Here is a 114116-nt window from a genome sequence, read left to right on the forward strand (position 1 = left end):
GCCGGAGGAGCAGCCGGTGATGAACCAGACGGGGGAATCAGCGGAGTTCATGCGGGATGTTGCCCTTCGTCTTGAGTGTCGGGGAGTTCGGTGAGGGCGAGGCTGCCCAGCAGGGCCAGCGACTGTTCGGCAGCGCTGCCGGGTTCGGCTCGGTAGACCACCAGGTGCTGGCCGGGGGCACTGTTGACGGAGAAGGTCTCGAAGTCCAGCGTCAGGTCGCCGACCAAGGGGTGTCGAAAGCGTTTGGCCGAGGCCGTTTTGGCCCGCACTTCGTGGCGCGCCCACATGCGTGCGAAGTCGCGGTCACGCACGCAGAGTTCACCCACCAGGTCCTGCAGCCGCGGGTCGTCCGGGTCGGGATTCGCGGCCCGCAGTGCGGCCACGCACCCCTGCGCCACAACAGCCCAGTCGCGGTAGAAATCCTGTGCGGCGGGGTTGAGGAACATCGCTGTGATCAGGCTCGTCTCGTTGCCGAGCCAGGAGAACAGCGCCTCGCCGAGGGCGTTGACGGCCAGCAGGTCGAGGTAGCGGCCGTAGACCAGAGCCGGTGTGTCCGCCCAGGCGTCCAGCAAGGACACCAGGTGCGGGCCGGCGTATTCCCGGGCGGCGGCCGGGGGCCGCCCGTGCTGGGGTGGATCGATGAGGGCGCGCAGGTGGGCGGCTTCCTCGTCCTCCAGCAGGAGTGCGGCCGCCAGTGCCCTTTGGACCTGGGGTGAGGGATTGCGTTCGCGTCCCTGTTCCAACCGCACGTAGTAGTCGGTGCTCACTCCGGCGAGGACGGCGGCCTCCTCCCGGCGCAGACCAGGGGTACGGCGTTTCCCCGCGGGCATCCCGTGGTCCTCGGGGCGCACCAGCGCGCGCCGGGCCCGCAGGAACTCGCTCAGCCGTTGGTTCTTGTCCATGCCTGTCACCGTAGAGGCCGGCACCGTCAGCAGGGTGGCCCTGCCGCACCCACCCGGACGAGATGATCAACCGCTGTTCGGTAGCCCCGGCACCGCTGCCTCATGCGACTGGGGGCCTTGATCGTCGTCACTGAGCTTTGGTGAGCAGCGTGTTGGTGCCATCGAACGTCGAGTACGGCCCGTTGCACGGCCCCCACCAGGGCCTTCGTAAGCTGGGGCGGTGAACGAGGACGAGCAGACCCTGGCCCTACTCCGGACTCTGGACCAGCTGCCGGGACCGGATCACCTGGAGTTCCCCGACGGCTTCGACTACTCACTGGCCAAGGCGCAGGCAACCCGGCTCGAAGACCGCCTGACCCGCGACTTCAGGCGGGCTTGCGCACTCGACGACCAAGTCCAGGACGCCAGTTTCTACTTCCGGATCGCCCTACCGGCCGAGGCGACCGAGGCTGACGTGCCCCTGGGCGTACGGCTGAGCAATTTCGGCAACCTGGCGGTGGTGACCACTCCGGGGCCCGATAGCCATGACGACCTGGACCAGGCCGTTCAGGAAGGCGCTTTGACCGCAGCTGACCGCAGCCGCATCGAGACTGCCCTCCACGATCTCGGCTACACGCTGGTCCGGCCAGCACTGCTCCACCGGCCCTACGACGGCGTGACCCGGCTCGCCGACGAAGGGTTCTCCCACATCAGCTACGGCCCGCACCAGGGCCGCGCCACCTGGTGGACCCGCTACTTCGAGTACCTGTGACGGGGATGTCCCGCCACGCAAAGCCCGAGCCGCGAGCGGCCAATCCATTTCCGCGCACATCATCACGATGGCGAACCGGCAGACCGTCCGGCCGCGAACGCGCGGCTCTCCTGCTCCCTGCGGCATCCCTCGCCCGGACCATCGACGTCCGTCGGCAGCCCCTCACGCGACAGCGAGCCCAGGAAAAGGCTAGGACGAACCAAGGACGGACCAAGGTCACGTGTGCGTAGCCTCCGTGTCGTTCAGCCCGTTCGGGCGCGACGCATGGAACAGCAATCAGTCGTTCGGCAGTCGTTGCCGGTGCGCACGCACCGGCAACACGAGACGAGGGGAAACCGTGTCCGTACTGCCTAGAGCACGCAAGCTCCGCCGCACCATCGCCACGTTCGCCGCCGTGCTCGCTCTCGCCGGCGGAACCGCACTCGGCGCCGCCACCACGGCGACCGCCGTCGACACCGCCCCCATGACGACCAGCGCCACCGGCGCCACGGCTCACCCCGCGCAACAGCTGATCGCGCGTACGAGTACGAGCACGTCGAAACCGAGCTTGACCACTTCGTGCAACCCGCGGATCTGGATCGGGGACCAGGCACCGTACGGCTGGCAGGGTTGGATCACCGCTGGATGGGTCCAGCAGTACTGGAACCAGTGCACCGATCACGTGGGCGTCTACTGGTGGTGGAACCAGGACTTCGTCAACCGGGTCGGCGGTACGGCGACCCTCAAGGTTGGTTCCCCCTACGGGCCGCTCCTGGCCTTCGCCAACGTCAACACGAGCTACAGCCAGTGGTCCTACGAGCCGTCCCAGTGGACCCACGGAGCGCCGAACCCTGACGCCTGGCGTGCCGGTGCGGAGATCAACTTCAGCGGCTGCACCCAGTGGGCCACGTTGCACTGGTATGGCGGTCAGGACTGGGACGGCGACCGCGGCGGCTGCAACAACCCGTTCGCCCCATTGCCGAATGGGACCCAGCCGTGATCTGACGGCCGGTGTGTCACCGCCCCGCCGGCGGAGTCCAGCAGGGCGGGCCGTCAGCTCGCGGCTTGTTCCTGGCCCACCCCGGCCCCGGCCGTGCCCGTGCCTACGCGGGCCGGCGGGGCAGCCGGGCAGGGCGCGCCCGAGACCGGCCGACCGACGCGGGGGTTGTCCGGCGGACAACCCCCTTGTCCGCTCTCTTGTCCGCGCTGACCTGCGTCGTTGCGGTCGGCTGATGGCGGCCAATTCCTCCTTGAGGAAGGCTCCTCGTGGACGAAGTACCCAACGACGAACCGGGCCGTAGCTGGGCCCGGGCGCGTTGCCGCACGACGACGTACTCCCGGTCGCCTCTGCGGATTCGGGCGACTCCGAACATCGGAAGGAGCACATATGCGTATACGTAAGGCATTGGCAGCGCTGGTCATGGCCATCCTCGCGCTGGTGGTCGCCCCCAGTGCCGCCGACGCGGCTGGAGGAGCCGCGAATGGCGGACACACGGACTTCTCGGCGCAGGCCAGAAGTGCCGGGCTGAGCGGCCCGCAGGCGAAGGCACTCCAGGATCGGGTCGACGGCTACCTCGCGAAGACCCACGGCGCCCAGATCGGCGCCAACAAGATCGCCCTGGACAACGGTGTTCTGTTGCTCGCCCTGCCGGGGGAGCAACGAGCCCGCGACCTGGCCGTACAGAACGCCCCCAGCGGTGCGGCGGTCAACTGTGCGTACACCTACGTGTGTGCCTACAGCGGCGAGGACTTCACGGGTGACGAGATGATCCTCTTCACGTGCAACCACCTGAACCGTATCTACTGGTCCGGGACCGGATCCTGGATCAACAACCAGCGCTCGACCCTGTACGCCAGGTTCTACGACAGCAACGGCAACCTCGGCTGGACCTCGCCTGGCGGATACAGCGAGGACCGCCACGCGCCCTGGGGCTGGGTGTGGTGGCTGAGCCCCTGCTGAGGACGGGCTGACCTCGGTAGCGCACTGACACAGAACCGACGTGACTGGGTGGGAGTGGCTCGCTGCCGCTCCCACCCGGCCGCGTGTGGGCAATGCGAAATCCTGCGCCGATCACGTGTCAGACACCTCCACCGGGCGGGCCGTGGCTCCCGCCCGGTCAGGGCCGCGCTTCTCGTCGTGCCTGCTCGCGCAGCGCCATCCGGGCCGCCGGCGAGGGGCCTTCCGGGCCCCAGTACGGGTGGGCGGCGATCAGGACGGAGAGCCGCTGGAGGCTGCGCCGGGCGGCCGCGGTCCCGCCCGGCGCGGGATCGGTCAGCCGCCGGTACGCGTCGTACCACGCCACCTGGGCCGTCACGAGATCACGGGGGAAGGGAAACGTCGCCATGGCGGTATTAGACCGCGTGTTCGAATTAGCAGCCAAAAGCGCAGGTGGAATACTCCCGCCGTGACCTCCACCCGTCGCCCCCTCGGTACCGGCCCCCGGACGCCGGAGCCGCCGGCACCGCCCGCCGGGCCGCGTCCCCGCGTGCTTGCCGCACAGGCCGACCTGGACACCGGCCCCCTGGGCCAGGCCCGTCTGCCCGACGTCGATGATCTGCGGGCCCGGGGCGTGCTGGGCCCCGAGCCCCTGGAAGACTTCACCCCGTGAGCACGACGCGCCGCCCGCTGGGCACCGGCCCCCGCACCGACGACGAGCAGTCCCGCACGCAGGAGCGCCGCGCCGCCGACGAGCGCGGGCGCGCCAGCTCCGGCAGCCCTGCTGCGCCCGCGCCCAGCCCCTCGCGCGGTGGCCGCCGTCCCCTGGGCACCGGTCCCGACACGGAGCCTCCCGCGTTCACGTGAGGCCGTCCCGCAGCCCTGCGACGTCGAGCGGGGGCAGCTGCGACAGTTCCGTGGCGGCGGCGGTCATGGCGGCGCCGTACAGCGGGTCGTCGAGGACGGCCGCCATGGCGTCGGCGATCTCGTCACGGGCCGCGGTGAAACCCAGTGCCCGGCCGAGGCCGCGCCGCGCGAACGCCGTGGCGTTGGCGGGCTGGTCACCGAGAACCCCCATGGCCAGGACGGGCGTTGCGCCCTGCACCGCGTCCAGCAGGGACGCCCGGCCCGCGTGCGTCACGAACAGGTCGGCGTCGTGCAGCAGCGCGGGCTGAGGGACGTGCTCGACGACGGTGATTCGCGGGTCCGCGCTGCGCAGCCGTTCCGCGAGGCTGCCCGCGGACACGATCGCGTCGCAGCCGATCAGGGAGAGCGCGGCCATGATCTCCCGGTACGCGCTCTCGACGACGGTACGCAGGCCTGACATCGCGGTGGCCAGCGTGCCCAGGCTCACGTAGACGAGCGGGCGGGCGGCGGACGGGGCCGGCCCTTTGGGGCGGGTGGTGCGGAAGTGCGCGATGGTGCGGCGGACCGCGCGTGCCGAGGGCGGGGGTGTCCAGTAGAACCAGTCGACCGGCGCCGGGGTGAGCATCGGCGGGAGGGTGGGGGTGCGCTGCTCGTGCTGCTTGTAGAGGGGAGCCAGCGCGGGCGCTATGTCGGTGTCCCAGAGGTCCAGGAGGATCGGGCCCAGGCCGTTGTCCGCGGCGATCAGGGGCAGCCCCAGCACCCTGGCCGCGAGTTGCGCACCCAGGTCGCTGCATTCGGCGATCACCAGGTCGGGCCGTGCCCAGGTCCACGAGGCGAGCAGGTCATGGGTCTTCGCCTCGGCCTCCTCGGGCCAGAGGTGGCCGAAGACGTACTGGTTGAAGGGGGTGTTCCCGAAGCGTTTCCAGATGTCGCTCGCCGTCCGCTGGACGAAGGGGTCACCGGTCCACTGCGATCCGGCGCTGCGGAACTCCACCCCGCGTCGCCGCGCTTCGCGGCGGAACATGGGAGGGGCGTGGAGCACGACCCGGTGGCCCTGTTCGAGGGCGGGGCGGATGACGTAGTCCAGCGCGGACACATGGGAGGGGATCGGCTCGGCGGTGACCGCTATGCGTAAGCCCACGAACACTCCAAGGATTTGAATGGATTTGGGAGGGTGACGGGGCGATCCGATCACGGCAGGGAGGGAGTGCGCAGCGGACCGGCGGGCAACTCGCCGTCCCTTCCCGGGGGAACGGAGGGCACCGGGCGCGCGGCTGGTGGCAGCGGAAATAGGGATGCGGGTGTCGTGCGCCCGCCCCTAGGCTGCGCACGCGCGGGGCGGGCGAGGCACCCTGTCGACCGTCGATGATCGGAGACGCACAGGTATGACCAGCCAACTGTTCGCGATCTGCTTCAACGCCACCCGGCCGTCGGACCTGGCAGGGTTCTGGTCCGGGGTGTTGGGCTGGGAGCGGACCGACGGGACGGATACCGCCGCCGAGATCCTGCCCCCTGAGGCCGACGGGGCCGCCGGGTACCGCATCCGCTTCCTGCCGAGCCAGGAGCCGAAGACCGGCCAGAACCGGGCCCACTTCGACCTGACGAGCACCTCACCGCAGGACCAGCGGCAGACGGTCGCCCGGGCGCTGGAACTCGGCGGGAAGCACATCGACGTCGGCCAACTCCCCGAAGAGGGGCATGTGGTGCTCGCCGATCCGGACGGCAACGAGTTCTGCGTCATCGCGGCGGGCAACAAGTTCCTCGCTGACACCGGTGTCATCGGCGCGCTGGCCTGCGACGGCACACAGGAGGTCGGTTACTTCTGGAGCGCGGCGCTCGGGTGGCCGCTGGTGTGGGACCAGGATCAGGAGACCGCGATCCAGTCGCCGGACGGCGGCACGAAGATCACCTGGGGCGGCCCTCCGGTGGCGCCGAAGACCGGCACGAACCGGCTGTACCTCGAGTTGGCCCTCCCCGCCGACGCCGACAGGGAGGCGGAGGTCGAGCGCCTGATCGCGCTCGGCGCGACGCGCGGTGACGGTGGCGAGGACGGCCGGGTGCTGATGCTGGACCCCGACGGCAACGAGTTCGCGCTGCGCAGGCCCAGCTAGGGCCTGCCCGACGGGTCCCGTCGGCCTCCCTCGGGGGCTCTTTAGGTGCTGGTGAGCGGGGTTTGGTGCGTCCAGCTGCAAGGCGGAGGAGGGCGTCGACGCGTGGGGGTCCCTCCCTGCTCGAACGAAGCTGAGAGCTTGGGGGAGTCGGCCACTGACGACAACGCCGCAGATGGGCGTGCCAAACCCCCGCGTGTCGACCGGCCCATCGGGCAGGCCCTGGTAGCCCCGGTCGAACGCTGGGGTTTCTGGCGCCCTCGATCCACGCTGACATTTCCACTGGCGCACCCGCGGCGCGGGATCGCCGGCGCCCTGCGCCGGCTCGTCGACCCTGTCGAGGGGCACAGGGACAGGACAAGGGGTATGTGTGACGGTGGCGGGCTCCATGGGCCATACCGGGAGATAGCCACCGGGAGATGAACGGGGCCGGGCCCCGCGCTGCTGTTGCACGCAGCCCTGGCAGCAGCGGCGTTCACCACGCACGGGCGCGAGGCTCTCCCCCGCGCGCCGACAAAGTGCGCAATGTCCGCCCCCGCACCACGCGGCTGAACAGGCCCATCACCGCACCGTGCGATTGTCCGCGGACAATGCGCATTGTCCGCTCCCGTAACGCGGGTCACGTTTTCATTGACGGACAATCATTCCGCTGAAACCGTGGGAGATCGGCCGGACAAGCCACCCCACCCATCACAGCCGCGGCGAGGACAGAAAACTTCGTCGGGCTTCTCGGCGTGCACGGACGCACACGTAAGCACCACGGCATCGAATGATCCGGGCCTGCGCTATCGGCACACACCACCCGCTTGTGCGGGAATTCCGTATGCCGGGCACGGCTCATGCCTCACACACAGAAACCACAGGGGAACACTCCTATGCAGACAACGTTCTGGAGCCGCAGACGGGTCCTGGGCGCACTCGCCGCCACTGCGGCCGTCACGGCCACGCCCTTGCTGCCGTTACCCCAGGCGCGCGCCGCCACCGGGAGCGCGCCGCTCGACCCGCTCGCCCTCCCGGACACCGACCGGGCCGCCGTGGTCAAGGCGTGGGTGACGGGAGGAGCGGCCGTCAAGGCAGCCGCGGCCGAAGCCCTCTGCGGCAGCGACGCCGACGTGCGGTCCTTCCTCGTCGACACACTGCCGCGCGCGACCACCGACGACAACCGCGTCGCCATCACCGCCTACCTCGCCCGCTCCGGCAAGGGTCTGCGGCGCGAGGCCGGAGCCGCACTCGCAGGCGGTGACCGTGCCATCGCCGACTTCCTGCGGGACGGCTTCGGACCCGCCGTCCTGGAAGATCTGCGCGTGGCGACCGCCACCTTGACGAGTACCGGCGGCAAAGCCATCCGGCGGGAAGCGAACGCGGCCCTGGACGAAGGCACCCAGCAGGCGCTGGAGGACTACCTGACGGAAGGCCGGTTCACCGCCCACCTGGAGGACATGCGGGTGCAGATCACCCGCATGCTGCCCACCGCGGGCCCCGAAGTGACGAAGTACGCCACGCGCGCCTTGGACGGGACCGCATCGGACGCCGAGTTCTTCCTCGACACGGGCCAGCACATCGCCCGCGCCCGCGACCAGGAGTCGGCCACGATCGAGGAACTTGTCGCTGTCGTCCAGCGGGAGGGCATACGCGCCAAGGCCGAGACCGGACTGGCCGTCGAGGCGTCCGCACGCGCCCAGAACTCTGCGCGTATGGCCAAGGAGGCAGCGGAGAGAGCCGCATCCGAGGCCGAGGCCGCCCGGGACGACGTGGAGCGCTCAGCAGCCGCCGCCCGTAAGGCCTCCAGCGCTGCCAAGGACGCGGCGAACGCCGCCCGCAACGCCATCAGCGCCTCCAACGCCGCGGTCGCCGCGTCCCGCCGCGCCTCCTGGGCGTCCACGGCCGCCTCCCACGCCGCCGCCACCGCCGCGAACGCCGCATCGCGCGCCTACAAGGCCGCCATCGCGGCCTCCGCGGACGCCGGGCAGACCGCGGCGGCAAAGGAAGCCGCGGTCGCCGCCCGCAACGCGGCCGCCCAGGCCCGGTCGGCGGCCAGCGCCGCGGACGAAGCCCAGACCGCATCGGCGCAGGCCGCGGCCGCCGGCTCCGCTTCCGCCGCCGCCGCACGCAACGCCGCCGGCGCCGCCACAGCCTCCGCGCAGGCCGCCGCCGCGGCCGGGGCTGCCCAGTCGGAGGCGGCCGAGGCGAAGCACCAGGCGGAGATCGCGACCGCTGCCGCCAACCGCGCCACGAACGCCGCCTCCACAGCCCAGGCCCTGGCGACGGCGGCGGCAGCTGCGGCGCGCACAGCACGCGACGCGGCGAACTCCGCCGCCGCCCACGCCGAGAGCGCGGCTGACGCGGCCGAGGAGGCGGTGAAGTACGCCGGACAGGCCATCGACTTCGCGAACAGGTCCACGGCCCACGCGGCCCAGGCCGTCGAGGCTGCCAACACCGCGACCAAGGCGGTGGAGGACGCCATCGCGGTGGAGCGGGCGGCGCGGGAAGCGGAACTGGCCCGGCTGGAGCACGAGAAGCTCCAGGCCATCGACGAGGCCCGGCTGCTGGCCCGGCTGGAAGACGAGCAGCGAGCCGCGTACGAGGACAAGCGGGCACAGGACGAGCGCACGAACCAGGCCGTCAAGGACGTCATCCGCCGAGCCGAGCAGGCACTGGCGGCCAACGACCTGGCCCAGGCCGCCGTGCTGGGCCGTCAGGCCGCTGTCGGTCTGCTCACCTCCACGGGCGCGTGGACCCGTCAGGCCGCCCAGTTCGCCCTCGCGGGCGACGACGTCGACGTCCTGACCTGGGTCGACCTCGACCGCGCCCTCGCTCAGCACCAGGACGACCGGGAAACCGTCCTCTACCTCGCTCAGATATCCACTCCGGTGATCGCGCGGGCCGCTCAGGCCGCCTTGGAAGGCTCCAGCACCACAGCGGTGGGCGACTTCGTCACCGGCGGTGTGATCAAAGCGTCGCAGGAAGACAACCGCTTCCAGATCGCCCGTATCCTGACCACCAAACCCGGCAAGGCCGTCAGGAAGGCTGCCGACGACGCGCTGGACGCGGACACCCCGCAGGCCCTGCAGGACTTCTTCGACCGCAGTTACCCCGCCGCCGTCCGAGAGGACGACGCGGTCAGCGCGGCCGTGCTCCTCAACGCCGCCGGCGCTTACACCAGGGCATACGCCGAGGTGGCGCTGGAGGGTCCGACCTGGATGCGGCGGAACTTCGTCGGCGTCGTGCAGTACAGCACCGCCCAGCTCGACCACGACGCCGCCACCCACGTCGCGGCGATCCGCGGGGCGATCGCGGTCGCGGCGAAAATCGCCCAGGAGGCACAAGCCGATGCCGCGCTGGCGTCGCAGACCGCGGCACAGGCCCGCAACGCCGCCGCGGAGGCCCAGCAGTGGGCGAACAACGCCCTGGACTCGGCGAACCGAGCAAACCAGTACGGCGTGGACGCGAAACAGCTCGCCAACGAGGCGGACGCGTCCGCCCTCGCCGCCCAGGCATCGGCGAACCAGGCCAAAACAGCGGCGGCGGCCGCCCAGGGCGCGGCTCGGTCGGCGAACTACTCGGCGAACAAGGCCATCGACGCGGCCCGCTCCGCCCTGAACTCCTCCTACAGCGCCCAGGCGTCCGCCGTCGCTGCCCGCCAGGCAGCCCTGACGGCAGGCCAGGACGCCAAGGCCGCAGCGGACGCCGCCAGCGAGGCGCGCGCCACCGCCGCCCTCAAGCGCCAGGCCGAAGACGCCGAAAAGGCCCGCCAGGCCGCCGAGCAGTCCCGCCAGGACCAAGCCGCCGGCCGGAACCCGGCCGACAGCCAGACCCACGACCAGGTCAATGAGAACGGCACCGGCCCCAAGAGGGAGAACTGGTGGGAGGACGCCGGCTGGTACGCCGACGCCTTCAACTGCATCAGCATCGGCTCGGGGCTCCTCGCCGGCACCCTCGGCCTCGCCAGCCTCGCCTTCCCCCCGCTGGCCCTGGGCGCCGCGTTCTTCGGCGCCGTCTCCGCGGGAACCAGCGCATTGAGCGCCCTGTTCACGGGAATCGAGCACGGCTTCACCAGCGGCCCCTTCCTGAAGTCCGCCGGAAACGCGGCCCTGGGCCTCCTCTCGGCGGGACAGTCCAAGTGGCTCAAACCGCTGGGGCAGAAGGTGGCCGCCCCCGTGGTCAAGGAAGTCACTCACGTCGGCGAGGAACTCGCATCCTCGGTCACCAGGAAACTCTCGTCGATCTTCTGAACGCGCTTGCGCGCGAACACCACGCCGAGCACGTGTCGAGTCCTGCCGTCCACGGGCAGCAGGGGGCTGCGTCACCTGTCCGCCGGGAGGTGGGACGAGGAGCACTGCCGCGTACCTATTGAGGATCCACTCACCCCTCGTCGAAGGAGATCGGATGAAACTCGCACGACAGGTCGTCGCCGTGGTCGCGGCGGTGGCAGCATGCGTGACCACGGCCGGGACCGCCGCTGCCGCCGGTTCGCGCGCACCCGAATCGAGCAGAGCGACCGCTACGGACACCCAACCCGCTTCGGTGGTCGAGGACTTCGCCTACCCTGACGCCGAGAAGATCAGGCAGGAGAAGGGGATCGTCCTCAAGCGCGGCGACGGCCACATCGTGCTCGCCGAGTGCGGGACATCCACGGGGCTCATGGAAGTGTGGCCACGCGCACGGGCAAGGGTCTGTTTTCGGACCAACGGCCCCACAGGTTATCTCTCTTTGGAAATACCCTCCGTTTACCTGGTCAAGGCCAGCAAAGATGCGGCCGCTTCCGTCACCCTCACCGCGCCGGACCAGACGACACAGCAGATCGAGATACCCAAGAACACCTCGCAGGGGGTCGGCGAAGCCAACGACCCGCAGGAGCGCGACCACATGCTGGTGGAGATCCGGATCGGGCAGAGCGGCGCCACGTCCGTACTCTCGGGCGATCCGGCCCGCCCTTGGCTCGCCCGTGTCAACGTCAAGGAAGCCGGCCGCGAGGGCAGCCGCAGTTGCAGCGGCAGCCTGGTCGACAAGGCCTGGCTGCTGACGTCCGCGCAGTGCTTCAGTGGCAGCGCGGCGTCGCTGGTGAGCACGCCGGCGGACCCGCCGCCCGATGCGACAGCCACGTTCGCCGGGCAGCCGCCGATCAGGATCGACTACCTTGCGGCCCGCACCGACAGGGACCTCGTACTTGCCCGGTTGGCCGCACCGGTCACCGGTGTCACGCCCGCCGTTCTCGCGCGCGGTGCCGCCGCCGACGGCTCCGCACTGCTCGCTGCGGGATACGGCCGTACCAAGACCGAGTGGGTGCCCGACAGCCCGCACCACAGCAGCGTGAACCAGGCAAGTACCACGGCTACCGACCTGAACCTGACGGACGGACAGATCTGCAAGGGCGACGCAGGAGGTCCGGTCCTGGACGGCAACGGCCGTATCGTGGCCGTGCAGAGCCGAGCCAGTCACACCGACTGCCTGGGACAGCTCGGCCAGGGAACCAACTCGCTCGCAGCCCGCACCGACAACATCATCCCGTGGCTCGACAGCAGCACGTTCAACGGTATCGCCCAATACTCGCTCGATGAGAGCACTGGGTCCCGCCGAGTCCGCGGCGGCACGACGGAGAACTTCGTCGCCACGGTTGCCGGTGGGGCCGAGTTGGGGAGCCCGGGCAAGGTGGGCGGCGCCCTGCGATTGAACGGGACAACCGGCTATGCGGCGACCCCAGGTCCAGTAGTGGACACGACCAAGTCGTTCTCCGTCTCGGCATGGGTGAAGATGGACAACAAGGACCGCAACTACACGTTCGTATCCCAAGCGGGGGAACGCGCCAGCGGGTTCCAGATCTACTACTCCACGTACTACGACAGGTTCATCTTCAACCGGCACGTCAGCGACACCGACGGAACCGACATCGTCCGAGCGATCAGCAATCAGGCTCCGGTGCCGGGGACGTGGACCCACCTAACCGGCTCGTACGACATGGTCGCCCGGACGCTGTCGTTGTTCGTCAACGGCGAGTTGCAGAGCTCCGTGCCCTTCACCACGCCCTGGCGCGCCGGCGGCGGACTGCAGATCGGCCGGCTGCGCTATGAGAGCGACTGGCGGGAGAACGCCCAGGGCACGATCGACGAGGTGCGTGCGGTGCAGTCCACGGTGACACAAGCCGATGCCGCATCGCTCGCAGCGGGCACACTCCCTCCCCACCTACAGGAATTGGCCTACTTCTCGCTGGATGAGGCACCGGGAGCAACGAACGTCGACGGGGGCGACGGAGCCGGACTGTCGGCCACGGTTGCCGGTGGGGCCGAGTTGGGGAGCCCGGGCAAGGTGGGCGGCGCCCTGCGATTGAACGGGACAACCGGCTATGCGGCGACCGCAGGTCCAGTAGTGGACACGACCAAGTCGTTCTCCGTCTCGGCATGGGTGAAGATGGACAACAAGGACCGCAACTACACGTTCGTATCCCAAGCGGGGGAACGGGGCAGCGGGTTCCAGATCTACTACTCCACGTACTACGACAGGTTCATCTTCAACCGGCACGTCAGCGACACCGACGAAACCGACATCGTCCGATCCCTCAGTGCGGACCCTGCGCAGATCGGCGTCTGGACCAAACTCACCGGCGTCTACAACGCCGCCGACCAGACGATTCAGCTGTTCGTCGACGGAAAGCCACAGCAGGCGGCCACCTTCACCACACCGTGGCGGGCCAGCAGCGCGCTGCAGCTCGGTCGGCTCCACTACAAGGGAGCCTGGACGGAGAACGCGGCCGGCGCGATCGACAACGTTCGCGTCTGGACTCGCGCCGTCGAACCCGGCGACATAGCCAACGAGGGCATCACCGTCGCCTAGGAGAACCGGGGCCCGGCGAGGCCCCGCTTGCCCCAACAAGCATCCGCATCAGACGTGTTTGTGACCTGCGCGCCCGGCTGGCGGCTCGACATCCCCGGGCCATGACCCGCAGGACAGTGTGGTGGGCCGCAGGACGGCTCGCGCCGACCGGCCCACCACACCCCTTCATGCGGCCCCGATCGCCGCGACCCCCCTCGCAACCATGACAGACAGTCAGTAAGGGACGGACTCCCCGGATGAACACACCAACAGCGCCTCCGGCCCCGGACCGCGAAAGACGGTCCGCGGCGACTGCTCACCCGCCCCATGGGGCGGTGCCTGAAACGACGTCCTTCCGCGAGAAGATATGAAGTCGCCACGCGCGGGACGGCTACTCGTCAGCCTCCTCGGCCTCCTCCTCGTGGTAAGCCTCACCACGACCGGCACGGCTGCCGCTACCCAGAAGGCACCGACCGCCCAGACGCCCGCAACCGCCCTCGGCCAGGCGGACACAGCCCACCTCGGCGACCAGCCCGAGACCCCCATCCAGACCCAGCCCATCACGATCACTCCCGGTGAGCATTGCAGGCCCACCGCCGTCGGCTCCCGCGAACGCAGAGCAGGTGCCGTGGAAGCGTGCGTCACTACGAGCACCACAAGCCCCACGAGCACCACACCGGCGACACCGTCCGGACGACAGTCCCGCGCCATCGCTCTGCCGTCGGCCTCGCCCTCCACCGCTTCCGACGAGGGCGCCTGCACCATCACGGCCGCCGGGCAGTGGACCCACACCCGCTTCGGGTACTGCCTGAGCGGTTTGACCGTGCTGTACGTGCTCAAGGACAGCAATGGCAAGGAACTCGGCACCGGCACGCTGAGCGTCGCGACCAGCGCCACCCTCCCGGGCACCGGCACGAGTTGGAGAGAGTACGTCACCGTGACCATGACCGGCGCGGAGAGGGCAGTCACATCCCTGACTGCGAAGTTCAAGGTCTCCTGCTCGGCCGGCTGCACGGCGAGCAGAACCCCGCCCTGGTACGGAGGGCAACTGGTCAAGGGCCAGTCCGTCAGCGGCAGTACCTCCTACTCCTCCTCTCCCGCCGTCGGCACGAAGGTCGACTTCACGACGTCGTACAACCTCTACGTGACCTCTCCGGGTGCCGACATCACGGACCCGGACGCCTCCTGGAGCAACCCGAAGGTGATCCGCTGCGACGACGACGTCCGGGATACGAGCAGTTCCGGCAGCGAGCCCGGGCCGGGGTGCGTCGTCCCCAGCTTCATGCCCGTCGTCAAGATGAGCACCATCGCGAACGGGTCGGACTCGGGAGCCGCGGCGGCCGGATACCTGTGGGCCCAGAACAACCTTGCTGACGGCTGGGGGCGCAGCAGACCGCTGACCCGGGCGAAGAACGGCGCGGCCGACCGCACCAGCCGCACCTGCGAGGGTTCGCAGCCCTTCGAGGCCAGGGACTCCGTTCCGGACGACAGTTGCGGCGACTTCCCCTTCGGAGCCACCCATGAAGGAGGGACCGACGGCGCCCGGTGCGCCGAGATCATCCCCAAGCACACCGGCAGTGGATGGCACGTCTACCAGCTGATACCCACGGGCACCGGCATGCCGTGCGTGCGCGCCCATGTCCCGAAAGCCGACATCCAGTCCGCCGAGACGCAACTGGCTGCGGGCTTTGCCAACCAGCGCGTCCTGGAGCGCGAGCAGTTCAAGCTGGAGATCACCAGCACGACCCCCGAACCGCAGGGCGCCTGCCTGCTGAGCCCGCCGACCGGGTCCGGCCCGTCAGGCGACGGGTGGATCTCGAACACCAACGAACCGGTCGCCCAGCGCAACAAGACCACCGCCCCGCCCGGCCCGGCCGGTACCCGGCCAACCAAGGCAACGGCCTGTCTGGGCAAGACAAGCGTCAAAGGGAGCGATGCCGCGGGGGACATTACTGGATGGCAGGACGCCCAGATCACGGCCCGCCCTTATGCGCCGCCGGGAGCCCAGCCCCCGTTCGGGCTCGCCCGATGCCACCTGATCGCCAACATCCTCGGGGGGCAGGGCAGAATCACTGACGGACAGGACAACCTCGTCCCCTGCTGGCAGCTGGGGATGAACACCGGAACGCCCAGCATGCGCACCTTTGAGACCGCGGCCCAAAAAACAGTAACCTACGACAGCTTCGGGCCGAACGACGCCATCTTCTACGAGGTGACACCCCACTACCGGGACGCCACCAGCACCATTCCCGACAGCGTCGCCATGAGCGCCACCATCCAACGGGCAGACGGAACGACGGAGCCGCTGTTCCCCGACGTCGTCGTCGCCAACACCAAGGGGGCTGACAGCCCCATCAATCTCGGAAACTGACCGCATCCCACCCGCACCGATCGGAAACCGAAGACGCCCGGCCGGGTCTATGCCGGGCCGGGCGTCGTCGTTGTCTGCTGCGCTGGGTCTGTTGCCGCTGGTGGCTTACAAGCTATTTCGTTTGGTGTGATCTTGCGGGATGCTGGCTGAGTGGCAAGCCAGATTGTTGAGCGGATGGTGCCGGACGGTTTGTGGGAATTGTTCCAGCGGGTGGTGCCGCCGGCGCCGGTTCGCCCGCAGGGCGGCGGGCGCCGACGCCAGCACGGCGACCGTGAGGTCCTGGCCGCGATCGTCTTCGTGGCCACGTCAGGATGCACATGGAACCAGTTGCCGCCCGGCTTCGGGCCGTCGGGCGTGACCGCGTTCCGGCGGTTCACCGAGTGGTCCGAGGCCCGCGTGTGGGCCAGGCTCCACCGCCTCGTCCTTGACGAACTCGGTGCTCAGGGCGAGCTGGACTGGTCGCGGTGCGCGATCGACTCGGTCAGTGTCCGGGCGACAAAAGGGGGCAGCTGACGGGACCGAATCCGACCGATCGCGGCAAGAACGGCTCGAAGATCCACATGATCGTCGACCGGAACGGACTGCCGATCTCGATCGGCATCTCCGCGGCCAACCTGCACGACAGCCAGGCCTTCGAGGCCTTGGTCCGTGGCATCCCACCCATCCGATCTCGTCGTGGACCCCGTCGGCGACGGCCGGACAAGCTCCACGGCGACAAGGGATACGACTATCCCCACCTGCGACGATGGTTACGCTCGCGAGGCATCACGCCTCGCATCGCACGCCGGGGTGTGGAGAGTTCTGAACGCCTGGGCCGGCACCGGTGGGTGGTGGAGCGGAGCATCGCCTGGTTTGGCGGATGCCGACGACTCCACCGCCGATACGAGCGCAAGCCCGAACACTTCCTCGCCTTCACCGCCCTCGCCGCCACCCTCATCTGCCACCGCAGGCTCCCCAAATGAAATGTCCTTTTAGGGCCTGTCCGATGGGTCCGGTCGACACGCGGGGGTTTGGCACGCCCATCTGCGGCGTTGTCGTCAGTGGCCGACTCCCCCAAGCTCTCAGCTTCGTTCGAGCAGGGAGGGACCCCCACGCGTCGACGCCCTCCTCCGCCTTGCAGCTGGACGCACCAAACCCCCGCCCACCAGCACCTAAAGAGCCCCCGGACGGAGGCCGACGGGACCCGTTCGGACAGGCCCTAGCGGAAGGGCGTACGGGGCCCGTTCGTCATCGGTCGAGCGGAGCCCGCGGGCCGGCGAGGAGGTCCGCGGCGGTGGCGCTCCAGTCGACGCCGCAGAGCTCGTCGCCGGCGGGAACGAGCCGGTAGGTGTGCTCCAGCCACTGCGCCAGCGGTGGTGTCGGCAGTTCGAACAGCGCCGCCATGTCACCGGAGACCAGTTGGAGCCGCGCGGTCGTCCGGTCGCCGGGGTGCGACGGCCAGATCTGGACGGCGCCGAGGCCGCTCCTCGCGTACAGCCCCTGCCGCAGGAGGTCGCGCCCGATGTGCCAGCGGGCGCACGGGCCGCCCTCGACGGTGAACTCCGTGGACACGACCAAGGGCGAAGCGAGGTCGAACCCGAACACGGCGCTGACCGCCTGGCGGGCCGAGACACCCAGGACGCGTTCGATGGCCAGGGTGAGCCGGGGACGGGCGTGCGGTGTCGTTCGACCGGGCTGCACACCTGCTGGGTGGGCGCTCATGACGTGGGAGTCCTTCTCTGCGGCGGACGCTGACCCGCCTCACTCTCGTCCCCTGCGGAGCCGCGTGCGTACGTAAGTTGACCGTCGGGTTCTCGCGGTGTGTGAGGCGCCGCCCAGCAGAGTGCTGTCCTCCTTGAAGTGTTCTGTCCGGTTGGTTCCTCGGTGGATCGGTCAGCCGCGCACGACAGACGCATGACGTTAAGTCATTCGACTGTCGCCCTTGGACCGCGACTCGACGAACCTGGAGCAGTCACCCGCTGCCGTATGGCCGTGATGCTCGAAGGAGCCCCACCGTGAAACGTACTCCCGTCGTGTTCATCCACGGCGCGTGGCTGCACGCGCTGTCCTGGGAGCCATGGGTGGAGCGCTTCACCAGCCGGGGATTCCGCACGTTCGCCCCCGGCTGGCCGGGGGAGGGGCCCGTGCGGGACATGCGCGAGGCACCGGACACGCTCGGCGGCCCCGGTCTGGACGCGCTCACCGACCACTACGCCGCCTTCGTGCGGTCCCTCGACACCGCGCCGGTGATCGTGGGGCACTCGGTCGGCGGTCTCATCGCCCAGCGCCTCATCGCCGCCGACCTGGGGCGCGCCGCGGTGGCCATCGCGCCCGCCCCCATCAACGCCATCCTGCTGCCCGCGTCGTTCGCCCGGTTGCTGTCCACCGCCGCGAGCGGCCCCGGCCGGCCGTCGGTCGCCCTGTCGCCGCGGGTCTTCCACCGGGTCTTCGCGAACACGGTCGCGGTGGAGGAGGCGCGGCGACTCCACGAGCACCACGTCGTGCCCGCCCCCTCCCGGCTGTTCGCCGACCTCGGGTGCGGCGCCGGGGGCCCCAGCCCGCACACCGCCGTGGACGTCGCCAACGCGGCTCGCGGCCCGCTCCTGCTGGTCTCGGGGCAGGAGGACAGACTCGTCCCGGACGCGGCGACCCGCGCCGCGTTCAAGCAGTACGGAGACACCGCGGCGGTCACCGATCTGAAGCAGTTCGCGGACCGCGCCCACTCGCTCGTCATCGACAGCGGCTGGCGCCAGGTCGCCGACCACGTGCTCGGCTGGCTGCACGAACAGGGGGTCCGCGCCCACTCCCCGGACGGCTGAGCCCGCGTCACTCGTCGTCGGGAAGGCCGCTGAGGGCGTCGCGCAGTGCGGCGCGCGAGGTGATGCCGAGTTTGGGGAAGATCCGGTAGAGGTGGGAGCTGACGGTACGCGGCGAGAGGTGCATGCGTACGCCGATCTCCTTGTTGGTCAGGCCGCCGGCGGCGAGATCCGCGATGCGGCGTTCCTGCCAGGTCAGGGTGGCCAGGCCGGCCGTGGCGGCGGACACGGGCGCCCCGGCGGCACGGAGCTCGGCCCGGGCCCGTTCGGCCCACGGGGGTGTGCCGAGCCGGTCGAACGCCTCGGCGGCCAGGGTGAGGGCGAGGCGCGCGGCGCCGCGTGCGCGGGTGTGGCGGAGCCGGACGCCGTGCGCGAGGCGGATACGGGCGAGCTCGAAGGGGAAGCTGTCGGCGGCGGGATGGGTCTCGGCGCGCCGGTAGAGCTCGTCGGCCTCGGCCGGGTCGGTGGCGGTCAGCGCCAGGGCGCCGTAGGTGATCAGGGCGAGCCGGGGGGAGACGGCCGGGAGGCCGGCCCGGTGGGCGGCGAGGGCGTGGTGGCGGGCCTGTTCGGTGCGGCCGGTGTGCAGGGCCGCCTCGACCAGGTCGAGCAGGGTGCGGGGGGCCTGGTGGGCGTAGGGGGTGAATGAGCCGGGGGGTGTGATGCCGATGGCGTGGAGGTAAGCGGCTTCGTAGTCGCCTTCGGTGAGGGCTGCGGCGGTGCCGATCGCGTCGGCGATCTGGGTGAGGAAGCCGACGCCCCGGGGGCGGGCCCAGGTGTCGACGGCGGCCTGGAGCCGCCGCGCCCGGTCGGTGTCGCCGCGCATCGCGGCGAGCAGCCCGAGATACGCCCGGGTGTGGTGGACGAACAGCGCGTTCTGGTGCGACGTGGTGAGCTCCAGGACGCGCCGGCCGGTCCCTTCGGCCTCGTCCCACTCACCGACCGCCATCTGGTCGAGCATGATCAGGTGGAGCATCGTCATGGCCGATGCCACCGCCCCCGTCTCCACCTCGCGGTCGACAGTGCGCTGCAGGTGCGGCCGGAACCGGCCGAGGGTGTCCACGTGGTAGGCGGCGACACCCAGGCGGGTGGTCTCCCACGGTTCGAGGCGGTGGACGTCGGCGAGTGCGGTTTCCAGCCGCTCGCCCACGCCCGCACCGCGGCGCACCACATCGCTCCAGGCGTCCTCGTACGTACGGCAGCTCGCGGGCACCGACTCGCCCAGGGAGTCGAGGAGTTGGTGGGTGCGCTGCCACGACGGCTCGTCGCTCGCGTACTGGTCGATGGCCAGGAGCAGGTTGACCAGCCGGGTGAGGACCTCGCTCGGCTCCTGTGCGCCCGTGTCGCGAAGGTGCTCGACGGCGGCCGTGACCTGGCGCCGGGAGGACCGTACGTCCCCGTCGTCGTAGAGCGCGGCATAGGCCGATGCGAGGACGGACGCCGGGGACCGGTCGGTCCCCGGCGCGGCGTCGGAGCGGACCAGCTGCTGGGCCCGGTCCAGCAGACCGGCCTGGCCGGCGACGAACGAGGCGTTGCCGAGCCTGCGGGAGCGCTGCTGGTGCCCCTCGCTCAGCTCCGCCGCGCGGGTCAGCCACGCCACGGCGGCCAGTGAACCACCGCGCAGGGTAGCGGAGTCGGCGGCGGCCTCCAGGACGGCCGCCACCTCCTCGTCGGGATCCACCGTCGAGGCCGCCAGGTGCATGGCGCGCCGCTCCACGTCCTCGTGGTGCACGCGCGCGAGGGCCGCGTGTGCGGCTCGCCGTTCGTTGGGGGTCGCCATCTGGACGACCGTGGAGCGCACCAGCGGGTGGCGGAAGACGAAGTCGCCGCTGAGCGGATCCACGTCCAGCAGCCCGCAGGCGGCCGCCTCGTCGGCGTCCCTCATGTGGTAGCGCACACCGTACGCGTGGCTGGTCACCGCATCCGCTCCGACACCGTCCAGCGCGCCGCGCAGCAGCTCCACGCGGACGGCGGGGCCCAGTGCCTCGATGCGCGCGCCGTACACCTGCTGGAGGCGCAGGGGGAGCGGGACAGGGGTGTATCCGGGGCTCTCCTGCTGGTTGCCCGCCGCCCGGCCGCTGCGCAGCACGTGGGGCGGCAGTTCGAGCAGGGCCAGCGGGTTGCCCCGTGCCTCGTTGAGGACCAGCCGGCGGATGCGGGGGCCGAGGCCGGGGTTGCGCAGGTCCAGGAGCTGTCCGGCAGCCTCCTCCGACAGTGTGGGTACGGCCAGTTCGGGCAGCGCGGCCGTGTCGAAGCCGGAGGGCACGCCCGAGCGCAGGCCCACGACGAGCCGGACCGAGCTGCCGGTGAGCCGCCGCCCCACGAATCCGCAGACCTCGGTGCTGGCGGTGTCGAACCACTGGCCGTCGTCGAGCGCCAGCAGGAGCGGTACGGGCGAGGCCACCAGGGAGAGCAGGTCCAGGACGGCGATACCGAGCGACATGACCGAGGGCGGCGGGCCCCCGCTCCTGCCGAAGACGACGTCGAGGGCCTCCCGGTGGCGGTGGTCCAGCCGGTGGGTGTGGGGGAGCAGGGGGTACAGGAGCTGGTGCAGACCGGCGAACGGCAGCCCGGACTCGGCCTCCACCCCGGCCGCCCGGACCACCTGGTACTGCTCGGCCGAGGCGAGGCGGGTGACGTGGTCCAGCAGGGCGCTCTTGCCCACGCCCGGCTCGCCCCGCAGGACCAGGGCACGGCCCCCGGCGTCCGTCACGAACGCGGACAGTACCTCCCGCTCGTGCTCACGGCCGATCAGCGGTGCGTCGATCGACTCCATCGCCCCCACTTCCCTCTCCCCGGAAACAGCCCGCCCGGACGTCGTCGCGGCCGCTCGAAGGGGATGCGCCGGGCGCAAGGGCGAGAGAGTACGGCGTCGTCAGCGGGGCGGCGCATGTGTCCCTGTCATGCCCATCCTCACGCAGAAGCGTAAATGCCCCCGAGCGGGCTCCGTCACCCGCTATGGCCGAAACCTGGCGGAGCGCGGCCCGCCAGGCCGCCGGACACCGGGTTCGCGTGATGCGGTGGCCAGGGCAGAACCAGACATACGTGCAACCTGCGTAACGGAGGTGACGAACGGTCAGAGGTCACACGTGTGTTCTGCTAGCGTGTGTTTCGCCGTCACACGTTGCGTGTGAGGTGTGTGTGGCCCAGGCGTGGCACGGAGCTGCGGCCGGCCCCAGTCCCGACACGAACCGGAAAGTAGAAACCCATGGCACTGAAGTCCTTCAAGGCCAGAACCGCCGCTGTCGCGGGCGCGGTTGCCGCCACGGCGCTGCTCTCGGCGGCCCCGGCGTTCGCGGACAACCCCCCGTACAGCGGCTGCCCCGACTGGGCGCTCTGCCTTTACCAGGACGGTGGCGGCAAGGGGTCGAAGGTGATCGTCACCCCGCCGCCGGCCGGTGGCAACACGAAGATAGTGAGACTCATCAACACCCACTTCCTCAACCACGAGCTGGCCGACAACCAGGTCTCCTCCTGGCTGAACAACTCGCAGTGCCAGATCGAGTTCTGGGACGACCCGAGCGGCGAGCTGCACCCCTCCGACCTGGACTTCGCGCAGTCCTGGCACTGGGGAGAGAAGGGCGACTACTCCGCCGGGACCTCCAAGTACTACAACAACGACCGGATCTCGTCGATGCGCTTCTACTGCCCCTGAGGCGCACAGCGAAGGCGTCTGCCCCGGCCCGGAAGAGGCCGGGGCAGACGCCTTCGCCCGTTCCCGCCCGCACCTCCTGGAGCACGCCCTCGGACGAGCGGAACTCCAGGCGGCGGCGTGTCACCGCACGAGGGTGTACAGGACCGAGCGCTCCTGCTTGTGGCGCCGGATACGCCCCTTGGCGACCAGGGACTCCAGGGTGTTCCGCACCACCTGAGGCGTCGGGTTGCGCCCCGGGTGCTTCTCCATGAGCTCGTCGCGCAGGTCCTTGGCCGCGCGGGGCTTCTCGTGACCCGTGAGCAGGTCCATCAGCAGGTCCCCGAGCAGCGGCTGGGGGGACCGCTCCTTTGCGCCGCCCTTCGCCCTCGCGGCGGCGGGCGCTGTCGCGCTGCGGCGCCCGGTGGGCGCGGCCGCGGGCTCCTCCTGCGCCTGCTCCGGCAGACGCGAGGCATCCGCGAAACCCTCGTACCGCTCGGCGAGTTCGAGTATGTCCGTCAGCAGGGTCTCCTCCTGCTTCAACAGCTCGATCTTCTTCGCCAGCTCTTCCTGGCGCCTGCGGTTCTCCTCCAGTTCCGACGCGACCTGTTCCACGTATCGCGATCGGAGCTTGGCGGCGGATTGGCTGCTCACACGTTCACTCCCTCGACTCGGATGATGCTGCGCATGGTACCCATGCCGAGGGGCCCTTGTGCTGGGGGCGTCGACGCCCGACGGCATTGCCGAGCGCCTTCACTCATCACCATAAGGGCAAATGTGTCTCTGCGTCCTCCGAGCGGACAGCGGTTCTCCGGACTCACACATGTGTCGCCCGGCCGATGCGGCGGCCGGGCGAGGCGGCCAGGCAGACCCCGTCGAGGACACGGCGGCCCGCCGAGCGTACGGCCTTGGCGGGCCACCGGGCACGCCGTCGGCTCACACCTCCGGGGCCGTGGTCTCCTTGAGCACTCCGTCGGCCAGCCGCAGCCAGCGGTCGACTCCGATGCGGGCCAGGAACCGCTCGTCGTGGCTGATCACCATGAACGCCCCCCGGTAGGAGTTGAGCGCGCCCTCCAACTGGCCGGTGCTGACCAGGTCGAGGTTGTTGGTCGGCTCGTCGAGCAGCAGGAGCTGCGGGGCCGGTTCGGCGCACAGTACGCAGGCCAGGGTGGCGCGCAGCCGCTCGCCACCGGAGAGCACGCCGACCGGGAGATGGGCCCGTGCGCCGCGGAAGAGGAAGCGGGCGAGCAGGTTCATCCGCTCGGCCTCGGGCCGCTCGGGCGCGAAGGCGGTGAAGTTCTCCGCCACGGTGCGGTCCGGATCGAGCAGGTCCAGGCGCTGTGAGAGGTAGGCGATCCGGCCGTCGTTGCGCCTGATCTCCCCGCTGTCCGGGGTGAGTTCGCCGGTGACCAGCCGCAGCAGGGTGGTCTTGCCCGCGCCGTTGGGGCCGGTCAGCGCGATGCGTTCGGGGCCGCGGACGGTCAGGCCGACGCCGCCGTCGGCGAACACCGCGCGCTCGCCGTGGTGGACACGCAGCCGCTCGCCGAGGAAGAGGGTGCGTCCGGCGGGTACCTGGGTGTCGGGCAGCTCCAGGGTGATGCGCTGCTCCTCGCGCAGTGCTCGGCCGGCTTCGTCGAGCCGGGCCTTGGCCTCGCTGACCCGGGACGCGTGCATCTGCCCGGCCCGGCCCGCGGCCTCCTGCGCGCCGCGCTTCATGTTGCCGGCGAAGATACGGGGCAGACCCGCGTCCTTGAGGTTGCGGGCGGCGTTGCTCTGGCGCCGCTCGGCCCGCTCCCGGGCCTGCTGCAGCTCGCGCTTCTCGCGCTTGAGCTCCTGCTCGGCGTTGCGGACGTTCTTCTCGGCCACCTCCTGCTCGGCGCGCACGGCCTCCTCGTAGGCCGTGAAGTTCCCGCCGTACAAACGCAGTTCGCCGCTGTCGAGTTCGGCGATGCGCTCCATGCGGTCGAGCAGTGCACGGTCGTGGCTGACCAGCAGCAGACAGCCGGTGAAGTCCTCCAGCACGTCGTAGAGCCGGCGCCGGGCCTCCTGGTCGAGGTTGTTGGTCGGCTCGTCGAGCAGCAGGACGTCGGGGCGCCTGAGCAGTTGGGCGGCGAGGCCGAGGAAGACGATCTGGCCGCCGCTGAGCGTACTCAGACTGCGGTCCATGGCGAGCTCGGCCAGGCCCAGGCGGCCGAGCTGGGCGCGGGTGCGCTCCTCGATGTCCCAGTCGTCGCCGATGACGGCGAAGTGCTCCTCGCCCACGTCACCGGACTCGACGGCGTCCAGGGCGCGGATCACCGCGTCGATGCCGAGCACCTCGGCGACCGTGAGACCGCCGGTCAGGGGCAGGCTCTGCGGCAGATGGCCGAGCGTGCCCTGGACCGTCACCGAACCGGTGGCGGGCCTGAGTTCACCGGCGATGAGCTTGAGCAGGGTGCTCTTGCCGGAGCCGTTGGGGGCGACCAGGCCCGTACGGCCGCCGGCCAGGGTGAACGACAGGTCGTGGAAGACCGGGGTGTCGTCGGGCCAGGCGAAGGAGAGGTTCGAGCAGACGACGGTGGCGTCGGACATGGAGATGACCTCGCGAGGATGGCGGGCAGACAGACCTCTGCCCTGGGCGACGTGGGAAAAGGGGATACGACGACATCGGCCACGGCAGCGGCGCTCTGGCAGCACCGGCCGACGGCCGCTCACATCCGGGTCTCACCCGGAGATGTCGTCGTCACCCGCCACGTCTGCGACTCCTCATTCAAGCGGTCAAGTCGATCACACCTTAGCAGCCGTGGTGAGGCATGCCATCCGTATTTCGGCGCAAGGGTGATGTGCCGTCACATGTGCGTGTGTGGCCATGTGTCGGGCCGTGGCTGGTCTCCGCTGCCCGCACCTGCTGTTTCTTGACAGCTCATCAACACACGTGTGAGCATCCTCGTCCGTTGACTAGGTGACATGTGAGTCGCTCGCGCACGCGCTCCGGTGCCGTTACCGGAGCTCCCGTCTCGCTCAACACCCCACCCAGCCAAGTGCGTCCAGCACCGCCCCCAGTCGTCGCGTCGAGGAACGGCGGCGGCACGGACAGGGAAGAGAGAAACACGTTGTCCATACGTATGCCGGGGTACGGTTCCCGGCGCAGACCCGGCCCCGGGCGTTCGCGCGCCGTGGCCCAGACGCTCTGCGTGGCGCTGCTCGCCTCGCTCGTCACGCTGCTCGCCCCTACGGCGGCACAGGCGATCGAGCCGTTCGGTGTGCGGGCCACCACGTTCAACATGCAGGGCGGCAAGTCGTGGGGCGACGTCAGGATCCTGCTCCCCGACGCCGACATCGTGGCGCTGCAGGAGGCCACGACGGCGCCCGACGGGTTCATCGACGACGCGAAGGAGCTCACCGACAACCTCGACGACACCGCGAAGACCCCGAAGAACTACGCCAGCCTCAAGTACCGGCTCTATGCCAAGAAGTGGGGCAAGAACGGCTCGCGCCAGCCCGACGGCGTTCTGCTCTATCTGAAGATCCTGGACAGGACCGCCTGGGGCCCCGATCCGGACAGCACGTCCAGCACCACTCCCGGTGTCGACCCCGACGAGCAGGAGGACGAGGAGGACGTCAAGAAGCCGGCCAAGGACCGCAACACCCAGAAGTCCATGGCGATCTGGCTGCGCGACGTGCCGGACGACCTCGACGACCTCAAGACCCGCGTCAAGATCTTCCCCGCCGAGGATCCGAAGAACAAGTGGATCAGGACTCGCCCCGCCTTCGGTGTGGAGGTCGGCGGCACCTGGTACTTCGACATCCACGCCGCGTCGATCCGCTCCGGTGACAAGCCCAATCCGCACTCCGTGGCGCTGATCGACACGATCACCCAGAAGATGACGGGCAAGCGGTGGCGGGCCCTGGGCGACTTCAACAGCCTCGCGGACGCCACCCGCGCCCGATTCCCCAACACCTTCTACGCGGCCCAGGACCAGAAGCCGGGCGGCACGCCCGTCGAGACGCAGCAGTCCCACTACGCGCTCGACTACATGATCGCCAGTGATCAGCTCGACAACCTCGCCGTGACCCGGACCGACCAGAAGGGCAACTCCGACCACTACCCCGTCCGGTTCGCGACCGGGACGGGCGGCATCTGCGGCAAGGTGTGGAAGTACAAATACGAGACCGTCTACAACCCCGCGCCGGCCCGCCGTGCCGTGCGCGCCGCCGTCGGGGACGCGTGCGGCCCTCCGGGTGCGGTCGTCTCCATGGGCGACAGCTACATCTCCGGCGAGGGCGGCCGCTGGGCCGGCAACGCCGCTGCCTCCGCGAACGGCTCCGCCTGGGGCACCGACCGCGCCGCGGTGAACTGCAACGGCGAGGAGAGCGTCTGCGACCACGACCCGTCCAAGGTCTACGGTGACACCTCGTACGACAAGGGCGGCAGCGCCTGCGACCGCTCCGACTCCGCCGAGATCCGGGGCGTGGACTTCGAAGGCATCCCGGCGGAGAGACGGTTCAACATCGCCTGCTCCGGGGCCACCACGGAGAACGTCACCACGACGGGGTTCAAGGGCCAGCGCCCCCAGGTCGACGACCTGCGGGACATCGCGAAGAACAACGACGTCCGGATGGTCGTGCTCTCGGTCGGCGGCAACGACCTGCACTTCGCCGACATCCTCCAGGACTGCGTGAAGGCCTACTTCTACCCGTCCCTGTTCAACCAGGGCTGCCGCGGCGCCAAGGAGAAAGAGTTCGCCGATAGCCTCGGCCCGGTGCGCGCCAAGGTCGTGCAGTCCGTCGAGGCGATCCGCAAGGTGATGCGCGAGGCGGGCCAGGACGACGACTCGTACCGGATCGTGCTGCAGTCCTATCCCAACCCGCTGCCCATCGGCCGCAACTTCCGCGACCCCGAGAACGCGCCCGTCCCGCCGGCCAACTACAGCCGTTACCTGAGCGGCGGCTGCCCCGTCCTGGACGCGGACAGCGACTGGGCGCACACCTCGGTGGTGCCCCGGATCAGCACCATGCTGCGCGGCGCCGCGAACGAGGCCGGGGTGTCCTTCCTGGACCTGCAGGACGCGTTCGCCGGGCACGAGCTGTGCAATCGGACGGCGCAGCAGGCCAGGGCGGGCGACAAGCTGTCCGCGCCGCTCGCGGCCGAGCGCGCCGAGTGGGTGCGCTGGGTGCCGTATGTCGTCGATGGGCTCAAGGACCTGCCGTGGCAGGCCCAGGGCAACCAGCAGGAGGCCATCCACCCCAACTACTACGGCCAGCGCGCCCTGGCCGCCTGCCTGACGAAGATCGCGGCGCAGCTGGGTGACACCCCGGTGTTCTCCTCCTGCGTGGGCAGGCCGTCCACCGCACCCGGGGACATCGACGGGACGGTCGACAACAGCACGGTGCTGAGCCGGAGCAACCGGCGTGCTCCTGTGGCAGGGCTGCCCGACTGGAGCCGGGCCGGATACCGCGGCGGTGAGGAGCTCCCGGGCCCTGCCGCCCGCACCCCCGACTCCACCTGCCACATAACCCCGTCCGCGCTGGAGTCGCAGTTCAAGGTGAAGGCCGACGACGGCCAGGACGACACCGCCGGGATCCAGGCGGCGATCGACCGGATCCGCACCGCCTGCACCCCTGGCGCCTCGCCCGGCCGGCTCTCGGTGATCGAGCTGCCCAAGGGGGTGCTCAACGTCAACAAGCAGCTCTCGGTGGACGCCTCGTACCTGGTCGTCCGGGGCCAGGGGGCGGACCCGGCGAACGGGTCGCGGATCGTCTTCCGCCCGGACCTGAACACCCGCTACGACACCCTCACCGAGAAGGGCGAGCGCTGGGACCAGGGCGCGATGACCCACAAGTGCGAGTTCACCACGGGCAACAACGTGGGCACGGGTGGGTGGATCTGGCCCGGGCGCGGACTGTTCCGGGTGCAGACCCGGGAGGCCGCCGAGAAGTACGCCAAGATCTGCGGCTTCCCGTCCAAGATCCCGGAGAACCGGCGTGATCTCTTCGAGGGCTCGATCAACCAGCACTGGGAGTCGGGTGTCGCCGTCGCCGGATCCCCGGCCGACGCCAAGTACGCCGCGCACGAGGGCAACCGGGTGATCCAGCTGAACGCCAAGGCGAAGATGGACGTCTTCAAGCCGGGCGGCGACCTGTGGGTCGGCGCGGCGAACAGCCTGAAGTTCTACCAGACCCAGCAGGTCGCCGGAGCCGCGGCGGACGACGGGCGGCTGGAGAACCTGCACATGCGCCAGCAGGTGTTCACCATCACCTCCGTGGACGCGGCCCAGCACACCGTCACGATCGACAAGCCCCTGGAGTTCGACGTCCCGGTCGACTCCACCTCCGACGGGTCCCCGGCGCTGGGAGTGGGCGGCAAACCCTACGCCAGCAAGGTCACCCCGCTGAAGATGATCACGGATGTGGGCTTCGAGGACTTCTCCTTCACCCAGGACATCAACGGCCTGCCCAAGCTGCGCGGCGGCACCTACCAGCTCACCCCGGCCCAGGCGGTCCACAACTACGGCAACATGGCGCCCGAGTACGCCATGCACGGCATCGTCTTCAAGTGGGCCTCCGACTCCTGGGTGCGCGGCGTGCGCGCCGACATGACCGGCTCGCACCCGGTCGTCACCGAGGTGGCCCGCAACATCCAGGTCGAACGGAACGTGTTCGACGGCGCCTGGAACAAGGGCAAGGGCGGCAACGGCTATCTGCGCGGCTCCCGTGTCTGGGACTCCCTCTACGCCTTCAACACCAGCCGCAACCTGAGGCACTTCACCTTCCAGTGGTCGGCCAGCGGCAACGTGGCCATCGGCAACGACTTCGACTCCGACCTGAACCTGCACGGCGGCTGGGAGCACCGCAACCTGTTCGACAACAACACCGTGCACGTGCCCTACAACCACTCCTCGGGCGAGTGCGCCACCAACTGCGGTGGCGAGGGAGGAGCGGGTGACGACGGCACCTGGTGGCCCATCTACTGGGCCGCGGGCAGCAAGGGCGTCGGCTGGTCCGGCTCCACGGGTCCGCAGAACGTGTTCTTCCACAACACCCTGACCAAGCAGTTGGTCGCGGGCGGCACCTACCAGACCTACGGGCCGTACGCCGACACCTCCCGGGTGTTCCAGTTCGGCTCCTCGGCCGCCGATCCGCGCGTCTTCCAGCATCTGAGGACGGGCAGCGGCCCGATCCAGGACTGGGCGAACAACGAACGCAACATCTACACCGGCGGCGACGGCGTCAACGCCTCTCGCACCGACCTCAACACCTCACTGTTCCTGCGCGACTACCACTCCTGACCCGGCCCCGGCCCGGCGCGCCCGTTCCCGGCGGACTTCGGTCCGTGGGGAGCGGGCGCGCTCCGTCGCGCGGACGCGGCTCCGGTCGTGTGCGGGCCGTTGGGGCAGCGGGGTTCCCGTCCGCCTCCCTGAGCCGGCACCGGACCGCAGGGAGATGTGATTCGCCGGGTCAGGCACAGGTTCCAGCCGCTGACGCCCCGGCTGCTGTCGGACGCGCTCAGCCGGGCAGCGTGACGAGCCCCATCTCGTAGGCGGTGATCACGAGCTGAACCCGGTCCCGGGCGCCCAATTTGGTGAGCAGGCGCGACACGTGGGACTTGGCGGTGGCCACCGTGATGAAGAGGTCCTCCGCGATCTCGGCGTTCGACCGGCCGCGACCGACGAGCGTCAGGACTTCCCGCTCCCGCTCGGTGATGCCCTCGACCAGCCGCGGGGAGCGTGCCGGGGGAGCCTCGGGGCGCCCGGCGAACTCCGCGATCAGACGGCGCGTGACACCCGGGGCGATCAGCGCGTCGCCGGCGGCGACCACGCGGATCGCCGCGAGGATGTCGTCGAGCGCCATGTCCTTGACCACGAAGCCGCTCGCTCCGGCCCGCAGAGCGCCGTAGACGTAGTCGTCCTCGTCGAAGGTGGTCAGGACGAGGACGCGCGTCGCGGTCGGGCCGGCGTTTATGAGGCGGGTGGCCTCGATCCCGTCCATGCCGGGCATCCGGATGTCCATCACCACGACGTCGGGGTCTGTGTCCCGGACCAGTTGGACCGCCTCGGCGCCGGTGGCGGCCTCACCGACGACCTGGAGGTCGGGGTGGTCGGCCATGATCACGCGCAGGCCGGACCGTACCAGCGGCTGGTCGTCGGCCAGCAGGATGCGTAGGGGACGGTCGTTCATCGGGTCTCCACCAGGACCCCCGCGAAGTCGGGCAACGGCAGCCGCGCCGCCACCCGGAAGCCGCCCTCGGGGCGCGGCCCGGCGCTGATGCGGCCGTTCAGCAGAGCGACCCGCTCCCGCATGCCGACGATGCCGAAGCCATGGGCGGGGCCGTCCTCGGTGGCGCCGCGCCCGTCGTCGACGATCTCCACGGTCAGTTCCCCGTCCCCGTACTCGATGCGCACCCGGCAGTGCCCGGTGCCCGCATGGCGGACCACGTTGGTCAGCGCCTCCTGGACGATACGGTAGGCCGACAGGTCGATGTCGGCCGGCAGCGGGCGCTGCTCCCCGTCGACGCACACGGTCACGCGTACGCCGGCGTCCGCCGTCGCCGCCGCCAGTCGTTCGAGGTCGGCCACACCTGGCGACGGTGAGAGCGGTGCCCGCCCCGAAGCCTCCGCGCCCGGGTCGGCCTGACGGAGTGCGACCAACGTGCGCCGAAGGCCCGACAAGGTCTCCCTGCTGGTGGCTTCGATGGTCCGCAGGGCCTCGCGGGCCTCCTCGGGCTGTGTCTGAATGACCCGGCTTCCCACCCCGGCCTGGATGGCGATGATGCCGATGCTGTGCGCGACCATGTCGTGCAACTCGCGTGCGATCCGCAGCCGTTCGGCGACCACCGCCTCGGCCACCTCCTGGGCGCGCAGCGCCACCGCGTGCTCGCGGCGCTCACGGCTCAGCAGACCGGCCGTGCAGGCCGCGGCCATCGCCAGGACGGCGATCACAAGGTTGACGATCACGCCCTCGCCGTGCGCGAAGCCGCCGACGAGCAGCACTTGGACGACGAGGGACGTGGCCACCGCGACGGTCGAAGCACGCCGTGTACGGGTGGCGACAATGAAGCCCAGCACGAGGTCCACCGCCAGATACGGCAGGAACTGTCCCTGGTACGAGGCCGACAGGTCCACCCGGGCGGAGCTCGGGGGACCCACGACCACGGCGGCGGAGCCGAGGAGCACCATGGCCAGGGCCAGGATGGGCCTGCGTCGCAGGACGCCGACGAGCAGGCTCGCCGCCAGCAGTGCCCCGATGCCCTGGACCGTGCCCGAAGCCCGCGGTCCGCCTCCTATGAGCAGACCCACCGCGAGGATGTAGAGGACGCCCCCCACCCAGGCCATGACCTTCGTTCTCGTCATCGGGGCTGCGCCGTTTCGAGGCGGTGTGCCCCCTCAAGAGGAAGGTCGTGCGGTGCGACGCGCGTGGGCAACGGGGTGGTCGGTATGGCGTTCATCCCGCGAGGTTATCCAGCCGCCGACGCCGCGGCATCGGCCCGTGGGCGTACGCCCACGGGCGAACCCGGCCGCACGATTGCCGCCCACGGCCCCATGACCGGACGGGGACCCGCCCAGCAGTGTTGTCCACGTGATCGAAATCAATGAACTCACCAAGCGTTACGGCGGCAAGACCGCCGTCGACCAGCTGTCCTTCACCGTGCGGCCGGGTCAGGTCACCGGCTTCCTCGGTCCCAACGGAGCCGGCAAGTCCACCACCCTGCGGATGATCCTCGGCCTGGAGTCGCCCACCGGCGGCACCGCCACCGTCAGCGGAGTTCCCTTCCGCAGCCATCCCCGTGGTTTGCGACATGTCGGCGCCCTCCTCGACGCGGGCCAGGTCCACGGCGGACGCACCGCCCATGCCCACCTGTCTGCCCTGGCCCGCAGCAACAAGATCTCCCCTCGCCGGGTGGACGAGGTGCTGCAGGAAGTGGGCCTGGCCGAGGCGACGACCCGCCGGATCGGCGGGTTCTCGCTCGGCATGAAGCAGCGGCTGGGGGTCGCCACCGCCCTGCTCGGCGACCCGCCGGTGCTGATGTTCGACGAGCCGGTCAACGGCATGGACCCGGAAGGCGTGCTCTGGATGCGCCGTCTCTTCCGACGCCTCGCGGCCGAGGGCCGCACGGTCTTCCTCTCCAGCCACCTCATGTCGGAGATGGAGAACACCGCCGACCAGCTCGTCGTCATCGGCCGGGGCCGGCTCATCGCCGCCGAGTCGGTAGGGGACTTCGCGGCCCGCAGCACTGGCCTCGGTGTGGTGGTGGGCACGCGGCAGGCAGCCGAGCTGACCGCAGTGCTGAGCGCCGCGGGCGCATCGGTCGAGCCGGAGGGATCGGCGGGCGCCGAGAAGCTCGCCGTGACCGGCCTGCCGACGGACCGGATCGCCGCGCTCGCCTTCGAGAACGGGATCCTGCTGAACGAGCTGGCCACCCGAACTGCCTCACTGGAGGAGGCCTTCATGGAACTCACCGCCGACAGCGTCGAATACCAGGCAGGACAGCCCCGATGACCACACCCGCCACCGCCCTCGCGACCACTGCGACCGCATCCCTCGCCGAGCCGCCCGTCCGCTTCCGTGATCTGATCGCCGCTGAGTGGATCAAGATGCGGTCCCTGCGCTCCACCCCATGGACCGTCGCGCTGATCACCCTGTTCGTCATCGGGTCCGCCACCGTGGCCACACTGGCGGACAAGGCCGCGGGCTCCGAACCCGCTGATTTCCTGGCCTACGACGCGTACCCGCCCAGCGGCTACATGACGCTGATACTCGTCGCCGGCAGCATGGGCACCCTCACCGTCGTGAGCGAATACAGCAGCGGGCTGATCCGCACCACCACCGTGGCCGTCCCCGATCGTGGAGCGGTGGTGCTGGCCAAGGCAGTCGTCACCGCCCTGCTGTGGACCGCGGTCGGTACGGTCGCCTCCATCGGATCCTTCCTGGTCTCCCAGGCCATCCTGGACGGGCGCGGTGCCGGCGTCGCGATCACCCACCCCGATGTGCTCCGGCCGCTGGTGGCATCCGCGTTGCTGGCCCCGGTGTGCGCCCTGGTCGGTCTGGGCCTCGGCGTCCTGCTCCGGCATACCGCCGGGACCATGCTCACCAGCGTATTCGCCCTGCTGATGCTGCCCACCATGTTCTCGGAGAGCAACCGCTGGTCGGCCGATGCCAAACACCTCATGGTGTCGGCTGCCTGGACTCGCCTGGTCCAAACATGGGAGCCGAACCCCGGATCCCTGGGCTACACCGCCACGCTCCCCGGCTCCTAGACCGTGTACGCCCTCTGGCCGCTGGCAGCGGTCACCCTCGCGGTGATCGCCGTACGACATCGCGACGTGTGAACATGCCTGCGGGACACGCGTATCGCACCCCGGAGGCACAGGGCCAAGGCCCTCGGTGCTTCACGCAGCCCCAAGGAACATCCCTCATAAACGACCCTTTGCCTGAGCGAGATCGGATACGGGCCGCCGGACCCTCCAGGCCGAGGCCATCCCCGGCTTCGGCTGGGTCGGCGTGCTGTTGCAGTTCGGCAGAGAGCTCGGCTGGACGCTGCTGTTCATCGGCTGCCATGTCGCCCTGACCGTGGGACAATTGCTGCTCGCCGGGCTCCCCGGGCGTCAGACGCTGGCGGGGATGGCGGTGAGCGCTCTGGTCATCTGCGCGTTCCAGGTCGCGGCGGCCGTCATGGCCAGGCTGCTCAAGGATTGCGCGGCCGCAGCCGGTGCCACGGCCCGCGAACAGGAGCGGGTGCGCACCGAGGCCGAGGTGGTCACTCGTATCCATGCTGACCAGCGCGCTCGCTACAGCGACCTGCGCCGCTCCGTGCTGCCGCTGCTCGCGGACCTCGCCGACGGCGTGCTGGACCCGGCCGACGAGGGGGCGCGGCGTAGGTGCGCTGTCGAAGCGGCGCGGCTCAGAAGGCTCTTCGCGGAGCGCGACCACGCGTCCGACCCGCTGGTCCACGAACTGCGGGCGTGCATTGATGTCGCCGAGCGCAACGGTGTCGACGTGCAGCTCGCGGTCCGAGGGGCAGCCGCGCCCGCGCCGCGCGGCGTGCGGCGCGCGCTCACGGAGCCGGTGCTCGCCGCGCTGACGACCGCGGAGCGCAGCGCGCGAGCCACCGTGGTGCGCGGCGGCGGACTGGTACGGGTCAGCGTCGTCACCGACGTTCCGGAAACGGTGGTTCCCACTCCGGCCGAGCACGGCGTCCACGTACGCACGGTGCGCAAGGACGGACGCCTGTGGGTCGAGGCGGCGTACGCCGTGCGTGCTCAGAGTTCGTCGAGCGAGACCCAGCCGTCCTGAATGGCCCGGGCGACAAGGTTGGCCTTGGTCGGCGCGGAACGGGCCGCGTTGGCGTACTTGATCCGCACCCGGTCCAGATAGGTATTCACGGTCCGTACGGAGATGCCGAGGCTCTCCCCGACCATGGACTTGGACTCCGACTGGAACCACTCCAGGAGCACTTCCACCTCGCGCGGCGCCAGGGCGGGGCGCCCGCGCCTGGCGCCGCTGCCGAAGGCCCCGGCCAGGGCCGGGGGCGTGTAGGGGCGGCAGTCGGCGGCGGCCGGCGTCGCCGCCACCAGGTGCTGCTCGCCCTCCGCCTTCGTCAGGAAGGTGAAGGCCCCCAGGTCCAGAGAGGTCAGGGCAGCCTCCTGGCTGTCCTGCATGGTGTAGACGATGACCTGCCGCCTCAGCGCGACGAGTTCCTCGAGTTCCTGGTAGGCCGGCGAACCGCGCGTGAAGGGCGTCCGGAGGCCAGATCCGGGCAAGACCCGTTTGAAGGCGGACCCAGGATCTACGGATCGCGATTTCCGTGCCAGGCCCGGATTCCGGTCCGGGATCGGACCTGATGCCGTGGTCTCGGTGGATGTCGCAGCTGGGGAGCCGACGCCGGGTGCGGATGGTGTGCCGCGGGCGTTGTCAGAACCGCACGGCGCCGATGTCGCGGACGGTCTGGGCGAGGGCCCGGATGAGTTCGTTCTCGGCGTCCCGGCGCCAAACCAGTGCGTAGGGGATGGTTCCCATGTCGGGGACGGGAACGAAGCGCACGTGTGACAGCGTGGACCAGTAGCGGGTGACGTGTGAGGGGAAGGGGTGGACGATCTCGCCTGTGATCACCAGGTGGATCAGTTCGTCGGCGTTGGTGACCTGCTCGACACGCTCCATCGTCTTGCCCCGGGGTGTGTAGAACGGCAGGTAGCCGTCCTCCCAGTAGTCGGGCATGTCGGGGGGCATGGCGTGGGCGAAGTCGGCCAGGGCCTCGACCGGCACGTCGGCTCTGTCGGCGAGTTCGTGGACCGCGGAGACGGCCAGGACACGACGGTCGTGGAAGAGAACCGGGCCGACGGTGACATCGGGGTCGTCCACCGGCAGCCAGGTGATGAACACGTCCATGTCGCCCTCGCGGAGTCTGGTGAAGGGGTCGACGTACGGCGCCCTGCGGATCTGCAGCTCCCACTGGGGGTGGCGGGTCTGGAACGTCTTCCAGAAGTGGTGCAGGTCGACCACGTTGAAGGGCATCATGCCGACGCGCAGGCGGGCGGCCTTGCCGCGGGCGGCCATCCGGGCGCGTTCGAGGCTGTCGCGCAGGTTCGCGTAGACCGGCAGCAGGTCAGTTCGCAACTGGCTGCCCAGCGGGGTCAGCCGGATCTGCCGGCGGTTGGACCGGTCGAACAACAGCCCCCCGAGTTTGCGTTCCTGACGGCCGATCGCCTGGCTGACACGTGCCTGCGTGAGGTGCAGCCGTGCGGCCGCCCGACCGAAGTGCAGCTCCTCCGCCAGCGTCAGGAATATCTCGATGTCACGTACTTCCACGTGTAGCCGACCCCCGTCATAAGCCTGAGTTATCGGATCTTACTGATCTTCGACGTTGATGGGCGCGACGGGACGATGAAGGATCGACAGCGAGCCACCGCCGCCTGGTGAAGGTGTCACCGGTGCGGTCCTTACCGGTGACACCGCACGGACGGCGGACCGCTTGCGGCCGCTGGAACGTGCCCGGACGGAAGGCAAGTCCCGGTTATGCCCGGATGCCCCCGCATACCCCACACACCGAGGAAGGAGGAACTGCATGAAGCCGCTTGTTGTCGGCGTCGCCGTTCCGCAGGAGGACATAGGCGCCGTCGTCACACTTGTCGCCCAGGTCGAGCACGCCCAGCAGAACGGGCTGCCGGATGCGTACACGGACCTGTTCTGCCAGGAGGCCGTGTGGACCCTTCCGCATGGCGACCCGCTGACCGGGTTGGAGGAGATCAACGCCTTCGCCCGCCGGTCGCTGCCCGGCACCGTCCGCCGTCCGCTGACCGTCACCTGTGAAGCCGAGTCCATCGTATTCATCCGGACCGACCTCGCGGCGGTCACGATCCGCCAACGGCCGATCACCCGCGACGGGCGGCGCCTTGATGAGGTGCTCCGCGGTCACGACGGTCCGAGCCGTCGCAGCAGGCCGTGCGACAGACCCAACGCGGCACAGCGTCGATGGGCATCGGTGGTGGCCGCCCACCCCGACGTGGCACCGGGCACGCCGGTGTACGTCTTGACCAAGCACGACGGCCGGTGGCGAATCGCCCTCGCCCAGAGCACCACGGCCATCGATCACGAGGCCCTCCAGGTGAACTGACCGGCGGTCGGGCACGCCACATACGCGCCCGTCAGGAACACCGACACACCAGACCCGGCGGATCGCGCCCGGGACCTTCCCTCTCAGACAGGAGCAGCGCACATGCACACCCCAGCCGACACCGCGGGCCGCGTCTGGTTTCCGGCGGCCCCCAGGCCAGGGCCTGGCCGGGTGCTACCGGCCGCCGGGACTGTCAGTTGCCGGCACCAGGACAGCGCTTGCGCCGGGGGGAAGGCGGGCTGCCTGGCCGGGCCCGCACGAGGCACGGCAGATGGATCATTCCACTTCCGAGGGGGTCGCAGCATGTCCTTCCGTTCCACGGCGGAGGTCGTCCACCGTTTCAACCGCGCCTTCATCGACCATGACGTTTCCTCACTCGCCGACCTGATCGCCGAAGACTGTGTGATGGAGGCGAAAGAGCCGGCTCCGGAAGGGACCCGCTACGAAGGCCGCGCCGCATGTCTGGAGTTCTGCCGGGCACTCGCCGAGGACCGTACGGGACGTTTCGACCCGGAGGCCGTGGTCGTCACCGGTGAACGGGCTACCGTCCGCTGGCAGTACCGCTTCGGCGACGGGCCTGCCGACTTCATGCGGGGCGTGACTCTGGTGCTCGTACGCGACGGGCTGATCGTCGAGTCCCTCGGATATGGCAAGACCACCAGTGACCTCCGATCGGCCGGAGCGGGAAGCCATGGAAAGTAAAGGATGTCCTGACCTGCGCGTGTTGTTGGTCGCGTACGGTTCGGAGGCGGATGTGGAACCGATGCTCGCGCTCGGGGCGGCTCTGCGAGGAGGCGGTGCGCAGGTGGTGGTGTGTGCCCCGCCGGACTTCACGGAGCTGCGGGAGGCGATCCACACCCCTTTGGTGGCGTCCGGCCAGTCGTCGGGCGCGATGGCGGCCGCCGCGGTGACGCGGACGACGGAGGACCGGCCGACGCGAGACCTGTCCGTGGGCGTGGCCCGGATGGTGGCCGCGGTGTATGACTCGGTCGTCACGGCAGCCGATGGATGTGACGTGGTGGTGACGACCGGTCTGATCCCGGCGGCAGCCGCCGCGCGGGCGGTCGCCGAGAACCTGGGCGTCCCTTACGTATTCGTCACCTCGTCCCCGGCCCACCTGCCGTCGCCGCACCATCCGCCGCTCGCGTGGCCGGGGCGGACGCTCCCGCCGGAGGTGACGGACAACCGGGTGCTGTGGGATCTGAACGGCGAGCAGGTGAACGCTTTGTTCGGTGAGGGGATCAACACCCAGCGGGCGGCGATCGGCCTGCCGCCGGTGGACGACGTCGGCGACCACGTCCTCACGGCGCGTCCGTGGCTGGCGGCGGACGCGGCCCTGAGTCCGTGGCTGCAACCGGCCGGTCTCGACGTTGTGCAGACCGGTGCGTGGATACGGCCGGACAACCGTCCGCTCCCAGCCGGCCTGGAGGCGTTTTTGAAGGCCGGCGCACCACCGGTGTACGTGGGCTTCGGGAGGATGCCCGTCGGTGACGGTGACGCGCATGGCACCGCTTGTGCTGCGGTCCAGGCGATCCGTGCTCAGGGCCGACGCGTCGTCTTCGGCCACGGCTGGCTCGACCAGGCGGTGACCGACGGCCAGCTGGACTGTTTCGCTGTCGGTAACGTCAACCCGCAGGCACTTTTCCCCCGGGTCGCCGCTGTCATGCACCACGGGGACGCGGGTACCACGACGACGGCCGCCTTGGCCGGCGTGCCGCAGCTGGTGGTACCGCAGACGCCGGACCAGGCGTACTGGGCGAGCCGGGTGGTTGACCTGGGCATCGGCGCAGCGCTCGACGGACCGAGGCTGACGTGCGCGTCCTTGTCGGTCGCACTCAGGGCGGCCCTGAACCCCGGAATCCAGGCACGGGCGGACGCCCTGTCGGTCACCATCCGGACGGACGGGGCGGCAGTGGCCGGGAAGTTGCTACGCCACATGCTCGGCCGGGGAAAGCCGCTGGCGGCGGCATGAAATGCATGGGGCCCGCCCATTCAAGAGGTCCCCGCCGTTCAGGAGCCACCGACGCACCGAACACGTCCGCTCGCGTTCTGCGGCACCTCGTGGGGCAACTCGCTGCTCCGGGCGGGTCCGGCACCCGGCCTGGCCCACACCAAGGACGAAGCAGGGACGGATCTCTGACACGCCGCAGACCTGTGCATTCGTCAAATCAACGCGCAAGAAGATCACTTCAAGGGGGACGTCAATGGCTGTGGAGGCAGGAGGTCGGATGTGGACACGGGCGTCCGGCCGTGAGGTACCGGTGGGCGAGAGGTTCGACTGGTTCACCGAGACGGTGTCCACGGATTTGTTGCCCGTGGAGATCAAAACCGATCGGGCGAGTGACTTCCACGCCGATATCGGGGCGGTCGATCTGGGCGCACTCACGGTGTCGACACTCGAGTTCTCGCCCGTGTGGTCACGCCGTACTCCGGCGCACATCAGGCGGGGCGACCCCGAGCAGTACCAACTCACGCTGCTTCAGAACAACGCGATGAAGGCCTGCCAGCTCGGCCGGGACTCCGGCCTGATCGTCGACGGGTTCATCGTCACCAACACGTCGGTCCCGCTGGAGTGCGAGACCGACCGCGACGGCGGACCGGTACGCGCGATCGTCCTCCAGATCCCGCGATCGGAGCTGCCGCTGGGCGCTGGGCGCGCCGACCGTCTCGTTGCCCGTCGGCTTCCCCGGACCGGCCTCGGCGCGGTGATGGCCGATTTCCTGACGAGCCTGCGCGACAACGGCGCGGATTGCCGGAGCGAAGAGCGTCTGGCTCTCGGGCGGGTGGCCCTCGACCTGGCCACGGCCTACCTGGCCGAGCAACTCGGCGCCCTTGAGGGCACTTCACCTGAGATCCGTGCCCGTGCTCTCCTGGAGCGGGTCAAGGTCTTCATCGAACGCAACCTGGGGGACCTCGACCTCACCCCCCAGGCGGTCGCCGACCACCACCACATCTCGCTGCGCGGTCTCTACGCGCTGTTCGGGGACGAGGGCGTCGCCGCCTTCATCCGGACCCGCCGCCTCGAGCGTTGCCGCGCAGACCTCGCCCGGCCGGAGCTGCGCGCGATGCCCATCCAGGCGATCGCCGTTCGCTGGGGCCTTTCCAACGCCACCGTCTTCGGCCGCGCCTTCCGCCAGGCCTATGGCCTGACCCCCGGCGAGTACCGCCGCCTTGTGCTGGGCTCCGGCTTTGCACGCGCAGTCGAACGATCCTGCACGCTGCGTCGACCGCTGCCCCTTGAGTGCGCCTAGATTCTGTTTCCGCAGGTGAGGCGGGAAGCATCACGTGCACAGGACAACGAACAAAGGGGATTGGACGTGAAGGTACTCGTCCTGGGTTCCACCGGATACGTCGGGTCGGCCGTGGTGCGGCGGCTGACGGTGGAAGGCCACCAGGTGGTCCACTTCTTGAAGGACGTGAGCCGCCGGCCGGCCGGGGCACCGATAGTCGTGGGCGACCTGACCGATCCGGCCTCGCTGCGGGCCGCCGTCACCGACGACATCGACGCGGTGATCAACCTCGCCACGCCGACCGGCGACGAGGCAGTGGACGCTGCGGCTGTGGATGCGCTGGCCGAGCGGCTGCGCGGCTCCGGACGGGCCTTCGTCTACACGAGCGGCGTATGGGTGCTCGGCGCCACCGGTGACGCGCCGGTCGACGAGGACGCGCCCACGAACGCCATCGCCATCGTCGGCTACCGCCCGCGGATCGAGCAGCGGGTGCTGGGCACGGGCGGAGACGACGTACGAGCCGTCGTTGTGCGTCCCGGCATCGTGTACGGCCGCGGTGGTGGCATCCCGGGGCTGATGACCGGCTGGGCGCGCGAGCACGGCACCGGCCGGTACGTCGGTTCGGCCGCGACCCGCTGGCCGATGGTGCACGTGGACGACCTCGCCGTCCTGTTCGTGCTGGCGGTGACCAAGGCCGTTGCGGGCGGCATGCTGCACGGCGTGGCGCACGAGGCGGTGCCGGTCGCGGCACTGGCCGCAGCCGCCGACATCGCCGCGGGCGGCAGCGGCCGGGCCGAGCCCTGGCCGCTGGAGCAGGCGGCCGAGGCAGTGGGCGCTCCGTTCGCCGAGGCGCTGGGCCTGAATCAGGTGGTGTCCGGGCAGCGAGCCGTCATCGAACTCGGCTGGCAGCCCAGCCGCCCGTACGTCCTGACCGAGCTGACCGAGCTGACTGGGGGAGACCGTGGCTGACCTCACCGGTTCGACGCTGCCCATCTGCCGCACCTGCGGCACGCAGTACGCCACCCCGCGCCTCGACTGCCCGGTCTGCCTGGACGAGCGCCAGTACGTGGGACGCGACGGCCAGCAGTGGACCAGCCTCGCCGAGTTGCGCGCCGAGGGTCACCGGGGCCGCTTCGAGGAGCAGGGTCCGGACATCGTCGGCATCGGCTGCACGCCGGATTTCGCCATCGGCCAGCGTGCCCTGCTGCTGCGCACGGGTGCGGGCAATGTTCTGTGGGACTGCGTGCCCTACCTCGACGACGCGATGATCCGCGAGGTGCGGGAGCTCGGCGGCATCACCGCGATCGCCATCAGCCACCCTCACTTCTACTCCGCCATGGTCGACTGGGCACACGCCTTCGAGGTCCCGGTGTACCTCCACGAGGCGGACCGCCGCTGGGTCGGCCGCCCCGACCCCGCTCTTCGCTTCTGGAGCGGACAGACCCACCAGCTGACCGACGAACTGACGCTGATCAACCCGGGCGTCCACTTCCCGGGAAGCACGGTCATGCACTGGAACACCGGCCAGGGCGCCCTGTTCACCGGCGACATCGTCAACGTCGGCCCCGACCCCCGCTGGGTCAGCATCATGTACAGCTACGCCAACCACATCCCCGAACGCCCCGACGCCGTCCGCGCCGCCGGCAAACTGCTCGCGGGCTACCGTTTCGACCGGATCTACGGCGCCTGGTGGGACCGCGTCGTCACCGCCGCCGGCAACGAGGTCCTCGCCCGGTCCATCGAGCGCTACCTGCGGTTCGAGCAGGCACTGCCGACGGAGAGCAGCTCATGGATCCCGCAAGATCACGCCACACGAAATAGCCTGTGACTCCCTGGCCGAGCCGACGGCCAGGGAGTTGATACGGCAGCTCCGGCGTGGACCGGCCGCGGGCCACCAGCCCAGAACGGCGATCGCACGCAGTGCGGTCAGCGGGAGCGACCCGTCCTCCTTCGGGTCGCTCCCGCTGAGCCCTATGCATCCCATCCTTGTCTGCGCTAACGCAGGCCCGCTGTACCAGTCCTTTGAGGGCCGGTCGGCGGGGACCGGTCACTGGTAGCTCGGCACCATCCAGCGGGCGCGGTAGTGCTGGCTCTGGTCCCACCAGCGTGCCTTCCGCGTGTCGCCGCCGGTGGTGACGAACCGCAGCCAGGACGTGGTGTAGCTCGGGTTGGTGTTGGACCCCTCGCAGCCGTCCGCGCAGGTCGTCAGCCGCTCCCCGGAGACCGGGTCGTTGCCGATGCTCTTCACCAGCGGCTGTACGTTGAGGGCCGCTTCGGCCGCGTAGTCCGTGCACCAGCGTTTCTTGTCGCTCACCTGCGTCTCCAGCGGCCAGCGGCTGGAGCCCTTGTAGCACTCGGTCAGGCCCGACTTGGAGAACTGCACGATCCCGGCGTTCGCCCCCACCCACAGGCGGTCGGGGTTGCCGTACACGGGCTCCAGGTCGTGGCCCCAGGCCTCGGCGGGCTTGCCCTGGGAGATCTGCTGCGGCAGCGGGAAGGACTCGCCGTCCTGAAGCGTGCCGGTCGCCGTGTCGTAGCCGTAGCGGACCAGCGCACGGCCGCCCACCGCCCAAAGCGACTGGGTGGAAGGGTCGTACAGCACCTCGTGGGCCTCTTCGAGGGGTTTGGTGGACAGTGCCTTCGCCGGGCCGGGGGTCGGGCTGGTGGGGTCACCCGTGGCCCGCGCGTACACCTGGACCGTGTCCGACCCGCTGGACGCGATGGCGATGTTCCCATCGGGCAGCAGCTCGGCGCCGTGCACATTGGTGACGTCGGCGTCGCCCACGTTGTAAGCCCACTTGTAGCCCGACAGGGACGGGTAGGGGATCACCCCGACGAAGCCGCTGTTTCCGTCCGCGACCACCATGACCTGCTTCGCCGGGTCGCCCTCGCCATACGCGCCCGCGGGCCGCAGCCGGTGGTCCGTGCCTCCGCCCCAGCCGCGGGCGGTGGGGAAGAGTTTCTTGTCCGGGTCCGGGACGGAGTGGTAGGCGTCGGGGACCCAGCGCTGGTACGGCCCGTCGGAGACCTTGCCCGAGCCGAACAACTCGATCGCCGGGACGTCCGCCGGATAACCGCCGTTGGGCACCGCCTTGCTGTTGCCCGCGCTCACAACCGGCGAGCCCTCGTCGAACTCGACCTCCAACGTCGGCGCGTTGTACGCCGCATCGCAGGCGTAGACGGACGTGCTCGGGTTCATGGAGCAGAAGTCTTTGTACGCCTTGCTGTCGAGCTCTCCCGCCGACAGCTGGATGCCGTAGTTGGGCAGCGGGGCGGTGGTGCTGGTCCAGGCGCGCACCATCGCGGTGACGTCCAGGCGGTGAATGCCGTTGGAGGACTCCGGGTCGTACGGGCGTGCCACGTCGGGGCAGCCGGAGCTGCCCAGGCCGAAGTTGGCGGAGGCCTGATAACCGGGGGTGACCGCGGGCCGGGTGGCCCAGGTGACGGTCTTCTCGTTCCACGCGGCGGCGATCGGGTCGGCGTACATCCACCAGCCGTCACAGGAGCCGGTGTACGAGTTGTACAGGCGCAACGTGGCGCTCTTGATGGCCGCGCCCTTGAGCCGCGCGACCTCGAACTGCACGTAGCTGCGGTAGCGGGTCGTCCCGTTGTCGGGCGTGCCGATGTGCAGGACGCTTCCCGCTGAGTGGTCGCGGGCGTCGGTGCTGCTGACGTACGTGTCCTGCACCCGTTTGATGAGGTTGCGCGGCCCGCTCTGTACGACGGGCGAGACCGCGGGCGTGAGGGTGTAGGCGTCCTGCGTAGGGGTTTCGGTCGCGGTGGTCGCGGTTTCAGCGGATGCGGTGGCCGCTGACACCGTTCCGAGGAGGGCGAGGGCAAGGGCGACCGCCCCGCCGGACATGAGGCTGCGTATGCCCTGCCGCCGCATCGAGTTTCGTCTCACTTCGTAGCCTTCGGCTGCTCTGTGGCCCCGCCTTGAGGCCGGGGCAACGCTACAGGGCGAGGGGAGGGAGGAGTATGCGACTGAGTTGTGGAAGAAGGACTTGCTGATCTTCGGACCACGACGCACCCCTCCACTCGGCTGGCCGCAGGAGTTTCACCTGGCGCGGTTACCGTGACCTGGCCGTGCGTGCACACACCCAGCACCAGGCACATCCACTCAAGCGCCGGAGGCTGCGCGGTGTTCGCCGGGGGTGAGCCCGTATACCTTCCGGAACGCACGGCCGAAAACGGTGGCGCTGGTGAAGCCCCAGTGGGCCGCGATGGCCTCAATGGTGCGGTGGCTCAGTTCAGGGCGGGCCAGTTCGGCGTGGCAGCGGGCCAGCCGGCGTCGGCGGATCAATTCGGCGACACTCATCGGCTGGTCGCGAAAGAGTGTGTAGAGGCCGCGCAGGGATATGTTGTGCCGGTCGGCAATGGCTTGGGGCGTCAGTTCGCGGTCGTCGAGGTTGTCGTCGATGAATTGAAGTACGCGCTGGAGCATCACCTGGGCGTGTGCCTCGGCCGGTGTCTGAACCGGTTCCTCGTCCCGGGCCCGGGCCCCGAGCCGCTGCGCCAGACATGCGGTGGCAAGGTCGAGGGCGACTGAGCCCAGGCGGAGCAACTCGTCGGGTCCGCATCGGGGGCCGTGGCGCTGCAAGGAATGCAGGAAGTCGGCCAGGATCTCGGCTGTCCCTCCGTCGGCTCCCGGATGCACGGAGGCGGGTTGGGCGAGGATGCGGTCCACCCTGTCGGACCGTAGGGGCAGGATGGTGCGAGGGATCTGCAGCACGATCGCCTCGACCGCCCCGTAGTCGCTGAAGCCGATGTTTTCGATCGGGCGTGAGGTGTCCGTCAGGACGAGGCCTCCCGCCACCTCGGACGCGTTGCGCAACTGGACGACGTTGAAGGCGCCCTGGGTGGCGAGGGCCAGTTGATACGATCCCGGATCGTCCCGCCGGGCGGGGGTCGTCGTGCGTCGTGAGCACACCCGCGACAACACGACCGATGAAACCCTCACCGGGCCGAGGCTCAGCCGGGTGTGCTGGGCTTGGGCGTCTGACGTGCGGTGGGCGCTGGGTGGTGCGGATGTCAACTCGCTCGGCACCATCTCACAGAACCAGCCTGACCCGTCGGGCGACGCCCTTTTTTCATCAGAGGCCGCGGACCGCCCCATGGCATCCTCCTTGCTCGCGGCGCGACCTCAGCCGGCTGGTCACCGACGGCCCCGCAGCGACACTCGCACTGGCAGCAATGGATTGACTGTCCGGCACCAACCCCGTTGCGGGGTCCGGCATTCCCTTCTATCAGGCTCCCCAGGGCTCTCCAGGGAGACGGACACCCTGCCGCGATCCGTGTCCGCCGGACACGGGCTGCAACCGGCCCAGGTCGACGCCTTGGACCTGGGCGATCAGCTCCATGCGCCGGACCAGGTCCGCGGCCGACGCCGCGTCAGGCCGCGGCGCAGGCCGCTGTCCGCCCTCTTCGTCGCCCGTTGCCATCCACGCCCCCCGTACTTCCGACGGCTCCGCCGCACACGATATGGCTCATTCGGGGGTGGGGTCCTCGGCGGTGAGGCGGGCCAGGAGCGCACGGGCCTCCCGGTTGCGGGGATGGGCAGGGTGGAGGGAGCGCGCACAGGCGCTCACCGCCTGGCGAGCGGCGGCTTCCGCCTCTTTGCGGCGGCCCAGACCGTCCAGGGCGGTGGCGGCGAGGACGTCCACGGCTCCACCGGCCGCCCGGCCTCCGGCGGCGGCGGGCTCGCGTGTCTCGGCCAGCGCTTCCTCGTAGCGGCCCTGACCGTTCAGGCTGGAGGCCAGCGCACGGTGGAACGCGCCTGCTCGGCGCTCGTCCGCGCGCGGCAGGTTCCCGCGGGCGACGGCTTCCGCCTCCTCGTGGCGTCCCTGGGCGTTCAGCGCCGCGGCCAGTTTGGCCAGTGTCAACAGTTCGACTTCCCACACCTCCGCGAGGTGTGCGAGGCGGACGGCCGCGCGCAGGACGGTCCGCGCCTCGGCCTCGGCCTCCTCGTGCCGCTCCGTCTGGATGAGGATCTCCACCCGGTGGGCGCGGAGGGTGAGCAGGAGCGCCTGGAGCGTCGGACCGGCGCCAGGGGCCCGCGTCAGATCCGTGATCAGCGCTTCCACCTCGGGGAGCACTTCCTCGCCCCGCCCGTGGGTGAGGGCCGCGGTCACGGCCAGAGCCCTGGCCAGCCATGACGCGAGCTCGTGGTCCGAGCCCCGGACGGGCGGCATCGCCGCGACGAACCGTGCGCCCTCCTCGGCCTGCTCGAACTCCTCCGCCGCGTACAGCTCCCGGGCCTGGTCCAGGACCGCGTTGTGAGAGGGCGCCAGTCTGCCCGCGGTCCGACTCTGCCGAAGGCGGCGCCACTCTGCTCGTATCCCACTCACATCGAGGGAGACTACGCGACGGGTGGAGAGCACTGCGACAAACGGGACGGCGGGCGGGGCCCGGCCCATGTACCTGTAAGGAGACCGCAGGGGCGGTCAATCCCCAACTGTGCGCAACTTCTCCGTCGTCACTGCCGGATGCAAGGCGTCCCGACGATGTGGGCAGGGAGCGGGGCATGGCGAAGCGCCTGGCCGCTGTCTGATCTCCCCACCCGGGCACGCCGGGATCCCTCGCTTGGTCAGGCTGCGGCAACGTGGGGGCGTACGCCCCGGCGAAGGTCCAGGCGACGGCGTGCGCGGAACACTTCCCCCTGGCCGAGACGGCCCGCGGGGCCAGGGGCGCGGCCAACCCGGTGGTCGACGTGGCCGAGGCGCTGATGCCGGCGGTGGCGGAACAGGATGCGGCGGCGGCCCGGCCCCCGAACGGCGGCGCTGGCTGTGGTCTGTCGCCGGGAGGGGGAGGGGCACCGGGAGCGCGTCCGCGTTCCCCGCCCGGGTGGTGGCCGTGCGCGTACTCGGCCGGACCGCTTGTGCGCGGACGGGGCCTGCAGTTGACGCCGCAACCGCCGCTCCCTGCGCCGACGGCAGATCAAGCGCACCATCCCCGAGCCGAAGGACCAGCGGGCCAACCGCCAGCTTCGCGGGCGTGCGGGCGGCCGGGGCCCTGCGTGGTTTGACCGGTCAACATACCGCCGCAGGAACGAAGTCGAGCGCACGATCTTGGCGGTCAAGGGGGTTGGGGCCGTCGCCACCCGATACGAGAAGCGGGCGCACGTCTTTCACGGCACCGACACCGTTGCCGCGATCCGGCTCTGGCTCCGGAGCTGACCGCCGCGGACCTCTCCTGGACGTCCCCGGGGAGGTTCACTCCCCGCTTGCCTCGGCGAGGGTGTGGGCCACCAGAGCGTTGGCGTGGCCGTGGCCGAGGCAGTGTTCGGTCTTGAGCCAGGTCACGAGTTCCATGTGCTTGGTCAGCGGCGAGGCGCGGATGAGGTCCTTCCATTCGGTGATCGGGCGGCCGTACTTCTTCTCGATGGAGGGGAAGTAGCTGGCAGGGCCTTTGACTGCGGTGCTCATGTCGGGGGTCCGATCCTTCTTTGCGTGCTGAGGGTTGGGGTACTTCGTCAGCGGACTACGTCGAAGACGTGCTTCTGCAGGCCGTTGGCGTATGCCTCGTGCTCGACCAGCTTCAGCTTCTGGGTGTCCTTGTCCGTGGCGCTGAACAGCCGCTTGCCCGCGCCGAGCAGGAGCGGGAAGACGAGCAGGTGGTAACGGTCGATCAGGCCGGCATCCGAAAGGGCCTGGTTCAGCGAGGCGCTGCCGTGGACGATGATCGGGCCGCCCTCGGTCTCCTTCAGCGCGGCGACCTCGTCGAGTGAACGCAGGATTGTGGTCGGGCCCCAGTCGGACACCAGGTCGCCCTCGGAGAGCGTGGTGGAGACGACGTACTTCGGCATCACCTTGTAGTCGGCGAAGTCCGCCATGTCCGGCCACACCGGGCTGAACGCCTCGTAGCTGGTGCGGCCCATCAGCATGGCGGTGGCTTCCTGCTGTTCCCGGCCCTTGATCTCGAACGCCTCGGGGAGGAACTCGATGTCCTTGAAGGTCCATCCGGAGTTGCGGTAGCCGGGTTCGCCGCCCGGGGCTTCCACGACGCCGTCGAGCGAGATGAACGCGGTGCTGATCAGGGTGCGCATTGTCAGGTTCCTCGGTTTCTCGTGTCTGGGTGCAAGAAGCTCAGCGGGCGCGAGGTGCGGTCGTACTCGTTGGTGCGGTGCTCCAGCTGTGGTCTATGACTGCTGGCCGCGGAGAATCTCATCGGTCGCCGACCGCCCGTCAGGGCGCCGGGGCGTAACGGCTAGTTGGCCCGTTCGTGGCGGAGGAGGACCACCTGGGAGTCGAAAGTCCGGGTCTCCGCCAGGGTCATGTCGAACTGCCGCTGCGGGGTGGTGAAGACGGGCTTGCCGCCGCCGAGCACGACGGGGTGGACGAAGATCTGGTATTCGTCGATCAACTGGTGTTCGGTGAGGAAGCCGGCCAGCGCGGAGCCGCCGAACAGCAGCAGATGGGCGCCGCTGTCCTTGAGAGCGGTGAGCTCCTCGACGACGTTCGTGTTGATGACGCGGGTGTTCCAGTCCGCCTCGGTCAGCGTCGAGGAGACGACCACCTTCGAAGCCTTGCGCCAGACGGGCGCGAAGGCGAGGTCGTGCTCATGGGTGGAGAACTCCTCGGCGCGGGGCCAGTAGCCGGACATCATGTCCCACACCACTCGGCCGTACAGGAAGACGTCGGCGCTGTCGGTGAGCGTCTGCGCGTAGGCGGACAGTTCGCCGTCCATGCGGGGCCAGTCGAACTCTCCGTTCGGGCCCTCGATGAAGCCGTCCAGTGACTGGTGGACGAAGTGTGTGATCTTTCCCATGAGTACTGGGTCCCCCTGGCGACAGGTGCAGGGACGGTCATCGACCGCCCTTGTGTACGATGTCCACATTCGGGGGTGCAGTGATCCGCCCCCCGAGTGATCATGCGAGAGCCTAGACGAACTAAGTGGATGCTGTCCACATTGGAGGCGGCGGCAATCATGGCAGTGCCGGGGAACGAGAAGACCAAACGGGGCACCTATCGCCACGGCGACCTGCGCAACGCCCTGATCGCGGCCGCCCTCGAACTCGCCCGCCAGGGCGGCCCGGAGGCCGTCGTTCTGCGCGCCGCCACCCGGCAGGCCGGGGTCGTTCCCAACGCCGCCTACCGGCACTTCGCCGACCGCGACGCCCTGCTCCACGCCGTCTCCCAGGCCGCCATGGCCCAGGTCGCCCACACCATGGAGGCCGAACAGGACGCCCTGCCGCCCACCGAGACCGCGGCGGCCGCCGCCCGGGCCCGCTTCCGCGCCGTCGGCACCGGCTACCTCCGCTTCGCCCAGGAAGAACCCGGCCTGTTCCGCACCGCCTTCCACGTCCCTGGCGACATGACCCACGCAGCCGCCGACACCGCCGCGGGCTCCACCGGCAAGACACCCTTCGAGCTGCTCGGCGACGCCCTCGACGGCCTCGTAGACGCCGGACTCCTGCCCGAAGACCGGCGCCCCGGAGCCGAGTTCCTCGCCTGGTCCGCCGTCCACGGACTCGCCGTCCTCCTCATCGACGGCCCCCTCCGCGGTCTCCACCCCACCCAAGCCCACGACGCGGGCCAGCAGGTCATCGACATGATCGAACGCGGCATTTGACACCGTCAGGCCCAGCAGAAATCCTCACCCCCCCCTCGACCCGTCAGACAGGCTCTAGCGGGAGTCGGCGGTACGTCATGCTGCTCGCATCCTCTGTCTAGGAATGCAGCTTCGTGAGCAATGGATCCTGCGGCGATGGCGTTTTCCGCAGTTGTGTGACGTCGGTTGCGAAGTTGATCACTGAGTAGGGGTACTCATGTGCCTGCTCACCTGCTGCTCAACGGTGTTGATGTTGGTGCATGGCAGGGCGGGGCGAGTGGGGAAGCGATACGGGGTATGGGGTTCTTCGAGGCGGAGTGGGCAGCCGGCAAGGCTGCTGGGCAGCAGCCTGTGGCGATGCGGCTGAACCGGGCAGATGACGTCCGGTCGGCGGGGGCGGCGGGGATCAGGATCTGAGCTCGAAGGCGGGGCGGCAGACGACCGCGGCCAACGACATCGAGACGGATTTCGAGCCGAATACGAAGAAGGCCGGCGACTGGGCCAAGGAAGCCACGGTCGCCGCGGCGAAGACGTTCGACGGCTGGGCGACCGAGGCAGGGCTGAAGAAGGCCGAGGAGACCTGGGGGATGCAGGTCAAGGCGCTGATGGGGCGGCTGGCCGGGGAGAAGTCCGCGCTCCGTGGCACGAACAGCCTGTTCATCAGGAACGACCAGGGCATCGGTGACGAGCTGGCCCGTCAGTCCAGGCTGCATCAGCTGTCGCAGCCGCCTCACAACTAAACGCGGGGGACGCGATGTTGACGTACGAGCAGGTCATGAAGATCGACTTCGGTCAGCTGAACACCGCCGCCGACAAGTGGGAGTCGATGGCCGGGGAGTTCAAGAAGTTGGAGGACCGCTACAAGGACCGGGTGCAGCCGGTGAGCCTGGACGGTACGTGGACCGGTCAGGCTTCGCTGTTTTCCCGCCCGAACTTCCCTACCACCCGGCATGAGTATGCCTCCGCGCAGGTGGAGGCCAAAGCGGTGGCCTCGCTGCTGCGGGACGCCTATGCCCACTTCGTCGACCTGAAGAAGAGGGTGGAGCATGCCCGGCAGGACGCGATCGACGCGGGGATGAAGGTCTCGGAGACCGGGGCCATGAGTTTTGACTTCAGTAAAGTATCGGCGGCCGAGGCGAATACCATCCGGCACGATCCAGACCTGCACAGCACCGAGATGTCGTGGAGCAAGCGCATCGACGACGCGGTGCGTGCGGTCGACGACGCCGACCAGGGACTCAAGACCGCCCTTGAGGCCGTCGTCGTCGACATCGATCTGAAGGACGGGAACTTCAACGGCTTCAACGGCAAAGCCAGTGGCGACGTCGAGCACTACGAGGGCTAGGCCGCGGCCGACCTCGCGCGCAAGGTCAACGACGGCAAGAAGCTGACACCGCAGGAGGCGGCCCGCTTCGAGTCGCTGATGCGGGACAACTCCCACGACACGGTTTTCAGCCAGACCATGCTTGCCAGCCTCGGGCTCGACGGGACCCTCACCTTCACCAACCACCTCAGCGACTGGAGCCACTCCGGAAGCGCCACCGACAAGAGCACCTACGCCGGACTCCAGACCCAGCTGGCGACCACGCTGTCCACGGCAACCAAGGACACCAACTCACCCTTCTACAAGGAGTTCCGGAACGGGCTCAAGAAGGCGGGAGTCCAGAAGTACGACCTCGACGCGGCCGGCAACAAGATCGCCGTCGGCACCGGTCACGGCCAGCAGGTACGTGGCTATCAGTCTCTGGTCACCCTCATCCAGCAGGGCGACGGCTACTCGGACCAGTTCCTCAAGGACATGGCCGACGACATCCGCACGGCCGAGGACAAGAAGCGGGGCGGAAACCCGGACATCTGGGACCTGCGCGGGGACTTCAGTGATAAGAAGGACGGCGGTTGGTTCGCCAACGATCCCCTCGACGGCGTGCTCGGCATCATGGCCAAGGACCCCGCCACCGCGACCGGTTATCTGGACCCGGGCCTGGGACAGAAGTAACGACGCTCTCAAGTACCTGCTCACCGAGCGCGACTGGAACCACGTCGACACGTCCGACTGGACCGGCAACATTGAGCGGACCGGCAAGGACACCTTCGACAAGGACGTACGGGCAGGCCTCGGCCTCGCGCTGGAGGCCGGCACGACGGGCAACCGTCCCGGCGCAGACGGCACCCCGTTCGGGCGCCACTCCGTCGAGCAGACCCGCATCATGCACAGGGCACGGCGGACCGCATGGGCCTAGCGCCGCTGCTGGTGGACGCGGCACGGAAGGTCGCGAAGCGTGCGGGTGGCGACGTCTACTTCACCGCCCGCTGGAACACCGCATACGGCAACGCCCTGCGCGAGAACACAGGCGGTGACGTATCCAAGGCCGCCACCTCCGACGCGCCACCCTCCAGAACTTCCTCGACGCAGCCGCCTGCTCCCACTCCTGCCCGAGCGTCTCCTTGGGCAAATGAACCTGTCGATACCGCAGCCTCTGCGGCACGCGGACGCGTCGTCGTGGGGTGGGCCCGGACAGGCATAGCGGAGCTGGTGGTGTCCACCGAGACGACGATCACCGGCGTCAAGTGCGGTAACAGCGCGGAGAGTTCGTTGTCACACAAGGCGAGGATGCCCGTTGACCTGCATTCCGACAGCTAAGTCGGCGAACTGGCAGCGCAGTCAGGCCGTCCTTCATGCTTACTGAGCGTAGAGAACTCCATGATCACGTGGGGCGTGAGCTTTCTGATACGCGCACCACCTCCCGGGTGCCTATTGCCGGTGGGCCTTAGCTGGATGAGATGCGCTGGACTTCCAGCAGTTGGGTGGCGTTGATACGGCCGTCCTCCAAGGAGAGGAGCCAGGGCAGCAGTTGTGGAGTGGCGTGCAGCTCGTCGTAGAAGCCGAGATGGAGGTCGGCGAGCTCGTCTTCGATAAGCCAGTAGTCGAGCGCGTCGCTCAGATGCAGGTCCGCCGCCTCGGTGCGGGTTTCGGCCCACAGGGCCAGCCAGGGGGCAAGGGTGCCCGTGGTGACCGCGAGTGCTTCCAGGATATCGGTGATATGCCCCGTAATCGGGTGGGAGTGCAGGACGGAACGCCACCAGGCGTGCCAGACCTCGTCTAGGGCTATGTGTTCCGGCGCCGACCAGTTGCGCCACCCTGCGGCGAGCAGCCGCGAGGCGACCAGGCCGTGGTCGAGCTGGTCGGCGATGAGGAGGTGGACGATGCGGGGCATCAACCGGCGGTACAGGCCGGGAAAGTTGTCCCAGTGGTCGGGCGTCTTGAGCGCGACGGAGAAGAGCAGCTGGTCCGGTACCCGGTGCACGGCCCCGCCCAGGACTTCGAGATCGGCTTCGGTGTAGCAGTGGGTACAGCCGCCCACCGAGAACGGCAGCCCGGAAAGTGGTGCGAAGGCGACGTCCAGGGCCTCAAGTGCGTCCTGGAGTTGCTGCTGCGGGTTGGTCATGGATGTGCCTGACGAGACTCCGTCCGGACATGCCGGAGAAGAGAGCGACGCTACCACGGCACCGGCTTCGTCGGCCCCGGCGCTCTGACGGCCGTGGCTGCCAGGAAGGCCGCCCGCGCGATGGCTCGCGCCGCCGCTGTGCCGTTCCGTGGAGACGAGGAGTGGTTCGAGGCGGCAGGCATCATGGTCGAGGTGATCTGGCGCCCCGGTGCGGCTGCCGGGCTGCGACCGCTTGAGGGGCGCCGCAATTGCCAGGACCACCTGGCGCGCCTTATAGACGGCCAGATCCCGGACGCTGAGGACAGGGCGAAGTCCGCTGCCTCGACCGTGCAGGTCGCGTCTGTACGGTCGAGGCGACCGCGAGCTGGACCGGTCGGGACTGTTTTCAGACCACGACTCCCTACGGACCGGCTTACGTGCTGTTCAGCAGGGCGCTGCCGCCTGGCATCACGGATGAGGTGTTTCGTGAGTTCTAGCCTCACCGGCAGAGGATTGGCCAGGAACAACAGCCTGTTCGACGTCGATCGCGTCAGGTCCGCACCTCGTCGCCTTCGGCAGTGCGTTCCTCATCGGAGTGTTCTGGGTCTGACGGGGCCGTCACAGGGGGAGGCCGAGGCGGGTCACTTCTTGCGGGGGACGTTGAAGTAGTACCCGAGATAGTTGGATGAGGCGAGGTGGAGGGCGAGGAGGGTGCCGTAGCGGGCCCGTGCGGTTGCCAGGCTGAGCGGGGTGTGCGGGTTGATCGAGCAGCGTTCGTAGATGGTGGACGCGGTGGCCGGGAAGCACGGCAGGGGTTCCTTGATCTGGTGAGGGAGGGGGTCTGGCTGGTCCCATGCGATCTCAATCCCCGGGGCTTGAAGGAGTGGAGCGCTCATGAGGGTGCCGTCCGGGTTTCGGCCGTGTGCGCGCTGGTAGTCGAGTGCGTAGGCGATGGCCTGGTCGGCTTGTGGCTCCCAGGGCGCGATGCGGGCCGCCCCGATACGGGCAAGAACATCGGTGAGGTCTGCGCGGACCCCGAAGTAGACGTCCGCGTCCATGCTGCACTCCAGGACGTTGCGGGAGGGGTTGTTCTCGAAGACCGAGTGCTTGGTCGGCCTGGCGCAGGAGTCACGAAACCGCGTGAGGACGTGTTCCAGTCCCTCCACGGCCGTCAGACGCCCGATCACGGCACGCATGCCCTGCTCCTCCGCTGTCCTGCGGGACGCGGCCTGGGGGGAGGTGGCCTGTGTGCGCAGTTCCTGCGCGGCCGGCTCGCGTGTGCACGCGGTTGCCAGTCCCGCCAAAGACAATGCCAGCAAAAGCCCGCCCGCCTGTGTGCACGACTCGCGGCCGCGGCGCCACCGGTCCGCCATGCCCGTCATATCCCCACCTCCGTACCCACCTTCCAGCACGGAAAGGGGCCCGCACATGAGTACGCATACTCACGCATGGCCGGGACCTGCCACCGGCCCTCGGACCCGCCTCATGCCACCGGAGCCCCTGGGCCGACCCGCACTCACGGTCCGTCCCCCGCTGACTGACCGGCCCCCGCCACACCGCAGCCGGCGCCCTCGGGACTCACTGCGCGGTGCGTGCTGTCTCGGTACGGGCTGGCGGCACGCCATGAGAGGGCCTGCCCCCTTCGCCGTTCTGCGGGGCTTCGCCGCCGTACCTGCCGAACGGGCCCCGCTGCCAGGGTTCTTCGTGTGGTGCGGTCGCACGCTGTACTGGCTCGGCAGGTCTGCTGAGATGATCGCTTTCTCTTTGGGCTGGGCGGGAGTTGGTCTGTGATGAGCGAGTGGTCGCCGGAAGTGCTTGAGGTACTGCAGGCCTCAGGATGGGCGCCTGGCAGGCGGGTCGACACGGCTGGCTGGCGATCCATGTTCGAAGGGGCCGGCATTGTCATGCACGATGCCGCGGAGAGGTTCCTCCAGGAGTTCGGGGGGCTGGTCGTGGCCCATGGCGGCCCGGGGATTAGCCGGGCTCGCGAGCCCTTCGAACTCGATCCGGCGCTGCTCTGGGGAGAGGAGGACCGGTTCTGCGAGTGGAGCGACGAGTTGGGGAGAGAGCTCTTCCCTCTCGGTGAGCTCGATCACGGCCGCTTCTTTCTCGCCATCGACGAGGATAGTGAGATCTACCTGGTCGAGACCTGGGTCGCCAGGTTCGGGACCATGTCACACGCCCTGGAGAACCTGATTCTCGGAGTGATGCCCCGCACGGTCAACGACGGACACCGATAGAACGATCAGGCATGACGCGGGGATCACGTGGCGAGCAGGACACGCCGCGGACGAGCTGGGGCAGTTTTCCACGGGGAGCAGCGAGCCGGGGGGCGTGCCGGTGCCTGGCCCTGCTGTCCTGGGGCGGGGTGGGCGCGGGGTAGGCGGCCCGGCCGGGATGGTTTCCCGGCCGGGCCTTCTGTTTATGGTGTGGCCATCCCTTCCCCGCTGCGTGCCGCGATGTCCAGCTTCTGCAGGGCCTTCAGTGCCTGGGCGAGAACCTCGGAATCCGAGGTTGAGGAGCAGTCAGTGCCAGCATCGTCGGTGAACGTCCGGTATGCATGCTTTTGCTGTCGAGCCCACGCCTGTGCAGTTCGCTACTTGGCTTCAGGAGCATTACCGCCTTGCCACGGAGGGCGGCCAGCCGTAGCCCGAGGCACAAGTGGAGCCGCTGCTCGGCCTGCTGAGGCAGCGTCACACGGCCTCGGTCGAGCACCGTACTGAGCCTTCGGCCGCGCTTGGCGGGGAGGAGGGGAGGGATGACGCCTCAGACAGCGCCGGGCCGGGGCTTAAAGGTGGGCCTGACGCGGCCACCAAGGCCCGTCGTCGTCGAGCCCGGCGGGCCTGCCGCGCGCGTCCTGGGCCTGCAGGGGCATGGTGACGTGGTCTACCACCCTGGGATGGTCAGAAGGGCCCGTTGTCGGGGAGCCGTCCCCGGTGCGGCCTGGGCGTGGGCATGGGGCGATCCGCCCGTGGCCGGGCAGGCGGCGTCGGCGGGCGGGTGTACATCCGGCCCGAGGGGCGGTATTCGGTGCGGGGGAGTGCCGCCGTCGAGGCTCCTGGCCGGGACAGTGAGGACAGGACGGACATCTGCCCGGGGGCCAGTGGTTTCAGCCGCGCCCCCTAACCCGATGCGCGCGACGCCCGTGGGCACCCGCGGATGCGGCAGCCGTAGCACCACCCCGGCTGCGCCCCGCCGCCGTCACGCGCCGGGCAGCGACGCGGCGACCCGACGCAGTTCCTCGGGGTCCAGTGGCCGCCCGTCCAGGATGAGGTACCAGTGCCAGTTCCGGTCGCGCCAGTGGTGCACGTACTGGTTCGGGTCCTGCATGCGGCCAACTTCGTAAGGTGGCGCGTCCAGCGGGAGCCGTACGAGCTGGGCGCCGCGCAGCCGGTCCTCGGGGCCGGGCTCGACGAGGTCCAAGTCCACGACGACGAAACCGGTCTCCGGATCCCCGTCATAGGGGAAGGGGCAGTCGCCGAGGCGGCCGGCCGGCCAGTGGGCGGGCAGCGGAAGCGGATGGGTTCGGTAGTGGGCGTCGAGCTGCTCCAGGGCGCGGATGCGTTCGCGGCGGCGCGCGGCGAGGCCGGGGCCCCACCGGAAGTGGGCTTCGGGCAGTGCGCCGAATGTCAGGTCGGTGAGCTCCTCGGCGTAGTCGTGCGCCGGTGCGTACGACTTGAGCAGGATTCCCGTGTCGGCGTCGACGATGAGATGGAGTTCGCCCGGCGGGGGCCCGGTGCGCAGGACGACTTCCCAGGCGCGGCGTCCGTCGTGCCCTACGGCCCGCGGGGACCGTATGAGGGTGGCGTCGGCGAGCAGCGGGCTGTGGGCGCAGAGGATGAGGCGGGCGGGGGTCGGGTCGAAGTCCCAGGGGTAGGAGGCATCGTCGGTGGGAAAGTGCGGGCCGGGGCGCTCGGCCCGGGGAGCCGTCTCCTCGTCGGTCAGTACGATGCCGTCCGCCGTGTCGAGGCGCCACTGGTGCGGCGGCCTGAAGGCGAACCGCACGGCGGTCCGCGCCGGACAGGGAGGTGGCCACGAGGGGGTTGTCTGTCTGCGGGGACGGAGCGCGGTGTACCTCCCGTGAAGAGCCTGTCCCGGTGCGGCGTCGAGTTGCTGCCGCAGGACTTCCCAGTCGGGCACGGACACCATGCGCTCCTCCCCTTGGTGCTCCTCTGGACTCTACGGGCTCAGTCTCCCGTGCCCGAGGTGGGACACAGTTTCTCCGTGCCGCCCTGCTGCATGCACACGTCCCATCCGCGGAACTTCTCGCCGTAGCGGCCGTCGTCGCCGATGGCACGCGTACCATCGGCGAACGTGACATCCACGTTGACCATGGGGAACTTGATGGCGGGGAAGGTGCCCATGCTCTTGAGGAACCGGACGCCGTCGTAGGCGACGTCATTTGCGGGGCCGTCGGCGCCGTCGTCACGCCAGGTGCTGCACGTCTTGTCCCGCTCGCCCTTGATGTTCACGCCGCACTCGTAGGAGTAGTCGGCGAAGTACGAGGGGGGACCGGACCACAGGGACGTGTTGATGATCATCATCCATGTCTGGCCGCCGCGGAGCTGTTCCTCCAGCCTGAGGCGCACCTGCTGGATCGCGCTGCATCCGTCGAGGCCGCAGCTCGCGTCGATCGCGTAGACGTAGGACGACCGGTAGCGGTAATCGGTGATGGGGCGCTGGTTCTTGTCGCGTAACTTGTAGCCGGTTGGCGTGTCTGTGTACGGCTTGATACGCGTCCCGGTCAGTTGGGCGCGAGCGTTGGCCGGCAGCGCGCTCACCGGCGTGGACTTCGTGGTGCTGAGCGGTTGGTCGGAGAAGTACACGATGTGCTTGGTTGCGGGTGCTGCCGGGTGGGCGCCCGTGTCGGCGGACGCCGCCTGTGTCGTGCCGACGAGTGCCGCCGCGGCGAGGGTCAAGGCCGCGCCGACCGCAACGATGTGTCTGGACATGTTCGCTCCCTGGTGTGTGCGTGTGGGCTTGCGCGCTTTGCCGTGTACGGCGGCGCGGGTGGTTCGTTGGCCACCTCGGCAGCGTAGGAAGGTTTGCCAGGGGCGTGAGAGTGCGGAATGCGTCAGACCAGCCCCCTGCGATGTGACGTCACCTTGATGAGCCACTTTGCAACTGCCCATCAGCGGAGCTGAGTTGACCGATATCGCCCTGTGGTCGGCGGCGCGGACGGGCCTAATGTGCGGCGGTGTTGAGGGCGCGCCGCGAGCGTCCATGACGCGCGGCGACGACAGGGATTCGGAGGCCTCCGTGCAGCGACGTGCGGCAGCGATCGGTGTCACCTTGGCGGGGGCGGCCACCCTGTTCGCCATCTCGGCGCCCCGGCCGCGGCCGGGCCGGCCCAGCGGGGCGCTTCTACCCCGGTGGTCGTGGGCTTCTTCGCGCCCCGGCCCCTGGCTCAGGGCAGTACCATCTCGAGGGGCATGCTGCCCCCGCAGCCCGTTCCCTCGTGGGCGGAACACCTGCGGCCAGAGCCGGTTACGACGCCGACGTACCCAGCGGATACCGCCTGCGCGGCGGCGGCGCCGACGGTGCCGCGTCAGGGCCGGTCGGCGACCTCACCTCGGTGTCCTTCAGCATGGGCGCGTTCCCCGTCACCAAGTACCCGATGGTGCGCCTCGACGTCGAATTCGCCGACGGGACGCGGGCGATCGGTGACGACGGCGATTTCGGTGAGAAGTTCCGCGGTTGGGACGTGTGCATGCGCCAGGGCAGCCCCGAGACGCTCTGCGCGACGACGAGCGCGCGCGACTGAATCCGCCGCGTGACCGGGTGTCATGCTTGCATCCGAAGACCCGGCGCAGGTTCCCGCCGCAGCCGCCGCAGCCGCCGCACGATGGTCCACGCCAGGTCGTGGCTGTCGGTCCCCCCGACCAGCGAGGCAGCCATCGCCGTCAGAGGAGCCAGTCGGGTGAGGTTGGAAAGCCCGCAGACAGCGTGCGCCGTGTCCCGCCCTGCCGGGCCGTTCGGCCGGTCGGCACCGGTCAGGAGATGTCTGTGCCGGTGAGTTCGCGCAGCATGGCGGTGAAGGCTTTCGCGTTGCACAGGATCGCCCGGGAAGCGTTGGGCAGGGGATGGCCGCCGATTTCTGCGCTGGGGCTACCTGGTCCGACGCCCTGTTCGGTGCCCTTCGCCTCGTACGCCTCCTCCGACGCCGCAACGAAGTCCCGCCTTGTCGTACAGCTCGGTCTTCGTCAGCGACTGGAGCAACTTCATCCTGCTGCTCCCCGCGCAGGCGAGGGGGCGGCCGGGCAGGCCGACGAGTGGAGCTGATCCGGCAGTCCGAGTCAGCCGGGATCGGTTGCTTAGTTGTCGGCTGGGCCGGGGGCCATCGGGCTGTCGGCCGCCTGGCTGGCGGCTCGTTCCGCGCGGAGTTCTTCGGCGACCTCGTAGGCCCGGCCCGGCTCGTAGACGGTGACCGAGGTGCCAGGGCTGTGCATCGCGTATGCCCGGGGTGTGTACTGGTAGCTTTCGATGCCGCGCTGGGCGGCTATGTCGTCGACTTCGCCGACGGGTACCCGCCACTGCTCGGCGGTGTGGGACAGGGTCCACCACTCGTCCGGACGCAGGAAGTCGCGCTTGACCTCCGTCTGACGCTCTATCGCCACCTGGGCCCGGCCGAGGTGCTCGGTCAGCCAGCCGGTCAGCGCCTGTGCGTCGACCCGAGAGAGCGGTGCGGACGTCGGCGGTTCGCATTCCACCGTCTGGTTGCGGGTGTGCAACACCACCTTGATCGACTGTCGCTGCCCCAGACTGAGTCGCTCGATGACGACGACTCGCTGCAGATCAGCCAGCGCCATGGTCGATGAACGCAGAAAGCGGGCGATCACGACCTGGGCCGGAGTTGCCAGGGGGCGGAGCTCGACCCACCGCACGGTCATGGAGACCGTGACGTACAGCGTGGCTACGGCGAGCAGGACCACTGCGAGGACTGTGAGCGCCATGAGCACCCAGAAACCGCCCCAGACGGCTGAGCTCCCCGAGAGCACGGCGGTCACCAGAGCGGCCAGCAGAAGTGGGGCCGCGACCATCGACGGGACCATGATGCTCGCGCCCAGCGCGACGGCCAGCTCGCGGGGCCGACTGGGCACGAACACCAGCCGCCATCCGGCTTTCACGGGTGAGGCAACTTCCGCCAGCGGGCCGGGACGCCGAGTTTCCATGGCTCAAAGGTAGGGCCCTGCAAGGGAGTTCATAAGGCTCCGGTGGGCCGTATCTTGTCGAGGGCGGGGAATCGCAGGCGACCGGGTGTGAGCCCGCCAGGCAGGTGTAGGGGACCGCCACGGGCTTGGGGCCTGGGAGGCGTGCGCCAAGGGCCATGGCCCGCCAGTACGCCATGCGCACGGCCTCGCATGGGTGTACGCCGCCGCGCTGGTTCTGTGACCGTGGAACCCCGCAGGCCCCGCAGGCCCCGCAGGCCCCGTAGGGGCGTCGGGCGTCGGGCGAGGGGTGTGGGGCCCCCTTGCGGTCGCGGTGTCACCGGGTCGGCTCTGGCCGGGCGGGCGTGCGGGCGACGAGGAGAGCGATGTCGTCGGCGTGGACGGAGGCCATGCCGGTGAGGAGCTCGTCGCAGAACGTGTCGAGGTCTTCGCCGGCGAGGGCGGCGGCGTGCTGCCGCAGGCGGGTCAGGCCGTGGGTGAGGTCCTCGCCGCGGCGTTCGATGAGCGCGTCGGTGTACATGAGCGCGGTGGAGCGGGCGGGCAGGGCTTCGGCGGCGTCATGGCGCGCGAGCGTGGGGTCGACACCGAGGAGGAGTCCGCGGCCTCCCTTGAGGTAGCGGGTGTCGCCTTCATGGGTGATGAGCAGGGGCGGCGGGTGGCCGGCGCTGGAGTAGGTGAGGGTCCGACTTCCGTCGTCCCCCTGGTCGAGGAGGGCGTAGAGGCAGGTGGCTGTGATGTGGGGGAAGAGCGACTGGTGGGCGAGGTCGAGGCGGCGCTGAAGGCGTTCGGCGATGTGCTGCATCTGGCGGTGCAGCCGGGCGTTGTCCACGTCGAGAGCGATGCGGTGGGTCAGGTCCTCCACCATGGCGAGGTCGTCGTAGGGTGAGCGGGGCGCGGTCGGCGGAGCGGCCGATGGTCAGGGCGCCGAGGACTTGTCGGCGGGCGCGGACGAGGGCGACGACGGCGGTGTGGGTGCCGAGCCGGTCGAACAGTTCCAGACCGGACGACTATCCCACCAGCAGCCATATTCCCTTACCGAGACGACGCTGACCAGCCCGGATGGGCCACGCCCAGCGCCCTCACGTCGGTGCTATTACGCTCCATCCGTTCCAGGCGAGGGCGGTTGGGCGAAGGAGGCGCGGTAGGCACGCGGACTGGTCCCCAGGCGGGATGCGAAGTGCTGGCGCATGGTGATCTCGCTGCCGAAACCGCAGCGGCGGGCGATCTCGGGCATGGGCAGATCGGTACGTTCGAGCAGTTTTTGGGCCGCCGCGACGCGATGGCCCAGGAGCCAGTTCAGCGGTGTCGTCCCCGTCGCCGCCGCGAAGTGCCGGGCGAAGGAGCGCGGCGACATTCCGGAGCGGTCGGCGAGCGCGGCCACGGTCAGCGGTTTGCCGAGGTGCGTCAGGGCGAAGGCGCGTACCTCGGCCAGCACGTCGACGTCGCGGTCGACGGTCGGCGTCGGATGTTCGATGAACTGGGCCTGGGTTCCTGTCCGAAAGGGTGCGGTGACCATGGAGCGGGCGATGGTCGCGGCGGCTTCCGCCCCGTGAGCGGTGCGCACCAGGTGCAAGCACAGATCGATGCCCGCGGCGGTTCCGGCGGCGGTCCACAGGTTGCCGTCCTCGACGAACAGGGCGTCGGGTTCGACCTGCACCCTGGGGTGTCGGGTCTTGAGCAGATCGGTCAGTGCCCAATGGGTGAGCGCCCGGCGTCCGTCCAGCAGTCCTGCCTGGGCCAGGGTGAACGCGCCGCCGCACAGCGCGGCGATGGCGGTCCCGCGGGCGTGGGCGCGACGCAACGCGGCGAGGACGGGCTCGGGGGCCGGGGTGACATGGTCGTCCAGGCCCGGCACGAGGATCAGCTCGGCGCGGTGCAGCCAGGCGAGCGTGCGGTCCGGCGTGAGCGTGAGGCCGCCGCGCATCGCTACGGGCGCGAGACTCGCGGCGACCCGGCGCAGTTCGAAGGCGGGGACTCCGTAGCCGGTACGGTCCGCGCCCCACACTTCGGTGATCACCGATACGTCGAAGGCCCGGATCCCGGGGAAGGCGAGCAGGGCGATGCGCTGGGCCCGTAGAGGTTGCGTCACCGTGGCAGTAAACCATCGATCGCTGTCTTCCAGTCCTCTGGGACAGGGCCGGCCGGGGCGGCAGGATCGTGGGCATGGAGATCACACAGAACGCGGCACTGGTAGTGGTGGACGTGCAGAAGGGCTTCGACGAGTCGGAGTTCTGGGGCCCCCGCAACAACCCGGCCGCCGACGAGAACATCGCCGCACTGATCGCGGCGTGGCAGCGCACGGACCGGCCGGTCGTCTTCGTACGGCACGACTCGTCCAAGCCCGGCTCTCCCCTGCGGACCGGGTACGAGGGCAACGACTTCAAGGAGTACGTCCAAGCGCGGCGCGGCAAGGGCGCCGGTCCGGAGCTACTCCTCACCAAGTCCGTGAACTCGGCGTTCTACGGCACCCCAGAGCTCGACAGCTGGCTCAAGGCTGCGGGCGTCACCCAGTTCGTGCTGGTCGGCATTCAGACCAACATGTGCGTGGAGACGACTGCCCGCATGGGCGGCAACCTCGGCTACGACGTGCTGGTGGCCCTGGACGCCACCCACACTTTTGACCTGACCGGTCCGAACGGCTGGCATCTGACGGCCGACGAACTGGCTCGAGCCAGTGCCGTGTCTCTGCACGGCGGCGGCTTCGCCCGGGTGGTGACGACCGGTGAGCTGGTGGCCGCCGCCCGCTGTTGACACCCGGACCCGTAGGAGGGGCCCGGCTGGCGGGTCACCCCGGGAAGGGCCGCACGGATCCCCTCGCGCCGAGGTTTTGGCGGGCCTGGTCGATGTATTCCTGTCGGGCGGCGCGATGGTCACCGCAGGACTGGTCCCAGGTTCCGCCGTAGCCATGGCCGGGAGCTGCCCGGGCCAGTGCATCTTCTGCCTGGCGAACATCTCCCTGGCCTGCGGCTCCATCCTGACCGCCGTCTCCACTCAGGTCCTGATCCCGCAGGTCTTCGCCGACCAAGCCCTTCCGAAGATCTACTCACGCCTGGGTATGGCTGAGTCGTCCGCCGATGCGGCGGCGCCTTTCGTGACCGGTCTCGCCCTGGCCGGTCTCGGCCTGGCACCCACGTTCGGCTCGGCTGCGGCACTTGCCCTGGCCGCTTGCGGGCTGCTGGTGCGCATCCCGCGCGTGTGGGTACCGAGCAGCAGTACATCCGACGAGAAGGCCGGGGAATCGGGCACCAGTCCTGCAGGCCAGGCGGATCCCTGACCATGGCGCCCACGCCTACCTCCGCAACCTCACGGGCGGTTTCGTGGGTCCCTTCGTTGTCCGCTTGCCGCTGGACGGGTACGGCGGGAGCGACTCTGCCGGAACGGGGGTGCGTCGGGATATTGCGTTGCACCCCTGGAGGGCGTCTTGTTAGCTTCAAGGTGTCGTTCTGAGTCGCTCTGGGCCTATGTGCCCGAGGAGAGGGTGTTTTATGTTCCGGCCCGCGCCGAGTGCGCCTCGCCGTTCCGCGTAGTCGTCCGCCGCTGTCCGCTGTCCGCCTTTGCGGGCTGCTGCCGGACGCGTCCTCCGGTGCCCTGAACTGCCCAGCCGCCCTCCTACGGCGTCATCGGGCTGCTTTCTGACGAGGCCACTCGGCCTGCTCTTGCTGTCATGACCACTTCCCAGCAAGGAGCACCCGGGTGTCCAGCCACACCAACAACAGCATCAGCCACAACAACACCCTCAGCCTCAGCACCTTTGGCTGCGCGTGGTGCGGTCTGACCGTGTCCACGTACGCCACCGACGGCGCGCCGCGCAACCACTGCCCGTCCTGCCTGCACTCCCGGCACGTCCTCGACCACGTCGAGGGCGGTACCAGCGACTGCGACGGCCGGATGTCCCCGATCGCCATCGCCGTGCTCCGCACCGGTGACTGGATGGTGATCCACCGCTGCGTGGGCTGCGACGAGCTCACCTCCAACCCGGTCTGTACGGACGACAACCAGCTCATCCTGATGCGCATGGCGGTCCGTCCGCTGGCCCAACCGCCCTTCCCGCTCGAAGCGTTCGGCACCTTCTGACCGCCCGACAGGAAAGGGGCATCACTGTGTCACGTAAGAACAGCCGTGGGCGGCGCCGGCCGCAGCGGTACAAGAACGTCCTGCACACCCAGGGTGGGCACCGTGCGAACGACTTCCGGTGCGCCTCCTGCCGGCTCGACGTGCCCCTGGACGCACCCGGCACCACACACCGCAACCACTGTCCGAACTGCCTGGCCAGCCTGCACGTCGACCGGAAGACCCCGGGCGACCGCGACGCGGACTGCCGCGGCCGCATGGAGGCGCTGGGCATGTCCGTCCGCCCGGACGGCGAGTGGATGATCATCCATCAGTGTGCCGCCTGCGGCGAGCTCAGCGCCAACCGCATCGCCGGCGACGACAATCCGCTTGCCCTGGTCCGCCTGGCCCTCAGACCCCTCGCCGATCCCAAGGCCGCCAGCCGCGCCCTGCTCACCCTGTGACCCGGCTGCGGTGGCCCTGGGACGGGGCGCATCCGCAGCTGCGCCCCGCCCCAGGGCCCCGCCCGGCCAACGACGTCCGACCGACGGAAAGGGAACACCCCAGCAGTGAAGACTGGGCCGGCTGTCGGCACCCACGCGTTGCCGGTCGCCGCCCGCCAGAGATCGAGGCGTACCACAAGGCCGCGGTGGTCCGAGGTGCCCGTGGGAGTGTCCAGGAGCCGGCGGCCGATGACCGTTTCGCGCAGCCCGCTTGCGGAGGCTGTCGCTCCGGTGGATCCACAGGGTCGCCTGCGGGTCCGCGTAGGGGGCCGTGACGTCGCGGGCCGCCGCCCGTCACTGCGTTTCTGCCCGCCCCGGTTCTCCGGTGCGGGCAGGACCAACGCGCACGTTCCACGTCCGTCCCTGTGCCCGCCGAACCGCGGCAGGCTGGGGCTGGCAGGGAGACTCAAGCACCAACTACGACCTGCTCACCACTGCCTTTCCGCATCCTGACTCCTACCGCGCTTACGAAGACGAGCTGGACGCGCGCGAGCCGCTGGAAGAGAACTTCCCGGACTACGATGCCTACCAGCAGGCATGGAAGCAGTGGGACGCGGAGTACGAGGTGTTCCAGGAGCGCAAGACGTCTGGCGCCGTGTTCATCCGGGACAACGGCTGTGGCTTTTCGACCCTGCTCGTCGTCACCGGTCCTCACCGAGGCACGATGTGGTTCGATGGCCGCGCGACCTGTGACCAGATCGTTCCTCTCCATCTGGGCGGTCGGCCCGTGTCGTTCATGGACTGGCTCGGTCGGGATTCCATGGACCTGCTCGAGTGGTGAACGCGCGCCGAGCCGACACCTGGCCAGAGCAATCGCGGGCCAGGTCGTCAGCATCGGAGGGGGGCGTCGCGCAGATCCTCGGGGTGCACAACGAGATCGACGGCGAGCCGTTTGTTTGATGGGCTGACGCCACGCCTCGGGCAGCGGTACGAGCGCGAGCAGGAGCGAGCAGGAGATCGAGAGCACGCCCCACGCCCCACCGTGACGGCGGCCGTCCGCCACGCGGCCCGCAGCACCGCGCTCCTCCCCTTCTGCGTTGTCACACGACGGCCACCCGATGCAAGCGGGTACGCCGCCGTGCGGCCGGGGTGACGCGGCCGTATCAGCCACCCGACGGCGGGCCCGTGTACCTGCCCGCGGTCCGCAGGCCGGTACACGCCCGGTGATCAGTGCCAGGGACTGCAGTAGAGGACCACGTCCGTCATGTCCCACAGGCAGGCCCGGGTCACATTGGGCGGCCCGTCGTAGATCGAGTCCGACCATCTGAGCTCATTGGTGACGACGTTGATCCGGCCTTCCCAGTTGGCGCCGTGGTCCCAGCTACGGTCCATGTACACCTCGTAGTAATGGTCGGAGATTCCCTGGGTCATGGCGTACTCGTGGGAGCCGGAAGCCAGGAAGGTGCCCAGTTTGAACCAACCGGGGCCCCCGTTCCAGACCTTGCACCAGTAGAAGCCGCGATCCTGGCAGTTGGAGGCGAGTCCGGTGCGCTCCTTCGCGATGATCGGGTTGGTCCAGGAGCCGGGTACGGCTTTCGGGTCGTAGGCGATGCGGCTGCCGGCCGGGGGCGGGGCAGCGGTCGGTAGCCCGGACACAGAGGGTGCGGGGCCCTGGGCGACGGGATATGCGGCCGAGTGGGCGGCAGCCGTCGCGCCGAGCGGGCCGACTGCAAGTAACGCGACGGTGAGGGCGGCGAGGACGCCTCGTTTTGCCTTCATACGCACCTTCACTTCGTCGTGGTCCCGGCTCACTCCTCCATCCCGGGGGTGTGACGGGACGCGGGGGTGTGACGGGACCCGATGGCTTGTGTGCCTCAGTCTGTTGCGCTGTGTCTCAGCCGTCATTGACCTGGCGCGCAGGAGCCGTTGGCTGTCCGTGCAGCGGGCGGTAGCCCAGCGCGGCACTGCGGTGCTTCCCGGGCGTCACCCCGTAGGCCGTGCGGAAGGCGCGGTTGAAGGCGGCGGCGTCGCAGAAGCCCCAGCGTGCGGCGATGGCGCGCACCGTCAGGTTGCGCAGGGCGGGGTCGGCGAGGGCGGTGCGGCAGCGTTCCAGTCGGCGGTGCCGGATGGTGGCCGATACCGTCTCGGGGCGGCCGCGGAAGAGGTGGTGCACCAGTCGGACGGAGATGTGGTGCCGGGCGGCTATGGCGCCGACGTCGAGCCCGGGGTCGGCGAGGTTGTCGTTGATAAAGGTGTCGATCGCGGCCAGAAGCAGGTGGTGACGGGTTTCAGCGGGCAGGCGCTCCTGCGTGCCGATCTGCTCGGCCAGGAAGCCCGTCGCCAGTTCGATGCTCGTCGTGCCGAGCCGCTGGGCGGTCGGCTCGTCGAAGCCGGGTGCCTCCTCGGCGACCGAGCGCAGGTACTGGGCGAGGATGCGGCCCATACCGGAGTGGGCGGGCATACGGCGGGCGAGCAGTTCCGCGATCCTTGTCCTTGGCAGCGGCACGAGCCGGTGCGGCAAGTGCAGGATCACGGCGTGGGACAGGCCGCCCCGGCTATTGCCCATGGCGTGACCGCTGTAGGGGCGCGACGAGGTCCACATCGCGAAGTCGCCCGGGTGCAGAAGGGTTTCGCTGCGCTCCTGGGTGACACGCATGGTGCCTTCGAGGATCAGGGTGAGTTCGAAGGTCTCCGGGTCGGAGCGCCGGACGAGTTGGGCGGGGCGGTCTGAGGTGAGCGGGGAGAACGCCATGGTGGTCAGCTGGGCGGGCCCCAGCGTCGCGAAAGCGGCGCGCCCGCCGAAGGCGCCCGGGTCCTCGCTGCTGATCCTGGTCGGCGCCACCCCCTGCTCCACCGCCTCGCGCCACCAGTCGAATCTGTCCTGCGGCGGCAGGGCGTCCGTGTCGATCTCTCTGTAGCCCACGTCGGCCTCGTCTCGGTCGTCGTCGTTTTCGCTCCAGCTTGCGACCGCCGGTCCGTGGGATGGTGGAGGTGATCACGTTCCTGGCCGAGCGCACCGTCTTTTCCGGCCGGATACGTGCCAGGCGTAGCGGCCCGCGCGCCGACCGGGCCGGGCCGCGCGACGGCCCATCGCGAGACGGTCGGGAAAGGCCGCTCGCTCTCCGGTGGCAGGAGGGCGGGCCTTCTCGTGGAGCCTTTGGCAATCGTGGGCGTCGACGGCGGGAGTCACGTGTGCATCTCGTTCCTCCTGTCGGAGGCCGAGGCTTCCGGCACCCATGTACGCGGCAGGGACTATCGGGCTGCTCGTGCGGAGGAGCGCGGTGGGGGTTGGCAAGGTAGCCAAGGGGATCGGTGAATTCGTGTACGAGGCGGTGGTGGAGCTCGTCGGCGAGGTGGTCATGAGTGTGGTCGCCTGCGTGCTGCTCGCCTGCCTTGCTCTGATCGCTCTCAGGCTCGTACGGGTGCGGCGGTGTGGTGCTCAGCCCCGGTCTGGGCGAGGTACTGCCGGCGCTGCTCGCGTCGGCGGCCACCGATGTCCCGGGCCGCTGCACCCTGGCCGGGCTGACGGCCCGCGAGCACGATGTCCTGCGCCTTGTCGCCCACGGTTACGACAACCGGCGCATCGCCGGGGAGCTGACGCTCTCGGACAAGACCGTGCGCAACCACGTGTCGGCGGTGCTGAGCAGACTGGGGGCAGGTAGCCGGGGCGAGGCGATCGTGGTGGCGCGGAGGGCGGGGCTGGGAGGGGACACGCGGTGCGAGAAGCCGGTGCGGCCGGTTTCCCGTTGAGCGGGTGGGGTCCGGGGGCGCGCGGGGGCCGGTGGCTATCAAGAACAGGTCGGTCATCGGCGTCGCGTTGCCGGTTGGAGGCCACCGGCGGGTCGCTCGATGGCACCGCGCCGTTTGGTTTGCGGCTGCCGCCCCACGTACCCGCGGAGTCGATCGCTCTTCGGCGGTGTAGCCGACCACCACCGCTGACTCCGCCCGGCGCGGGAGGACCGTGGCAGGAGCCCAGCGGCATCAGGCCCCCGCTCGGACCGAGCGAGGAGCGTCTTTCGTGCGTCAGCCCGGCTGATCGGAGTAGGTGAAGTCCCCTATGGTCCAGGCACTGACGTCCTCGATCGCCACGCGGTACATCCCGCCGGTCTCCGGGATCCCCACCGCACCCTGCAGGATGCGCGCCAGATGGAAGTGAAGATGCGTGGGCGGCTCGTCCCTGTGCGGGGCGGTGGTGAACAGGGTGGAGAAGTCGCTCAGGTGGGCGGAGTCCGCCAGGACCTCCGACACCCGCTGCCTCCAGACGGATTCGGCAGCCAGCCGCCCCGTGATGACAGCACCACCGGCGACCACGGTCAGAGACATCTGGTTGCTGTGCCCGGACTCCACCAGGGCCGCAACGTTGACAAGCAGTTCGTCAGGCTTCGACACGGGCGATGATTTTAGTCACCCGCGCGGTGGTCAGGTCAAGCAGGGGTGCTTCGTGGGGGACGCGAGGTGAGCGCCTGCGGCACGGCCGCGCTCCGGGGCAGTCAACTGGGTCACTGAAGGGGCATGGCAACCCCATGACAGACCCTTCCACGAAGATCCGGCACTGACCGTAGGATCAGCTTCCCGACTGCTTGGAGTACCCGTGATGACCGCTGCCGTCCCGCCGCCCCGCACCGGCGCCCGTCTGCTGCCGGTGCGGCAGTGGGTTCGCTGCGAGAACGGCGAGCGGCTGAACGCCCTGCTGTGGTCGCCGGGTCCCGGCTGGCGGATGGTCAGCAGCGCGGTGCTCGGCGGCGGGATCGGTGAGCGCGGCTGGGTGTTGAATGCGCAGGTTTCGCACGGCTACGGCCGCACCGATCCGGACAGTCACCTCGCCGAGCTGGCCCGCGAGGCCGGTGTCGACGGGCCGGGAGTGGGCTTGATGACGGCTGCCGACGTCCGGAGGTACGGTCACGCGCACGACGGGGGAGCGGAGGCCGTGGCCACTGCCGGGCTGGGGGTACGCGGATGGGCCGCATCGCCGGAGGAGGGCCTGCCCGGACCGGCCCAGCCGGGCACGATCAACATCATCGTCGCCGTGCCGGTCGCCCTGAGCGATGCGGCCCTGGTCAACGCGGTGGCCACCGCCACCGAAGCGAAAGTGCAGGCGCTGCTGGGCGCGGGGTACGACTGCTCAGGCACTCCCACGGACGGCATGTGCATCGCCTCCCGCACCCCCGGCGATGACGTCCACGCCTTCGCCGGCCCCCGCTCACTGTGGGGCGCCCGCCTGGCCCGCGCGGTCCATGGCGCGGTACGCGCCGCGGTGTGTCCGCTGCCTCCTTCCCTCTCGGCACAGACGCGGGGAACGCCTGACGCGGCAGTTCACTGACCGCCAGGGCCGTGCCGTCAGCCAGGACATGCCGCCGGTCGTGTGACCCCATCAGGGTGCGAAAAACCTCCCGCCTGGTGCTCAGCCTAACTTGGGGAACTTCTTCGACCAGGTCTTGAACGAGTTCTGGGGGAGGAGCAGGTGGTCCGCTATGGAATTGGCGGATATCTGGGTCGGCCATGTCTGCATCATCTCGGCAAGAAACTGCTTGAAATCCTCAGTGAGGACATCCTCTCCCTTCACATGGAGATGCCCTGGTTTCTGTCCGGGGGGAAGCTGCGCGTTCTCCGCTTTCTTGGCCAGCCACAGGCTCTTCAGCTTCTCTGGAATCCTCGCTTCCAACTGCTCGGCCGCGCCCTGCACTCTGTTGAGCGGGGTGGCCAGCTTGCCTTTGCTGTCGAGCTTTTTCATCTGCTTGTCCAGTGCGGCAGCGGATATGCTGAAGCGTTCCTTGATGAGATTCTTCATCTCGGCGTCATCCTGCGTCAGTTCTCTGATCTTCAGACGCAGGGCGTCAGGGAATGTGTAGTCATAGCGGCCCCCCTTCCCCGCACGAGCCTCGACCAGAGCCCAGAACTCTTCTCCTGCTGCACGGCGCAGTTGGGGAACCGTCTCTTCCTCGAACACCTGCCTCCTCGCGTCGGTCTGTGCCTTCAGCGCCGCATCCCGTTCGGCCTTCAACTCCTTCGCGGTCGGTGCCTGGGAGCCCAGCGGGTTGCCGATCCGCAGCGCGCTGGTCCGCGACACCAACCCGGACTCGTCGATGTCCTCGGCCTCGCTGTTGGAGGGTGTGTCGTCCTTCATCAGGATCTCGGCGTCGGCCGGGATCACGCGGACGGTCTCGCCCTTCAGGTTCACCTTCTCCGGCACCGTGTACCGCTGTTCCATGCCACCCCCGGCGCCTGTCTCGGCCTCCTCCAGGCCGTTGCCGGCCGGTGCGGGGTGCGCCTGCCTCGGCGCGGACGCGTACATGAGGCGGTCCGGGTCAGCCAGGTGCCCGTGCAGGTGCTCACCGACGTCCGCGGTGGTCGACCCGTCGTGCCCGGCGAGGTTGCGTACACCGCTGTCGACCGCTTCCTTGTAGAGCTGGTTCCCGCGGCGGTTGTAGACGAGATGGAGCCCGATCTCCTCCTCGAAGTAGTGCAGCATGGCGAGACAGGCGTCGCACGGCCTTTTCGAACCTCGGATGTGGATGGGGTCGTGGGGCGTGTCCCCGTCGAAGTCCGCGTTCTGCAGCATCTGGAGCAGCTTCTGCTCCGCATGCATCTTCTTCGCGCTCTCGCCGCTGTGCAGCAGGTAGGCGTAGCCCGGGTTCTTCCCCGGCGCTAGCAGGTCGGCCAGGTACTTCCGGTACGACGGCATCTTCGCCTTCTCGTTGGACACGTCGACGAGGAGGATGTGCGAGGTCTCGCGCAGTGCCTTCAACGTGGCGTTGTCCCGTTTGAACCCGTTGCCCGGCGTCCCGTCCACGTCCATGGCGTCCGGCTGAACCGCCTCCATGGCCCGCACCTCTGCCATGAACCCTTCACGGACCTTCAGCAGGGCCTGCCGGTTCCGCCGGATCCCTTCCGCCTCCCGTATTTTCCTGCTGCTCCTGGGCGCGTCGCCCTCGGTGCCCTTCTCGGTGCGGCGGCGCTTGGTGTCCTTGTCGGCGCGCGTGCCCGAGGGACGTTTGCCCTTGCCCTTGGCCGCGTCGGCCAGTGCGGGCGTCTCCTCGGCTTCGGAGTCCGACTCGCTGTCGAACCCGGCTTCCTCCTCCGGTACGCCCTCGTGGTCACCGTAGTCCGTGGTCACCAGCGTCTGGAGGGCGTCGCCGCCCGTCACGAGCTGATCGTCGCCGCCCTCGCCCAGTTCCCGCAGCATCTGGAAGAGGCGCAGCATGGACTGGTTGTAGTTACTGGCGAAGGCCAGGTGTCCGTTGATTGTGGCCGCCTGGATCTCCTGCTCGACGATGGCCTGCACGGACTTCGTCGCCTCGGCGTCGCCCGATGGGCCCGCGCTGCCCTGTGCCGACGCCGCTTTCTCCCGTTCCTGCTGCTCGGCGTGGGACACGGCGGCGAGCGCCCTGCGGACGATGTGCCGCAGGCTCTGCGCGTCGCGCTCGTTCTTGTAGTCGCGGGTGTAGCGGATCGCTATCTGCTTGGTGATCAGGCCCCACTGCTTCTTGTTCTGCTTGCAGGTGCAGCGTTGAGCGAGCCGGTCGAGATGAGTGAGGATCTCATCGCGGCTGGGGGCCTTGGTGCTCGCCGCCGACGGGCGTACGACCTGAGAGCTGTTGCTCGCGCCCGTAGACCCTTTGTTCTTGGACGACTTGCTCTCTTGGGAAGATCTGGTGTCTTTGGAGGATTTGCTCTCTTTTGAGGGCTTGCTCGAGGATTTGCTGGAGGGCTTGTTGTCCTTGGACGACTTGCTGCTCCTGGAGGACTTCTCGTCCTTCGCGCGGGCCACGACCAGGCCCGCCACGCTGTTCACGGCGCGCTGCGCGGGCATGCTCAGGCCTCCGCTGTCCACGGCCCCGCCGGGCCGGGCGGGCGGACGCGGGCCTCGCGACGGCGTGCTGCCCGCTCCCGCCGCGAACGCCGCGCCGTTGGCCGAGGCCTTGCGCTCGGAGCCCTGGCCCGGGTCGGTGACGGGGATGCCATCGCTGTTGGCGCTCCCCGTCTCCTGCAGCCCGGAGAGGTTGTCGCTGAGGTGACTGAACTCGTGACCGACGATCTCCTTCTTCCGGGCCGCCTGAGGCGGCAGGAAGACATGGTGGCCGATCGTCATCGCCTCGGCGCCCATGGCCGCGGTGGCCCGCTGGGCGACGATGTCGCTGTGGACGCGGGCGGGTGACAGGTCGATCTGGTAGAACGCCTCCGCCTCCTTGCGGAGCGGGTCGGCGATCGGCTGGCTCGGGGAGTTGATGGCATCGTTGAGCAGCGCCACCCGGTCGACCGGCTCGCTCTCCCGTGCCGCGTCCGCGTCCCCCTTCGCCCCGCCGATGTCGCCGTGCCCGCAGCCGGCGCCGTGGACGTGCCGCTCCTCCTTGAGCAGGCGCGCGACCACGTGATTGCCCGCCAGGCCTTGCAGCGCGGTGGCCCGCGCCGCGCTCATCGGCCCCCGGCCCGCGCCCCCGGACAGGGAAGGCGTCCGCTGCACGCCTGTTCCCGGCGCCCTCTCCGGTTTCTCGGGACGTTTGTCGCGCGCGTGCATGGCATTACCTCTTGTCCGGTGGCAGCGGGGCCGCGTTCACGGCGTACTCCCTCGCCGCTGTTGTAGTCGACGGCTTCCGGGGGAGGACAGGTCCACAGGGGCAGTTCCGGGGGCATTTCTTCGACGGCCTCGCGGGTGGATGGCCGCTGCCGGTTCAGGGGGTGCGGGCCGTGAGCGCGGGCCGGAGCCGGCAGGCCCCGAACGAGCAGCGGCCGGCCGCACCCCGGAAAGGCGGAGCGCGGCCGGCCGTTGGTGGCGCGGAAGCGGTTGCGGTGTGACGAGGTTGCTCGGCGTGCCCCGGCGCCCGTGCCGTTGCGGTCCTGGAGGGCGAGGCGGCCGTTGTTCCAGAGGCTGAGCCGGTCGGCCTTGCCGTCCCCGGTGAAGTCACCGCCGACGATCGCCTTGGTCTCCTTCCACTCGGCGTTCGGCGCGAGCAGCGTCACGTCCTGGCCGAGGCCGCCGGTGGCGTTGCCCGGGCGTCGGCCCAGGGAGTCCCTCGACGGCTTCACCCCGCCTTCGTACTCGCGGTCGCCGACAACCCGGACTGCGCGGCATCGCATGACGCTGGAGGCGGGTGTCCTCCGAGCCCCTGCCATCAACGTGCTACGGCCCGGGCAGCCCCGCTCATCGAGCGTGGCGGCCCGACGGCCAGTTGGGCAAGGCGGCGGCACGCGGTGCTCTCCGGGTGCCCGGTGCGAGCGGCCAGGGCCGCCGCGGGCAGGCGCGCGTCGGGGGTGAGAGCGTCGATGAGGGATTGTTCCAGGGCATCGGTGTCGATGCCGTAGGGGCCCGCCGAGGTGGGCGGCGTCGCTGCGGGGGCCGCCTCGGCCGAGCTCAGCACGACCGGTCTTCGGCCAGTCATAACAACTGGTGCCTGGTACGAGCGGATTGCCGGTACGCCTCACGTCGCCGGAATGCACTACCGATGGGCGCGTTCGGTCACCCCGCCCGCCACTATGGGGACACACGAGTCAGGCCCAGGCGCTGCATTTGACGATCTTGTTGTCGCCGTCGACCGTGCAGGCGCGGACCTTGAGGCCTTTGATGTCGACTCCGGCCCGCGAGTGGGCGCTGCTGGACTTGGAGTCCCCATTGCCGCCCTCCGCCTTGCCGAAAATCCGCGTGGTCCACTCCCAGGCAGTTCCGTTCTGCCAGTAGTAACCGACTTCCATGCGCACGGAGTATCCGTCGGCGGCGCGGTCCCAGACTGTGCCGGAGAGGCTGACCTTATAGCCCTCCCATTCCACGCCCACGGCGGCGTAGGCGCCGAGGGTGGAGTCGGTTTGGGCGTAGCGGGTGTTGGCGTAGGGGACGTAGCCGTTGTCCCAGTGGTTGGGGCGTTCGGCGGCTGAGGTCGAGGAGAGAGCCAGAGGGAACGAGAGCGCTGCGCCGACGGCGGCGGTCGCGATCATTTCAGCCATGCGGGAGGTCATCGTCGTCCTTCCGTGCCACTCGTACGAGGGCGGGGTTCGCGGGGTCAGATGTCGAGGAGCCGAGCCTTGTAGATGATGGGGGTGGGCATACCCTTGCCGGCTTTGGCTTCGACCTTCTGGTACTTGGAGTCCCAGATGAAGCGGACGAATTCGTCGCCGTAGGCGTTGTCATGGGAGTCGGAGGTCCAGATGCCCGTGCCGGAGTGGTCACGAGAGAAGGACTTGGGGGATTTCGCCGGTATGTGCCACTGGATGACGGGGACCCCTCCGGCCTTGTTGATCTGAATGATCTCGTCGGAACTCGTCGCCCAGAGGTACTGCTTCTCCAGCGGGTCGGGCTGGAGGTCGTGGCCGTTCTCAAAGGCGTCGTCGACGATTTCCAGGTACTTGTTCGGATCGTTGGGGAACTTCGGGTCCTTGATCTTGTGGAGGCGGGTGGTCTCGCGGAATCCCGATACGGTGTACGGGCGCAGCTTGTTGCCGCCGTAGATCCACACCCACTTCCGGCTTTCGTCCCAGACGACACCGTGTGCCTGCCGGAACGCGCGGTCCCCGTCCGCGATGCCGGTGACTTTCTGGAACGACTGCGGGCCGTCCTTGGTGGGGGCTGTGAACAGTTCGTACTGGCCGCCCGACCTCGTGGCCTGGGGAGGCTTGGGGTCCAGTGTGTCCAGGCCCCTCGGTCCGACCACGATGACCGCTTCTTGGTCCGGGAGGTATTCGAGGGAATGGGGGAAGCACGTCAGGTTGTTCACCCAGCCGAGCGCTGCGGCATCGCTCTGGCGGTGGATCGTCACGTGGCCGTTGGTGGCGTCGCCGCCGCATACCATGAAGGCGGTTTCCTTCGAGGAGCGAAAGGTCCGCACCTTGACCTCCAGAGGATCCCAGCCCCCCGTCTTGAACTCGGCCCACGGCTTGGTGAACACATTGTTCTGGATATCCGCTGTGTGGTAATTCGTGATGACCTTGTTGGCGACGTCCAGCAGGGCCACGTTGAAGCCCGCACGAGGTGCACGGAGGACCTCCGGGGCGAGAATCGCCCCGCGCGCCGGGCCGGACAGCGCTCCGTAGGACAGGGCCGAAGCTCCCGCAACGACGGTCCCCCGCAGTAGCTGCCGTCGATCCACACTCATGTCGCTCCTCTCCAACGGTGCACCGCGCGAATGGGATCACCGCCGGCGACAGCCCGCGCACCGCACGCTGCTCACCGCTCCCATGCTCTGGCGTGCACTGTCTGGCTATGGGTTGTGATCGGCTGTCGAACAACGCTACAAAGCCCTGCAAGCGCCTGTCGTCCCACCAGCGGTTGACGTCCGTACCGCGGGGGGTTGACGCTGGCGCTCCACCGAGCACAGCAGGAGGGAGCGCGACGTTGGAGCGCGGGGGACCCAGGAATGGCGCTTCCACCTCTGTTTGGGCAGAGCGCGGAACAGATCGCCGACGCGACCGATGATGTCGAGGAGCACGTACTGCAAGCCGGTGCGGTCCCGCAGGCCCAGCACCTCATGCACGCATACGGACCGGCCTTCGGCGTTGGCGCGGTCCTCGGCGATGGAGCGGCCAACACGTCCCGCAAATGGTCGCGGGTCCGCCCTACCCACGGTGTCGGCATGCCGGCACGGCAACTGCCGTGCCTGTGGCCTGTGCCTGTGGCCAGCGCCCCCTATGGGGGAGCGCATCGGCTGGTACTGGTGGGATGCCCAGCGCATGACACGGCGGGACCGGCGGCCATGACCGCCCTTCCCCTTGGCCTGCTGCCCCCCGGGACCTTCCCTCGCCTGGAGCCCGTGCGTGTGCGGCACGTCATGTGGGCGGGGCTCCTCGATGAGCGCATCACCGCCGTACGCCGCTGGGAGACCGAGGAGCGCCGCGCTCAGGAGCGGCGCCCGCCACCGGCAAAGGCCGCCTCGTGATCCACACCAAGCTCAGCCCGACCGCACCCCAGTGCTGGGCCCACGTCGGGGCTGAACGCTGCACACCGGCCACCTGGGAGCAGGCACGGGCCGCCCGAGCGAGGGGGGCGCCGAGGCGTGCTCACCGACTATTACCGCTTCTTCGCACTCATCGGCGTCTGCCGCCCTTGTCTACGCGGCGCTCTTGGATGCGGAATCCTGGCCGTCGTGGTCCGCCTATGCCGACGTCGAGTGGGATGTTCCTGCGGGAGTCGACCGACCGGCATGCGTGGGTGACCTACGCACCATCCGTTCCCACTGGACGCGTGTGCTGCCGCGAGCGCGTCGTCGAGATGGTTCCCGACCAGCGGCTCAGCTACGAACAGGCCGCAGGGCTGTTCACATCTCATCGAGGCTCTGTGGACCTGACCCGAGCCCCCCATGGCGGCACCGACATCACCTGGTCAGCGACCTACCGGCACCCCCTCCCTCTCCTGGACATGCTCAGGAGACGGCGCCTGCAGGTTTGGGCCCACGATCTCGCGTCGTACGCCAACTCAATCGTGAGCCGTAACTCCTACTGAGTTTTTCGTTAGTTCTGTGGGTGCGGAGGCAACAGTAGTGTGAGGATGTTGGCGTGTCTTCTGAGCCTCCGCCCGTTGTGTCCGAAGTCCCCGTTCCGCCGCTGACGCGACCGCAGTTGGCCGAGGCCCGGCGGATGCGTGCGGTGGAGTTGTTCGAGCAGGGGCGTGCTGATTCCGAGGTCGCGCGGATGGTGGGGATCCACCCCGAGAGCGTGCGCCGGTGGAAACGCCTGTGGGAGCAGGGAGGGGTTGAGGCGCTGCGGCGACGGCCGGCCACCGGCCGGCCGCCCAAGCTGGACGACACTCATGTCGAGACGGTTCGGGCCGCGTTGGAACAGGGCGCCCAGGCGCACGGGTTCGAGGCCGACCTGTGGACCCTGGAGCGGGTCGGCATCGTGATTGAGCGGCTGACCGGGGTGACACTGGCGCGGGCATCGGTGTGGCGCGTGCTGACCGGGCGGCTGGGGTGGAGTCTGCAGCGGCCCCGGCGCCAGGCCGTCGAGCGGGACGACGCCGAGATCGCCCGATGGGTCACCCAGGAGTGGCCGCGCATCAAAAAGGGGCGGTGAAGAAACGTGCGTGGATCGTGTTCTTCGACGAATCGGGGGTGTCCCTGCTGCCCCAGGTCCGCCGCACCTACGCGCCCCGCGGCCGCACTCCTCTCCTGCGGCACCGGCTGAACTGGAAACGCGCCGGGATGGCTGCCGCGCTGGGCTACCACGCCGCCGACCCCGGGCGCGGTCCGCGGCTGTGCTTCCACCTCAAGCCGGGCAGCTACGACACCACCTCCCTGATCGAGGTGCTGGAACAGGTCAAAACCTTCTACGCCGGCGAGTCGGTGGTGCTGGTGTGGGATGGACTGTCCGCGCACTGGAGCCGGGCCATGCGCGCCTGGGCAGCGGAGCAGGACTGGCTGACACTGGAGCGGCTGCCCGCATACGCACCCGAACTCAACCCCGTAGAACTACTGTGGTCGGCCATCAAGACCCGCGAGCTCGCCAACCTCGCCGGCGACCACCTCGCCGACGCCGCCGAATCAGGCATCCACCGCATCTGCTCCAACAGCCAACTCCCGTGGTCCTTCCTCACCCACACCGGACTGACCATCCACCCCAACCAACCACAGAACTAACGAAAAACTCAGTAGAAGTACAGCCCACGTTCATGATCCGATCTTTTGAGGCGCCTTCAGCAGATGAGGCTGCAGCCCGGCATGACGACTCCTCGACTGTACGGAATGACGGTGTGTTCACCATCTGCTCTTGAGGGTCACCCCGCAATCGGCGAAGGTCCGTGGGTGGCGCAGCGCGTCGCGGGGCGGGCTCGTGTCGCGCGATCGGCTTACGAGTGTTGTGCGGTCGCCTACGAGCCGGAGCGCTTCTGTGCCTCGGTATTGGGGGTGAGCGCGTCCCTGGCCTCGCCGTCCTCGTCGCGGCCGCGGTGTCCGTGCTCTCGTCGCTCCGGGTTCTCGGGCCTGGTCGCCGCCTCCTCGATCTCCCGGAAGACCTCGTCCAGCGCGGTGTCCTGCTCGCCGGTGGGGCCGCCCTTGTCGTCCTTGCCCGAGGGGGTGTGGCCCGAGGGGGTGTGGTGGGTCATGGATCTGCCTTTCGCTCTGATCAACGCACCGTGGAAGGCCGGGTCCCCGGCTCTGGTCGGGTGCCCGGCTCGCGGCGGATGACACGGGTCCGGGGTACGGAGACCGGTTCGGCCGATTCGCCACGACCGCACCCGGGCGGCGGTGGAGGGGGTTACCGGGAGCGGCTTGTGGGGCACCCGGCCCTCATGCATCTCGCTGACCGCGCTGAGGGACCTCGTGGACCACGCCGACGCGCAGCGCCCCGCGCCCGAGGTCGCCGTCCCGGAGCCCGAGGACCTGCGGATGACACAGGCTCGGCTGCCCCGGGACGCGTATTTCAGCGATACGGAAGGCGTGTCCTGGAAGGAGGCCGCGGGCCGGGTCGCGGCGGAGATGGTCACGCCGTATCCGCCGGGCATTCCGGTGATCCTGCCCGGTGAGGAACTGACCGAGCCGGTGCTGCGCTACCTGCGCAGCGGTGTCGAGGCCGGGATGAACCTGCCCGACGCGGCGGACACGCGACTGGAGACTGTACGGGTCGTCGCCGAGGGCTGACGTCCCCGGCCCGGCTCCCGCCCCAGGGGCGCCGGCCGGGGCCGGGGCGCAGGCCCGTGTCCGGTACCGCCGGGGCTTGGTGTCGCAGGGCCGAAGGCGGGTCCCTAGCGGGGCGGCTCCGGCGTACGGTCCATGCCCGGGCGCGCGGGTCGGCCGCGCCGTGCTTCGGTGCGGCGGAACCCGGTTGGATGCGGGCCGTGTCTGTTCCAGCACTGAGCTGCTTCACCGGAAGCAGACACCACAGAGGGGGGAACCGATGCGTCCAACGGATATCACCGCGCGCGCCGCGCTGGTGGGAACGGTCGTGATGACGGCGACTGTGGCGGTACTGGCGACCGCGCCCTCGGCGGCCGCCGAGGACTTCGGGCCCGACACCTGCCGCCAGGGCTACGTGTGGCGCGAGGCCCGGCCCAGCGATCATGTGTGCGTCACGCCGGCGACGCGAGACCGGGCGCGGTACGACAACAGCCGGGCCGCAGGCCGCCGCGACCCGGGGCACGGGGGATACGGGCCCTATGCCTGCAAGGAGGGTTACGTCTGGCGCGAGGCGTTCAGTGGCGACATGGTCTGCGTGGAGCCGACGACCCGCTCCCAGGCCCGGCAGGACAATCAGCTGGCCGACTCCCGCAAGGTGTCCGCACGGCTGTGGAAGACCCGCTGGTTCGCGGCCCCCCGGTGCGACGGGGGCACCTGCACCGCGCCTGACGGCATCGCGCGTATCCAACTCAACGGCGACCACTACAACTACGGCCAGGTGAGGGTCTTCATCAGGCGCAACTCCGACAACCGCCTCGTGTGGTCCGCCACCGCCACCGCCCACGCACAGCAGGGTTACGCCGGCGGCGCTTTCGGAATCCACACCAACCTCAACGACTGCTCCCGCCAGGACCGCCGACCCAACGGCTACGCCCAGGCCTACGACGTCGTCTCGGGCCGCTGGTCGGCGCGCACTCCTGTCACGATCGGCTGCGCGGTGCTCTGAGCGCCTGGTGCCCTGGGGCGTGTGGGCCGCGCCCCAGGGCGTCCTGACCTGGCTCCAGGGGGGCGGCTAGCGGTGGCCCCACTTTCGATCCTCGTCACCGGTGGACGGCGAGGTTGGCCGAGGCCGGCTGCCGCAGCGCTCCGAAGTGCGCTTCGATGCCTATCAGCCGGTAGGTTTCGCCGCCTCAATGCACCACATCGCAGGGAGGAATAGGGGGGGCAGCTGCCACCAGCCAGTCCAGGGGCAGCAGTAGTGCAAAGCGGGCTTGGTGGTGTCTTGCTCTACGTGACTGACCTCATCCTGCGTACGACAGCCGACGTATGGTGGCTCGCAATATGCACAAGGTCCTGCGCGCACAACGCAGTGCCGCGACATTCTTCTCGAAGCACCGGGCTGCAGTTTACGGCGAAGTCGACTGCTGATCGTTTTCGGTGCTTAGGTCCTCGCCTGGGCCGAGTGGCGAGGGAGCGGCGACATATGCCGGCATAGCCGGCGACGAGGTCAGTTGTTGCAGCGGACCACCAGGTCGTCGAGACGTACGGCTCTGGGTGCTCTGTCGGAGCCGAGGATGGCCTCGACGAAGGCGTTGTTGTTGGACTCCGCGTGCCAAGTGACCCGGACGAGCTGGTAGTTGCCGTTGGCCACGAGCCAGGGCGCGTTGGTGGCCAGCTTGACGCCCTGAGGGTTCCAGACTCTGAGTTCGAACTGGAGGTCCTGGTCTGGCTTGACGTAAATCTCGGCTGTGCACATCGTCGTGTTCCAGATGTTCGTACCGAACCGCGCCCAAGTGCCCTCGCGGGCCCATCCCTGGGTGGTGGACAGCCAGCCGTTGACCCGGCCGGATCGGGCAGCTCCGCCGCCGTTCTCGAAACCGGTCAGGCCATCACCGCCCGTCAGACTGTCCCATGCCTGCATGTCGTAGCCTTCGAAGCCGTTGGTTATGACCTTCTCCTCGGCCTGCGCCGACGGTGACACCATCAAGGCTGCCAGGGGTAACAGGGCCAGGACGGCCGATCTGGCCGTAGCGCGGACGTACTTCCGCATGGTTTCCCCCAAGGATTGCTGCAGTCGATGACCGGTCCAGGCTTGCGCACGCTCTCCGGGACTGGCTGCATCAGGTTGTCGGTGCTCGGCGGAGACGGTGAAGTGCGCTGCCTTCCTTCGCTGTCGGGACTTGAGGGTGCCATCGTTTGCCGACCGGCGACCGATGCACCTGTGAGAGGAGCAGCACGCGGTGGCCGGGAAGGCCCGCCCAGGACGACTCCATTCGGGCGGCGCTGTCGAATCCGTCGGTGCGGAAGCGGCGGGCTGGTCTGCTTGCCGGGAATCGGATCGCCCTCAACGGGGTTGGTGGGGGAAAAGCCGTTATTGGAGGGGTCATGAGGGCGATTCAGGTGTACGAAGTGGGCGGTCCCGAGGTGTTGCAGGAGGCCGAGGTGGACCAGCCGCGGCCGGGTCCGGGCGAGGCGATCGTGGAGGTCGCCGCATCCGGGGTCAACTTCCTCGACGTCTACCACCGCGAGGGCCGGTACAGCCTCCCGCTGCCCTTCACCCCGGGCGCTGAGGGTGCCGGCACCGTCGTCGAGGTTGGACCCGGCGTCGCTGACGTCGCAGTAGGGGACCGGGTTGGTTGGGTGGAGATTCCCGGCACGTATGCCGAGCGGGCGGTCGTGGACTCCTCCCGGCTGGTGCCGCTGCCCGACGATATCGGCTTCGAGACAGCCGCCGCCGTTCTCCTCCAAGGCATGACCGCGCACTATCTCGTCAAGGATGCCTACCCGGTTCAGGGGGGCGACACGGTGCTCGTGCATGCGGCTGCTGGTGGCATGGGGCTGCTTTTGACCCAGCTCATCACCCATCTCGGCGGCAGGGTGATCGGCACGACGTCGACCACGGCGAAGGCCGAGCTGGCGAAGCGTGCCGGGGCCGCTGAGGTGATCCTTTCCTCCGCAGTCGACGATCTCGCAGCCGAGGTGAGGCGGCTCAACGGCGGTCAGGGACTGCCGGTTGTCTTCGACGGCGTCGGCGCGCACACCTTCGACGCGAGCCTCGCCAGCCTGCGAACCCGCGGCCATCTCGTGCTCTTCGGAGCGGCAAGTGGTGCCGTGCCTCCGTTTGATCCGATTCGGCTCGCCCACGGCGGTTCGCTGACCCTGATCCGGCCCAGCCTCGGGGACTTCGTCGCCGATCGGTCCGAACTGCTCCGACGGGCCACCGATGTGTTCGAGTGGGTGCGCTCCAAGGCACTTGAGGTCACCATAACGGGCCGCTACGCACTGTCCGAGGCCTCCCAGGCCCACAGCGATCTGGAAGCTCGGCGTACCACCGGCAAGCTGCTCCTCGTACCCGATGCGGCCGCTCTTGGACGCCGGGAGGAGACGCAGAGCTGATCGCGGGTGACGAGGTCGGGGATCTTGAAGACTGAGATGTCGAGGGCATGGCCGACCGTCATCGCCAAGATCCCCGACAGCGTCAGGCACTCAGCCTGTCGCTCATGGTCCGGCGTCGATCGCGGGCTCCCAGGTGGATGTCAGTCCCACGCGTTGAAGAGCACTCCGCCCAACGTGGTGATGCCGTAGTAGCGCACCTCACGCCACTCGCCCTTTGTGAGCACCGAGGTGTCCACGTTGGAGAGTGGTGTGGCGAGTTGTTCAAAACTAAGGGCCATGAAGCCCGCGTCAGTGAAAACGTGAGCCCACGGCGGCGGGGCGAGGAACTCCTCTTCGTACCAGTCCCGACGCGTCTGGGCGAAGGCGATCCAGGGGTGATGAGCGTGACACAGGACGATGTACTCGTCCGTGCGTGTGATGATCGTTGCGGTGTGGAAGGTCCGGGGGTATGCCTGTTCTTCCAGTTCGCCCACTTCGCCTGCGACGACGCGGGCAGCGGTATACAGAGCAGCGCGGAACGCCCGCAGGTCAGTCTTTGGGAGCGGGCCGTCCTTCGGGTGGATGAAGCCTGTTGCCCCCCGCGGCAGCGTGAAGCCGACCTTCCCCTCGTTGCTCATGCCGCTCATTTTGCCCGGCGCGAGGCGCATCGGTGGTCGTAGGTATCGTGAACTGTCGGCTCATAGACTCTCCGTCACGCTCCGCGACGGCCCAGGCGAGAGTATGCGGAACTCGGCCCGCCTCGCGGTCAAGAAGGCCAACGTCGTGAAGGAAGCCGGGAAAGCCGCTGCCGAGAGCAGCGTGACCGCCATGAGCGGCGCACCCCCCGGGAAAAGCCCGACGGGACGGAAGTTCGTCGAGGAGTACCGCGAGGCCGGTTACACGGAGTGCCCCGGGGTCTTCGCCGACACTACGTACGACGCCACTTGGGCGGCGGTGCAGCCCGACCGTACGGAAGTAGTGGTCGGTGGCGGGCGCCACGACCGTGGACACGGACTCCTTCGAGCGGGACACGCGATCTTCAGTGCATTGCCTCGGCGTCACCGCCCTGCTCACCGCCTCCCACCTGGGGTACGAGGTCCTGCGCTGGGCGGGGGCCGCCTACCTGGTGTGGATGGGGGCTCGCATGCTCCTCAACACCCTGCGCGACAGGTGGAGTCAGGCGGTGTCCGGCTCGTCCCCGGCCGGTCCCACGGCACCCGGCTTCGCAGGGGCGGCGACCAACACCTTGGTCGGCGGCTGGCGGCAGGGCGCTGTGACCAACCTCCTCAACCCGAAAGCGGGGGCCCTCTACGTCGCCCTCCTGCCCCAGTTCATCCCGGCGGGAGCCTCGCACCTCCCCTTGGGCCTGCTGCTCACCAGCGTGCACGTCACCCTGGGGCTGGCCTGGTCGGCGGTCCTGATCGCCTTCACCCGTATGCTCCGCGACTGGCTGCGCAAGCCACGGGCCCAGCAGCTCCTGGACCGTGTCACCGGCACGCTCATCGTCGGCTTCGGACTGCGTCTCGCCCTCGCCGACTAGGGTCGCGACCCCCACGGGATCGGCGGACTGCCGGCCGACAGCGGTGTTCACCAGCTGATCGCGGCCGCCACCGGCCGGTGGTCGCTGCCGGTGGCGGCCAGCACCCACGAACTCACCGGCTTCACCCCGCGCACCAGGATCTGGTCGATCCGTGCCACCGGGAACCTCGCCGGCCAGCTGAAGCCGAAACCGTCCCCGGCGACGTCCTGGGCCGAGCGCAGCCGCGAGGTGATGGGATGGAACGCGCGGTCGTCAGTGGTGCCGTTCAGATCGCCGAGCAGCACCACCCGTTCGTTCTGCTCGGCGGCGAGGGCCTGGGCGAGGGCCGTCGCGCCACGGTTGCGGCTCTCCGTCCAGAAGCCGGTGCTGGGAAGCACGCGTACGGACCCCAGGTGGGCCACGTACACCGCCAGCGGACCCTGGCGCGTGGCCACCGTGGCGCGCAGCGCCCGGTTGTAGGTCATCTTGACGTCGAGCGGCTTGGTGTTACCGAGCGGCCCGGCGTCCATCTTGATGTCGACGGGCCGGGTGTCCGACAGCGGCAGCGTGCTCCACAGCCCGACCGTGCCCTGGACGGTGTGGTACGGGTACGCCGTGGCCAGTTCCTTCTCGTACAGCGGCTTCGCCTGTGCGGTGACCTCCTCCAGCGCGAGGACGTCCGCGCCGGAGGCGGCCAGGCGGCGGGCGGTGCCGGTGGGGTCCGGGTTGTCGGCGTCGACGTTGTGGCTGACGACGGTGAGGTCGCCGCCCGAGTGGGACTTGTCGCTCAGCAGCCCGCCGAAGAGGTTGAGCCACACCACGGCCGGAAGGAGCAGCGCGAGGACGGCGGAGGGGGAGCGACGCCACAGGGCCGGTGCGAGGAGCAGCGGGACGAAGAGGCCGAACCAGGGCAGGAAGGTCTCCACCAGGCTGCCGAGGCCCGCACGATCCGTGATCTGCGCGTGCAGCAGCAGGAGCAGGCCGAGCAGCAGCGCCAGTGCGGTCAGTATCGGTCCGCGTCTCCAGGTCCCGGGCTGGGCGGCGCTGCGGATGACCCGGCGGATGCCCGTGCGCCACGCCGGTGTGCCGGACTGTGGGCGGTCGGCGCCTTCCGTTTCGGGGCGCGGCGTGGCGACAGCCGGGATCTCCCCCTCGGGGTCCGGCGCGCCGGGGACGAGACCGCTCGGACGTGCTGATGACGGGTGTCGATGCATGGCGCCAGTCAAGGCGGCACCCTGTTGCGCGCACGTATGCGGATTTCGATACGCCGACGATATGCGGCGGCTCGTAGCATCGATTCCATGCGCGTGTTGATCGTCGAGGACGAGCCCTTGCTGGCAGAAGCGATCCGGGACGGGCTGCGCCTGGAAGCGATCGCCGCCGACCTCGCAGGCGACGGAGACACCGCTCTGGAACTGCTGAGCATCAACACCTACGACATCGCCGTTCTCGACCGCGACATCCCCGGGCCGTCGGGTGACGAGATCGCCGGGCGCATCGTCGCCTCCGGCAGCGGTATGCCGATCCTCATGCTCACCGCCGCCGACCGCATGGACGACAAGGCCTCCGGGTTCGCACTCGGCGCCGACGACTACCTCACTAAACCCTTCGAGCTGCGAGAGCTGGTGCTCAGGCTGCGAGCGCTCGACCGCAGGCGCGCCCACAGCAGACCGCCCGTGCGGGAACTCGCGGGGCTGCGGGTGGACCCGTTCCGCCGAGAGGTCTACCGAGGCGGCCGCTTCGTCGCGCTGACCAGGAAGCAGTTCGCCGTGCTCGATGTCCTCGTCGCCGCCGAAGGCGGGGTCGTCAGCGCCGAGGAACTCCTGGAGCGTGCCTGGGACGAGAACGCCGACCCGTTCACCAACGCCGTACGCATCACCGTCTCGGCCCTGCGCAAGCGGCTCGGCGAACCGTGGATCATCGCCACGGTGCCCGGCGTCGGCTACCGCATCGACGCCCCGCCGCAGCCCGGACCCGGGGGAGACGCGCGTGGATAGGGCGCCCGGGGTGAGCGTGCGCCTCAAACTCACCCTCAGCTACGCCGGATTCCTGATGGTGGCCGGCATTCTGCTGCTCGGAGCGGTATGGGTGTTCCTCCTGCGGTACGTTCCCGACCGCGCGATGCTCATCAACCCCGATGACGAGTTCTCGGGTGGTGTCTTTCCCGTCCGCTCGGCCCTCCTGGACGTCTTCGCCCCCAGGGCGGCCGCGGTGCTGGCGTTCCTGCTGCTCTTCGGCCTCGTGGGAGGGTGGATCCTCGCCGGGCGCATGCTCGCCCCGCTGACCCGCATCGCCGATGCCACCCGCACGGCCACCCATGGATCGCTTTCCCACCGCATCCGGCTGCCGGGCCGCAAGGACGAGTTCCGCGAACTCGCCGACGCCTTCGACGTCATGCTCGAACGCCTCGAAGCACACGTCGCCGAACAGCAGCGGTTCGCCGCCAACGCTTCTCACGAGCTGCGTACCCCGCTGGCGATCTCCAAGGCCCTCCTCGACGTGGCCCGCACCGATCCCCAACGCGACACCGCCGAACTCCTCGAACGCCTCCAGGCGGTCAACACCCGGGCGATCGACCTCACCGAGGCACTGCTCCTGCTCAGCCGGGCCGACCAGCGGTCCTTCACCCCAGAGCTCGTCGACCTGTCCCTCCTGGCGGAGGAGGCCACCGAAACACTCCTGCCTCTCGCAGACCGGCGCGACGTCACCATCGAGACCAGTGGCGACATCACCCCCACGACCGGATCGCCCACGCTCCTGCTGCAGCTGACCACGAACCTCGTGCACAACGCGATCGTCCACAACCTGCCCGAACAGGGGACCCTATGGGTCACCACCACCCTCCGCCCCGAGAGCGTGGTGCTCACCGTCGAGAACACCGGTGAGCAGGTCACGGCGGAGCGGGCCGCGACCCTCACCGAACCGTTCCAGCGCGGCACCGAACGCGTACACACCGATCACGCCGGTGTCGGTCTCGGCCTGGCCATCGTCAAGACCATCACCCACGCACACAACGGAACCCTCACCCTCACTCCGCGCCCCGCCGGAGGGATCCGCGTCACGGTGGAACTCCCCGCGACCGGGGCGCATACCGACGCGGGGTGAGGCGGTGGGGCAGCGGGGGCGGGGGAGGGGGCCGGCTCGCGTCGCCCGGCCATGAGCCGCGTCCCGGCCCGTGGCCTCTGCTCTTGGACAGAGACCGCACCGCTTCCCTATGCCTTTGGAAGAGCGCAAAGCCGTCTCCCAGGCTGACGCCTGCGCGTACGCGAGCGCTGAGGATGGATGTGTTGCCAGGCCACTACCAAAACCACCACAACCACAAGGAGCCCCCCATGAGCACCCCTGAGAGCGCGTCCTCCACTCGGCCGACCGATGGCCCCTCGCGCACGGAGATTGTCCTGGGCAGGACGCTGTGGAGCGTCGGTGCGGTGGTCTCCGCCCTGTCCGTACTTCTCCTGGTCGGTGCCTGCGCCACGGACACGGCAGCGGGTGAGTCGTGGCAGCCCGCCGGAGTGCTCGGGATGATCGGACTCCTCCTCGGCGCGACGATCCTGGCCGTCGCGGTGGTGGCCCGACGGGTCACGAGGAAGCCGACGCACCAGTAGAGCGGGTGGCGGCGCGGTGAGTGCGGCTGAGAGGTCGTGATCGGCGGCAACTCGCCGCGCCCGTAGGGAGGGTGACCGTCCCGGGTCGGATAGAGCTCGCAGGGTCGTTAGACAGCCGAACGGTTTCCTTACGTAATCCTTAGACATGGGAAAGACCTACGAACGCATCGACGGCCGCCTGCGCACCTTCATAGAGCAGCAGCCGATCTTCTTCACCGCGACCGCTCCGCTGACCGGCGACGGCACGGTCAACCTCTCCCCGAAGGGCCTCAAGGGCTCCTTCGTGGTGCTCGACGAGGAGCGGGTCGCCTACCTGGACTTCGCCGGCAGCACCGCGGAGACGATCGCGCACCTGCGGGAGAACGGCCGGATCACACTGATGTGGTGTGCCTTCCAGGGGCCGCCCAACATCGTTCGCGTACACGGCCGGGGCGAACCGGTCTTCCGCGACGACGCGCGCTTCACGCAACTGCTCGCACACTTCCCGGACATCGACCCGGCCCTGCACGGGCTGCGCGCGATCATCGTGGTGACGGCCGAACTCGTCCGTGACTCCTGCGGGTACGCGGTGCCCTTCATGTCGTACGACGAGGAGCGCGACCTGCACGGCAAGCGCTTCTGCCGTGAGGACGACGCGTCGCTGAGCGCGTACTTCGCCAAGAAGGAGCACATCGCGCAGAGCATCGACGGCCTGCCCGGGCTGCCCCTCCCGCTGCCGCCCAGCACCTTCTGAGGCCGGTTCGCGTCGGGGGCTGTCGGTGGTTCATCGGCGATGTGTCGGTGGCCGCTGAGACGGTGGTCAGTGGTTGCCGGTCGACGGCAGCCGTCGTCACCAGCAAGGGAGCCCCGTTGTGACGCCGTCCGCCCCCTCCTCCGTCCCGCCCTTCCCGCCGTGGAACGTGCACCGGCTGCCGCGTGCAGACGGCAGTGTCTTCCTGGTCACCGGCGGCAACGCCGGGATCGGCTACTTCGTCGCGGAGCAGTTGTCGGCAACCGGAGCAACCGTCGTACTCGGCAGCCGCGATCCGGCGAAGGCCGAAAGGGCCACGGCGTCGATACGCGGACGTGTGGCCGGGGCGCGGGTGCGGGCCGTACGGCTGGACCTCGCCGACCTCCCGTCGCTGCGCGCCGTCGCGGACTCGCTGGAGGTGAAACGCCTCGACGCGGTGGTCCACAACGCGGGCGTCGCGCTCGACGACCCGCCGCGCCAGGAGACCGGGGACGGACACGAGCTCATGTTCGGCACCAACCACCTCGGGCACTTCGCGTTGACCCGGTGGCTGATGCCGTTGCTGTCGGCGGCTCCGGCGGCCCGTGTGGTGACCATGGGCAGCTTCGCGGCGAAGTCCGAGCGGCTCGACCTGGACGACCTGGAGTCGCGGCAGGACTACCGGCCCAAGCGCACCTACGGTCGGTCCAAGCTGGCACAGATGTACTTCGGCGTCGACCTCGACCGCCGCCTGCGTGCTGTGGGCAGCACGGTGACGAGCGTGGTGGTCCACCCCGGCGGCGCGCTGGACTCCCTCACCCCTTCGCGGCCGCCCCTCCATGTGCGGGGGACCGGCGCGCGGCTGGGCGCGGCACCCGCTGCCCTTCTCCTCCAGGGCAAGCACGCCGGTGCGTGGCCGGCCGTCCGCGCGGTGCTCGACCCGGCCGTGCGCGGGGGGCGACTGTGGGGACCGCGTGTCTTCGGCCTGCGCGGTGAGCCCCGACCCGAACCGCTGTGGAACCACCTGGCCGACTCCTTTGTCGCGGCGCGGCTGTGGGACGTGAGTCGTGAGCTGACCGGCGTCGAGCCGCGTGTCACCCCCGGACAGCTCCAGGACCCCACCGACGGTGCTGCAGCACCTCCCCGGCCCCGGTCGTAAAGCAGCGCGGACTAGGCACCATCCGAGCGGCCATCCCGCTACGGCCGATGCCGCCCTGGAGTGGCCTGCCGCTGAGCGATATCGGTCACCTCCTCCCGGCTTCCTCACGGCCCGGCGGTCACAGGCCGCCGGGCACGCCACCGCCGAACAGCTTGCCGACCGGGCGATGACCCCGAGGCCGCGGGAGGCCGCTCGACGTCACGCTCCTCAATCCCAGCATGGCTGTCGGCTCCGGTGCACTCATCAGCAGCGTCCGCGACCTCGGCCGCTTCTACGCTGCACTGCTCGGCGGCGAACTACTACCCCCAGCGCGGCTCGCCGAGATGACCACCACCGTCCCGTCGCCCGGACTCGGCATCGACGGCGCACGGTACGGACTCGGCCTCGCCGAACTGCCGCTCCCCGGCGGTGGCAGCTACTACTCCCACTTCGGCGAACTACTCGGCTACCACGCCTGGGCAGGCGTCACGGCAGACGGTTCGCGGACGGCGGTCGTGTACGTCACCGGAGATGGCACCAAAGCGACTATCGGCGCGATGTCTGCGCTGATCAAGGGCGGCGTCGGCGGCACGCTCTGAAGCCGGGCACGCACTTGACCGGTGGGTGTTGTGCCGGGTCCTGGCGCCGTCCCTCTTCCCGTCATGGAGTTGCCGCGTGAGGAGGCTTGAGACAGCCGCCGTTTAGCCTCCCCGTACTTCGCATCAGGATCGGGTACAGCCGAAGCCGAGTGCGCTTTCGTCCTGCTGGCCGACCAGAAGATCTGTCCTCGGGTGCGAGGTCGTGCCGCATACCGGTGCGGTTCAGCTGACCGGTGCTCAGCAGGACCCACACGCGTTCCGCTCCGGGCAAGGCATCCTCACACCACAGCGTTACCGTGAGGTCGACAAGTCCGGCTGCGCGAGCCGAGGACGTGACGCCGGTGACGGTGACCTCGTCGACGAAGTAGGTCCCCATGGTGGCACCGTCGCCGTCGAGGAGGTCGAACCAGGCGTTCCCCGCCATGGCACGACGAAGACCGGCATGAGCGACGCTCGGCAAGGCTTTGGCGGCGTTCGCACATCCGCAGGTCGGGGCCGAAGCCGGGCTGGTGCAGTACCTCGGCGTCGGACGCACGGCGGGTGAGGGCGATCACTTACTCGGTGTCGCCGCCGTCCGCTTGGCCGCCGCTTCGCGATCGTCGTGATCCCGCCCGCTACGGCCGGTCTGCGGTGGACGCGTTGAGTACGTCCGTGTCCCTGCCCAGGGCTGTGGCCTGCTGCCTTGTGGTGGCCTCGGGCTCGGGCTCGGCGGACCAGTGGGGCTGCGGGGCTGCGGCGTTGGCCTTCCGGCCGAGGCGCGGTGCGATCGCGGCGCAGGCGATGGCGGCGACCGCCAGAATCGCTGCGATCACTTCCATCGCGGAGGTGAAGCCGGACATGAAGGCGTCGCGGACGGCGGCGGCCAGCGCGGGCCCCTGGGCGCCGAGGCGGGCCGCGACTTCGAGTCCGCCGGCGGCGGAGTGGTGCACGGTCTCGGTGACCTGGGCGGGCAGGCGGGACAGGTCGTCGGGCAGTGCGGAGCGGTAGTGGCTGGAGAACACCGAGCCCATCAACGCGATGCCGATCGCGGAGCCGACCTCGCGGGCGGTGTCGTTCATGGCCGAGGCCACCCCCTGGCTGTCGGGGCCGAGGGAGTCGACGATGGAGCTGGTGCCGGTGGCACTGGTCAGGCCGATACCGGCCCCGGCGAGGACCAGGGCGCCGAGGAAGGGTAGGTAGCCGCTGTCGGTGTGCAGGCGGGTCAGCCAGAACATGCCGCCGGCCAGACACAGCAGGCCTGCGGGCATGACCGCCTTGACGCCCAGGCGCTGGGCCAGGCGCGGTGTGACCACTGAGGTGGGCAGGACGACGGCCGCGACCGGTATCAGTGCGACCGCGCTGTGCAGCGGGCTGTAGCCGAAGATCAGTTGGAGGAACTGCAGACCGACGAAGAAGAACCCGAAGACGGCCATGAACTGCACCAGGATCGCCAGCGTGCCCGCGCCGAAGCCGCGCAGTTTGAACAGGCGCGGGTCCAGCAGCGGGTGGCGGCTTCGCAGGCCCAGGACCACGTAAGCGGCCAACGCCACCACGGCGACCGCGAACGCGGCGATGACCTCCGGGCGGCTCCAGCCCCGGTCGTTGCCCTCGATGATCCCGTAGACCAGTGCCCCCACCGTCAGCGCGGTGGTGGCCGACCCGGGGAAGTCGAAACGTTCCCGCACCGAGCTGCGCGTCTCCGGGGCCAGCAGCAGCGCGGCGAGCGCGCACACCGTGGCGGTGGCGGCGCTGGTCCAGAAGATCGACTTCCAGGAGAACTGCTCCAGCAGGCCGCCGGCGGCGAGCATGCCGATGATGGCCCCGGCTGCGGCGAAGCCGGACCAGATCGCGACCCCGCGGTCCTTCCTGTCCTTGGGCAGGACCGCGGTGATCGTCGACAGCGTCCCCGGCATGATCATGGCCGCGCCGAGGCCCATCACCACCCGGCACACGATCAGGTGCGAGGTGGAGGAGGAGCAGGCCGCGAAGACCGCGGCTGCGCCGAAGACGACGTTCCCGGCGATCAGGACCTTGCGGCGCCCGATCCGGTCACCGAGCGCGCCCAGCGGCAGGACCAGCGCGGCCAGCGCCACGGTGTAGCCGTCGGCGATCCAGGTCAGCGCCGAGTTGGTGGCGCCCAGTTCCACGGCGAGGTTCGGCATCGCGAGGTTCAGCGCGGAGACCGAGGCCACGACCAGCACGAGGGAGAGGCACATGGCGAAGAGCACGTCGCTCTGGCCGCCACGACTTGTTCGGGCAGGGGAGTTGCTGTACTCGAGCATCTTCATGCCATCCATCGTAACTGATGTTGTCATCAGTTACGATGTGACGATCAGCCGCGGCTCACGGGTGCGCCCCACAAGGTTGGGGATGCGGCAGGCCCCCGCACCGTGGAACGGTGCGGGGGCCTGGGCGGGCGCGGGGTCGGCGGACCGACGGGGTCAGGGTAGGTCGGGCAGGGGGCGGACGGAAATCTCGTGGGCCTCCTCCGCGGGGAGCCCGAGCATACGCAGGATCATCTCGGCCATCTGCTCGCCGGCCTCTGCGCCGAGGTCGCGCGCCGAGTTGAGCTGGAGCAGGCCGATCAGCGCGCCGCCGACCGCGGACAGGGCCACCAGCGGATCTTCGAAGGTGAAGCGGCCGGACGCCTTGCCGACCTCCAGGTCGCGCAGGGCGCGCGGCCCGAGCCCGGTGGCGGCGTTGATGTGCGGCAGGCCGCGCAGGCGCAGGATCTGGGTGATCTCGGGGTGCGAGGCGGCCAGCCGCAGCGTGAGGCGGACGCTGGTGGCGAAGACCGCGGCCGGGTCGTCGATGCCTTCGGTGACGCTGTCGAGCAGCTGGCCGTACTCCTCCAGGGCGTCGCCGACCGCGGCGTCGAACAGGTCGTTCTTGGTCTCGAAGTGGTTGTAGAACGTGCCGAAGCCCACGTCGGCGCGTTCGGCGATCTCCTGGATGCTCGCCGAGGTCTCGCCGGTCTCGGCGAGGATCTGCCGCGCGGCGGCGATCAGCGCCTGGCGGGTGCGCGCACGGCGGCGCTCGAAGCGGTTGGTACTCGCGGGGCCGTCAGTGGTGTCGAGCTGGTTCGGCATAGCGCCAGTCTAGGCGGCATTCAGATCTGATGACTCCATCACTCTGACACTTGACGATTACTCCGGCAAGACTGATGCTTCTATCAGTTCAGAGCTTCTCATCAGAAGCGTGTCCGTGTGAGCCACCCCTGACGGAGCCCCCATGCCGAACGACCGTGCCCGCCCGCCCGGGCACACCACCGCCCACCAGGACCTGCACAGCGAGCACGGGGCGCTGCGCGGGGAGCACCCCGGCCGCGCCCGGCAGCCCGTGATCAAGGTGGCGGACCTGGCCTGGCTGGAGTTCGAGAAGCCCGACCTGGCCCGCGCCGAGGTGTTCGCCCGCGACTTCGGCTTCGCCGTCGCCGCGCGTACCGGCCAGGCGTTGTACCTGCGCGGCACGCTGCCCGGCTCGGCGTGCGTGGTTGTGCGGTGCGGCCGCACCTCGCGGTTCCTGGGGCCGGTGTTCCGGGCCGCCGAGCGCGCGGACCTGGACCGCCTGGCGCGAGCCACCGGCCATCCGGTCCGCGACCTCGGGGAGTTCGGCGGCGGGCAGGTCGTGGACCTGGTCGACCCGTCCGGCCTCCCGGTCCGCGTCGTCCACGGCACCGAGCAGCTCCCGGCCCTGCCCGAACAGCCCCCGCTCCTGCTCAACTTCGGCGGGGAACGGGCCCGGACCAATGCCACCCAGCGCCCGCCGCGCGAACCGGCCCGCATCCAGCGGCTGGGCCACGTCGTGCTGGAGACGCCGAGGTTCAGCCGGGCCCTGGACTGGTACCTGGAGACCCTCGGCCTGATCGTCAGCGACTTCCTGTTCCTGGACGGCCAGCGCGGACGCGGGCCCACCATGGCGTTCATCCGCTGCGACCAGGGCAGCACGCCGGTCGACCACCACACCCTCGCGATGCACCTGGGCCCGCGCACCGGCTACGTCCACTCCGCCTACCAGGTCACCGACCTCGACGCGATCGCCGCCGGCGGGCAGTACCTCGCCGAGCGCGGCTACAAGCGCAGCTGGGGCATCGGCCGGCACATCCAGGGCAGTCAGCTCTTCGACTACTGGCGCGACCCGGACAAGCTGATGGTCGAGCACTTCGCCGACGGTGACCTGTTCTCCTGCGACCTGGAACCCGGCTGGGCCCCGATGTCCGCCAGCGGCCTGGCCCAGTGGGGCCCGCCCGCCACCCGCGACTTCCTCGGCGCCAACCCCACCCCCGCCCTGATCCGCGAAGTCGTGCGCGCACTGCGCGCCGACAACGAGATCGACCCCGGCCGCCTGCTGGGCCTGATGAAAGCGACGAACCGATGAGCGTCAACGTCCTGCGCACAGCCGACGGCTGGTACGCCGTCCGTGATCCGCGCGCCGTCCGCGTCCGGACCGCGGCCGCCACCACCGCCGAACTGCTGGCCGACCGGGACGCCGTCACCGCTGCCGTGAACGGCACCGACCCCGGCGTGCCGGTCGCCGATCTCGCGGTGCTCTCCCCGATCACCCCGGGCTGCCGGGTCGTGGCCCAGATGGCGAACTTCGTCTCGCACGCGGCCGATGCGGGCCTTGATCCGAAGAGCGTCCCGCTCGCGTTCTTCCGCAAGGCGTCCGGGTCGATCAGCGGCCCCTACCAGGACATCGTCAAGCCCGCTCACGTGCGGCTGCTCGACTACGAGGTGGAGATCGGCCTCGTCCTCGGCGCACCGCTCCCGGTCGGCACCGAGGTCTCACCCGCGAACCTCGCCGACTACGTCGCCGCCCTCGTGGTCACCAACGACGTCTCCGCCCGGGACCTGCAACTGCCCAAGACCCAGTTCTACGAGGCGAAGTCCTACCCCACCTTCACCCCCACCGGGCCGGCGCTGGTGCTGCTGGAGGAGGGCGACCTCGGCCGGTTCGCCGAACTGCGGTTGCGCCTGTGGGTCAACGGCGAGCTACGGCAGGACATGCCCGCCTCCGACATGATCCACCGGCCGCTCAAGGCCCTCCAGGCGCTCACCGGCTTCCAACGGCTGGACCCCGGCGACCTGCTGCTCACTGGCACCCCGGTCGGCACCGCGCTCAGCGCGCCGCCCAAGCCGGTCGAGATCCTGGGCTCGCTGCTGCCGGCCGCGACCAAGTGGCGGCTGTTTTTCAAGGCCCAGGCCAAGAATCCCAAGTACCTGCGGGACGGCGACCTGGTGGAGGCATCCGTCGCCACCGACGACGGCACGCTCGACCTGGGCCGCCAGCGCACGACGGTGAGGTACGCCCGGTGAGCGAACTGCTGTGGCCCCACTACGCCGCCCCTTCCGACCTGGCCGCGATCGAGGCGGTGCCGCTTGAGGCCCGTGGCCTTCCTGCCTCCACCTACGACCTGCTGGCCCGGGCCGCGCGGCTCTGGCCCGGCCGCACCGCCCTGACGGTGCTCCCCGACGCCGAGCGGTGGCGCGGGCCGCTGCGGTGCACCTTCGCGGACCTGCTGGCCGGAGTGCACCGCTATGCCAACGTCCTGCACCGGTTCGGGGTCCGCCGCGGTGCCCCGGTCGCGCTGATGGCGCCCAACTGCGCCGAACTCATCCCCGCGACACTCGCCGCGCAGCTCGCCGGCATCGCCGCGCCGCTCAACGGCGCTCTCGCCCCCGCGCACCTGGCCGAGCTGCTGCAGCGCTCCGGTGCCAGGGTCCTCGTCGCCGCGGGCCCGGAGCTGGCCCCGGACGTCTGGGCGAAGCTGCCCGAGTTGGCCGAAGCGCTCGACGCGGTCCTGGTGCTTCGGCCCACGGCGGCAGTTGGCGATCCCGCGCCGCTGCCGCGGATCGACGGGGTACTCATCGCCTACCTCGCCGACCTGGCCCAGGCCGAGGACGCGTCCGCATTCACGGGAGAACCGCCCCGGCCGGCTGACCTGGCCGCGTTCTTCCACACCGGCGGCACCACCGGCACCCCGAAGCTCGCCGCCCACACCCACGAAAGCGAAGTCGCCAACGCCTGGATGATCGCCGCCAACTCGATGCTCGACAGCGACGCGGTGGTCTTCGCCGCCCTGCCCCTGTTCCACGTCAACGCCCTCGTAGTGACCTTGCTCGCGCCGCTGTTCAAGGGCCAGCAGGTGGTGTGGGCAGGGCCGCTCGGCTACCGCGAACTCGCCCTGTACGGGGAGTTCTGGTCGATCGTCGAGCACTACGGCATCACCGCCATGAGCGCCGTGCCGACCGCCTACCAGGTGCTCGCCCAGTGCCCGGTCGGCGCGGCGGACATCAGCAGCCTGCGGTACGCCATGGTCGGTGCGTCGCCGCTGCCCGACGCCGTCCGCACCGCGTTCGAGGCCCGCACCGGGGTGACGCTGATCGAGGGCTACGGCCTGACCGAGGCCACCTGTGCCAGCGCCCGCAGTTTCCCCGACGCGCCGCGCCCCGGCGCGGTCGGGCAGCGCATGCCCTACCAGCGGGTGAAGGTCGTCCACCCGGATTCGGGGGCGGAGCTGCCCACCGGGCAGACCGGCCTGCTGGCGATCGCCGGCCCGACCGTGTTCGCCGGCTACGTCACCGGCCGCGACACCCAGGGCCGTCCGGTCCTCGACGGCCTCGGCAAGCTCGTGGACGGCTGGCTCGACACCGGCGACCTGGCCCGACTCGACGCCGACGGGTTCGTCCGCCTGGCCGGCCGTGCCAAGGACCTGATCATCCGCGGCGGCCACAACATCGACCCGGCCGTCATCGAGGACGCGCTGCTCGCCCACCCGCACGTCACCGGCGCGGGCGCAGTCGGACGCCCGGACCCGCACGCGGGCGAGGTCCCGGTGGCGTACGTGACCCTCGCCCCGGAGAAGGACGTGAGCGAGGACGAGCTCCGTAAGTGGGCCGCCGAGCGCGTCCCGGAACGCGCGGCCGCACCGAAGTCCGTCACCGTCCTCGCCGCGCTGCCGGTGACCGACGTCGGCAAGCCCTACAAGCTCGCCCTGCGGTCCGACGCCACCCGGCTCGCTGTCGCAGAGGCCCTGGCCGGTCATGGCCACGACGTGGAGGTCGACGCCGCGGTCGAGGACGGGTCTGTCGTCGTGTCCGTCGGCCCCGGCACTGGTGACCGTGAGGCCATCAGTGCGGTCCTCGACCAGTACGCCCTGCGTTGGACGTGGTTCCCGGTGACGCCCGGACCGGTGGCGTCATGACCGCCGACACCATCCCGGTGGCCGTGATCGGCGCCGGCCCCACCGGGCTGACCGCGGCGACCCTGCTGGGCCAGTACGGCATCGAGACCCTCGTGCTGGACCGCTGGCAGTCGGTCTATCCACTGCCGCGGGCGGTCCACCTCGACGACGAGATCTACCGGCTGCTCACCCGACTCGGCATCGCCAGGCAGTTCGCCACCATCTCCCGCCCCGCCCACGGCCTGCGGCTCCTTGACCGCGACCTGCGGGTACTGGCCGAGTTCCGGCGCGGCGCCGACCTCGGGCGACACGGCCACCCCGAGGCCAACATGTTCGACCAGCCCCAACTGGAGGCGCTGTTGCGCGCCAACCTCGAACGGCACCCGGCCGTCACCCTGCGCGGCAACGTGGACGTCACCGCGGTCGAGCAGTCCGGCGGCGGCCCGGTGCGGGTACGGCTCACCGACCGGAGCACCAGCGAGACCAGCACCGTGACGGCCCGGTACGTGCTCGGATGCGACGGCGCCAACAGCCTGACCCGCTCGACGGTCGGCGCCACCATGCACGACCTGGCCTTCGCACAACGCTGGCTGGTCGTCGACGTCGCCACCGACGCCGACCTGCACCAGTGGGACGGCGTGCACCAGGTCTGCGACCCGGTACGTGCGGCCACCTACATGCGCATCAGCGAACGCCGCTACCGCTGGGAGTTCCAGCTCCTGCCCGGCGAAAGCGCCGACGACTACCCCGACATGACCCGTCTGCACCCCCTCATCCGGCCCTGGACCGGCGACGTCCCCGCGGACGAACTGGAGATCATGCGCATGGCGGAGTACACCTTCCGGGCCCAGATCGCCGACCACTGGCGCGAGCGGCGCGTCTTCCTGCTCGGCGACGCCGCCCACCTCACCCCGCCCTTCATCGGCCAGGGCATGGGCGCGGGCCTGCGCGACGCCGCCAACCTCACTTGGAAGCTCGCCGCCGTCCTCGACGGCCGTCTCCCGGAACAGGTACTGGACAGCTACGAGGCCGAACGCAAGCCCCACACCCGAGCGATGATCACCCTGGCGAAGCTGGTCGGCACCGCCATGACCGCAGGCGGGGACACCGGCAGCGCGCTGCGCCGCATGCTCGCACCCCACCTGCACCTGGTTCCCGGTCTGAGCAACCGCATACTCGACAGCCGGACCCCGGCCCTGCGCCGTTCGACCCTGGTGGACCGCAGGCGGCTCAGGCGCGGCCTCGCGGGACGTCTGTGCCCCAACGCCCAGCTGCCGGACGGCCAGCGCTTCGACGACCTGGCCGCCGGCCGCTTCGCGCTGGTCACCTCCGCAGCCGTCACCCCGGCGCTGCGGGCCGAGGTCCAGGACCGCGGCGGTGTCCTGGTCACCGCCTCCCCCGGCACCGCCCTGCACCGCTGGCTCCGCCGGGGCCGCACCGTAGCGGCGCTGGTCCGCCCCGATGGCACCGTCCAGCGCACCGCACGCGACCCGAAGGCACTGCGCAGGCTCCTGCCCGCACCGAGCCCCCGCAGGCGTACCTGATTTTGGTCTTGATGCAGGGCGAGGCAAGTTGACGGACGCCGCATGGGAGCGGATTGGCCCCCGTTGCCGCAGAAGGGGGGACGTGGCCGTCCGTGGTGTGACCGCCGCCAGGCGTTCAACGGTGTGCTGTGGCGGCTGCGGGCGCGGCTCAGTGGCTGGAGCCGTTCGCGGCCGCTGGGTCAATCAGGCCCAGGACGAGTACCGCGACTTCGTACTCGCCAGTCGGCGGCGACACGAGGCGCCGAGTTGACGACCGCTTGCGTGCTGCCCAGTTGTCGGCGTACACGGGACCTACCCGTGTACGCCGACAACTGGGCACCAACCGTCAGACTCCTTGCCGGTCCAGCGAGCGACAGTTGTCGTGCTGACCGGACCGGGCAACCGGCCGTCGCGGGGAACTGCTGGCGACTACCACCGCACTGCATCACAGTCCCCGAGAGCCACCACCGCCGAACAACTCCTCGCGAGTTAACGCTCGCAACAGCTCGCAAACTACAAGTCACAGCCCCAGGTCGCAGAAGCCGGACTCGCAAACTATCCGTTGACGTAACACCGGGTAGCGGAGCGTGGTGCCTTCGTTGCTCCGCCTGATGTCGTGGCGCACCGTCGGGGCCCGGGCGTTGGCACCGTCGCGTCGCAGCGCTCCGGCGCGGCGCAAACCGTATACGCCGAGCCCGAAGGAGACGGTGGCGATGGTCAGGGGGATGGGGGTGAAGAGCCACGCGCGTTGCATGGCTTGCGCGACGCATGCGACGGGTTCGGGTTGCGGGTGGAACGGCTCGACCAGGGCAATGCCTCTCGCGCTCAGGCAGCCGCTTCGGCGGTCTGGGCGGTCAGCGCCGCGAGCAGCCAGTCGTGGCTCACCCCGGGAGTGGCCACCGGCCGGCCGTCCGTGGAGCCGGTCACCTCGGCCACCAGGTCCCAGTACGTGTCGATCCGTGGATCCGACATGAGCCACGGGCCCAGCGCACGACGGAAGTCAGGGGTGTCGCGCGTGCGCCGCGAGGCCGCGTACGCCTCGACGAAGCAGTCCAGCGCTTCGCCCGCGCGCGGCGCCCGACCCCGCCGCAACTGCGCGCCCGCCAGCTCGTAGGCCTCAGCCAGACCCGCGTACAGCACTTCGGGACGGAAGTCGGGCGAGGAGGTGTGCGCCGCCGGCTGGCACGGCTCGCCCGCGACACATGGCTGCGTCACGAACGCGGTGAGCCGGGCGAAGGCCAGCACCTGCGCGGGCGCCGGATCCTCGGGCGGTGCCGGAACCGCTGCGTCGAAGAACGCCGAGCGGGAGCGCGCCGACATCCTCGGCGGCAGCCAGGCCCGCCAGAACCGCACCAGAGGATCGGTGCTCGGCGGGGCGGCCACCGCGCCGAGCAGCCGCAGCCGGTCGGCACGCTCCTGCGGCGCGCACTCCTGAACCAGCCGCAGACCCGCCTCGCGCCACCGCAACGCCCGCATGTGGTCGCCCAGTTCCCGCAGTTGCCCCGCGACGGCCCTCTCCAGCGCCTGCCCGCCCGTGCCGTCGTCCTCGTCGAGGATCCGCCGCACCTCGGGCAGCGGCAGGTCCAGCGCGCGCAGCGAACGGATCAGCCGCAGTCGATCCAGCGCGGCCGGACCGTAGCGGCGGTGCCCGCCCGAGCTGCGGGCAGCTTCCGGCAGCAGCCCGCCATCGGAGTAGAAGCGGACCGTCTTGACGGTGGTGCCCGCGTGCTCGGCGAGTTCACCGATGCTCCACAGGCCGTCGGGGGAAAACGACACTTGAACCTCCCTCAGGGGGAGTTCCTACCGTACCGGTGAGCGCGGACGGCCGATCAAGGACCAACGGGGGTGCCGTCCGCGCGCAGACCACCGAGCACAGGGGGTGTCTCGGCAAGAGGGAGAGGAAAGATCCATGACCGCGTTCATCCTGGTATCCGGCACGTTCACGGGCGCATACGTGTGGAAGGAGACGGCGGCGCGGCTGACCGCGGCGGGCGCCGAGGCGCATGCGGTGACGCTCACCGGACTCGGCGAGCGCCGGGCGGCCGCGGGCCCCGGCACCGACCTGGAGACGCACATCGCCGACGTCCTCGCGGCGATCGACGCCGTCGGCGCGGACCGAGACCTCGTGCTTGTCGGCCACGACTACGGGATCCACCCCGTGCTCGGCGCCGCCGACCGGCGTGCCGGGCGCATCGAGCGGATCGTCTACGTTGACGCGGGCATGCCGATGGACGGCCTCCCGGCGCTGGCCGCCGTACCCGACCAGGCGCTGCGCGACGAGCTGACGCGCCTTGCAGAGCTGGGCGGCGAGGCGGCGACCGGGCTGCTGCCCGCCCCGGCCGACGCCGCCGAGTGGCAGCGGTGGGGCAGCACCGCGGGTGTCGCCGAGCGGGTGCTGGAAGAACTGACCCAGCTCGCCGCGCCGCAGCCGCTCGCCACCCTCCTGCAGCCGCTGCGTCTGACGGGCGCGGTGGCAGCCGTGCCGACCAGCGCCGTGCTGTGCAGCGGCAACGGGGCGGGCATCGAGCTGGTCCAGAACATGGTGAACCTCGGCCACCCCGCCCTGCAGGCCTTCGTCGACCCGCGGGTGTCGTTCTTCGAACTTCCCACCGGGCACTGGCCGATGCTCTCCATGCCCGCCGAGCTGGCCGACGCACTGCTGGCCGCGGCCGCCGGACAGGGCCACCGGCTGTCTGCGGCCAGTGCCGAACTCCCTGCGCACCTGCGGCCTTTCCCCCTGGACGTGCCCGACGTGCCGCGCGAGCGGACGGGCAACGTCGACCTGTACGTACCCGCAACCACCGGCAATGAGCCGCTGCCCGCAGTGCTGTTCGTCCACGGCGGCCCGGTGCCCGCCGACACCCGGCCGACGCCAAGGGACTGGCCGATGTACGCCGGGTACGCCCGCCTCGCGGCCGGGCAGGGGGTGGTCAGCGCGGTGCTCGATCACCGGCTGCACGACCTCGCGGACTATCCGCTCGCGGAGCAAGACGTGAGGGCGGCGGTGGACTTGCTGCGCACCGATCCCCGGGTCGACGCGGACCGGATCGCCTTGTGGTTCTTCTCGGGCGGCGGCCCGCTCTGCGCGCCGTGGCTGGGTGCTCCGCCGGTGTGGCTGCGCTGCTTGGCGGCCACGTACCCGGTGATGGCACCGCTGCCGAACTGGGGGTTCGGCGAGAGCCGGTTCCGCCCGGCGGACGCGGTGCGTGCGGCGGGCGACCTGCCGATCGTGCTGACCCGGGTGGGGCTGGAGATGGCCGAGATCGCCGCGACCGTAGAGGAGTTCCTGGCCGAGGCCAGGCACTGCGGGGCCGAGGTCGAGGTGGTCGACGTCCCGAACGGCCACCACGGCTTCGAGACGCGCGACCCCGGCGACGAGTCACGCGAGGCGGTCCAGCGCGCCTTGCACTCGGTCCTTGCGCACCTGTGGGCCTGACGGCACCGCGGGCCGCAGCACACGGTGCCCGCGGCCCGCGGCCCGACCGTACGCCTCAAGGGGCATCATGATCCACATGACTTCCGCAGCGTCCGGGCGCGGGGATCACTGCCGCCGCCATCCGTTCAACCCGGCGGACACTGCGGGACCACCCCCGCAGGCGCGGGGACCACTTGAGCTCGCGGTGCGTGCCGACCAGCTCCTTGGATCACCCCTGCGTGCGCGGGGACCACTTCGCTCCGCGAATTCCTTTGTCTGGCTAGTACTCCCCGCACTTCGTGATGGGGCGTTGAGGCGTCGCGGGTCAGGTGTGCGAGGGGTGGCTCGAATATCGGAGGGCTCCTATGGGGGCGGCTCGGTAGGGTCGGGCCGTGCACCCTGATGAGAGCGGCTCTGCGTCCCATTACCGGCAGCGGTGGTAACACCGCCTCCAGCCGCACTCCCTGTTCGTCTGCCAGAGCTCCACGAGCCATCCGAAGATCGTTCCACAATAAAGATCAACATCTCAAACACGCCTTAGGGCCACAGGGAGTCCGCCATCACCACGGCCGCGCCCGGGGAGGCCGCTATTCGGCGTCGTGATCCTCCTTCGGTCAGGGCGCTCGCCTGGTGCCATGGGTGGGAGGGATGCACCGCTCGGTACCGAGCTCGGCCTCGCTTGTCACGAGCACTGAATGCAGTCTGGGCCCCTCGCGGCACCACGTGGTTGCGCAGGGTGCAACGACTGTTGCGGTGTGCGAAGTTGCGTCTTAGGTTCCTCGTGTGCGGCGTAACTACCGTGCGCCGTGGGGCAATTGATCGGGAGGATTCCTTGAACGGAAAGCTCACGACGACCAAGCTCACTGCGGTCACTGCGGCCTTGCTGGCCGGCGTGGCCCTGGCCGCCCCGGCGGCATCGGCGGCCACGGCCGCGCCAGCCCGGGCAATGGTGACAGCGGACTCGTCCACCTACTACGTATACGTCACCGGGGTCAGCGGCTCGCTGGACGGCGCCCGGGCGAATGCGGACTACAAGCTCCCGCAGGGCTGCTATTCCGGCGGGGTGGTGGCCAGCGGCACCACCCCCGACAACAACATCTGGGTGACCGTCCAGGGCATCTGCTCCGGGCCGCAGTAACCAGAGGGGCGGCATCGACACCGCGCTGCCCCAGCGGTCGCGCGGCAGACCGAGGGGCGCCGACCCAAGCGGCGCCCCTCGGGGCTTTCGGTGCTCCTGGAGTACTAATATTGTGACCGGGAAGGTTCGCCGTGTCGCGACGGCCGGCATGGCGCCTCGACGCGTTGTCGGACCAGCGAATGTACGTCCGGTAGGAGCCGTGGCCCTCCGCCGTGCAATGCACCGCCCGGGCCTCCGGCCGGGCGGCCTCCTTACGGTTGGTGACCTTCGCGCCCCGGTCCGGGCTCACACTCGCCGCCCCGCCCCCTCGGCTGGAAGGGGCGGGGCAGGCGGTTAATCGGATGTGTGTGCGGCGCGGAGTTGCTAGATTCGCCGTGTGCCGAAGCTGAATCAGATCATCGCAGTCGAAAAGGGCGTCAAGTCCAAGGCTCTCCAGGAGCTCACCCAGGCTCACCAGGACGTGCAGAAGCCCGCCCTGCTGGCCGGCATCTCCCGGACCTACCAGCCCAAGGACGAGGAGGGCGAGCAACTGCCGCCCGAGTCCACGCGGGTGCAGATCAAGGCCGAGGACGCTCTGCGGGCGACCGCCGGGACGCTGACGCGGCTCTTCGACGTGACCGCGACGAAGGACTGGGCGAACCGGTCCGCGGTCGCGGACGTGGTGGTCGACGGTACGGTGCTGGTGCCCCAGGTGCCCGTCCCGTACCTGCTGTTCCTGGAGAAGCAACTCACCGACCTGCACACCTTCGTGCGCAAGCTGCCGGTGCTCGACGCCTCCGAGTCGTGGAACCTGGACCCCTCGACGGACTCGTGGAAGACGGACCCGGTGCGGACCATCCGCACGAAGAAGGTTCCGCGCAACCACGTGAAGGCCGAGGCCACGGAGAAGCACCCGGCGCAGGTCGAGGTGTACTACGAGGACGTCCCGGTCGGGTACTGGACCACGGTGAAGTTCTCCGGCGCGCTGCCCGCCCGGCGGGTCAACGAGCTCCTCGACCGCGTCGAGAAGCTCCAGCAGGCCGTCAAGTTCGCCCGCGAGGAAGCGAACAACACCGAGGTCACCGACCAGCGGGTCGGCGACGCGGTATTCGGCTACCTCTTCCGGTAGCCCCCACATACGCCCTCCGTTGCGAGCGGAGGGTGCGCGATGAGCGCAAGCTGAAACTGATGTTGAAGCTGATGAAGGGGTGTCAGTTGGGGGTTCAAATCCCTCTCCCCGCACCACGTGCGGGGGTGGCCCAAGCCTGGCAGAGGCGGCCCCGTGAAACTCAGATTCTCGCTCCAGTCTCAGTATTCGCCGCCGAACACCGGATCGACCGAGCGTGGGCGAACATCGACGGATGGGGGTTCAAGTCCCCCCGGCGCCTCTCTCGTGGCGCTGTAGTTCAAAGGCAGAACACGTCGATCTCAACATGACCCGCGGTTCTTAAACGCCGCCGGTGTGCGCAAATGGGTGGCAAGCTGGAGCCCGGGAGCTGGACATGCTCCCGGGCTCCGTCACGTTCCGGCCGCGGCTTCTGGCGTGACCGGGAATGCTCCGGTGACACCAGTCTTTCGACCTGGGACGTCAAGTTGACGGAGGCTCAATGAGGGGCGGCAGCACCCGGGGGAAGGCACGGCGCGGCAGGCATTCCAGCCGGGCTTGGCAGCGGCCCTCACATACCCGGTGATGAGTTCCCCGTGCGGGTTCCGATCACGGCGATCGCCTGCGACCATGTGCCGGTGCTGGCTTCAGGGAGCCGAACGACGATTGAGAGGCATCGACCATGCCCGCTTTCGGCAGAAGGATCAGGCGCGCCATGTCGGTCAGTGGGACGGCAGTGGTGCTCGCCGCGTTGCTAACCCCGGCAATGGATGGGACGGCCACTGCCGCAGAGACCGCAGCGACCAGGCTCGACCGGTTCGCCAACTACGACTACAAGCAGTGCATCGAGGAGAACTCCTATTTCAACTTGTGGGCCCAGCCCTGCAAGATCGGCTATCCGGGTCAGTACTGGCGGTGGACTGGCACCACCAACACCTCCTCCACACTCCAAAACTACACATGGGACCACTGCCTCGACAGCAACTCGGCCGGGGACGTCTACGCCATCGGGTGCAACAGTGGGAACAACCAGTTGTGGCAGGTCATCCAACCCGCGCCGGGAAGTGCGGTCATGCTCCGGAACACGGCGACTCGCCTCTGCCTCTACCAGACGTACGATGGCCTCTACCGGACGACGGTGTGTGACCGCAATGCGCGCACACAGCGGTGGACCATCGGCTGAACCTCTTGGAACCCGGCCGTCGACGTCGACACCCCGAAGCACGGCGGCAGCGACCGCCAGGCGCACCCGCTCACCAGTACGTAGACGATCGCGGCGAACGGCGTCTCATCAGGCACGTTCTAGGTGCCGCCACCTTGCGGGCGTACCCGGCCCTCCGGAATCAACGGCCGAGCGATCTCCCACAAACCATCCGGAACAAGCCAACTCCACATATCGCGAAGGAGACCTCGCGCAACCCTGTGTCGATGACCATGACCATGACCATGGCCGAAGCCGAAGCCGAAGCCGAAGCCGAAGCCGAAGCCGAAGCCGAAGCCGAAGCCGAAGCCGAACGCTACCGCGGACGCGGCAACGCCACCCCTGGCCCCTCCACGTCCGCCCCGTGTCCGGGGTGCTGCGCGTCGCTTCGGACGGAGTGTCACTCGTTGGGGTGAGGCAAGCAGCAGGCGCTTCTGTCGCAGGGGGTGTCCTGGCAGCGTGGCCCTGAAGCAATAGGTGTCAGGCCGCGGCGCGTGCAGGTACGTGGGGACTCCCGCAGTTGGGCCGTCGTCCGCGCTGGGATGTCGGGGGAGGTGCGAGTTGTCAGATCGCGGCACGCTGGACAACTCCGCGTCCGAAGGCTCTGGTCCCGGCTACTACGCCGACCCGAGCATCCCGGGCTACGTCCGGTACTGGGACGGCCGTGCATGGGTGCCGGGGAGCAGCCGTCCTGTGCCGGAGGAGGGCAGGGGGGTGCCTTTTCCGCCGCCCACTTTCCCGACGTCCGTGGCAGGCGCCGTTTTGCCGCCGATGGCGTGGGCGGCCCCCCATCAGAGCCCCTTCGCCTCCGTCGGTAGCGGCACCAGGTCAGCACCCCTTGTGCGGCGGGTTGCCGCGCGGGCGGTGGACGGGCTGTTCAAGTTCCTTCTCGTCACCGGCGCATCCGCCCCCCTCTGGCTCGATGCCATCAGTCACATCAGGCAGCAGATCGACCAGGCTGCCGCGGCGGGCGAGTCGGTGTCGGTCTCGTTGCTCGACGGCACGACTGGCGTCCTGTGGGCAGCGGTCCTGGCCGTCGCTCTGATCATCGGGGTCCTCTACGAAGTTCTGCCCACTGCCAGATGGGGGCGGACGCCCGGCAAGTGGCTGTTCGCGCTCGCCGTGGTCGATAGTGAGACGCTGACGCCTCCCGGCGTCCGGCGGGCGACGCGGCGCTATCTGATGCGTTTTGCATTGAACGTGATGGTCATCGGCTTCCTCGTGGGGCTTCGACCCCTGGTCGCCCTCCCCAGGCGCCAGGGCTTGCACGACAAGGCTGCCCATACGTGGGTGGTTCGGCGGAGTACGAACCGTCTTGACGGAAAGGCGTCGCAGCCCCGGCTTCGGCGGCTGTCCGAGCCGCGGGTGCTGCTGGGGCTCGTCCGCCTGCCGGGGCGGTCCCGTCCTGGGGCGGTCACACCGGGGGCCTCGGTCGAGCCTGAGCGGTCCCTGAGGGGGAGGCCGCTGGACTTGACGGGGTTGAGCGACCGGCCGGAAACCGCTGCGGCGGTGGGGTCGGTCGAGGCTGTCCTGGAGCGCGTCTTCCAGGCTCTGGGCCCCCCTCCGGAGGGTCTCACGCGCGACAAGGAACCCGTGGTCCACGGCGGTGGAGGGAACACACAGTGAGCCAGGCACCTTCCCCGTCCACCGACCGGTCGTCCGGGCTGGAAATCGTCCTGCAGTGGGCCCAGTTGCCGCCCGAGCACCTGGAGATCGCCCTGAAGGCGATCGAGCCGGAGCTGGCCAGGGAACACGAATGGCGCATGGAACAGGCCAGACTGAGGGTGCAGGACGACAAGGACCGTCGCCTGCATGCCCTCTATCTCGGCGGTCTGGTCGCAGGATTTCTTCTCGCTGCCGGCATGCTGACCGGGGCGGTCTTCGTCGGCGTGCGCGGCGCTCCCTGGCTGGCCGCCCTGCTCTCCGGCCCGAGTCTGATCTCGCTGGCGGGCCTCTTCCTGCTGCGCCGTGTCGACTCCGGGCACACACGTGAATCGGGCCGCGCGCAGCGGGTTGCTCTGTCGGCCATGGCCGCCCAGCAGCCTGCGCCCGCTGACCCTGCGACCAATAGCGGGGTTGCTTGAAGGGGAAATCCGCAAGAGCCTGTCTGCGGGGGCGGGGCCTCAGCCCGCGTGTTACCTGCGGAATCCGACCGTCGAGCCCCGGCGGTAAGGCGCACCCTCCCAGCGCAGCGAGTCACGCTGCTGACCGTCTCGCGGTCACCTGAACCATGACGGGACGTGACACTGAGAGCGGTTGGCGGATCGCGGCTCCTGGAGCTGTTATGGCTGGCCGTGCTGGTTGTTGGTTTCGTTATGGCTGCACGTGAGGCTTCTTGTCCACGCGTGAGGTGCGCCCGCGACTTCTCTATTGGCGTGGCTTACCTCGGCAACGACTTGAGCCCCGCAGGCCGCACGGCACAGGGCAGGTTGCTTGCACCTTCCAGCGGGGGCCGACCTCGGGGGCGTCCCCGGCAGGGAACGGACGCGGCCCGGGGACGCGGCTCAACGGGTCAGCAGGCTGATGCCACTGTGGTGGCACTCCACTGCGCTGAAGGTGCTCAGGGCTGCGGTATCGGCTTCGCTCGGGGCGGGGGTAAGGGCCTGCAGGTCAAGGAGGGACATGATGTCTTCCCCTGACGCATGCTCAGCTTGAGCCGTACGGGTAGCCGTCCTTCACCGAGGAACAGCTCTGGTGGAGGGAAGCGGAAACGCGGCTAGGGACCTGTTGCGGGCGTGCCGATGGCTGGTCAAGTACGCCGACGAACACGCCTCCTCCGACGGGACTCCCGACCCCGGGCGGGCAGATCGGGCCGTTCCAGCCGCACGCCCGCACCACACTCGTAGGTGGTCCTCGTGGTGAACCACCGTCCAGGCGTCATATACCTGCTGGGACGGCGGGTCGCTTGCGGACGAGGACGCGGCCCGGATCAGTGTGCGGGCCGTCCGTCGCGCGCCCGCGCCGTCGGGCCCGGGCGAGCGGCCTGCGACGCCCGGTTCTGGCGAGCGAGCAGACAGGCATGGAGGCGGCGCGCCCGAGCACGGGTGAGGGGTCGTGATGGAGCGCATTCGGGCGCTGCAGAGTCGGATGTTAGAAGTGGCCTGCCGCGGGTAGTCGCCCGGGCAGAGAGCGGAGGTGACTCGGCATGCTGTTCCTCGGACTTCTTCTGCTCGCCGCGACCGCTGCCTTCACGGGACTGGCGATCTCCGACAACCTCGGTGGCGGGCCCCATTACACGGTGTCACTGCTGGGCAACGACGTCGCCACCATGAGTACCCTGGCGATCTTCTGCGCCGGGCTCGCCCTGGCTCTGATCTTCTCGCTGGGCCTGTGGATGGCCACCGGGGGAGCGATGCGTCAGCGCAGCCGAAGGCTTCGGATGCGCGCCGAACGCGACGCGCTGGCCGCCCGGCTGTCCGAGCGTGAGGCGGCCGCGGGGCCGCAGGCGTCGGTGACCGTCGGCCAGGCGGATCCGGCGGTGACGCCCACGCCACCGGGGCCCGTGGGTGCGCGCACACCGCACCGCCACCGGGCCAGGCGGATCCACCTCTTCGGCCACTGAGACTGGACGGCTCAGTCCGCCCGTCTAGCGGCGACGAGCCATGTGCGCCGGGCCGAGCGCTTGGCCACGGCCTCTTCGGGGTAGTGGCGACAAGCGCTGCGCCGACACCTGTCGCCCGGCGCTCCTGGTCGACCACCCTGTGCAGGATGAAGGCAGGAGTGGAACCGTCCCCGCAACCTTGACTCCTCGCCGCCCGGTCCGCTGCGGCTTCGGCCGGGCGGTCGGCACGGCTGCGCGGCCGCGGAGCTCGGCACGGGTACCTGGCCGGTATGCGGGCACACCGCGTGACGCCGCCGAGGCGGGCCCGATGTCGTGATCGAGTTGTCGATACGCCGCTTCCGCTGCGAGAACGCTGCTTGCCCCGGCGGAGACGCTAGCTGAACAGATCGAGGGACTGATGGCCGTCACCAGTCGGCGGACCTATTTGCTGCGATGCGACGGGCGTTGATATGGATCGGGCTGGCCGCGGCCCACCGGGCCGGAGCCCGTTCGCCGGAATCTTGTACGTGCCCCTCTGGGGAGGTCCTTGCGGCGTCGCGACGGCCGGCACCCCCGGCCCACCGATCCGAGCCATGCACAGCTCGGACGGGGCACCTGACATAGGCCCGTTACGTCAGCAGGGTGACTGCGGACTCGTCGGCTCGGCCCATGGCATGCGGCACGCGACGCGGAAGTGACCTTCCCGGGTGCGCTGCACGTCGAGTGCTTGGTCCGCTCCGTAACTCTGTGGGCTCGGGTCCGGCATGAGGGCGGATCCCTGGTGGGAGACGCAGGTTGCGGGCAGCCAGGCAGGCCGCTCCGCGCCGGGGTGCTCGATGCAGTCGGTGACGGCCAGGGTGATCCCTCCCGGATCGGCCTGGATCCACAGCCGGTATCGCGGCTGCTCACTGTGCTCGACGAGATAGCGCGCGGCGGCCGTCGCCATCTCCGCCAGCTGCTGGACCAGGGAGGTGGGGACCGTCATCGCGGTGAGCAGGCTCCCCGCGGCCTCTCCCAGCAGGGTGTGGGTGCGTTCGGCGCGTTCGGCCTCGACTGCGAGCGACACATGAAGGAGCGAATTCCGGGAGGTGTCCGACGCGCGCGCGAGGGTGGGGGAGGACTGGGTGGGGTGCGGCATGGGTTGCCTCCCGCAGAGAGAGGTGAACGGCTGCGGGAGGCGGGGCCGGTCGGACGCCACACCTGCCGCTGCTGTACGACAACAGCACGGGCCGGGGTCCAGGGCGTACCGGAGAAAGTACGTCATGGGACTGCGTTGTGCGTAGGGCCTCCTCGGCCATCTCTGCGCGACGAGGGGAAATGTGGCCGCGTTTACGTCAGTTGGGGGACCACTCATGTCAAGAATGTGGACGAGAATTCACCCGAAAAGGTGAATATCAACTCGCGTAAAGCGGTCTGTCGTAGAGGTGATGCCGTCGGTGGCAGGGCCGTCTAGAACTCGACAGCCCGGCCGTGTGATGCATCCGCTGGTTTCCGTGGCGGGGCAGCGGCATCGCCCGGGCATCGATGGCCGCCTGGGCAAGGCTATGCGGACCGCGCGGGCCGAAGGCTCGGTCACCGCCTTCGCGATCACGACGAAGTGGGAGCGGTCGTCGATACCCGTGATCAGCTTGCACTCGCGTCCCCGTCCAGGTTGACGCCGTCCATGATGTTGAGCTGGCCCAGCTGCACCGGAGTATCGCGCTGTCGACGCCGATGGACGCGGCGATGATTTTGTTCCTGGGCCGACCAGCCCGTTGCGCATCAGAATGCGATGCACGGTGGAGCGGACCGGCACCGGTGTCGGCCCGCTCCGGTGCAGTTCATGCCCGATATGGCGGACGTCCGCGGCGCCTTGTGGAGGCGCCGAGGCTCACTGGGTCGGCCGACGAACGCGAACGGCTCGTCAAGGCCGTCGGGCGAGACCGTTCAGTTGGGCGACGGCGACACTGGCCGCCATCTGATCTGTTCCAGCCTCCTTTGGCTGCACAGAGCTGGGAGGTGAGAGAGATCGATTTTCCTGACGGGGTGTGTGAACAGGCCATTGTTTAGGTAATTTACCTGTTTCGAGACATTTGATCATTATTTGCCATGCTATAGGGATAATTTCCCTATAGGTTAGGTGTTGTCAGTCGGAGAATTTCTTCGGCTGTACAACCGAAAGGCGTACCTCATGCGCTCCATGCGCACCATCGCCATCCCCCGAAGCCTTCTCGTCGCCGTGTTCGCCGTAGCCGGCCTCGCCGCTACCCCTGTCCTCGCTTCCGCGACGGCACAGACCAACACGGGCATCGCCCGCACCCACACCGGCCTTGGAGCCCTGGGGCTCCCCGGTGGCAACGGAGCCAATGGAGTGGGGAGCGACGGTGGGATCGGTGGCCTGGGTGGCACCGGTGGCGCGGCCGGCGCCAACGGCAACGGCGGCAACGGAGGCGCGGGCGGCAACGCCGACGGCGCCCTGAGCGTCGGCGGCGCCGGTGGTGCGGGAGGTGCCGGCGGGGCCAACGGCAATGGCGGCACTGGCGGGTTCGGTGGCGCCGCCACCCTCAATGGCACCGGTGGCAAAGGCGGCGTAGGGGGCGTCGGCGATGCCGGGGCCGGTATCCCCGGCGGCACGGGCGGCAACGGTGGTGCCTCCACAGCGGGAGGCGGCCACAAGGGCGGTACGGGTGGCGCCGGCGGCGCTGCCAGCCCCGTATGCCCGGGCAAGCCGGGTGGCAACGGCACCGCTGCGACGTTCGGTGCTGACGGCACCACAGGTGTCACCGGCGCTGCCGGTCGCACCACCCTTCCCTGCTGAGCGCCGCACGACCTGGCACGACCAGTGAAAGGCCGGTCCTCTTGCCCCTTCAGGGGTGGGAGGACCGGCCTTTCGCGTGGATGCCGAGGCACGAGGAGGGCCGGCCCCATCGGCCGCCAGGTGGGTGCCGGGTATCCGGTATGCCGTCGGGCCCCACCCGAACGCAGCCTGGGCCAGCACCCATCAGAGCATTCCGGGAAAGCACGACCGAACCTCCGGTTCGCAGGGGCGTCGGACAGCTGCTGGTGCACTCTGTGTTCCGCGGGTCCCGGCGAAGCCGAGTGGCGCGGCCGTCGTCGCTGTCACAGGCTCAGCACCAAGGAGCAAGGCGGGAAAGGGGAATGGGGGAGGGCATACGGGGAGTAGGCGAGGTGGCAGGAAGCCGCCGGTTTCCCGGAGAGTCTGGCACCATGCAGCGACATCGCAGTGTGGGACAGCGTCGACCCAAGGAAGCAGGCAGTCGAAGATGACCGAACGCGGCGGTACGAGGCAGCACCATCCGGTCGTGGTCGCGCACCGGACCCACCGCGCCGGCGACGCCCAGTTGCGCATCGCTGATGCGATCACCAAGTTCGCCGGCTCCATGACGTTCGTCTATCTGCATGCGGTCGGCTTCGCCCTCTGGATGCTGTTCGTGGAATCCAACCCATGGCCCATGCTGACCCTCGTCGTCTCCCTTGAGGCGATCTTCCTTTCGACGTTCGTCATGATCGGCCAGAACCGGCAGGCGGAGTTCCAGCAGGCGAAGGCCGATCACGACTTTGTCGAGCAGGAACTGGAGCTCAAGACGAACACCGAGCTGACCAGGGCCATTCACACGATGACCGCAGAACTTCACCGTCGGCTGCTGACCAGCCCGGAGCACCAATAGCGCGGCCGTAGTCTCAATTGCGGCCTCCTGCGCGGCTACCTCCGCCCCCTGGGGATCACCCCGCTACGCCGGTCTGCCCTGTCTGCGCAGCAGTGCGCGAGCTGCGGTGCCGTGCCTTGCGGCTGACTGTGCAGTGAGCCGCAGCGCAGGCTCGATGATGCCGACGCCGGCGCGTACGACCGCCATTCCCTCCACGCCCCAAGGCGGCGTGCTCCTGGTGGGCTGGGCAGGCGTGGTCTCGGACGAGTGCAAGTTCGGCTGGGGGAGCGATCGAGATACCTCCTCCCGCTCGCGCGTCCGCTCCGACGCGGCGCCCACAAGGCCACCCTGGGCCGACGCCCAAGCCCGCCTGCTGCTCCTCATCGACTGTTCTGAGAGACCAGGGCGGGCAAGGGCACTGAAGGGCGCATGAAGCTCGCCGAGCTCGACTTCCTGCTCCGCTGCCCCGGCCGATCCACCACGCTCCTGGCCCCTCGACGGCCCAACGTCGACGCCCTGCCACAGGTGCGGCAGGTTCGCGGGCGATGTTCTGCCAGACCGTCGGCCGGCCCGCCGACGATCTCGCGGAACGCGTCCCGCTCAGCGCGTGCGCCTCGAACACCGAGCGGACCCCGTCGCCGTCGGGCTCATGCACCACCTCGTCGCTCGCTGACTCTCAGGGCCCGTTCCGATCGCGCGAGAGGCCGGCGTCGAGCCCGGGCGGGGCAGATGTGGCACCCTGCGCGGGATGACCGGCCAGTGCTCGGGGTTGACAGCGATACGGGTGATGCGGCCCCAGACGGTGTCCAACACATCGGTCAGCGCGGGCAGTTCGCACGGCCGATCACGCGACCGGGGCCACCAGGCACCGTCGAGGAGTCCACGGGAGGGGCCGTCCGGCTTCAGGGTGAGACGGGCGGGAGGGGCTGCGAAGGGTGCGGGTCGCGGCAGAGGGGCTTGGAAGGCCGCGTTCACGACGCGGACCCGTCTCCGGGCCGCCCTTGTGAGTAACGGCCCGGGTTTCATCGTTCACCGGGGGCGACCCGGTGTGGAAGCCGGTGTGCGAGATGCCCTCGGTGTCTCCAGCCTACTGCTTCCGCCCTTCACCGCTGTGGCCACCGCACCACAAACAAGCGCGGGAGGGACTGCCCCAGGGCGGCAGGAGTACGCTGACAACTTGAGGACGCGCCGTACGCCGGTGTTGGGACCGGTGGTCTCCTCCTCGCCGCGGCCTGGCGGGACGGGCACGAGACCGTATCTCACGATGGACGCCTCGCGCGTCGTAGGCCCCGCTCCACTGCCGCCGGAGCGACCGCCGAACGCACTCACCAG

At 69.7% G+C, this 114116-nt stretch carries 104 protein-coding genes and 7 pseudogenes (1 of these 111 cut by a window edge); 64 read left to right on the forward strand and 47 right to left on the reverse strand.

Translation table 11 applies throughout. The features are described 5' to 3' along the window. Positions 1–51, reverse strand: a pseudogene (locus BX283_RS42505) (oxidoreductase) (it extends 809 nt beyond the left edge of the window). Continuing rightward, a complete protein-coding gene (locus BX283_RS37625; RefSeq protein ID WP_101391848.1) occupies positions 48–902 on the reverse strand; it encodes a helix-turn-helix domain-containing protein in 855 nt (284 codons plus the stop codon). Before BX283_RS37625 ends, BX283_RS42505 begins: the two are co-directional and overlap by 4 nt. Before the next feature lie 220 nt (positions 903–1122). On the opposite strand from BX283_RS37625, the gene BX283_RS37630 reads away from it, so the two are divergent. The 3 genes from BX283_RS37630 to BX283_RS37640 all read left to right on the forward strand — a co-directional run bounded on the left by BX283_RS37630 (position 1123) and on the right by BX283_RS37640 (position 3592). Then, on the forward strand, positions 1123–1653 hold the full coding sequence (locus BX283_RS37630) for a hypothetical protein (RefSeq protein ID WP_101391849.1): 531 nt from the start codon (positions 1123–1125) through the stop codon (positions 1651–1653). 337 nt (positions 1654–1990) lie between these two features. Beyond that, a complete protein-coding gene (locus BX283_RS37635) occupies positions 1991–2632 on the forward strand; it encodes a hypothetical protein (RefSeq protein WP_101391850.1) in 642 nt (213 codons plus the stop codon). A gap of 387 nt (positions 2633–3019) precedes the next feature. Then, entirely contained in the window at positions 3020–3592 is a 573-nt protein-coding gene (locus BX283_RS37640; protein WP_143676580.1) for a peptidase inhibitor family I36 protein, read from the forward strand. Positions 3593–3749: 157 nt separating this feature from the next. On the opposite strand, the gene BX283_RS37645 is transcribed toward BX283_RS37640, so the two are convergent. Continuing rightward, entirely contained in the window at positions 3750–3977 is a 228-nt protein-coding gene (locus BX283_RS37645) for a hypothetical protein (protein ID WP_101391852.1), read from the reverse strand. Between the two features lie 60 nt (positions 3978–4037). On the opposite strand from BX283_RS37645, the gene BX283_RS41100 reads away from it, so the two are divergent. Then, complete coding sequence (locus tag BX283_RS41100; RefSeq protein ID WP_143676581.1) at positions 4038–4241, forward strand: hypothetical protein; 204 nt, start codon at positions 4038–4040, stop codon at positions 4239–4241. After that, positions 4238–4435, forward strand: a complete 198-nt coding sequence (locus BX283_RS37650; RefSeq protein WP_101391853.1) for a hypothetical protein — start codon at positions 4238–4240, stop codon at positions 4433–4435. Before BX283_RS41100 ends, BX283_RS37650 begins: the two co-directional genes overlap by 4 nt. Here BX283_RS37650 and BX283_RS37655 read toward each other — a convergent pair. After that, positions 4428–5576 (reverse strand): glycosyltransferase, encoded by a 1149-nt coding sequence (locus BX283_RS37655; protein WP_101391854.1) that lies wholly within the window; start codon positions 5574–5576, stop codon positions 4428–4430. The two genes, BX283_RS37650 and BX283_RS37655, sit on opposite strands and share 8 nt — an antisense overlap. 244 nt (positions 5577–5820) lie before the next feature. Between BX283_RS37655 and BX283_RS37660 the strand changes: the two genes are divergently transcribed. From BX283_RS37660 to BX283_RS37685, 5 genes are all read left to right on the forward strand, one after another. Beyond that, entirely contained in the window at positions 5821–6546 is a 726-nt protein-coding gene (locus BX283_RS37660; protein ID WP_101391855.1) for a VOC family protein, read from the forward strand. 872 nt (positions 6547–7418) lie between these two features. Further along, positions 7419–10775, forward strand: coding sequence for an ALF repeat-containing protein (locus tag BX283_RS37665; protein WP_101391856.1), 3357 nt, complete (start codon positions 7419–7421; stop codon positions 10773–10775). Positions 10776–10929: 154 nt separating this feature from the next. Beyond that, positions 10930–13371 (forward strand): LamG-like jellyroll fold domain-containing protein, encoded by a 2442-nt coding sequence (locus tag BX283_RS37670; protein ID WP_101391857.1) that lies wholly within the window; start codon positions 10930–10932, stop codon positions 13369–13371. Positions 13372–13717: 346 nt separating this feature from the next. After that, the gene (locus tag BX283_RS40910) at positions 13718–15721 is read left to right on the forward strand and encodes a DNA/RNA non-specific endonuclease (protein WP_180357390.1); all 2004 of its coding nucleotides are present in this window, start codon (positions 13718–13720) and stop codon (positions 15719–15721) included. 174 nt (positions 15722–15895) lie between these two features. Then, positions 15896–16683 (forward strand): IS5 family transposase gene (locus BX283_RS37685; RefSeq protein WP_373979516.1). Its coding sequence is split into 2 segments (ribosomal slippage): positions 15896–16229 and positions 16229–16683, totalling 789 coding nucleotides; the frame shifts between segments, so codons are not numbered across the junction. Between the two features lie 265 nt (positions 16684–16948). On the opposite strand, the gene BX283_RS37690 is transcribed toward BX283_RS37685, so the two are convergent. Further along, entirely contained in the window at positions 16949–17422 is a 474-nt protein-coding gene (locus tag BX283_RS37690; RefSeq protein ID WP_101391858.1) for an SsgA family sporulation/cell division regulator, read from the reverse strand. Between the two features lie 293 nt (positions 17423–17715). On the opposite strand from BX283_RS37690, the gene BX283_RS37695 reads away from it, so the two are divergent. Further along, a complete protein-coding gene (locus BX283_RS37695) occupies positions 17716–18519 on the forward strand; it encodes an alpha/beta hydrolase (protein WP_101391859.1) in 804 nt (267 codons plus the stop codon). A gap of 7 nt (positions 18520–18526) precedes the next feature. Here BX283_RS37695 and BX283_RS37700 read toward each other — a convergent pair whose 3' ends face one another. Next, positions 18527–21289: a LuxR family transcriptional regulator gene (locus BX283_RS37700; RefSeq protein WP_101391860.1), complete on the reverse strand. Its 2763-nt coding sequence runs from the start codon at positions 21287–21289 to the stop codon at positions 18527–18529. Positions 21290–21721: 432 nt separating this feature from the next. Between BX283_RS37700 and BX283_RS37705 the strand changes: the two genes are divergently transcribed. Beyond that, complete coding sequence (locus BX283_RS37705) at positions 21722–22168, forward strand: peptidase inhibitor family I36 protein (RefSeq protein WP_101391861.1); 447 nt, start codon at positions 21722–21724, stop codon at positions 22166–22168. Between the two features lie 120 nt (positions 22169–22288). On the opposite strand, the gene BX283_RS37710 is transcribed toward BX283_RS37705, so the two are convergent. From BX283_RS37710 to abc-f, 3 genes are all read right to left on the reverse strand, one after another. After that, a complete protein-coding gene (locus BX283_RS37710; RefSeq protein WP_180357391.1) occupies positions 22289–22798 on the reverse strand; it encodes a hypothetical protein in 510 nt (169 codons plus the stop codon). Between the two features lie 163 nt (positions 22799–22961). Then, the gene (locus BX283_RS41930; protein ID WP_257584170.1) at positions 22962–23084 is read right to left on the reverse strand and encodes a hypothetical protein; all 123 of its coding nucleotides are present in this window, start codon (positions 23082–23084) and stop codon (positions 22962–22964) included. Next, a complete protein-coding gene (abc-f, locus tag BX283_RS37715; protein WP_101391862.1) occupies positions 23081–24715 on the reverse strand; it encodes a ribosomal protection-like ABC-F family protein in 1635 nt (544 codons plus the stop codon). Before abc-f ends, BX283_RS41930 begins: the two co-directional genes overlap by 4 nt. Before the next feature lie 584 nt (positions 24716–25299). Here abc-f and BX283_RS37720 point away from each other — a divergent pair. Further along, positions 25300–29412 carry an endonuclease/exonuclease/phosphatase family protein gene (locus tag BX283_RS37720; RefSeq protein WP_180357392.1) on the forward strand — a complete coding sequence of 1371 codons (4113 nt, stop codon included), beginning with the start codon at positions 25300–25302 and terminating at the stop codon, positions 29410–29412. A gap of 217 nt (positions 29413–29629) precedes the next feature. Here BX283_RS37720 and BX283_RS37725 read toward each other — a convergent pair whose 3' ends face one another. Both BX283_RS37725 and BX283_RS37730 read right to left on the reverse strand, forming a co-directional pair. Beyond that, the gene (locus tag BX283_RS37725) at positions 29630–30301 is read right to left on the reverse strand and encodes a response regulator transcription factor (RefSeq protein WP_101391864.1); all 672 of its coding nucleotides are present in this window, start codon (positions 30299–30301) and stop codon (positions 29630–29632) included. Continuing rightward, positions 30298–31473 carry a sensor histidine kinase gene (locus tag BX283_RS37730; RefSeq protein ID WP_101391865.1) on the reverse strand — a complete coding sequence of 392 codons (1176 nt, stop codon included), beginning with the start codon at positions 31471–31473 and terminating at the stop codon, positions 30298–30300. The genes BX283_RS37725 and BX283_RS37730 overlap by 4 nt, the downstream gene beginning before the upstream one ends. Positions 31474–31699: 226 nt before the next feature. On the opposite strand from BX283_RS37730, the gene BX283_RS37735 reads away from it, so the two are divergent. The 3 genes from BX283_RS37735 (at position 31700) to BX283_RS37745 (ending at position 34414) form a co-directional block, all read left to right on the forward strand. Then, complete coding sequence (locus BX283_RS37735) at positions 31700–32620, forward strand: ABC transporter ATP-binding protein (RefSeq protein ID WP_101391866.1); 921 nt, start codon at positions 31700–31702, stop codon at positions 32618–32620. Continuing rightward, the gene (locus tag BX283_RS37740) at positions 32617–33378 is read left to right on the forward strand and encodes an ABC transporter permease (RefSeq protein ID WP_101391867.1); all 762 of its coding nucleotides are present in this window, start codon (positions 32617–32619) and stop codon (positions 33376–33378) included. The genes BX283_RS37735 and BX283_RS37740 overlap by 4 nt, the downstream gene beginning before the upstream one ends. A 244-nt stretch (positions 33379–33622) precedes the next feature. Next, positions 33623–34414: a hypothetical protein gene (locus BX283_RS37745; RefSeq protein ID WP_101391868.1), complete on the forward strand. Its 792-nt coding sequence runs from the start codon at positions 33623–33625 to the stop codon at positions 34412–34414. On the opposite strand, the gene BX283_RS37750 is transcribed toward BX283_RS37745, so the two are convergent. After that, on the reverse strand, positions 34381–34779 hold the full coding sequence (locus BX283_RS37750) for a LuxR C-terminal-related transcriptional regulator (protein ID WP_107503703.1): 399 nt from the start codon (positions 34777–34779) through the stop codon (positions 34381–34383). The genes BX283_RS37745 and BX283_RS37750 overlap by 34 nt on opposite strands. A 253-nt stretch (positions 34780–35032) precedes the next feature. After that, positions 35033–35926 carry a LysR family transcriptional regulator gene (locus tag BX283_RS37755; RefSeq protein WP_101391869.1) on the reverse strand — a complete coding sequence of 298 codons (894 nt, stop codon included), beginning with the start codon at positions 35924–35926 and terminating at the stop codon, positions 35033–35035. Between the two features lie 256 nt (positions 35927–36182). On the opposite strand from BX283_RS37755, the gene BX283_RS37760 reads away from it, so the two are divergent. The 6 genes from BX283_RS37760 to BX283_RS37785 all read left to right on the forward strand — a co-directional run bounded on the left by BX283_RS37760 (position 36183) and on the right by BX283_RS37785 (position 41789). After that, positions 36183–36731, forward strand: coding sequence for an SgcJ/EcaC family oxidoreductase (locus BX283_RS37760; RefSeq protein ID WP_101391870.1), 549 nt, complete (start codon positions 36183–36185; stop codon positions 36729–36731). A gap of 303 nt (positions 36732–37034) precedes the next feature. Continuing rightward, on the forward strand, positions 37035–37433 hold the full coding sequence (locus BX283_RS37765; RefSeq protein ID WP_101391871.1) for a nuclear transport factor 2 family protein: 399 nt from the start codon (positions 37035–37037) through the stop codon (positions 37431–37433). Next, on the forward strand, positions 37393–38703 hold the full coding sequence (locus BX283_RS37770; RefSeq protein WP_306822845.1) for a glycosyltransferase: 1311 nt from the start codon (positions 37393–37395) through the stop codon (positions 38701–38703). Before BX283_RS37765 ends, BX283_RS37770 begins: the two co-directional genes overlap by 41 nt. A gap of 289 nt (positions 38704–38992) precedes the next feature. Next, complete coding sequence (locus BX283_RS37775; RefSeq protein WP_257584172.1) at positions 38993–39982, forward strand: helix-turn-helix domain-containing protein; 990 nt, start codon at positions 38993–38995, stop codon at positions 39980–39982. A gap of 66 nt (positions 39983–40048) precedes the next feature. Then, positions 40049–40930, forward strand: a complete 882-nt coding sequence (locus BX283_RS37780) for an NAD-dependent epimerase/dehydratase family protein (RefSeq protein ID WP_101392838.1) — start codon at positions 40049–40051, stop codon at positions 40928–40930. Further along, positions 40923–41789, forward strand: a complete 867-nt coding sequence (locus BX283_RS37785; protein ID WP_257584174.1) for an MBL fold metallo-hydrolase — start codon at positions 40923–40925, stop codon at positions 41787–41789. The genes BX283_RS37780 and BX283_RS37785 overlap by 8 nt, the downstream gene beginning before the upstream one ends. A 219-nt stretch (positions 41790–42008) precedes the next feature. Here the strand turns inward: BX283_RS37785 and BX283_RS37790 are convergent, their stop codons facing one another. The 3 genes from BX283_RS37790 to BX283_RS37800 form a co-directional block, all read right to left on the reverse strand. Further along, positions 42009–43865 carry a DUF6528 family protein gene (locus BX283_RS37790; RefSeq protein WP_143676584.1) on the reverse strand — a complete coding sequence of 619 codons (1857 nt, stop codon included), beginning with the start codon at positions 43863–43865 and terminating at the stop codon, positions 42009–42011. A 216-nt stretch (positions 43866–44081) separates the two neighbouring features. Next, on the reverse strand, positions 44082–45077 hold the full coding sequence (locus tag BX283_RS37795; protein WP_101391875.1) for a helix-turn-helix domain-containing protein: 996 nt from the start codon (positions 45075–45077) through the stop codon (positions 44082–44084). Positions 45078–45447: 370 nt separating this feature from the next. Further along, the gene (locus BX283_RS37800) at positions 45448–46308 is read right to left on the reverse strand and encodes a hypothetical protein (RefSeq protein WP_257584176.1); all 861 of its coding nucleotides are present in this window, start codon (positions 46306–46308) and stop codon (positions 45448–45450) included. A 471-nt stretch (positions 46309–46779) separates the two neighbouring features. Between BX283_RS37800 and BX283_RS37805 the strand changes: the two are divergent. Next, positions 46780–47136, forward strand: a pseudogene (locus tag BX283_RS37805) (IS5/IS1182 family transposase); the annotation flags it as partial. Between the two features lie 36 nt (positions 47137–47172). Here the strand turns inward: BX283_RS37805 and BX283_RS37810 are convergent. From BX283_RS37810 to BX283_RS37820, 3 genes are all read right to left on the reverse strand, one after another. Beyond that, positions 47173–47385 (reverse strand): DUF4287 domain-containing protein, encoded by a 213-nt coding sequence (locus tag BX283_RS37810; protein ID WP_101391877.1) that lies wholly within the window; start codon positions 47383–47385, stop codon positions 47173–47175. A 47-nt stretch (positions 47386–47432) separates the two neighbouring features. Continuing rightward, positions 47433–48005 carry a dihydrofolate reductase family protein gene (locus tag BX283_RS37815; protein WP_101391878.1) on the reverse strand — a complete coding sequence of 191 codons (573 nt, stop codon included), beginning with the start codon at positions 48003–48005 and terminating at the stop codon, positions 47433–47435. A gap of 161 nt (positions 48006–48166) precedes the next feature. Beyond that, positions 48167–48727, reverse strand: a complete 561-nt coding sequence (locus tag BX283_RS37820; protein ID WP_101391879.1) for a dihydrofolate reductase family protein — start codon at positions 48725–48727, stop codon at positions 48167–48169. A gap of 159 nt (positions 48728–48886) precedes the next feature. On the opposite strand from BX283_RS37820, the gene BX283_RS37825 reads away from it, so the two are divergent. Beyond that, the gene (locus BX283_RS37825) at positions 48887–49531 is read left to right on the forward strand and encodes a TetR/AcrR family transcriptional regulator (RefSeq protein ID WP_101391880.1); all 645 of its coding nucleotides are present in this window, start codon (positions 48887–48889) and stop codon (positions 49529–49531) included. Between the two features lie 385 nt (positions 49532–49916). On the opposite strand, the gene BX283_RS40200 is transcribed toward BX283_RS37825, so the two are convergent. Further along, positions 49917–50108, reverse strand: a complete 192-nt coding sequence (locus BX283_RS40200) for a hypothetical protein (protein ID WP_143676586.1) — start codon at positions 50106–50108, stop codon at positions 49917–49919. Between BX283_RS40200 and BX283_RS40915 the strand changes: the two genes are divergently transcribed. The 3 genes from BX283_RS40915 to BX283_RS37835 all read left to right on the forward strand — a co-directional run bounded on the left by BX283_RS40915 (position 50098) and on the right by BX283_RS37835 (position 51506). Further along, on the forward strand, positions 50098–50250 hold the full coding sequence (locus BX283_RS40915; protein ID WP_180357393.1) for a hypothetical protein: 153 nt from the start codon (positions 50098–50100) through the stop codon (positions 50248–50250). The two genes, BX283_RS40200 and BX283_RS40915, sit on opposite strands and share 11 nt — an antisense overlap. Before the next feature lie 35 nt (positions 50251–50285). After that, the gene (locus BX283_RS37830) at positions 50286–50855 is read left to right on the forward strand and encodes a hypothetical protein (protein ID WP_143676588.1); all 570 of its coding nucleotides are present in this window, start codon (positions 50286–50288) and stop codon (positions 50853–50855) included. Positions 50856–50972: 117 nt separating this feature from the next. Beyond that, positions 50973–51506, forward strand: coding sequence for a hypothetical protein (locus BX283_RS37835; RefSeq protein ID WP_143676590.1), 534 nt, complete (start codon positions 50973–50975; stop codon positions 51504–51506). Between the two features lie 772 nt (positions 51507–52278). Here the strand turns inward: BX283_RS37835 and BX283_RS37840 are convergent. Both BX283_RS37840 and BX283_RS37845 read right to left on the reverse strand, forming a co-directional pair. Continuing rightward, the gene (locus tag BX283_RS37840) at positions 52279–52956 is read right to left on the reverse strand and encodes a hypothetical protein (RefSeq protein WP_101391883.1); all 678 of its coding nucleotides are present in this window, start codon (positions 52954–52956) and stop codon (positions 52279–52281) included. Positions 52957–53576: 620 nt separating this feature from the next. Next, positions 53577–54131, reverse strand: a complete 555-nt coding sequence (locus BX283_RS37845; protein WP_257584177.1) for a hypothetical protein — start codon at positions 54129–54131, stop codon at positions 53577–53579. 594 nt (positions 54132–54725) lie between these two features. Here BX283_RS37845 and BX283_RS37850 point away from each other — a divergent pair. Next, positions 54726–55175 (forward strand): SUKH-3 domain-containing protein, encoded by a 450-nt coding sequence (locus BX283_RS37850; protein ID WP_101391884.1) that lies wholly within the window; start codon positions 54726–54728, stop codon positions 55173–55175. Between the two features lie 961 nt (positions 55176–56136). Here the strand turns inward: BX283_RS37850 and BX283_RS37855 are convergent. Both BX283_RS37855 and BX283_RS37860 read right to left on the reverse strand, forming a co-directional pair. Next, positions 56137–56940, reverse strand: coding sequence for a hypothetical protein (locus tag BX283_RS37855; protein ID WP_101391885.1), 804 nt, complete (start codon positions 56938–56940; stop codon positions 56137–56139). 182 nt (positions 56941–57122) lie between these two features. After that, the gene (locus BX283_RS37860) at positions 57123–57887 is read right to left on the reverse strand and encodes a hypothetical protein (protein WP_101391886.1); all 765 of its coding nucleotides are present in this window, start codon (positions 57885–57887) and stop codon (positions 57123–57125) included. Between the two features lie 506 nt (positions 57888–58393). Here BX283_RS37860 and BX283_RS37865 point away from each other — a divergent pair. Next, complete coding sequence (locus BX283_RS37865; RefSeq protein ID WP_101391887.1) at positions 58394–58699, forward strand: hypothetical protein; 306 nt, start codon at positions 58394–58396, stop codon at positions 58697–58699. A 550-nt stretch (positions 58700–59249) separates the two neighbouring features. Here BX283_RS37865 and BX283_RS37870 read toward each other — a convergent pair. From BX283_RS37870 to BX283_RS37880, 3 genes are all read right to left on the reverse strand, one after another. Next, positions 59250–60107 carry a hypothetical protein gene (locus tag BX283_RS37870; RefSeq protein WP_143676592.1) on the reverse strand — a complete coding sequence of 286 codons (858 nt, stop codon included), beginning with the start codon at positions 60105–60107 and terminating at the stop codon, positions 59250–59252. Between the two features lie 313 nt (positions 60108–60420). Further along, complete coding sequence (locus BX283_RS37875) at positions 60421–60969, reverse strand: PP2C family protein-serine/threonine phosphatase (protein ID WP_257584179.1); 549 nt, start codon at positions 60967–60969, stop codon at positions 60421–60423. Positions 60970–61197: 228 nt separating this feature from the next. Next, positions 61198–62193 carry a GlxA family transcriptional regulator gene (locus BX283_RS37880; RefSeq protein WP_101391889.1) on the reverse strand — a complete coding sequence of 332 codons (996 nt, stop codon included), beginning with the start codon at positions 62191–62193 and terminating at the stop codon, positions 61198–61200. Positions 62194–62267: 74 nt separating this feature from the next. Here BX283_RS37880 and BX283_RS37885 point away from each other — a divergent pair, with 74 nt between their 5' ends. The 5 genes from BX283_RS37885 to BX283_RS37905 all read left to right on the forward strand — a co-directional run bounded on the left by BX283_RS37885 (position 62268) and on the right by BX283_RS37905 (position 65438). Continuing rightward, the gene (locus BX283_RS37885) at positions 62268–62855 is read left to right on the forward strand and encodes a cysteine hydrolase family protein (protein WP_101391890.1); all 588 of its coding nucleotides are present in this window, start codon (positions 62268–62270) and stop codon (positions 62853–62855) included. A gap of 76 nt (positions 62856–62931) precedes the next feature. Next, positions 62932–63378 carry a hypothetical protein gene (locus BX283_RS37890; RefSeq protein ID WP_143676593.1) on the forward strand — a complete coding sequence of 149 codons (447 nt, stop codon included), beginning with the start codon at positions 62932–62934 and terminating at the stop codon, positions 63376–63378. Between the two features lie 419 nt (positions 63379–63797). Next, on the forward strand, positions 63798–64178 hold the full coding sequence (locus BX283_RS37895; RefSeq protein ID WP_101391892.1) for an RNHCP domain-containing protein: 381 nt from the start codon (positions 63798–63800) through the stop codon (positions 64176–64178). A gap of 26 nt (positions 64179–64204) precedes the next feature. Beyond that, entirely contained in the window at positions 64205–64618 is a 414-nt protein-coding gene (locus tag BX283_RS37900) for an RNHCP domain-containing protein (RefSeq protein ID WP_101391893.1), read from the forward strand. Between the two features lie 310 nt (positions 64619–64928). Then, positions 64929–65438 (forward strand): SMI1/KNR4 family protein, encoded by a 510-nt coding sequence (locus BX283_RS37905; protein WP_143676595.1) that lies wholly within the window; start codon positions 64929–64931, stop codon positions 65436–65438. A 386-nt stretch (positions 65439–65824) separates the two neighbouring features. Here the strand turns inward: BX283_RS37905 and BX283_RS37910 are convergent, their stop codons facing one another. Further along, positions 65825–66376, reverse strand: coding sequence for a hypothetical protein (locus BX283_RS37910; protein ID WP_143676597.1), 552 nt, complete (start codon positions 66374–66376; stop codon positions 65825–65827). Positions 66377–66491: 115 nt separating this feature from the next. Continuing rightward, positions 66492–67520, reverse strand: a complete 1029-nt coding sequence (locus BX283_RS37915) for a helix-turn-helix domain-containing protein (protein WP_101391896.1) — start codon at positions 67518–67520, stop codon at positions 66492–66494. Positions 67521–68029: 509 nt separating this feature from the next. Between BX283_RS37915 and BX283_RS37920 the strand changes: the two genes are divergently transcribed. Further along, entirely contained in the window at positions 68030–68347 is a 318-nt protein-coding gene (locus BX283_RS37920) for a LuxR C-terminal-related transcriptional regulator (protein ID WP_101391897.1), read from the forward strand. A 273-nt stretch (positions 68348–68620) separates the two neighbouring features. Here the strand turns inward: BX283_RS37920 and BX283_RS37925 are convergent, their stop codons facing one another. Continuing rightward, the gene (locus tag BX283_RS37925) at positions 68621–68986 is read right to left on the reverse strand and encodes a hypothetical protein (RefSeq protein WP_101391898.1); all 366 of its coding nucleotides are present in this window, start codon (positions 68984–68986) and stop codon (positions 68621–68623) included. Positions 68987–69191: 205 nt separating this feature from the next. Between BX283_RS37925 and BX283_RS37930 the strand changes: the two genes are divergently transcribed. Continuing rightward, the gene (locus BX283_RS37930) at positions 69192–69917 is read left to right on the forward strand and encodes an adenosylcobinamide amidohydrolase (RefSeq protein WP_101391899.1); all 726 of its coding nucleotides are present in this window, start codon (positions 69192–69194) and stop codon (positions 69915–69917) included. Between the two features lie 81 nt (positions 69918–69998). Here the strand turns inward: BX283_RS37930 and BX283_RS37935 are convergent, their stop codons facing one another. The 5 genes from BX283_RS37935 to BX283_RS37950 form a co-directional block, all read right to left on the reverse strand. Continuing rightward, on the reverse strand, positions 69999–73112 hold the full coding sequence (locus BX283_RS37935; protein WP_101391900.1) for a DUF4157 domain-containing protein: 3114 nt from the start codon (positions 73110–73112) through the stop codon (positions 69999–70001). Continuing rightward, positions 73010–73621: a hypothetical protein gene (locus BX283_RS40920; RefSeq protein WP_180357394.1), complete on the reverse strand. Its 612-nt coding sequence runs from the start codon at positions 73619–73621 to the stop codon at positions 73010–73012. Before BX283_RS40920 ends, BX283_RS37935 begins: the two co-directional genes overlap by 103 nt. A gap of 86 nt (positions 73622–73707) precedes the next feature. Further along, positions 73708–73974: a hypothetical protein gene (locus BX283_RS40925; RefSeq protein ID WP_180357395.1), complete on the reverse strand. Its 267-nt coding sequence runs from the start codon at positions 73972–73974 to the stop codon at positions 73708–73710. Between the two features lie 109 nt (positions 73975–74083). Continuing rightward, a complete protein-coding gene (locus tag BX283_RS37945) occupies positions 74084–74533 on the reverse strand; it encodes a hypothetical protein (RefSeq protein ID WP_143676599.1) in 450 nt (149 codons plus the stop codon). A 56-nt stretch (positions 74534–74589) separates the two neighbouring features. After that, on the reverse strand, positions 74590–75678 hold the full coding sequence (locus BX283_RS37950) for a hypothetical protein (protein ID WP_143676601.1): 1089 nt from the start codon (positions 75676–75678) through the stop codon (positions 74590–74592). A gap of 654 nt (positions 75679–76332) precedes the next feature. Between BX283_RS37950 and BX283_RS41935 the strand changes: the two genes are divergently transcribed. The 3 genes from BX283_RS41935 to BX283_RS37970 all read left to right on the forward strand — a co-directional run bounded on the left by BX283_RS41935 (position 76333) and on the right by BX283_RS37970 (position 78153). Next, the gene (locus tag BX283_RS41935; RefSeq protein ID WP_257584181.1) at positions 76333–76458 is read left to right on the forward strand and encodes a hypothetical protein; all 126 of its coding nucleotides are present in this window, start codon (positions 76333–76335) and stop codon (positions 76456–76458) included. Positions 76459–77098: 640 nt separating this feature from the next. Then, a complete protein-coding gene (locus BX283_RS37965; protein WP_101391904.1) occupies positions 77099–77590 on the forward strand; it encodes an IS630 family transposase in 492 nt (163 codons plus the stop codon). Next, a complete protein-coding gene (locus tag BX283_RS37970; protein WP_101391905.1) occupies positions 77587–78153 on the forward strand; it encodes a transposase in 567 nt (188 codons plus the stop codon). The genes BX283_RS37965 and BX283_RS37970 overlap by 4 nt, the downstream gene beginning before the upstream one ends. A 230-nt stretch (positions 78154–78383) precedes the next feature. On the opposite strand, the gene BX283_RS37975 is transcribed toward BX283_RS37970, so the two are convergent. After that, positions 78384–78617 (reverse strand): hypothetical protein, encoded by a 234-nt coding sequence (locus BX283_RS37975; RefSeq protein ID WP_101391906.1) that lies wholly within the window; start codon positions 78615–78617, stop codon positions 78384–78386. A 196-nt stretch (positions 78618–78813) separates the two neighbouring features. On the opposite strand from BX283_RS37975, the pseudogene BX283_RS37980 reads away from it, so the two are divergent. After that, positions 78814–79152 (forward strand): annotated as a pseudogene (locus BX283_RS37980) (ornithine decarboxylase); the annotation flags it as partial. A gap of 256 nt (positions 79153–79408) precedes the next feature. Then, positions 79409–80134, forward strand: a complete 726-nt coding sequence (locus BX283_RS37985; protein WP_101391907.1) for a hypothetical protein — start codon at positions 79409–79411, stop codon at positions 80132–80134. A 501-nt stretch (positions 80135–80635) separates the two neighbouring features. Here the strand turns inward: BX283_RS37985 and BX283_RS37990 are convergent. Further along, complete coding sequence (locus BX283_RS37990) at positions 80636–81112, reverse strand: hypothetical protein (protein WP_143676604.1); 477 nt, start codon at positions 81110–81112, stop codon at positions 80636–80638. A gap of 401 nt (positions 81113–81513) precedes the next feature. On the opposite strand from BX283_RS37990, the gene BX283_RS38000 reads away from it, so the two are divergent. Further along, entirely contained in the window at positions 81514–82524 is a 1011-nt protein-coding gene (locus BX283_RS38000) for a quinone oxidoreductase (protein ID WP_101391910.1), read from the forward strand. A 140-nt stretch (positions 82525–82664) separates the two neighbouring features. Here BX283_RS38000 and BX283_RS38005 read toward each other — a convergent pair whose 3' ends face one another. Continuing rightward, positions 82665–83141, reverse strand: coding sequence for a hypothetical protein (locus tag BX283_RS38005; protein WP_306822846.1), 477 nt, complete (start codon positions 83139–83141; stop codon positions 82665–82667). 347 nt (positions 83142–83488) lie between these two features. Here BX283_RS38005 and BX283_RS38010 point away from each other — a divergent pair, with 347 nt between their 5' ends. Beyond that, positions 83489–84043, forward strand: coding sequence for a LysE family translocator (locus BX283_RS38010; protein ID WP_101391911.1), 555 nt, complete (start codon positions 83489–83491; stop codon positions 84041–84043). Positions 84044–84090: 47 nt separating this feature from the next. Here BX283_RS38010 and BX283_RS38015 read toward each other — a convergent pair whose 3' ends face one another. Beyond that, on the reverse strand, positions 84091–85236 hold the full coding sequence (locus BX283_RS38015; RefSeq protein ID WP_101391912.1) for an endonuclease/exonuclease/phosphatase family protein: 1146 nt from the start codon (positions 85234–85236) through the stop codon (positions 84091–84093). A gap of 87 nt (positions 85237–85323) precedes the next feature. Between BX283_RS38015 and BX283_RS38020 the strand changes: the two genes are divergently transcribed. The 6 genes and pseudogenes from BX283_RS38020 to BX283_RS38045 all read left to right on the forward strand — a co-directional run. After that, positions 85324–86019 (forward strand): response regulator transcription factor, encoded by a 696-nt coding sequence (locus BX283_RS38020; protein ID WP_101391913.1) that lies wholly within the window; start codon positions 85324–85326, stop codon positions 86017–86019. 10 nt (positions 86020–86029) lie between these two features. Continuing rightward, positions 86030–87127, forward strand: a complete 1098-nt coding sequence (locus tag BX283_RS38025; protein WP_101391914.1) for a HAMP domain-containing sensor histidine kinase — start codon at positions 86030–86032, stop codon at positions 87125–87127. 227 nt (positions 87128–87354) lie between these two features. Next, complete coding sequence (locus tag BX283_RS38030) at positions 87355–87627, forward strand: hypothetical protein (protein ID WP_101391915.1); 273 nt, start codon at positions 87355–87357, stop codon at positions 87625–87627. Positions 87628–87772: 145 nt separating this feature from the next. After that, positions 87773–88360, forward strand: coding sequence for a pyridoxamine 5'-phosphate oxidase family protein (locus BX283_RS38035; protein WP_101391916.1), 588 nt, complete (start codon positions 87773–87775; stop codon positions 88358–88360). 118 nt (positions 88361–88478) lie between these two features. Continuing rightward, a complete protein-coding gene (locus BX283_RS38040; RefSeq protein ID WP_101391917.1) occupies positions 88479–89495 on the forward strand; it encodes an SDR family NAD(P)-dependent oxidoreductase in 1017 nt (338 codons plus the stop codon). Positions 89496–89671: 176 nt separating this feature from the next. Next, positions 89672–90073: pseudogene (locus BX283_RS38045) on the forward strand (serine hydrolase); the annotation flags it as partial. Positions 90074–90687: 614 nt separating this feature from the next. Here the strand turns inward: BX283_RS38045 and BX283_RS38055 are convergent. Together BX283_RS38055 and BX283_RS38060 are read right to left on the reverse strand one after the other, a co-directional pair. Further along, a complete protein-coding gene (locus tag BX283_RS38055; protein ID WP_101391918.1) occupies positions 90688–92340 on the reverse strand; it encodes an MFS transporter in 1653 nt (550 codons plus the stop codon). 153 nt (positions 92341–92493) lie between these two features. After that, the gene (locus BX283_RS38060) at positions 92494–93141 is read right to left on the reverse strand and encodes a TetR/AcrR family transcriptional regulator (protein WP_101391919.1); all 648 of its coding nucleotides are present in this window, start codon (positions 93139–93141) and stop codon (positions 92494–92496) included. Positions 93142–93283: 142 nt separating this feature from the next. Between BX283_RS38060 and BX283_RS38065 the strand changes: the two genes are divergently transcribed. From BX283_RS38065 to BX283_RS38085, 5 genes and pseudogenes are all read left to right on the forward strand, one after another. After that, positions 93284–94429 carry a VOC family protein gene (locus tag BX283_RS38065; RefSeq protein ID WP_101391920.1) on the forward strand — a complete coding sequence of 382 codons (1146 nt, stop codon included), beginning with the start codon at positions 93284–93286 and terminating at the stop codon, positions 94427–94429. After that, positions 94426–95367 (forward strand): fumarylacetoacetate hydrolase family protein, encoded by a 942-nt coding sequence (locus BX283_RS38070; RefSeq protein ID WP_101391921.1) that lies wholly within the window; start codon positions 94426–94428, stop codon positions 95365–95367. Before BX283_RS38065 ends, BX283_RS38070 begins: the two co-directional genes overlap by 4 nt. Beyond that, positions 95364–97256 carry an acyl-CoA synthetase gene (locus BX283_RS38075; RefSeq protein ID WP_101391922.1) on the forward strand — a complete coding sequence of 631 codons (1893 nt, stop codon included), beginning with the start codon at positions 95364–95366 and terminating at the stop codon, positions 97254–97256. Before BX283_RS38070 ends, BX283_RS38075 begins: the two co-directional genes overlap by 4 nt. Continuing rightward, complete coding sequence (locus BX283_RS38080; protein WP_101391923.1) at positions 97253–98779, forward strand: bifunctional 3-(3-hydroxy-phenyl)propionate/3-hydroxycinnamic acid hydroxylase; 1527 nt, start codon at positions 97253–97255, stop codon at positions 98777–98779. Before BX283_RS38075 ends, BX283_RS38080 begins: the two co-directional genes overlap by 4 nt. Before the next feature lie 28 nt (positions 98780–98807). Beyond that, positions 98808–98920: pseudogene (locus BX283_RS38085) on the forward strand (transposase); the annotation flags it as partial. 358 nt (positions 98921–99278) lie between these two features. On the opposite strand, the gene BX283_RS40930 reads toward BX283_RS38085, so the two are convergent. Together BX283_RS40930 and BX283_RS38090 are read right to left on the reverse strand one after the other, a co-directional pair. After that, positions 99279–99512 carry a hypothetical protein gene (locus BX283_RS40930; protein WP_180356963.1) on the reverse strand — a complete coding sequence of 78 codons (234 nt, stop codon included), beginning with the start codon at positions 99510–99512 and terminating at the stop codon, positions 99279–99281. Positions 99513–99583: 71 nt separating this feature from the next. Next, positions 99584–100534 (reverse strand): MerR family transcriptional regulator, encoded by a 951-nt coding sequence (locus tag BX283_RS38090; RefSeq protein WP_101391924.1) that lies wholly within the window; start codon positions 100532–100534, stop codon positions 99584–99586. Positions 100535–100667: 133 nt separating this feature from the next. Between BX283_RS38090 and BX283_RS38095 the strand changes: the two genes are divergently transcribed. The 4 genes from BX283_RS38095 (at position 100668) to BX283_RS38110 (ending at position 105578) form a co-directional block, all read left to right on the forward strand. Beyond that, positions 100668–102194, forward strand: coding sequence for an alpha/beta fold hydrolase (locus BX283_RS38095; protein ID WP_101391925.1), 1527 nt, complete (start codon positions 100668–100670; stop codon positions 102192–102194). Between the two features lie 811 nt (positions 102195–103005). After that, positions 103006–103311 (forward strand): hypothetical protein, encoded by a 306-nt coding sequence (locus BX283_RS38100; RefSeq protein ID WP_101391926.1) that lies wholly within the window; start codon positions 103006–103008, stop codon positions 103309–103311. A gap of 376 nt (positions 103312–103687) precedes the next feature. Continuing rightward, complete coding sequence (locus tag BX283_RS38105) at positions 103688–104419, forward strand: hypothetical protein (protein ID WP_101391927.1); 732 nt, start codon at positions 103688–103690, stop codon at positions 104417–104419. A gap of 691 nt (positions 104420–105110) precedes the next feature. Further along, positions 105111–105578 (forward strand): hypothetical protein, encoded by a 468-nt coding sequence (locus BX283_RS38110; protein ID WP_101391928.1) that lies wholly within the window; start codon positions 105111–105113, stop codon positions 105576–105578. Between the two features lie 14 nt (positions 105579–105592). Here BX283_RS38110 and BX283_RS38115 read toward each other — a convergent pair. Continuing rightward, positions 105593–105790 (reverse strand): annotated as a pseudogene (locus BX283_RS38115) (transposase); the annotation flags it as partial. A gap of 33 nt (positions 105791–105823) precedes the next feature. Between BX283_RS38115 and BX283_RS40935 the strand changes: the two are divergent. The 3 genes from BX283_RS40935 (at position 105824) to BX283_RS38125 (ending at position 107680) form a co-directional block, all read left to right on the forward strand. Next, positions 105824–106012: a hypothetical protein gene (locus tag BX283_RS40935; RefSeq protein ID WP_180356964.1), complete on the forward strand. Its 189-nt coding sequence runs from the start codon at positions 105824–105826 to the stop codon at positions 106010–106012. Positions 106013–106100: 88 nt separating this feature from the next. Further along, positions 106101–107222, forward strand: a complete 1122-nt coding sequence (locus tag BX283_RS38120) for an RDD family protein (RefSeq protein WP_257584182.1) — start codon at positions 106101–106103, stop codon at positions 107220–107222. Then, positions 107219–107680: a hypothetical protein gene (locus tag BX283_RS38125; protein WP_101391929.1), complete on the forward strand. Its 462-nt coding sequence runs from the start codon at positions 107219–107221 to the stop codon at positions 107678–107680. The genes BX283_RS38120 and BX283_RS38125 overlap by 4 nt, the downstream gene beginning before the upstream one ends. A gap of 420 nt (positions 107681–108100) precedes the next feature. On the opposite strand, the gene BX283_RS42510 is transcribed toward BX283_RS38125, so the two are convergent. Next, positions 108101–108220 (reverse strand): SapB/AmfS family lanthipeptide, encoded by a 120-nt coding sequence (locus BX283_RS42510; protein ID WP_101391930.1) that lies wholly within the window; start codon positions 108218–108220, stop codon positions 108101–108103. Between the two features lie 521 nt (positions 108221–108741). Here BX283_RS42510 and BX283_RS38135 point away from each other — a divergent pair. Then, positions 108742–109158 (forward strand): hypothetical protein, encoded by a 417-nt coding sequence (locus tag BX283_RS38135; protein WP_101391931.1) that lies wholly within the window; start codon positions 108742–108744, stop codon positions 109156–109158. Positions 109159–109771: 613 nt separating this feature from the next. Here BX283_RS38135 and BX283_RS38140 read toward each other — a convergent pair. Next, a complete protein-coding gene (locus BX283_RS38140; RefSeq protein ID WP_101391932.1) occupies positions 109772–110275 on the reverse strand; it encodes a hypothetical protein in 504 nt (167 codons plus the stop codon). A 1041-nt stretch (positions 110276–111316) separates the two neighbouring features. Here BX283_RS38140 and BX283_RS38145 point away from each other — a divergent pair. Continuing rightward, on the forward strand, positions 111317–111934 hold the full coding sequence (locus tag BX283_RS38145; RefSeq protein WP_143676605.1) for a hypothetical protein: 618 nt from the start codon (positions 111317–111319) through the stop codon (positions 111932–111934). 466 nt (positions 111935–112400) lie between these two features. After that, a complete protein-coding gene (locus tag BX283_RS38150) occupies positions 112401–112805 on the forward strand; it encodes a DUF1003 domain-containing protein (RefSeq protein ID WP_101391934.1) in 405 nt (134 codons plus the stop codon). Between the two features lie 711 nt (positions 112806–113516). Here the strand turns inward: BX283_RS38150 and BX283_RS41945 are convergent. Further along, positions 113517–113853: pseudogene (locus BX283_RS41945) on the reverse strand (DUF5994 family protein); the annotation flags it as partial. Positions 113854–114116 lie beyond the last annotated feature (263 nt).

It is taken from the genome of Streptomyces sp. TLI_146, assembly GCF_002846415.1.
Lineage (GTDB): Bacteria > Actinomycetota > Actinomycetes > Streptomycetales > Streptomycetaceae > Streptomyces.

Excerpts from the sequence above, each read along its gene's own strand:
- BX283_RS38110 (WP_101391928.1), top strand. The coding sequence starts at position 105,111 with ATGTCGGTCAGTGGGACGGCAGTGGTGCTCGCCGCGTTGCTAACCCCG.
- BX283_RS38140 (WP_101391932.1), bottom strand. The coding sequence starts at position 110,275 with ATGCCGCACCCCACCCAGTCCTCCCCCACCCTCGCGCGCGCGTCGGAC.
- BX283_RS37645 (WP_101391852.1), bottom strand. The coding sequence starts at position 3,977 with ATGGCGACGTTTCCCTTCCCCCGTGATCTCGTGACGGCCCAGGTGGCG.
- BX283_RS37950 (WP_143676601.1), bottom strand. The coding sequence starts at position 75,678 with ATGAGTGTGGATCGACGGCAGCTACTGCGGGGGACCGTCGTTGCGGGA.
- abc-f (WP_101391862.1), bottom strand. The coding sequence starts at position 24,715 with ATGTCCGACGCCACCGTCGTCTGCTCGAACCTCTCCTTCGCCTGGCCC.
- BX283_RS37690 (WP_101391858.1), bottom strand. The coding sequence starts at position 17,422 with ATGAGCGCCCACCCAGCAGGTGTGCAGCCCGGTCGAACGACACCGCAC.
- BX283_RS40930 (WP_180356963.1), bottom strand. The coding sequence starts at position 99,512 with ATGCAACGCGCGTGGCTCTTCACCCCCATCCCCCTGACCATCGCCACC.
- BX283_RS37795 (WP_101391875.1), bottom strand. The coding sequence starts at position 45,077 with ATGGGGCGGTCCGCGGCCTCTGATGAAAAAAGGGCGTCGCCCGACGGG.
- BX283_RS37670 (WP_101391857.1), top strand. The coding sequence starts at position 10,930 with ATGAAACTCGCACGACAGGTCGTCGCCGTGGTCGCGGCGGTGGCAGCA.
- BX283_RS37885 (WP_101391890.1), top strand. The coding sequence starts at position 62,268 with ATGGAGATCACACAGAACGCGGCACTGGTAGTGGTGGACGTGCAGAAG.
- BX283_RS42510 (WP_101391930.1), bottom strand. The coding sequence starts at position 108,220 with ATGTCCCTCCTTGACCTGCAGGCCCTTACCCCCGCCCCGAGCGAAGCC.
- BX283_RS37640 (WP_143676580.1), top strand. The coding sequence starts at position 3,020 with ATGCGTATACGTAAGGCATTGGCAGCGCTGGTCATGGCCATCCTCGCG.
- BX283_RS37810 (WP_101391877.1), bottom strand. The coding sequence starts at position 47,385 with ATGAGCACCGCAGTCAAAGGCCCTGCCAGCTACTTCCCCTCCATCGAG.
- BX283_RS37910 (WP_143676597.1), bottom strand. The coding sequence starts at position 66,376 with ATGAAGGCAAAACGAGGCGTCCTCGCCGCCCTCACCGTCGCGTTACTT.
- BX283_RS37945 (WP_143676599.1), bottom strand. The coding sequence starts at position 74,533 with ATGGCTGAAATGATCGCGACCGCCGCCGTCGGCGCAGCGCTCTCGTTC.
- BX283_RS38070 (WP_101391921.1), top strand. The coding sequence starts at position 94,426 with ATGAGCGTCAACGTCCTGCGCACAGCCGACGGCTGGTACGCCGTCCGT.
- BX283_RS37930 (WP_101391899.1), top strand. The coding sequence starts at position 69,192 with ATGACCGCTGCCGTCCCGCCGCCCCGCACCGGCGCCCGTCTGCTGCCG.
- BX283_RS37815 (WP_101391878.1), bottom strand. The coding sequence starts at position 48,005 with ATGCGCACCCTGATCAGCACCGCGTTCATCTCGCTCGACGGCGTCGTG.
- BX283_RS38030 (WP_101391915.1), top strand. The coding sequence starts at position 87,355 with ATGAGCACCCCTGAGAGCGCGTCCTCCACTCGGCCGACCGATGGCCCC.
- BX283_RS40910 (WP_180357390.1), top strand. The coding sequence starts at position 13,718 with ATGAAGTCGCCACGCGCGGGACGGCTACTCGTCAGCCTCCTCGGCCTC.
- BX283_RS38035 (WP_101391916.1), top strand. The coding sequence starts at position 87,773 with ATGGGAAAGACCTACGAACGCATCGACGGCCGCCTGCGCACCTTCATA.
- BX283_RS37760 (WP_101391870.1), top strand. The coding sequence starts at position 36,183 with ATGAAGCCGCTTGTTGTCGGCGTCGCCGTTCCGCAGGAGGACATAGGC.
- BX283_RS38065 (WP_101391920.1), top strand. The coding sequence starts at position 93,284 with ATGCCGAACGACCGTGCCCGCCCGCCCGGGCACACCACCGCCCACCAG.
- BX283_RS37705 (WP_101391861.1), top strand. The coding sequence starts at position 21,722 with ATGGCACTGAAGTCCTTCAAGGCCAGAACCGCCGCTGTCGCGGGCGCG.
- BX283_RS38005 (WP_306822846.1), bottom strand. The coding sequence starts at position 83,141 with ATGAGCAACGAGGGGAAGGTCGGCTTCACGCTGCCGCGGGGGGCAACA.
- BX283_RS37875 (WP_257584179.1), bottom strand. The coding sequence starts at position 60,969 with ATGGTGGAGGACCTGACCCACCGCATCGCTCTCGACGTGGACAACGCC.
- BX283_RS37840 (WP_101391883.1), bottom strand. The coding sequence starts at position 52,956 with ATGACCAACCCGCAGCAGCAACTCCAGGACGCACTTGAGGCCCTGGAC.
- BX283_RS37820 (WP_101391879.1), bottom strand. The coding sequence starts at position 48,727 with ATGGGAAAGATCACACACTTCGTCCACCAGTCACTGGACGGCTTCATC.
- BX283_RS40935 (WP_180356964.1), top strand. The coding sequence starts at position 105,824 with ATGACCATGACCATGACCATGGCCGAAGCCGAAGCCGAAGCCGAAGCC.
- BX283_RS37740 (WP_101391867.1), top strand. The coding sequence starts at position 32,617 with ATGACCACACCCGCCACCGCCCTCGCGACCACTGCGACCGCATCCCTC.
- BX283_RS37765 (WP_101391871.1), top strand. The coding sequence starts at position 37,035 with ATGTCCTTCCGTTCCACGGCGGAGGTCGTCCACCGTTTCAACCGCGCC.
- BX283_RS38150 (WP_101391934.1), top strand. The coding sequence starts at position 112,401 with ATGACCGAACGCGGCGGTACGAGGCAGCACCATCCGGTCGTGGTCGCG.
- BX283_RS37750 (WP_107503703.1), bottom strand. The coding sequence starts at position 34,779 with ATGCAGGACAGCCAGGAGGCTGCCCTGACCTCTCTGGACCTGGGGGCC.
- BX283_RS38135 (WP_101391931.1), top strand. The coding sequence starts at position 108,742 with ATGCTGTTCCTCGGACTTCTTCTGCTCGCCGCGACCGCTGCCTTCACG.
- BX283_RS38095 (WP_101391925.1), top strand. The coding sequence starts at position 100,668 with ATGACCGCGTTCATCCTGGTATCCGGCACGTTCACGGGCGCATACGTG.
- BX283_RS37845 (WP_257584177.1), bottom strand. The coding sequence starts at position 54,131 with ATGCGTGCCGTGATCGGGCGTCTGACGGCCGTGGAGGGACTGGAACAC.
- BX283_RS37985 (WP_101391907.1), top strand. The coding sequence starts at position 79,409 with ATGCGTCCAACGGATATCACCGCGCGCGCCGCGCTGGTGGGAACGGTC.
- BX283_RS37975 (WP_101391906.1), bottom strand. The coding sequence starts at position 78,617 with ATGACCCACCACACCCCCTCGGGCCACACCCCCTCGGGCAAGGACGAC.
- BX283_RS40915 (WP_180357393.1), top strand. The coding sequence starts at position 50,098 with ATGCAGGTCAAGGCGCTGATGGGGCGGCTGGCCGGGGAGAAGTCCGCG.
- BX283_RS38080 (WP_101391923.1), top strand. The coding sequence starts at position 97,253 with ATGACCGCCGACACCATCCCGGTGGCCGTGATCGGCGCCGGCCCCACC.
- BX283_RS38060 (WP_101391919.1), bottom strand. The coding sequence starts at position 93,141 with ATGCCGAACCAGCTCGACACCACTGACGGCCCCGCGAGTACCAACCGC.
- BX283_RS37730 (WP_101391865.1), bottom strand. The coding sequence starts at position 31,473 with ATGACGAGAACGAAGGTCATGGCCTGGGTGGGGGGCGTCCTCTACATC.
- BX283_RS38015 (WP_101391912.1), bottom strand. The coding sequence starts at position 85,236 with ATGCATCGACACCCGTCATCAGCACGTCCGAGCGGTCTCGTCCCCGGC.
- BX283_RS37835 (WP_143676590.1), top strand. The coding sequence starts at position 50,973 with ATGCTTGCCAGCCTCGGGCTCGACGGGACCCTCACCTTCACCAACCAC.
- BX283_RS40925 (WP_180357395.1), bottom strand. The coding sequence starts at position 73,974 with ATGACTGGCCGAAGACCGGTCGTGCTGAGCTCGGCCGAGGCGGCCCCC.
- BX283_RS37850 (WP_101391884.1), top strand. The coding sequence starts at position 54,726 with ATGAGCGAGTGGTCGCCGGAAGTGCTTGAGGTACTGCAGGCCTCAGGA.
- BX283_RS37725 (WP_101391864.1), bottom strand. The coding sequence starts at position 30,301 with ATGAACGACCGTCCCCTACGCATCCTGCTGGCCGACGACCAGCCGCTG.
- BX283_RS38020 (WP_101391913.1), top strand. The coding sequence starts at position 85,324 with ATGCGCGTGTTGATCGTCGAGGACGAGCCCTTGCTGGCAGAAGCGATC.
- BX283_RS37860 (WP_101391886.1), bottom strand. The coding sequence starts at position 57,887 with ATGTCCAGACACATCGTTGCGGTCGGCGCGGCCTTGACCCTCGCCGCG.
- BX283_RS37935 (WP_101391900.1), bottom strand. The coding sequence starts at position 73,112 with ATGCACGCGCGCGACAAACGTCCCGAGAAACCGGAGAGGGCGCCGGGA.
- BX283_RS38000 (WP_101391910.1), top strand. The coding sequence starts at position 81,514 with ATGAGGGCGATTCAGGTGTACGAAGTGGGCGGTCCCGAGGTGTTGCAG.
- BX283_RS37625 (WP_101391848.1), bottom strand. The coding sequence starts at position 902 with ATGGACAAGAACCAACGGCTGAGCGAGTTCCTGCGGGCCCGGCGCGCG.
- BX283_RS38145 (WP_143676605.1), top strand. The coding sequence starts at position 111,317 with ATGCGCACCATCGCCATCCCCCGAAGCCTTCTCGTCGCCGTGTTCGCC.
- BX283_RS37870 (WP_143676592.1), bottom strand. The coding sequence starts at position 60,107 with ATGGAAACTCGGCGTCCCGGCCCGCTGGCGGAAGTTGCCTCACCCGTG.
- BX283_RS37665 (WP_101391856.1), top strand. The coding sequence starts at position 7,419 with ATGCAGACAACGTTCTGGAGCCGCAGACGGGTCCTGGGCGCACTCGCC.
- BX283_RS37660 (WP_101391855.1), top strand. The coding sequence starts at position 5,821 with ATGACCAGCCAACTGTTCGCGATCTGCTTCAACGCCACCCGGCCGTCG.
- BX283_RS37990 (WP_143676604.1), bottom strand. The coding sequence starts at position 81,112 with ATGGTGTCACCGTCGGCGCAGGCCGAGGAGAAGGTCATAACCAACGGC.
- BX283_RS37825 (WP_101391880.1), top strand. The coding sequence starts at position 48,887 with ATGGCAGTGCCGGGGAACGAGAAGACCAAACGGGGCACCTATCGCCAC.
- BX283_RS37700 (WP_101391860.1), bottom strand. The coding sequence starts at position 21,289 with ATGGAGTCGATCGACGCACCGCTGATCGGCCGTGAGCACGAGCGGGAG.
- BX283_RS37830 (WP_143676588.1), top strand. The coding sequence starts at position 50,286 with ATGAAGATCGACTTCGGTCAGCTGAACACCGCCGCCGACAAGTGGGAG.
- BX283_RS38055 (WP_101391918.1), bottom strand. The coding sequence starts at position 92,340 with ATGAAGATGCTCGAGTACAGCAACTCCCCTGCCCGAACAAGTCGTGGC.